This window comes from Atopobium sp. oral taxon 416 (assembly GCF_018128285.1).
Classification (GTDB): Bacteria; Actinomycetota; Coriobacteriia; order Coriobacteriales; family Atopobiaceae; genus Olsenella_L.
Window position 1 is genome coordinate 1,715,364 of the sequence record NZ_CP072380.1, and the last position, 115,343, is coordinate 1,830,706.

The window sequence follows — 115,343 nt, forward strand, 5'->3', positions numbered from 1 at the left end:
GCGGCGGATATCGATATGGCCCTCTTTGGAGCCGACGATCAACCCAAACGGGATGCCGCACACAAAGTAGGTAACCACGCAGCTAAGTAGGAGCCACAGAACCATCTTCCCTGTCATAAACGCATATCCTTTCTCCGAAAACGCAGACGTATCGGCGTCCCCTTCAGATCGAACGCTCCCCTCAATCTGTTTTCAATGAAGCGCCGATAGTTATCGGAGACAAGTTCAGGCATGTTGCAGAAGATCGTGAACACTGGAGGCCGATGCCCGGTCTGGGTGATGTAATTGACCTTGAGCCGCTTATTCTTCTTTACGACAGTATAGCCGCTCTTGCGGATCTCTATCATGGCCCGATTCAGATGGGCCGTTGAGATCGTGATGTCACGGGCACGGGCAGCCTTGTTTGCTAAGTCCAGCACCTTATCGACGCCGCGCCCCGTCTTTGCGGAGATGCGCAGGGTCTCTGCCCACTGGGCAAAAGAGAGCCGCTTCTGGACGCTTCGGGTCACTTCCTGACGTGCCTGGCTGTCACGGACGAGATCCCACTTGTTGAGCAGGATAACCATGCCACAACCACGGTCGATCGCCATCTCTGCGATCTTCTGATCCTGTTCAGTCACGCCGTCAACGGAGTCAATCACCAGCAAGACCACGTCGGCGCGGTCCATCGCTTCAAGGCCACGGATCATCGAATAGTACTCGATGTCTTCATGCACGGTGTTCTTCTTGCGTATGCCGGCGGTATCGACCAAGCGGTAGAGCTGCCCATCGCGCTCAAAGACGGTGTCGATTGCATCACGGGTAGTGCCTGCCACATCGGAGACGATCGAGCGCCTCTTGCCCAGAAGATCGTTGGTCAGCGAGGACTTGCCCACATTCGGGCGGCCGACAACGGCGATGTTGAGGGTATCCACATCGTCCTCATCGTTTCCAGTCATCTCTGCCGGCAACACTGCCACAATATCGTCCAACAGGTCCCCGGTACCATAGCCGTGATTTGCGGAGATCGCGCGGGCTTGTCCGACTCCGAGGGCGTCAAATTCCCACAGGTCGGGCTCACGGGCGGGATTGTCACATTTGTTGGCAACGAGGAAAATCGGTTTGGGGGATCTGCGCACGATGCGCGCAACTTCCTCGTCTTCTTCGGAAACGGAGCACGTAGCGTCAACAAGGAAGATGATAACCTGGGCCTCCTTGCATGCCGCTATGACCTGCTCACGGATTGAAGACGCAAAGACGTTGCCACTCTTCTGTACCTCTACGCCGCCGGTGTCGATCAGCGTAAATTGACGGCCGTTCCAATCGCAGAAGTGATAGGAGCGATCGCGGGTTACACCGCGGGACTCGTGGACGATAGCATCTTTGGTTTGGCTGAGGCGATTTACGAGCGTTGACTTCCCAACATTCGGTCGGCCAACGATAGCAACCATGGGCAGTGGCATAGCTAACTCCTTGCTGGCGAGACGATACGTTTACGGGGCAGTTACAGTTTCGATAGCATCGCAGACTGATTGAATCTGCTCTGGTGGTGTGGAGGCACCTGCGGTGATACCGATGCGATCCGCACCAGCAAACCAGGTCGATTGAAGCTCGCCTGCTTGCTCAATATGATACGTTTTGGGACAGAAATTCGCACATATTTCTGCCAGATGGGTAGTATTTGCCGAGTTTCTGCCACCGATCACGATCATCACATCTGATTTCTTGGCAAGGTCGGCCGCAGCCTGTTGCCGCTTTGAGGTGGCTTCACAGATCGTATTGTAGATCCTCAGCTCTATACAGTGGCGCAAAAGCTCCGCAGTGACCTCAGTCAGCTTCTCGACGGTCTGGGTAGTTTGCACCACGACACCCACTTTGCGGCCCAACTCTCCTGAGTGGGCCAAGGCCTGCACGTCCTGCGCGCTGTTGACGACCTGAGCGCCCGAGGCATGGGCGATTGTGCCTTCAACTTCAGCGTGTCCGCGCTCACCGACAACAAGCACCGTGTAGCCTCCATGGGAGAGCTGCCCCGCGATGTGATGCACTTTTGTGACATAGGGGCAGGTTGCATCAACGACCTTGACACCGGCCTCCTGGGCCTCTTTGAGCGTGTCGGGACCCACGCCGTGCGCGCGGATCACAAGGGTAGTGCCTTGAGGCTGCCTGGGATCGGTGGCGACCGAGACACCCTGACGGGCCAAGTCGTCGACGACCTGTGGGTTGTGGATCAGCGGTCCCAGCGTCGCAATCGGACCATCAGCGGCTGCCGCGGCTTTGCGTACCATCTTCAAGGCTCGCGCCACCCCGAAGCACATCCCTGCTTCCTGTGCAATGCTGATTGTCGCCATATCCCCTACATCTTCCCCGGGTGCTCTTTCCTGAGCTCGGCACGGAGCTCATATACCTTGTCCATCGCCAATTTCTCCATTGCGTCGACTTGGTCATGCTTTTTTTCGATGCCTAAATCCTCGAAGTGAATTTCGTCCCCTACCTTTAAAAATACCCTTCTTGGCCGTGGAAAATGCGTACCTTTCGGGGTTATATCGCGGGCACCGACGATTGCGACCGGCTGTACCGTCGCATTGGCGAGCTGCGCCATCAGCGCAAACCCACCGTGGATCGTGACCGGTTGATCGTCGGATTTGATGCGGGTCCCTTCCGGAAAGACCAGGATCCAATCGCCTTTCTTTAAGGCGTCACGGGCATGGCGGATCGCTTTGAGGTCTGCAGTGCCACGGTGCACCGGGATGCAGCCATAGCGGGAGAAGGCCCAAGAGACGAATCTGTTCTTATCGAATTCACTCTTTGAGATCGGGTGGATACGGATCCCGTGGTGGTAGAGCAGCATCGAGAGGATGACCGGGTCGAGCATTGACACGTGGTTCATCACCAGTACACGACCGGTAGAACCGGGCTTCCAGCCCTTCCAGAACTTCTCGGCCTGCTCCACCTTCCACGGAAACACGATCTTGGTGTAAAGCCAGGTCGCATTCTCAGAGATTGCTAAGAAGGCCCGGGAACCGAGCGGGAACTCTTTCATCCCATGATCGTAGTAATCCTTGATCTTGTAGTGGCCAAAGGACTTCATCGGCTCAAACGTGGACCTTGTGTCACGCTTCGCCCTCCTTATCGGAGCTGGTTTCGAAGAGGTCTCAGGCTTTTTCTCCGCTGAGGAGGGCTTCGAGGCCTGAGGCTTCGTATTCGATGAAGGCTGAGATACTGTTTCGGCTTCCCTCTCGGTTGCAGGCTTTGAAACTGTTTGAGCCTTTTTTACGAGCTCCTCAATCTGATCGACGACCTGTTCGACACTCAAGTCAGAGGAATCGATCGTGACAGCGCCCGGCGCCGGCTCCAGTTTGAAGGAGGCGCGGGAGGAATCCACTTTGTCTCTGCGCTCGATGTCTTTCAAGATCGCCTGCTCCTCATCAGGGTTGACCTGCGCGGTTTTGCCCGTCGCAGTATCCCCGCCGGCACGCTCGACTGCCCGGCGGTGGGCGCGAGCATCTGCGGTTGCAATCAGGAAGACTTTGACTTCCGCATCCGGAAAGACGACGGAGCCGATGTCGCGACCTTCAACGACAACGTTGCCCTCAGAGCCCAGTTTCCGCTGGAGGGCCACCATCTGATCGCGGATCGCCTGAATGCCAGAGACGACCGAGACATCCTTGTCGACCTGGGCGGTGTGGATCGCGTCGGAGACATCTTCTCCATCGAGAAAGACCTGAGTCTTATCGGTAAACGGTCCGAATGTGATCTGAATATCCTTGACGCACTCTGTGAGTGCATCAAGATCGGAGAAGTCGATATGGTGGCGCTCACAGCGCAACGCACAGGCGCGATACATGGCGCCGGTATCCAGATAGGTGAAGCCGAGACGGCGCGCAAGGGCCTTCGCGACCGTCGACTTGCCCGAGCTTGCCGGCCCATCGATTGCAACCTTCATTTTGCGTCTCCGTCCCAGTTGTCCAGATCTTTAACCACGTTCTCTTTCGTGCGGCGGATAACCTCTTCCGGTGTGAGGCCGAGCGCAGCTAAATAGTAGCGCTTGCCATCCCAGGAAAGCACAAACGAGCAGGCATTGGAAATTTGAATCCGCCAAAAGGTCTGGGCTGGGATCTTGTAGACGGCGCGCAGGATGCTTCTGGAGATACCGCCGTGGGTCACGAGGGCGGTACGTCCGCGATAGGACTTCATATCCTCCAGCAGGCTTTGGATTCGTGCTAAGGCGTGCTCGTAGCTCTCACCGCCGGGAGCGACAATCGAGTGTCCGTTCTCATCCACAGGCCAGGGGAACTTCCAACCGTGCTTAGCGGCATCTTGGGCGGAGAGTCCTTCAGCGGCGCCGAAGTCCATCTCGATCAGACGGTTTTCAACAGTGGCTTCAATGCCCAACCGTCTGCTAGCCTCAAAGGCCAAGGCAGTGCAGCGCTTCAATGGAGAACAGCGGATCCGGTCGGGCTTCCAGATCACAAGTGCCTCAATGGCACGCTTAGCCTGTTCTTCCCCCTTTTCGGAGAGACCGACATTGCGCCTCCCGGAAAGCGTCTGATTCACATTTGCCGTCGTCTGGGGATGGCGCATGACTAAGATGCGTTGCAAGTCCGCCATTATCCTCTCATCCTCTCATCAATCTCGTACTCAAGCTGCTGCTGCTCCGATGCGGTCAGCATCCTCCAGTGTCCCATCTCGACATTGGTCAGATGCAACGGCCCAAAGGAATCACGGTGCAGCTTGACCACATCGTGCCCCACCACACGCAGCATCCGTTTCACCTGGTGCTTTCTCCCCTCGTGGATGGTAAGTCCCACGACGCTTTGGCCGATCCGTAATCCAAACGGGGCGAGCGCCTCATAGGAGGCGCTTCCCTCTTTGGGGAAATCGACTTCAGCAGGCTGTGCTTTTCCATCCGCAAGCATAACACCCGCTTTGAGCTTCTCGATATTTTTAGGCGTTAACCTACCTTCAATGACTGCCACGTAGTGCTTCCACACGTGCTTTGAGGGGTGTAGAAGCTGCTGTGAGGCATTGCCATTCGTGGTGAAGAGCAGAAGGCCTGTGGTGTCTTTGTCGAGTCTGCCCACTGGAAAAATACCGGGATATCTGTCAGTGGGTACCAGGCTGGCCACACAGGGCCGCCCCTGGGGGTCTGCCATCGTGGTCAGATACCCTGCCGGTTTATTGAGCATCAGGTAGGCTGCATGCGTTGCCATCTTTACCTGGTGTCCGTCGACGCACACCACATCTTCAGTCGGATCCACCTTCGACCCGAGTTCTGTGATAACCTTGCCGTTGACGGTAACCCGCCCTGCGGTCATCAGATTCTCAGAGCCTCTGCGGGAGGCAACACCGGCGCGAGCTAAGAACTTCTGGAGGCGCAGGGGATACAGCTTATTATTCTCCGCCATGCTCCCCCTCTGTAGTCTCTTGGTCATCCGCTGAATTGAAAAGGAGGTCGGATCCGGTATCTAAGAGCTCATCTTCCTCTTCCATATCCTCGTCAGCTTCTTCAGGCGAAGTGGATAAGGGCACATCAGAGAGCCGCTCACGGATGTATCTCTTTGACTCCTCATCCGGGGCAAAGTCTTCCAGGTCGGGCAGGTCTTTGAGGCTGCGGAGCCCAAACTGCTCCAGGAACGCTTTCGTCGTCCCATAGGTGATTGCGTTGCCCTGCTGAGGGTCGCGACCAAGGGATTTAATCAGGCCTTTTTCAATCAAGGAATTGATCACGCCCTCGGAGTTGACACCGCGCACCGCCTTGACCCCTTCACGGGTGACAGGCTGCTGGTAGGCAATGACCGACAGGGTCTCCAAAGCTGCCTGCGAGAGCTTCCTTGTATCCCAGGAAAGGACGTAGGACTCAACAAGATCGTGGTAGGCCGGGTGGGTAAAGAGACGCCAGCCGCCTGCAACCTCACGCAGCTGTATACCACGGTTCTTGTCTGCATACTCCGCAGACAAATCTGCTAAGGCTTCTTCGACCTCGCCCGGTCGGGCTCCGGTCACCTTAGCTAACTCTATCGCGGACACCGCATCCGAGGAGACTAAGAGCAGCGCTTCGAGCGCACCTTTCAGCGATCCTGAATCCGATACTTCCAAATCGCTCACTGCTTAATCCTCCCCATATTCGTCTAAGCCCTCATCGGGATTATACGCCGGTGCCCCTTGGACCCGGACAATTTCGATCGGAGCAAAGTTCTCCTGTTGGTGTATCTGAAGCGATCCCCGGTGGCAGAGGGTCAGCATCGCCAGAAAGGCTGCCACCACATGCTCAGGATCTTTGCTCCCCTGCAGCGCCTCCTCGAAGGTGCACTTTCCACGGGAGGCGGTGAAACGGTCGACGGAGGCCATAACGAGAGCAAGGGGAACTCGCTTCAAAGCGATATGCTCTGCCTCCAGCAGGAAGTGCTGGCGGTGTGAGAGCAGATCTGCACAGATCACAGCAAGTGAGGTGATTGTGATCCCCCTCGTATAGTCGGGCATCAGGTTCAGGAATTCAGGGTCCGGGCCCACCGTTCTCGGGATCATCTGTGAGGTGGACTCCATCCGGCTCCCCAGTGCCGCTGCAGCATTGCGGTACTGTCTGTAGACGATCAGTCGCTGAATCAGGACTTCCCGAGCTTCCTCGGTCGTCATGTTCGAAAACTCGGCGTCCTCGTCGTCTCCGGAATCCTCCTCCACCGATTCATCTGGGACCAGTGAGGCCGCTTTGATTGCCAGCAACATAGAAGCCACGAGCACGAAGTCGCTCGCGACTTCCAAGTCAAGATCCTGCATGCGGTTGATCTCTTCGAGGTACTGGTCGGTCACCTCGGCGATCGAGATCGAGCCAATTGCGATACGCTTACGGGTGACAAGCTGCAGCAACAGGTCAAACGGGCCAGTATACCCCTGCGTGTGGACACGATACGATGGCATGCTCGATCAGGCCCCTAAGAGCAAGTTCGAGAGGTTGTCGACAGTGAAGTTGAGGTAGATGCCCAAGGGGTCCACATGGAAGATGATCGGCAACAGGTAGAGCAGGATAAAGAGGATCGGCAGCGCATAAGCCTGGATCTGGTAATAGCGGTCACGGGCCTCACCGTGCAGCAGCGGCAGGATCAGCTTTGAGCCGTCCAGCGGAGGCAACGGCAGAATATTGAAGAAGGCCAAGCTCAGGTTGACCTCCACATAGGCGGAAAGGACATAGAGCACCCAGAACCAGCCGGTGTAGCCGGTAAACACCACATTCGCATCGATGATGCGAAAGGTCAGGGCACCGACGAGCGCTTGGATCATGTTCGAGATCGGGCCCGCTGCCGCGACAAGCGCGTCATCACGGCCGGGATTGCGCAGCCGGTAGGGACTGTACGGGACCGGCTTTGCGTAAGCGAAGACCGGGCCACGCAGCACCACCATGATCAGCGGCAGGATGATCGAGCCAAAGGGATCGATGTGCTTAAGCGGATTGAGCGTGAGTCTCCCCGCTTCCCGTGCGGTCGGGTCGCCCAGTTTATCTGCGGTCCATGCATGGGCAACCTCGTGCACGATTGCAGAGAACATCAAAAGCGCCACCTCAATGACGGCGCTGATCAGAGTCAATAAAGAAAACGAAGTGTACAAGTCCTATCCTTCCTCAGGCTTGGGCACGATCGGCATAGTAGCTCAATAGTTTACTGATAATCATCAGGATTACCCCAGCGATAATGAAGTCACCGCGCAGACTACCCCCAAACGGCAACGGGTATACCAGCATACCCCTTAGGGCGGGAATCAGGAGATGTGACAGGGCATCGGTGAGGTTGACGATCACAAGACGTGAGGTACCGCTGTAGACAGCTACGATCACGACCATCACAAACCAGGTAATGCCCAGCCAAAAAGCTACCCGGGAGAGAATGAACATCATCTGCCTGTTATTCATGCTTTGCTAGCTTCCTCAATTTTGGTCGAAAGGTCCAGCCACTCATCTTCGAGCTTTGGGATCTTTTTGCTCAGTGCCTGGTACTCCTGCATGCACTGATTGAATTTGTCGGTGTCGTTGTAGAGCTTCTCGTCCGCCATCTGCTTCATCAGCTCGTCGTAGCGCTCATGCGCCGGATCGAGCGCGGCTTCAATCTCCGCGAGCCGCTTCTTGTCCTTGCGCAACGCTTTCTGACGCTGATGGCGGGCTCCGGCCTCCGCACGTTTCTGCTCCTTGATCTTCTCGACTTTCGGCGCCTGTTTCTTCTCAGAAGCAGGGATTTTGTTACTGTCACCCTGCGCCTGGGCTTCCAGCTCAGTGCGCTTCCACTGGTAGTACTCGTAGTCCCCATCGTAGAGCGTCACCTTGTGGTCACGGATATCCACAACCTTGTTTGCGATGGTGCGCACCAGGTGCTCATCGTGGCTGATCAGGATGATCGTGCCCGGGAAATCCTTGAGGGCATCCTCCAGGATATCGACCGAGTCGATATCCAAGTGGTTGGTCGGCTCATCGAAGAGCAAGAGTGGCGCCGGCTCGACAAGCATCTTGGCAAGTGCAAGTCGTGCCTTCTCGCCGCCGGAGAGGACTGAGACCCGCTTGTCCACATCGTCCCCGTGGAAGAGGAAGGCACCCAAGAGCTTGCGCTCCTGCGAGCTCGTCCAACCCGGGGCAGCCGAGTCGATCTCCTGCATCACGGTGTTGCCGGAGTGCAGCTCTTCCAGCTGGTGCTGCGCATAATAGGCGCGAGTGACATTTTGCCCCAACGTGATGGTTCCAGTGTCAGGCTTGAAGATCCCACAGATCAACTTTATCATCGTTGACTTACCGGCGCCGTTGGGACCCACCAGCGCGACATGATCTCCCCGGTAGAAGGAGAGATTCACATCTTTGTACACATGGTTGTCCCCAAAGGACTTGGAGACCTCCTTGAGCGAGACCACTTCATCCCCGGTCCTGGGAGGATCCGGGAACTTGAAGTGTACGTGTTTGGTGCCTTCAGGCAGGATCACGAGCTCCTTTTTGATCTGCTCGATACGCTTCATGCGTTCCTGCGCCTGGGCAGCCTTCTTCGGCTTATAGCGGAACTTGTCCACAAAGACCTGCATGTGTGCAATTTCACGTTCCTGAGCAGCACGCTTGGCGCGCATCTGCTCCAGGTTATCCTCACGCTGCTTGAGGTAGCTCTTGTAGTTGCCCACGTAGGTGGTAATACATCGGTTTTCGATAGCGGCTACATGAGAGACACAGGCATCCATAAAGGCACGATCGTGTGAGACAATCAGGACAGCACCCTTGTAGGAGGTGAGGAACTTTTCAAACCACTGGACGCTTTCCAAGTCCAGATGGTTGGTCGGCTCGTCGAGCAGCAACAGATCCGGATTCCTCAGCAACAGCTTCGAGAGCACAATGCGCATCTGCCAGCCACCGGAGAAATCTTTTGCAGGTTTATCGAGATCCTCAACCGGGAATCCGAGACCAGTGAGGATCTGGCGGGCACGGGAATCCAGCTCGTAGCCGCCGAACGTCTCAAAGCGCTCCTGGGCGTGCGCATAGTCCTCAAGCAGATGGTTGAGCGCGTCGCCTTCGGGTGTCACCGAGATCTTGTTCTCAAGTTCGTGGACTTTTCTCTCCCAGTGCTTGACCTCTTTGGCGGAGTCGATAACCTCCTGTAGTGCTGTCTTGTCTCCCGAGATCTCCGTCTCCTGCTCCAGGTAGCCGATGGTGGTACCTTTTGCAAAGGACACGGTCCCCTCATCAGGGGTCTCCAGACCCATCAGAATATGCAAAAAGGTCGTCTTACCCGCTCCGTTGGGGCCAACGAGAGCCCAGCGCTCCCCTGCGTTGAGCTGCAAGGTAGCAGCCGCGTAGAGGACGCGGCTGCCAAATGATTTCGTTATCTTATCTGCAAGTACAATCAAAGATAAAAACTCCCACTACTTCTGAACAGTCAGGTGGATTGCAAAGCCTGCAATCTCATGTTTGAAATATACCAAGAAGGTCGAGCCGTCCGGATTCTTCACGCGTGAATCCTCATAATGGACTCTACTTCTTCGTCGGTCGAAGCGTTGATGCCCACGTGCGCTACATACATATTGAAGAGTTTCTTCGGGTCCTTTGCCTCCTCAGCCATGACTCGTCCTCTCATTTCTGGTTTATACATACAGATTGAGTATAGAATACCCATCTGAACACAACATATATAACCACGCTAAATCCCCTCTTGCAGTGCGTTGATAATCCGGCTGTCGCCTATTCGTCTGAGCGGGGTCTCTGTCCGCAGCAATCACGGTATTCAAGCGTATTCGGGAGAGACACATTGTCCGGTCAAGGACCATCGCTGCTCCCTAGGGAAACGATGATTAATGCCCCATAACGTGTTAGAGGGGACCGACCACACGACTTTTCGCGGCCGGAATGCGGGAAAGGCAGAAAAGGTTGCTCATCCAGCACGTACAGGAGCCGCCATCCTGTCATCTGTCCTGCCCCATGCACCGCAAGAAGGCTCCAAGACGGATCAAGCGACGCTGAGAGCCGGGAGGTGCAGCCTGCCGGCAGAAGATACACATGGGTAAGGTTTGCAAGGGCGAGAAAGACTTGAGTGTGCAGGCATCTTCTCTATCCTCCTGTAGCGCTTCCTTAAGGGGTCGAAGCGCCGCTTCACGATGAGGAAGGGATGCTCTACCTTTAAGCGGCTGGATGCCTTCCTGGACTCGATACCCTTCTCGGAGAAGAGCACACAGGCAAGGCCCTCTCTAGTCGAAGGCTTTCTTAGCAACGCTTTAGCGCATAGATGAGAGGTGTGGGTCTTTATGCGTCCTTAAGGGCGCTTCGCTATACCTATATAGCCTAAAGTCTGCGCAGCAGAACCTGTCATACTCCCTTACGAGTGCGTGTGCCACAGGATATGTCGGATACATTCTAGGCGATCGTCTCCACACCATGCACAAGGCCACCTGCGGCATCCACGCCGATATGCGCCTTGTATCAGATACGCCAGGTCTTCCCTTTCTTGGACTGGTGCGCTTTAAGGGTTACGCGCATGGTCCTTGTCCTTCGTGGAGCTTTAGGGCCCAGGTGAAGGTCACATCCACCATGGAGCCGCCTTGTACCGTGATCCCTGCCTTTTCGAGCTTCTGAGTCCAGGTGCAAAGCACAAGCCTTGCCGAGTCCCTCTCGCTTTAAGGCTATGGCACATCTTCGCAAGTGTCGTCGCATCTGGCACCTGCGCTTGCATGAGGTCTGCGTGCACAGAAGCGCTGCCAGGAGTAGCAATCCAGGATAGCATCCTTAAGTTTCCTCGTCTTAAGAGAGCAAACATGACCTAAAGCAGGATACAGCCTAAAGCTTCGTCTTTGCAGCGCGCACATGCCTGACAAGAGCCTGTCCGTGGTAGCTGGTATCTACCAGTGCAATCCAGCTGTCCCACGCAACGATTACATCCATTCGCTCCAGGTGTGCCTCTCGCTTAGTCTTTCTCCCTAGACCTTAGGATTTAAGGTCCTAAAAGCTCATCTGGCTGCCCATATCTGTCTTTTGGATATGCTGGAATACGTTGCTGTAATTATAACATATCCGCAGGCAGATAGGCATCTATGTGGGTATGGGCACTGCGTGGTTCGAGACATTTTGAACAGGCGGCCTACAGCGTGTGGCCCCAGTGACCTCATCGAGGCGAATTAATCATCGTTTCCCTAGGGAAGCAGGGCGAGGCATGTGCCACCTGCTTACAGGCTGAGAAAGCTCATAGGTATCTGCCCCTGCTGCCCGCTCTCGACACCCAGCAGGGAGTCGAGGTGGGTCTCGTATCTGCTAAAGGGCAGGAAGGTCCTCTTCCCCAACCAGGTCTGCTCCACAAACATCACCTATATCCAGACAGGGAAAGGCACACCTACCTTGGCGACCGTCATCGATCGGTTCAGCCGCTACATCGTCTGCTGGAAGCCCTTTGACACCATGCGTGCCAAAGAGATTGTCGCCTGCGCCAGGCAGGCCTTCACGAAGCACGTGACCCTCTCCATCATGAACTTTGAGCAGAGAGGTGTGTTTGGCTCTGATACGTACGCATTCACTGCTCGCCTCCATGCATGTGGAGCAGAGCCTGAACAGAAAGGGTCAGATGAAGGGACGACGCCCTCATGCAAAGATGGCTCGGCACACTCAAGAGCAAATGCCTGCGGCAGGAGGAGTACAGTACACCCGCCAGAGCTTAAGGGTGACCGCCGAGAAGTTCGTCGCGTGGTACAGCGAGGAGCAGGCCCTCGGTCGCTTAGCTGTGACACGCCGGTACAATGGTACAGGAGTATCGTCTGCGAGGCTGCATGCCCTTCAATGGTACTGTCTGTACGGGAAGGGGTTCAGAAAGGATCAGGCTTTCCCTATCTTACAGGTTCGGACACTTCACAGAACCGGCGGCACCTCTAGTACATGAGGAAATCCTTCGGTCATGTTTTCAACGACTGTGCGGCAAAATCAGTTCTAACAATAGGGACGTTCTATCCAGACATTCGAATCGAACACTCCTCGTGCTACAGGCTCAGTGCTGTGGCACGAGGGTATCAATCAGACTACCCACTTGACGGGCGGAAGTTGCATCATTTGCCAGGATAAAGATGGTGTCGTCTCCGGCTATCGTACCCAATACATGGTCAAGCGCTGCTGCGTCGATTGCCCCGGCTACCGCCGGGGCACTGCCCGGGTAGGTATGCACCACGATGATGTTTTTGGCGCACTCCACGGTTTTCACCATGTTAGAGACCAGCTGCGAGAGCTTTTTATCCTCCGGTAGCTGATAAAAGTCCCTATCCGATTTCAGAAGACCCATATCGGCAATGTCACGCGAAATCGTCGTCTGGGTGCAGTCAAAGCCAAGCTCGCCTAGATTCCTCACGATTTCGTTTTGCGTATGTATCTGTTGTGTGCGGACCAACTGACGTATGGCGCGTTGGCGCTCACTTCTTCGGCTCATACAAGCATCTTCCCCAGTGCAACAATCAACTCATCAATATCGGATATCGAACAGATCAGTGGCGGAACGAAGCGTAACGTCGAAGGTCCGGTCGCGTTGAGGACGAACCCCTCATCGAGCGCTTTGGACACTACCTCACAGGCATTGTACTTCTCATCGAGATCACAGCCGACCATCAGACCCAAACCACGGACCTGGACTACCGCCGGCAGTTTTGCAAGCTGCTCGCGCAGATAGGCACCAGTCATCTGTACATTTTTAGCAAGGGCAGGATCGGCGAGCTTGGGAAGCGTTGCTGCACAGGCAGCGATAGCGAGATTGCTGCCGCCGAAGGTGGAGCCATGGTCGCCCGGGCCGAAGTCATTGGCTGCCTCACCCCTCGCTGCGCAGGCACCCATCGGAAAGCCGTTGGCAATCGCCTTTGCCATCGCCACCACATCGGGCACGATCCCATAGTTCTGGAAACCAAAGGCTTTGCCGGTTCTGAACATCCCACACTGTACCTCATCGCACACAAAGAGTCCGCCCACACTGTGCGTAAGCTCTTCGGCTTTCTGAAGGAACTCCGGCGTGCAGGGGTGAACACCACTTTCTCCTTGGATGCACTCCACGAGCATACCCGCAATCTGATTGCCTTCTTGGTCAAAGAGATGCTGGAGAGCATCTAAATCGTTGATCGGGGTTACGATAAACCCACCAGGCATCGGCTGAAAAGCTTCCTGTTTCTCAGGCTGGGCGGTGGCGGCAAGCGTCTCCATCGTGCGGCCATGGAAACTGTTTTTGAGGACCACGATCTTGGTGGCACCAGAATGTGTGTTGTGTGCGTGCATGCGGACCAATTTGATCGCACACTCGTTAGCTTCGGCGCCGGAGTTGGCAAAGAAGGTCCTCCATCCGGTCGCCTTGTCGGCGGGCGCCTCCCGATCCAGCAGGTCGCTCAGTTCTTTGGCTACCTCACCCCTATGCTCGATATAGAAGTAGTTCGACACGTGCATGAGCTGTGCGGCTTGATCCTGCACCGCCTTCACGACATCCGGATCACAGTGCCCCAAACTGCACACGGCGATCCCCCCGAGGAAATCGGTGTACTGTTTTCCTTTGTCATCCCACAGATGCATGCCAGACCCTCGCACGAACTCAACGGGGAGTCGGTTGATTGTATGCATCAGATATTTGTCTTCAAGCTTCTGTTGTTCTTCTAATGACATCGCTCGCTCCTATTCTTTGATGTCAGGTTTCGGCTGTGTGGGCGTTGGAGCATCCGCGCCGAGTGAGGCGCCCGCTGCCACTCCACTTGAAGGCACGGTGCGGTCGTCGGCGTTGTCTACCAGCTTCTCAGCGAACTTCCCGAGTGGATGCAGGTCCAGATTCTGGTCAGCCTCGTCGCCCACAAATACTGTGCCAGCACCTTCGTCAGTCAAAAGCTCAAGCAGTAAGACATGGGGGATGGTGCCGTTTACGATGTGGGCGCGCGGCACCCCGGCATCGAGCGCCGTGATGCAGCTGCGCACCTTCGGGATCATGCCCTTCCCGACGTTGCCACTTGTGAGCATCGCTTTCGCCTCGTCCTCTGTGAGACGTGAGATAAGCGAATTCTTGTCAGAGAAGTCCTCGTACAGGCCGTCGACATCGGTCAGGAAGACGATCTTGTGGGCTCCAATCGCCGCCGCTACCTCTCCAGCTACGATGTCGGCGTTGATGTTGTAGTAGGTGCCGTCTTGGCCCATACCGATACTGGCAATGACTGGGATGTAGGCATCCGCCACGATATCGTTAATGAGTCCCGCATTGACTGCGGTTACACGTCCGACGTGTCCGAGCTCGGGCGAGAGCGGTTCCGTCATCACGGTGCCACCGTCGACCCCTGAAAGTCCAACCGCCAGATTCCCGTGGCGGTTGAGGTCGCGGACCAGATCCTGGTTGACCTGCCCTACGAGCACCGCCCGCACAACTTCCATCGCCTCGTCGTCGGTGACCCTGAGGCCGTCCTTGAAGGAGACCGGCAGATTGAGCCGCTTCATCGCCTCGGAGATGGCTTTCCCACCGCCGTGCACAATCACAGGGTTCATCCCGATGATCTTGAGGAGCACCACATCAGCCATCACCTGAGCGCGCAGCTGCTCGTCCACCATTGCGGAGCCGCCGTATTTGATCACAATCGTCTTACCGGTCGCAGACCGGATCCAAGGCAGAGCTTCCGCTAGAACCTGCCCGACTCTGCTGTGCCGCTCTTTGGAAGCGCGGATGTCCCTTGCCATCCTCATGATCTATAGTCCGCATTGATCGTGATGTAGCCGTGGGTCAAATCACACGTCCACACCGTGGTGGAGGCAGATCCTGCACGCAGGTTGATATCGAGGACGATCTCCGGGTCCTCGAAAGCCTTTGCGGCCTTGTCCTCATCGAACTCGACAGCCATACCACTCTGCATTACTGGAATCGACATCATATCGATGTCGACCTTGGAACTGTCAAATGCAGCCCCGCTCTTACCGAGCGCTCCGGCGATACGGCCCCAGTTGGCATCGCGGCCAGCGATCGCGGTTTTGACAAGCGGTGAATTTGCGACTGCCCGCGCAGCCTTATCTGCATCCTGATCGTTGGCCGCCCCGTACACATTGACCGTGACAAGCTTGGTGGAGCCTTCCCCGTCTGCGGCGATCTCCCGGGCAAGATGCTGTGTGACCCGGTCGAGCGCCTGGGCAAACTGTGCATATGACTTCGAGTTCGCTTCGATCGGTACCGTATTCTTGGGGCAAGCCTCCCCGCTTGCCATCAGCACGCAGGTGTCATTAGTCGAGGTATCCGAATCAACCGTGACCTTGTTAAAGCTGTGGCCCACGGCTTCGGCGAGCGCTTGGTAGGCGGCACCCTCAGACATCGGCAGATCGGTCGTGATGACGGCAATCATTGTCGCCATGTTCGGCTGAATCATGCCGGAGCCTTTGACCATACCACCAACGGTGATTGTGGTGTCCAGCCCTGAATCGCTATAGCTCACCGCGAACTCTTTGGGATGCGTATCCGTTGTCATGATCGCGCACGCCGCATCGTGCCCACCTTTTTGGTCTGCAGAGATAGTTTTCTGCAGCTTAGGCACCCCCGTTGCGAACGGCGCCACATTGAGCTGCTCACCGATCACGCCGGTCGAGGCCACAAGCACATCGTCCTCGCAACAACCGATCGTGTCAGCGGTAAGCTTGCGGATCTTTGCAGCATTCTCGAGGCCCTCCTGCCCAGTGGCGGCATTCGCGATACCGGAATTGATCAGAATGGCTTGCGCAGTGCCGACACTCGGGGTTCCCAGAGCCTGACGATCAAGCTGAACCGGAGCTGCAGCAAACTTGTTCTTGGTGGCGGTCATTGCGGTAGTGCACGGGCTATCAGATTCCACCAGGGCGAGATCGAGGCGTCTGGGGTTCTTCCGCAGTCCGGCGTGGATGCCGCCAGCTGCAAAGCCCTGTGCACTCGTCACTCCCCCATGTCCCACATGCGTTATATTCATAAGAAATTTGTCCTTTCGTAGGCTTCAAATAGGTATTGAATCCAGTTCCAGGTTATTCATGAATGGCATAGTTTTATGCATCTGTCGCCCATCGCTGTGGTAACGGTTATAGGTGTGCTAGCTGATATTGAGAGATTATCTTCGAAACGTGTTCGGTGTGCTACACGGGCACGGCCTGCTGGGAGAGTCCTTCGTCTTGGCTAAGCCCGCAGACGATATTGGCACACTGCACGGCCTGTCCCGCGGCACCTTTCGTCAGGTTGTCGATGACGCATGTCGCTACCAACACACCCGATCGTCGTATGAGTTCGAGGCCTATGTGGGCGTTGTTCGTGCCAACTACACTCGAGGTCTTGGGCTGGACGCCTTGGGGCAATACATGCACAAACGGGCTCTGTGAATAGAACTTCGTGTACAGCGCATATACCTCATCCAACTCAACAGGATGTGCAAGCTTGATCGTGACGGTTGAGAGCAAGCCGCGCTTGAGCGGTGCCAGATGCGGGATAAAGACAACATGTCCCGGGAGATTCAGGATCTGCTCAATCTCCGGGGTATGGCGGTGCCCTTTGACACCGTAGGCCTCGACATTTTCATCCGCATTGCAAAAATGGGTCCGTGCCGTAGGCTTCTTGCCGGCTCCAGTCACGCCTGAGATGGCTTGAACGAAGACATCACCTATTGCCAATCCCTGTGAAACCGCAGGATAGGCGGATAACGAAGTTGCCGTCGGATAACAGCCCGCACAGGCAACGAGCACCGAGTTACCCGCAGCATGTTTGTCCGCTGCAGCTGCAAGCTGATCTCCGGTGATCTCGGGCAGGCCGAAGGCTGCCTGGCCAAGCAGATCAGGAGAGGTATGCGGCACACCGTACCACTGCTCGTAGATCTTAGGGTCGCGCAGGCGGTAGTCGGCGGAGAGGTCGATCACGGTGACACCGGAGGCGATAAAGTGCGGCGTGATCGCTAAGGATGCGGTGTGGGGCACCGCCAAAAACACCATGTCACAGGTGTCGAGGATCGGATCATCGCGATGAGTGAAGGTCAGATCGCTCTGCCCTACGAACGCCGGAAATACTTCGTCGAGCCGCTGACCTGTCAGAGTGTTGTCGGCGATAGCGGTGAGGGTGAAGGTAGGGTGCCCTAACAGGAGGTGCACGAGCTCAATGCCTGCATAGCCGCCCGCCCCAATGATGCCTACTTCGATACCCATGTCTAATCCCCTTTTGAATATGCATATATGGAGCATATGCAATGCTAATTTATGCATGCGTTGACTATACATCACATAAACGCCACCAGCGGTGTAATCAGGCAAAATAGCTAGATTTTTATCTCCACGAAACATTTAAAATCTGTCGGAGACATTACAAGAACAATGGCTGTGCAGACGCAGACAACGAACCATACGTTGGAGTGATATCAGGGATTTCTCAGCTGTAACCCTATTGGAACGTTTGACTTTTGTACCGGCAGATTGTCAAACTGAGCGCACCATCCCCTTGTAGACCTCGTTGGCTGTCTTGTATTCCAGGACCTTCCTCGCCCTGTCGCAGATCAGGCCCACTGTATGTCGGACCTCCCCGTCTGCTACCCTGCTAAAGTCTGCCCCCTTCAAGAAGAACTCGCAGATGAGACCGTCAGTGTTCTTAACCGTCGGTTTCTGCCATAGATGGTGGGGGTCGCAGAAGTAGAGCTGCACGCCTCAAAGGGCCTTTGTGAGCTTAGCCATACCTTGCGAACTGCTTGCCCCACTCGGGAGTGAGCATCTCGAGGGGACGGCCCAGCAAATGCCCGAGCTCGAGCTTCAAGACATCGGCGCTGTCGTGGTGGCATCTTCTCGCGACAAGGAGCCTGGACGCTCTGTTGGCAAGCGCAAGCAGGCATACAGGCCCTACTCCTATAAGCGTGTCGTCTACCCAGTCACCGAGGTGCGAGCCTACATCTGCCTGCTTGGGCCTATCCTTTAGGCTGTGTGAGATCTCGACCTTGCCTTGGGTCTTAGGCCTCTTGCTGCAGATTCGCTTCCCCTTCCTGCGCAGATGGTGGCACACCTGGCAACTCGAGGGTGGTGGCCTGGGCCTGCCTGCAGAATAGTCGAGAAGCTCAACGGCGCAGCTGACACCATACTCGAGCCTGAGATGTCGTCTGCCTGCTTGGGGAACCAACGCTCGTCTTACGATGAGCGAGCGCAGAGTCTGAGTGCCCCCTTTTCGGCTTTTCCCTGCCGTGGGCGGGCAGCTGCCCTCCTTTTGGGTCGCACAGGCGCTAAAGCGTTTGTGCCGCTCGTTTTTCGCGATCTTGTGGCAAACGCTGGATCTGTCCTTACCTGTCTTGCGTGCGATGCAGCCGATGGAGCTTCCCTTGTGCCACACGCAGCTCGACTATGCAGTTCCTCTCCTGTGGGCATACGATGCTTGTAGTGGCACATTCCTTCCAGCTTTCGACGTTGATTGAGACAACCAATGTCGTAGCCTTCAGAAGCGCGTCACGTCTCTGTGGAGCGGGACTATCCTGTTGCACTCAGAATACTAATCCGCCCCTTTATATTGTGAGAGACCCCGGGTTGCTATTCTTTCATCCTCGCCGTTGCACTAGCAATGAGAATTCGCCTGTGATAAACTGATTCAGCTACGTAGAGCACCCATCTATCAAAACAGGGATGTCATTTCGTTTCCGTTCGGACACATCGCTTGTCATATGACGCAACCTCTCCGTACAACGATCTGGGATCCCACTTCAAACACCTGTGGGGATCACCTCGCGCAGACAACGCATGCGAGGTTGATTTTCAAAAGGAAGGAGTGAGAGTGATTATGGCCAGCAAGAAGCTCACGCCCATCAGGCACACCAACCGGACCGCCAAACTAATACGGCAGACTCCCAGGTCAGCACAGACGGCAGCGGAGTTGACACGCAAACCCAAACAGATCGTCTATCGAAAACTTGATTCCTGCCCCACCGGACTTACCGACGAGGAGGCACAAGCACTCCGCGAGAAGGGGCAGGTCAACCGGATCACCGGGCCTCACAAAGATTCCAAGCTGAAGCTGCTGTGGCGCGCCGTTGCAACGCCATTTAATCTCGTCCTTCTGATTCTGGCAGTTATGTCATTCGTAACGGACGTGCTCTCAGCACCCGCCGACCAGCGCGATCCCAGCACCTTCATTATCATCCTCACGATGATCGTGGCGTCTTCCATCATCTCCTTTGTCCAGTCCTCACGCAGCTCCGATGCAGTCGAGAGCCTGCTGGACAAGATTCAGATTACCGCGGCGGTCACCCGGAACGGGGAGACAACCGAGATTCCAACCGATGAGATCGTACCAGGCGATGTGGTCACTGTAGCCGCAGGAGATATGGTCCCTGCGGATATGCGGCTGGTCGCCAGCAAGGATCTCTTCTGCTCCACAAGCTCGCTAAACGGGGAGTCCGCTCCGGTCGAGAAGACCGCGACACCGCTGGGGTCATCTAGAGAGGGTGAGACCTATCTGGATTACCCGGATGTGGTTTATGGCGGGACCACCGTCGTTTCCGGCTCCGGCACGGGCGTCGTCTTTGCGGTCGGTGATGATTCGGTCTTTGGGGCACTTGCCCAATCGCTCTCAAAGGATGAATCTTCACAGACTGCCTTCGACACCGGTATCGCCTCGGTCTCAAAACTGCTGCTCGGCTTAACTGCTGCCGTGGTACCACTCGTCTTTCTAATCAACGGATTCAGCAAAGGGAGCTGGACTGATGCCCTGCTCTTTGCTATCGCCACAGCGGTCGGTCTGACTCCGGAGATGCTGCCAGTCATTGTCACGAGCAATCTGGTGCGGGGCTCGATTCTCATGAGCCATGCCGGCACCATCGTGAAGCGGATGGGAGCGATCCAGGACTTCGGATCCGCTGACGTCCTCGCGACTGACAAGACCGGTACCTTGACCGAGAATCGCATCGTGTTGGAGAAACATCTAAATATGAAGCTTGAGGAATCCGATGAGGTACTTACCTATTCCTACCTCAACTCCTTCTACCAGACCGGGATGCGAAATCTGACGGATAAGGCAATCGTCTCTGAGGCAACAAAACGGCTCGATATAAAGACAATCGGCAAGGCCTACGAGAAGGTCGATGAAATCCCCTTCGACTTTGAGCGGCGTCGGATGTCCGTGGTAGTCCGTCACACCGACGGACACCGGGTTCTCATCACCAAAGGCGCCGCAGAAGAGATGCTCGCCTGTTCAACCCATAAGCAAGTACAGGGCACGGCGTCGCCGCTGACTGGCTCGGACCGTCAGCAGACCCTCGCCGAGGTCAAAAAGTTGAACTCCCAGGGACTTAGGGTCATCCTGATCTCTTACAAGGACAACCCCCGCGTTGCCGGCGAACTCAATGCGCGGGATGAATCCGAACTGACTCTGATCGGCTATCTCGCCTTCTTGGATCCACCCAAACAGTTTGCTAAGGAAACGGTTGCAAGCATAGTCAGGCAGGGCCTGAGGGTCAAAGTGCTGACCGGAGACAATGAAGCGGTCACCAAGGCGGTCTGCCGGGAGGTAGGTATTCCCACTAATACGGTACTCGACGGAAGCGAAGTAGAGTCGATGAGCGCAGAGGAGCTCACGCAGAAGGTTGACCGATGCGACATCTTCGTAAAGCTCACGCCGGAAGGCAAAACACAGGTCATACGCGCCCTCCGTAAGGCAGGGCATACAGTGGCCTTTATGGGGGATGGAATCAACGACGCCCCCGCAATGCGTGCCGCGGATGTCTCCGTCTCGGTGAATACCGCCGTCGACGTCGCAAAGCAAGCTGCGGATATCATTCTCCTGAAGAGTGACCTCGAGATTCTGGAGGAAGGAGTACTGCTCGGTCGCCAGGTCTTTGTGAACACGATGAAATACATCAAGATCACCCTGAGCTCCAACTTTGGCAATATCCTCTCGGTCTTGATCGCATCGATCTTCCTGCCCTTTATCCCGATGCTACCACTGCAGTTGCTCGTACTCGACCTGATGTACGGGATCTCCTGCGTGTCGATCCCCTTTGACACGGTCTCTGAGAGAGCTTGTGAGCAGCCACGCCCCTGGACGACTAAGGGATTGCTCCCCTTCATGTTCGTCTTCGGCCCGGTCTCCTCGCTGATGGACATCGTGACTTTTGCGCTTCTATTCAGGTATGTCTGCCCGATGGTTGTCGGTGCAGAGTGGGTTGGCGCTACGCTCAGTCAGCGTGCCCTCTTTATTGCGGTATTCCATGCGGGTTGGTTCATCGAATCGCTGTGGACACAGGAGATGGTGATCCATGCACTGCGTGAGCCGGGGCTCCCTTTTATTGGTCAGCATGCCGCACCACCTGTCCTCTGGGCAACCTTCGGGATGTCCGTTTTGGGGACGGTTCTGCCCTACTCCGATCTGGCAGAGGCACTCGATTTCGGCCCCCTACCCGGCTGGTATCTTGTGGCAGTCGCGGGTATCATGGTCCTCTACCTCATCCTTGTAAGCTTTGCGAAAGCGGCCTATATCCACAAGGATCCGGAGCGCGAAGTGACCTTCCTCTGATTGTCAAGAGACTTAAGCCCCAGTCGAAGAGGCACTACTCTCGCAATTGATGAGCTCCCAGGCTCTCTGTCGAGTTGCCTTCTATCTACGAGCAATAGACGGAAGGCAACTTATGTCCTTGAGGCTGTGAAGTATCAGCACAGCGATACGATATCTCACGTGCTGCCAAACCGCTCATGCACGCAACGGTGAATCGATAAGACTGATATACCGATCAGGGGATCAAAGACCCGTTGTAGTGAATAATCGCGCCGAGCTGCACACCAAGGTAACCGGCAAACACAATCCCTGCGACAACGAGGATGCCGCCGCTTCCCATCCATACGGGAATCCAGGGCATCGTTGTAGCTCCCCTATTGACAAAAAGAACGCAATACCCAGTGTCTCCAACAGTACACCATACCCACACAGACGCGCCAGCTTTGGCAGATCCCTATCGTCAGCGTTTCCACAGAGATACCCATACAGCAATTTAGGTCTACCTATCACGATCATGTAGACCCCGATGCCCACGTATAACGCAATGAACGCCACCATAGTGATAAGCACGATCACGGCTTCTCCGGACATAGACGTCTCCAGTTTGTCACTTCGTTATTCCGAGAATAGGCAGATAGGAAACGATCAATACCACAATAAAGAGGCAGATTGTCAAGCTGAGTGCACCATCTCCCTAAAGACCTCGTTGGCTGCCCTGTAGTCTAATACCTTTCTTGGCCTGTCACAGATCAGATCGAAGACATGTTGCACCTCCTTGTGTGAGACCTAGGAAAAGTCGCTACACCCTTAGGGGAAGAACTCACAGATGAGGACATCGGTGTTCTTAACTATTGGCTTCTGCCACAGGTGGTGCGGCTCGCAGAAGCAAAACTTTACACCTCCCAAGGCTTTTGCGACCTTAGCCCTGCCAGGAGAGCTGCTTGGCGCAACCAGGTGTCATCGTCTTGAGCGAAACCCCCTCAAGGACGCTGAGCTGGGTAGCGCACACGCCCTTGCTGCCCACGAGCAGCCACAAGGAGCACTCGGGCAGACCTACAGGCACGCAGAGGTTGGCCCCATGACAGTGTCGTTTGCCTACTTACCCAGACAGAAGCGCTCAGAAGGCCTCCCTTAGCCTTTCTAAGAGCTTCTGGGAGACCTAGATCTTGCCCCTCCTTTTCGCAGGGCACCTCCCCTTCCAGTCGCTCGTTTGGTTGGGTGCGGGGAGAGTCCAGGGCGCCAAAGTCGCGCGCTAGATGGTCACAAAGTTCACGATACAAGATCCTGCCCACCACTTGCTCGGGCGACCAATGCTCATCTACGATGAAGCGGCCTCACCTGTGCAGCCAGCCTCTTGCGTGCCCTGCAGGCATCGCGGTGCGCACTTGCCCTCCTTTGGAGCCACGCAGGCACCATAGCCTCTCCTGTGGGCTGTTCCTTTCAAGCTTGCGGCTCACACTGGAGCTGTCTTTTGCCTGATGCCTTTGCGATGCTGCTGGGTGAGTAGTACCTGATGTACATCTTCGCGATCTTGTTGTGCTCAGCGGCGCTAAGATAAGTGTAATGGTGCATTTCCCCTCGACGTTCGATGATGGCTTATACAACCAACATCGCAGCCTTCGGGAGTGCGCCACGACCTCTGCCTGGCGCTATCCTGTCGCACTCAGAATGCTAATTCACCGAGTTAAATAATGGTGTTAACCGTGCTCTTACGAACATGAAAGTAGTGGATCAGGCCATAGATAGTGCCCAACGCAAAAAAGCAAGCTGATATCAGCAAGTCCTGTTTAGGGTCTGAAGACATCACGTTGATGACCATTGGTGAAATGCCACAGCCGATATTGACAACGATCAAAACAATCGTGGTTGCCAGATTAACAGAATCTTTGGGAGCCGCCAGATCAAGCCAATTATACAGGTATGGGGTCGTCGAGCCAAAGCCAATGCCAATGATGAGGGTGCCGACGATCAGCATCGCGAAGTTAACGCTGAACGTAGTGATGAAGAAGCCTAAAGCTATCGTTGCACAGCCAAGCGGAAACAGTTTATCGTGCAATCTCTTAAAGAAGAAACCGAATGATGCACCAATTGGAATAGAGATCAGATTAAAAACGCCGGTGAGCGTTGATACATTACTGATGCTCCCAAGATGCTCAGCGATAACAAAGGCTGGCAATTTATATGAGACTGGCATGTAAAACAGATAGAAGAGGAACATCAATACCGCGATTAAAACAATCTCGCTCGTGATATGTTGCTTCTTTTTGGGCTGGGCTGAGCCTTGCTCTTGGTTCTTATCTTTCGGAAGCGGAACGAAGAGGGTGAATACAATAAATACCGGAATCACTAAGAAGAAAACAGCAAACGCTGCATGCCAGCTGATAGTGATCAACCAACTGATCAAAAACGAAGCAATCGCAGCTCCCAAACTCCCTGTGACATTTTGAAAACCAACCATCGTTGCAAGTTCGCCTTTATCATCACGGTAAAACCGTGGGATCAACGACAAAGCAAGTGAGTTGTATAGCCCGATACTCACACCAATCAAGAGTCTGGAGATCAAGATCGGTATATAGGCAGAAACATACATGGGGAAGGTGCCTGTCAGCAACGTACCAATGAGGCCGGCCAAAACCGTTGCTTTTTCACCGATCGCCGCTATTAAAAAAGGACTGATGATCAGACCGATAATGATACCGAGATTGGGAATCGTTACCAGAATCTCTACGCCTGCTTGATCTACCCCGGGAAAGGCATTGTACATTAATGGCAGAGCCGGTGATACGGCCGGAGCCATAATCAGGAACAGTGAGATTGACAGCAATGAAACTTTGAAGATAACGGTATCCTGAACCCTTGTTGGTCTCTTCTTCCTCATGGCTCCGTCTCCTATTTGACTAAGTGTTTGCGCAATTCAGTAAGAAAGCTTTGAACGTTAGGATGGACATTGTGTAGCCCATTTTCTTCATATACTCAGGATTGGTAACCAAGGCATCTAATTGTTCAGCCATCTGTCCGCACGCTGAGCCACCCTCAACAAAGACATTGTTCCGATCCAAGTTGTAATCGTTGGCATGTTGGTCTACCCAACCGATATATTCCATCACCTGATCCACTTCACCGGGATACGTTACGTCAGGACCAAACACATACGAAGGATTGACAAATGCAAAGCCACGTTGAGCCATGCCCATCCCGTAATATTGGTACATCTCTTTTGTACCATAGACCCAGCCGCCGTGAATCTCGATGATCACGGGAATTTCATCTTGAACATCATTCGGGGTGTAGATGTCGAACGCATTCCACTTCGGGTCTTTGCCATACTAGAGATTGTCGTGGCACGTCACGCCTTCATAAACGTGTGGCAAGCCGCTGTCACGTCTATCATCGCTTTCCTTCCAGTCGTGCCACATCTGTTGAACTGCATCTAAAACTTTTTGATCGACTGCCATAGCGATCTGCCTCCCCAAGATTCCTTATTAGCTGGACTGACGTACCTTATTTGATAGTATCTACTACCGAGAACATTTACCCTGGTAAAACCTCAGAGCAAGTGCAACGTCTTGTGGTAGTGGACCTCCCAGGGCACTTCCAACTCAGGCGCTTGCACAGCCCTCGGTTGAGTGAATTGTAGGCCTTCTGAACCTCGGCACCTATGGCGTCATCGAGGCTTTTGTCCTTGGGGAGCCAGTCCCTGAAGAACCCGTCGGTATTCTCATTGGTGCCCCGCTCCCAGGGGTGGTGGGGCAGGCAGAAGAAGACGGAGACCCTAAGCACCTCCTGGAGTCCCTCGGCGCATTCGAACTCTTTGCCCCGCCTCTCTCCTCAAAACCCTTCCTGCACCTGCGCTTGCCATGGTGCTTAAGCAGCCTTGCAGTCTTGAGGTGGTCGACAAGCTCACAGCCGAGTGAACCCGACTCCACAGCCCGCTAGAGAAACGATGATTAATGCCCCATAACGTGTCAGAGGGGACCGGCCACACGGCCTTTCTAGGCCGGAATGCGGGAAAGGCAGAAAAGGATGCTCATCCAGCACGTGTAGGAGCCGCTATCCTGGCATTTGTCCTGCCCCATGCACCGCAAGAAGGCTCCAAGATAGATCAAGCGACTCTGGGAGCCGGGAGATGCAGCCTGCCGGCAGAGATGCACATGGGTAAGGTTTGCAAGGACGAGGCAGACTTGAGTGTGCAGGCATCTTCTCTATCCTTCTGTAGCGCTTCCTTAAGGGGCAGAAGCGGCGCTTCACGATAAGGAAGGGATGCTCTACCTTTGAGCGAACGGATGCCTTCCTGGACTCGATGCCCTTCTCGGAGAAGAGTGCACAGGCAAGGCCCTCTGTAGTCGAAGGCTTCCTTGCAACGCTTTAGCGCATGGTTTAGCGCATAGATGAGAGGTGTGGGTCTGCTGCGTCCTTAAGGGCGCTTCGCTATACCTATATAGCCTAAAGTCTGCGCAGCAGAACCTGCCATACTTTCTTACGAGTGCATGTGCCACAGGATATGTCGGATACATTCTAGGCGATCGTCTCCACACCATGCACAAGGCCGCTGCCAGCGTCTACGCCGATATGCGCCTTGTATCCGATACGCCAGGATCCCCCTTTCTTGGACTGGTGCGCCTTAAGGGTTACGTGTGTGGTCTTGGTTCTTTGTGAAGCTTAAGGCCCAGATGAAGGCCGCATCCACCATGGAGCCACCCCGCATCATGATCCCTGCCTTTTCGAGCTCTAAGTTCAGGTCGTGAAGCATAGCTTTGCCGAGTCCCTCTCGCTTTAAGGCTATGGCGCATCTTCGCAAGTGTCGTTGCATCTGGCACCTGCTCAGACATGAGGTCTACGTGCACAGAAGTGCCACCAGGAGTGGCAATCCAGGATAGCATCTTTAAGTTCCCTCGTCTTAAGAGAGCAAACATAACCTAAAGCAGGATACATCTCAAAGCATCGTCTTTACAGCGCGCACATGCCTGCCACGCGCCTGAGAATGGTAGCTGGGTTCTACCAGTGCAATCCAGCTATCCCACACAACGATTACATCCATTTGCTCCAGGAATGCCTCTCGCCGGGTCTTCTTCCTAAGACCTTAGGATTTAAGGTCCTAAAAGCTCATCTATCTGTCCATATCTGCCTTTTGGATATGCTGGAATACGTTGCTGTAATTATAACATATCCGCAGGCAGATAGGCATCTATGTGGATATGGACACTGCGTGGTTCGAGACATTTTGAGCCGATGTCATACAGCGTGTGGCCCCAGCGACCTCATCGAGCCGAATTAATCATCGTTTCCTTAGGGTCGTCCATGAGCCTTTGCCACCTCGAGCGCCTCCTGGCGTCGGCCCTGCGCTTGCCGGGGAGGCCCTGTACCAGCACCGCCGCTCGTCACGCTGTTGTTGCACTTGATCTGCCTGGAGACGACCGACCTCCCTCGCGATCTGACTTTATGCCCTCTTGGTCCCTCCAGCAAACCATGATGTCCTCGCGCTTCTCGATGCTAAGATGGCTGTAGCGGCCCATGCCTGCCTCCAAGGTGATGTCTTTGCAAGTACCATCTTAGGTCGTACGTAGGTCGTTACCTCGTAATTAGTTGTTGCACTCAGAGCGTAGATTCACCTTGAAAGTGTTGAAAATTATCTCTTGTGTAGTCTCATTTGACAGCACATAGTCCGATCCTGCTAACAAAACTATCCATCAGACATACAGACCAGCGTATCGCTCAATACTCCACCTTTATGAACACGATCAACCAAAAGAGGATTACTAATCCACCTATCTGCCAGTGTAGCATATGAATTCTATCAGCAGATGGACCGGCGTTATTGGTAGTATTTAAGAACCTTACGAAATTGATGTGAGGAGCAATTGAGCATAGGCTTTTTGCCCTTCCGGCCTCAAGTGAATACCGTCCTTCCAAAACCATTCTGGATGGTCAACCGCTGCTCCTGCCCAATCTATGATGTACACATTGTAATTTTGTTTCGCTAACGCATTAATAGCATCATTAGATTCATCCTGCCATTGGAGATATTCTCCGTATACAGTTACCCAATAGATAGTCCGATCCTTACCAATCTGATCAATAAGATCCTGTCCGGTGGATACATCAAAGGGTCCGTTGGTTCCAAGAGCAATAATGACCGTGTCACCCAATGTATCTTGCTGTTCAAGGGACTTCACGATTTCGATAGCTTCTTTGACCTGGCGGGACTCCTTGGCATCAACAACACAGTCAGGGATCGTCTCTTGAATAGCAGGGGCGGCACCGAGCATAACGGAATCACCAATGGCTGTGACTGAACCCACTGATTTTTGAGAAGAAGGTTTTGATGCCTGTGCATCCTGTTCTTCTTGCTGTTTCTGGTTCTCCCCCTGCACCTGCTGCAATTCCTCTTTCGTCTCAGATGGCATCAGTGCACTACCGTGGCCTATGCAAAATATACAGACCAGCGCAACGGCAACTAACACGACGATAAATCCTTTAGGGTGCCTCATGCTGTTCCCTTTCTAGTCCTCTTGCCAAAGCGAGACGTTAGTTAACAAGTACGTACGTGAAGTCGTGCTCAGCTTCATACTAGATGTTTTCTTGGGACGTTAAAAAAGCGACACACACCTTATAGAGCCATGAGGCTAACAAGCGAGTCGGAGCCACTGTCGGGAATAACGCCAGGCAGCCTTTATTTCATAGTTACGAGGGTCTACGAGTTGGGTGATGGTCGAAGGCCAGCTGCAGATGTATCCATGATATGATTGCCCCCCGCCAAACAAAGTCGCCTGAAAGGCTATCTTCTACTTTGTTTGGCGACATCTTGGGAAGATAGCCGACCAGGTAAAACCAAGATGTTGGAAGGGCGCATGGAGTGCGCAGCCAACGACCTTGCACTCCTTTGTTGACAGCCTCGCAGATAAGGACCTCGCCGAGCTCAGGGGCGCACTCACCGTGCGGCTATGCCGTAAGAACTACGGTACAGACACGCTGGATGGCCTCCTTGCCAAATGGAGGGCGGACGTTCGCATGCCCCAGATGCGAATGCATGGATGCCTGGCTGGACGGAACTTCCAGCACCGAGCGCACACAGATACCCAAAGTGCCATCTGAGATATGGAGCACTCGCCGGGACGGTCTTTACGAACGCGAAGCTGACGCTCTACAAGATCATAAAGATGGTTCAGTCCTGAAACCTGTGTGTGGGCCTATCATGCCGCAGCCCCGGAAGGCTTCGAGTAGCGCCTGCTCGCATCGAATATCTTGAGGAAGAAGTACTCGTCGTTAGGGTATCCCTAGCCTGCCCTTCTGAGCGTCTTGATCATCTGGTTGGTGCCTTCGACCTTGCCGCTGCTGATATGGTGCCTGGCATGCGCGACGATGCCGTCCATGTGGCTCTCAACGAGCCTGGCGAACCACCCGAAGTGCCTGTCTTTCGTGCCGCGGCAGACCTCGACTATCCTCTCCATGGCATCGCGCATGCGCTTCTCCTGCCGGTAGCCGTAGGCCCTGCTGAGCATCTCACCCACGATGTCGCAGGCGGCGAGGAGCTCGTTCTGCGAGATCAGCTCCTTGTAGCGCTTCCTGGCTCCTCCCTTCTGCAGGACCTCCTCCTTGCCGAAGAGGGCGCTTCCCCTTGATACCACCTTGCCGGCCCGTGCATCCCGCTCCTTCCTCTTCCTTGTGTCCGCACCAGACATGAGGATGTATGTGGAGTGCTTGAGGGCACGCACGGCCTCGGCGTTGCTCTCCTCCTTAAGCCTTGCCTGCTCGTCCTTCCTGACCTTACAGATGACCTTCTCGTTGAAGTTCTTGATGAGGTGGAAGTAGTCGTAGACGATGTCCAGATGCGGATGGCGCTTAAGGAAGGCGCGCTCGAAGTCGGCGTTCATGTCGCAGGCGATTGCCTCCACATACAACATCCACTCGCTGCCCACGAAGTCGCAGAAGTCATACACGACCTGCTTCCTCTTCGTATAGGCGAGCCACAGGACGTGGCCGGTCTTAAGGTCGATGATCACGGTGGCCCAGCGGCGGGCATTGTGCAGCTTGAACGTATCTGCGCCCAGATAGCGGGCCTGCCGCTTGGGCTTCCTGAGCTTCAGCCTGCTGCCTTCGCCTTCCGTGTAGAGCCCAGAGAGCCTCGCGCGCTCGATCTTTTTCACGACGTTCCTGTTAAGGCCTGCCATGAGCGATACCGCCTTAAGGGTCTGGTCCAGGGCAAGCAGGTCACACACGAACGTGAGGAGAGGCAGCGTGATGCGCTGGCCTGGCGCCCTGAAGGGAACACCCTCGATGCTGGAAGTCCCGCATTCCCTGCATGCCCATCTTGGCCGCAAGACCTCGACCCTTGCCCTCTCCATGCCCAAAGGGAGGTGCCGAAGCGCAATGGGGACCTGCCCGTTGCCCTCCATGGCCTTTCTGCAGCAGGGGCATGAGGGGGCTTCCCTCGCAGCCAGCCTGCCTGGGACCGTGAGGATCTGCACCGGCCTGCTGCATCGTCTGGCCGAGGTGCCGAACTCCTCGGTGCGCACGCTCTCCTTAGGCTCTCCTGTCTGCATGAATCCGTCCAGATGGGAGGGAATGCGGAGGAAGCCGGGAGCACACATCTCATCGGCATGGGAAACGGCGGGCAGCTGGGCTGCCGCAGATGCTACACTTGTCATTACGCTCCATCCTTCTTCGGAGTCTACATGTTGCGATGCAAGATTCTAGAGGATGGCCACTCTTCTGTCTCTGAGGGCGCTACGCCGCTGGCATCCGCCCACAGCTTTTAGGATTGAACCGTATTTTTGACCGGTATAACGGGAGCCTATTTTACGTTTTATCATTTTCCAGAAGCGATCTGGAAGAGCATCTACACTACGAACATTATTGAACGGAGTAATAAAGGGCTGAAACATAAATCCAAGGCCAAGGAGCAGTTCCCTAATGAAGACGCCCTGGAGCGCTTTGTCTGCTGCTATTACAGTGAGCTGAACCGCTCTTATGCAGACAGGGTGCAGTGCGGGTTCCAACAGGCTTCCGCAGAGATCCTGCAGATGTTCGATAAAAGACAGCAAGATGCAATGCCCGGAACTGCCTCAGGCGACCAGGTCAAAAGCCTTATGTCTGCCTAGGCCGCATATAACACGGATCAGGAAATATAGTGTTTACACAAAATATTTGACGCAATCGCCAAATCCCCTGACGCAGAACAAAAAGATCCGTCTGGATATGATTTAGGCAAATGATTTGAAGCTGTAGCAGGCATAGTGTCTGAAAGAATCTTTGCATCTGCTTTTGAAATCAACCGATATCACGCAGATTGAAGCCGAGTCTGAAAATACTGGCTCAGGTGGGAGAGCTACAGCAGAATAGCGGCACTCTACGACCTGTATGAGAAGATCAGGCGCCACAAGGATCATATCCTGAATACGATCCGACTGGGGCTGAGCAGTGCGAGGATTGAGGCAACCAACAACAAGATCAAGCTGATTGTTCGCAAGGCATATGGATTCCGGAATATACAGAAACATGATAGATATGGTATATCTCGTATGTTCTGATATCTGTGTTCCACTTCCTAACCGAAAACCTATACCAGCGAAAGCGGCTTAGCTACTGGAGAAAATGGCGTCTCTCACCCACAGGGGTGCCTGAAGAGTCTTATTTCTGCCTACACCTTGGGGTTCAGTTCAGGTTTAGCCTCCCAGTTCTACCATCTTTTCAATTGGACGAAGTGCCTCGATGCGGACCTGATCATCCAGGTCTATGACTTCACCGCCTTTGCCCGCTACCGCGTAGTAGACATCCATCAGAGTTGTCAGCGTCATGTTGTGACAGACCGTTTCCTTTGACAGCGGATAGAAAGCCTTATCCGGGCACATGAACTGCAAATGCTGCACAATACTATTCTCAGTACCTATAATGAACTCCTTGTTTTTGCTCTCCTGCGCATACTTCATGATGCCGGTTGTGCTTCCTATGTAGCCTGCATACTTGCGGACTTCCGCAGTGACCTCCGGATGAACCAGGAGCTCTGCATGAGGATAGGCAGCCTTCATGCTTTTCACATCGTCTTCGGTTATGAGCATATGCACCGGACACCCACCATCTACGAGAACAAAATCCTTGTCCGGTACTTGTTCTTCGCACCATGATCCCAAGTTGCAGTCCGGAATGAAGACAATCTGTTTATTGGGGATTTGCTTCAGTATCTTGACAGCAGAGGAAGACGTAACAACATAGTCGACGGCACGTTTCAGGTCAGACGTGGTGTTGATGTAGGCAACAATTGTGGCATTCGGATACTGTTTTCTGAGTTTAAGGACGTCGGTTCTGTCCATCTGGTCGGCCATCGGGCAGCCAGCCATGGGATTTGCGAGCAGAACTTTTTTCTGAGGTGAAAGCATTTTTACGGTTTCTGCCATGAAGCGTACACCGCACATGAGAATGGTCTTTTGAGGAGCCTTTGATGCCTGCACGCTCAGTCCATAGGAATCCCCAATATAGTCGGCAACGTCCCAGATGTCCTGGCTCTGGTAGGCATGCGCCAGGATGCAGACATCGTTTTGTTTCTTAAGTTCTATGATTGCATCCTGCAGTTCTCTCGTATTCATGTAATCCCCCGAGTAAGTACTCTGAACTATCTCCAATACGCAGTGATACCTTCCCTATGCAAGGAGCGCATTGAGGAGCAAAATCCTAAAAGCCTCAGACGGATTCTCACCCCATGGATAGATGACAATGCATCATCTGTTCCTCTCTCACAGTGTTATTTATAGAACTCGGAAATTTAGCTGTCAAGTTTATTGTAAATATTTATATTGATAGGTGTCTTGTCATATACTTTTTAACATGTTACAGTGACGCCACGATACTACAGAAAACTGCCAGACATAATTCTAGCGGGTTAACGGGTACTCCGCCCCCCTACTAGTAACCGCACGGTTTTCACAGAGTGTAAGTGTTTGATTGTTGTTATTCAGGAAAGGATTTAACATGCCATGCTGAATACAGATATTTTGATCGTCGGATCTGGCTGTTCAGGCCTGTATACGGCGTTGAAGCTTCCGAAAGACCGGAAGATCCTGATCATAACGAAATCGGATGCGGAGTCGTGTGACAGTTTTCTCGCCCAGGGCGGTATCTGTGTGCTTAAAGATGAATCGGATTACAACAGCTACTTTGAGGACACGATGCGTGCCGGGCATTATGAGAATGACCGAAGGTCCGTTGATATTATGATCCGCTCCTCACAGAAGGTCATCCATGACCTCATTGACTGCGGCGTGGACTTTCACCGCGACGAGCACGGTCACCTCGACTTCACCAGAGAGGGAGCGCACTCGCACAAGCGCATTCTCTTCCATGAAGATGAAACAGGAAAAGAGATTACCAGTCACCTCCTTAAAGCGGTCACCGCACGCCCCAACGTTACGCTCCTCGAGCACACGACGATGCTGGACCTCGTGGAACAAGACAACGCCTGCTACGGTGCGATTATCAAGAAAGAAAACGGAGAGCTCGACACAGTCCAGGCAGACTTCACAATTCTGGCAACCGGCGGCATTGGAGGGCTGTATGAGCATTCGACCAATTACCGCCACCTTACGGGAGACGGGCTCGCAGTGGCAATCCGCCACGGTTTACGCCTGAAGGATGTCAACTATGTGCAGATCCATCCGACAACACTCTATACGGATAATCCCAGGGACCGTTCGTTTCTGATCTCTGAGTCAGTCAGAGGAGAAGGGGCAAAGCTCTATGACAAACATATGCACCGGTTTACCGACGAGCTGCTCCCCCGTGACCTCTTGACGGCCGCAATTAAAAAGCAGATGAAGAAAGACGGCACCAAGTTCGTCTGGGAGGATCTGCGCACAATCCCCTTAGAGGAGCGCCACGCACACTTTCCGAACATCATAGAGCACTGCCTCGAGATGGGATACGACCCCGATAAGGAGCCAATTCCTGTCGTCCCCGCCCAGCACTATTACATGGGCGGCATTTGGGTCAATCACTGGAGCAAGACCTCGATGGACCGTCTGTATGCCGTAGGAGAAACAGCCTGCAACGGCGTTCACGGAGAGAACCGTCTTGCCAGCAATTCGCTGCTTGAGTCCATGGTGTTTGCCGGCAGAGCCGCAAACGACCTCATGATCTCCTACGGTAACGTGAAACACAACCCGCAGCTCTTTGAGGAGGTCGACCTTTCTTTGTATAAGAATGAGGCGGCTCTGAAGAAACGCTCCAAGGACCTCGTGAGACAGGAAATTGAAAAGGCCGACAAGAATATGCAAGTCGAGGGTCTGACGGATAAAGAATCAGAGACCAAATCAGAGGAGATAAGACATGTTTGATCCAGCTACTTTGAAACTGAACGTAGACCCACTGATTCTATCGGCGCTGAGAGAAGATATTACAAGCGACGATATGTCGACGAACAGCGTCATGCCACAACCAGAACCAGGAACGGTCAATTTGATTGCAAAGGAAGACGGAATCCTCTGCGGAGTGCAGGTCTTCCAGAGGACATTCGAACTGCTCGACCCTACAATCGATGTCGCCTGGAATAAACAGGACGGCGATCACATAGCGAATGGCATACACGTGGCCACCGTACAGGGAGATATCCGTGTGCTGTTGTCGGGAGAACGCACGGCGCTCAATTACCTGCAGCACATGAGCGGCATCGCAACATATACGCATCGTATGGTGGAGAAGCTGAAGGGCACCGGGATCAGGCTGCTGGACACGCGAAAGACCACGCCGAACAACCGGATCTTCGAGAAATATGCGGTTAGGGTGGGCGGAGGATACAGCCACCGCTACAACCTGTCGGATGGAATCATGCTGAAGGACAACCATATCGACGCGGCAGGAGGAATCCGGCAGGCCGTGGCAGCGGCAAGAGACTACGCACCCTTTGTCCACAAGATCGAGGTGGAGACGGAAAACCTCGAGATGGTGAAGGAGGCGCTCGATGCGGGGGCCGATATCATCATGCTTGACAATATGAGCCACGCACAGATGGCAGAAGCGGTAAGAGTAATTGCCGGGCACGCGGAGATTGAAGCGTCGGGCAATGTCACACTCGACAATCTGGATAGATATAGTGACCTCGACATCGATTATGTATCATGCGGGGCGCTTACTCATTCCGCGCCGATCCTCGACCTGTCTCTGAAACACCTTCGCCAAAAAAATAGGGAACGCCGATAGCGGTGAGGATGGACATACGGGAAAGCTTGGGGACGTATTGAGCCAGACGATGAACGTATGGTTTCTCGGTATAACAGGAAGTGGGGGTAGCATATCTTGAAAACCAAACTGCGTAGAGAAGAGATTGAAAAACTTCTGTCTACCAGCACGGGACCGCTTTCCGGAAAAAGACTGGCAGCACATTTTCATGTCAGCCGTCAGGTCATCGTACAAGACATCGCGCTCTTGCGTGCAAACGGTTTGGATATTGTATCAACGAACAGGGGCTACGTCCTGCAGAAACAAAAGACCACTCACCAGAGAGTGTTCAAGGTGCGTCACACAGAAGATCAAACAGAGGAAGAATTGAATCTGGTAGTCGACCTAGGTGGTAGATTCCAGGATGTATTTGTATACCATCGTGTCTACGGCCTGATCCGCACTGATCTGAAAATTTGTTCGCGCTATGATGTGGCCGTGTATATGAAAGAGATTTCATCAGGAAAGTCGAGTGAGCTTCTTAACATAACATCCGGATATCACTACCACACGATTGAGGCCGACAGCGAGGAAATTCTCGACCTGATTCAGGACCGCTTACAGGAGAAAGGATTCCTAGCTCCACTCAGCGATTATGAGCCAGTCAATTTCTGGGAAAAGCATCTGGAACAAAGAGCCTAAGAGTTCTTGATTGACGTATGCCCGATTGTATCCCAATCGTTGGTTCATCTATATCAGCATAGGAGCGTCACACTGATAATGATATCGCGGTTGCAATTGCGCCGACACTCGCGCAAAGTCGACCGTGGGAGCGTATGCTCCCATCATAATGGCTTGCGACAGGGCGCTGGCCCATACACCAACCGTCGTCGCAAGGACTGACCTTGAAATGACTTGCCGCGCCCTGCCGCGGGTATCCCGAAGGCCCGCCATGACCTTATAGGAGCATGGGTGCTGCCAGCAGGCCAGACTCCCCTGATTCTAGGGAAACGATGATTAATGCCCCATAACGTGTTAAAGGGGACCGACCACACGGCTTTTCTAGGCCGGTATGCGGGGAAGGCAGGGAAGGATGCTCATCCAGCACGTGCAGGAGCCGCCATCTTGGCATTTGTCCTGCCCCATGCACCGCAATAAGGCCCCAAGACGGATCAGGCGATGCTAGGAGCCGGGAGGTGCAGCCTGCCGGCAAAAGATGCACATGGGTAAGGTTTGCAAGGACGAGAAAGACTTGAGTGTGCAGGCATCTTCTCTATCCTCCTGTAGCGCTTCCTTAAGGGGTCGAAGCGCCGCTTCACGATAAGGAAGGGATGCTCTACCTTTGAGCGGCCGGATGCCTTCCTGGACTCGATGCCCTTCTCGAAGAAGAGTGCACAGGCAAGGTCCTTTATGGTCGAAGGCTTCCTTGCAACGCTTTAGCGCATAGATGAGAGGTGTGGGTCTTTATGTGTCCTTAAGGGCGCTTCGCTATACCTATATAGCCTAAAGTCTGCGCAGCAGAACCTGTCATACTCCCTTACGAGTGCATGTGCCACAGGATATGTCAGACACATTCTAGACGATCGTCTCCACACCGTGCACAAGGCCACCTGCGGTATCCACGCCGATATGCACCTTGTATCCGATACGCCACCCCTTCCCTTTCTTGGACTGGTGCGCTTTAAGGGTCGCGCGCATGGTCCTTGTTCTTCGTTAAGCTTTAGGGCCCAGGTGAAGGTCGCATCCACAATGGAGCCGCCCCGCGCCGTGATCCCTGCCTTTTCAAGCTTCTAAGTTCAGGCGCAAAGCACAAGCTTTACCGAACTCCTCTCGCTTTAAGGCTATGGCGCATCTTCGCAAGTGTCGTCGCATCTGGCACCTGCTCAGACATGAGGTCTGTGTGCACAGAAGCGCTGCTAGGAGCGACAATCCAGGATAGCATCTTTAAGTTCCCTCGTCTTAAGAGAGCAAACATGACCTGCAACAGATACATCCTTAAGCATCGTCTTTGCAGCACGCACATGCCTGACAAGAGCCTGTCAGTGGTAGCTGGTATCTACCAGTGCAATCCAGCTATCCCACACAACGATTGTATCCATTTGCTCCAGGAATGCCTCTCGCCGGGTCTTTTCTCCTCAGACCTTAGGATTTAAGGTCCTAAAAGCTCATCTATCTGTCCATATCTTCCTTTTGGATATGCTGGAATACGTGGATGTAGCTATACCATATCCAGAAAGACAGATAGGCATCTATGTGGGTATGGGCACTGCGTGGTTCGAGACATTTTAAGCCGATGTCATACAGCGTGTGGCCCCAGCTACCTCATCGAGGCGAATTAATCATCGTTTCCTTAGACTGTCCCTTAGCCGCCATGTTGGAACATCGATGTTGGGGCCGTGCATATGCACGCTATCTAAGGATATGAGAATGGGCAGGGATGTCCGCATGTCTCTCATGTTGCAGGACGCGTCCACAGCGGCATTTGCTGAATATCCTTCATCCTTGCGGTTCAGGAAGCCTTGTGGGCGCCTGTTTCGCGACCGCATTGCCACTTGACAGGGGTTTGGGACATATGAGAATCGTACCATCTGGGTCCTGGCCATCCGCTTGGCCCAGCTCAGCCCTCATTTACTTGACTGCTAGAAAGCATAAGATAAGCTGAAATTATAATAATAGATATCGAATATTTGGAAGTGTCAGTGATGAGAACACGATCCAGTTGCAACACCCAAACAATAAGAATTTCAATTCATCAAAAAGCTCATCTGCTGAAACGATATTTATTATTTGGACAGATCAAACGTCTTCGACATGCACTGTAAAGATTAAGAGCGAGGGGAGGACGTATCATGAATCAGAAAGTAAAGGAATTTCTGACTGGCGGCATAGTCGCCGCATCTATGGTACTGGCAGTTGCTGCTCCTGCTGCAGGCGCATATTTTGAAGCGAACCTAGCAGCGTGGCAAGGAAGAACTTAGATTGCATCCGGAACCAAGTACAGTTCATCTCAGTCATATTACGTTGAGGTGGCAAGTGATTCATCAGCCGGTGGCCATTTCTGGGTTGGTAATGCTGACGGCACTTATATTGGAACCGCAATCGATCTTAATCGCGGAGAACATGCTTGGGGAGCCTACCAAGATAGCGGCAGAAGCTACAGCGGCTATGCAACTCTATACGGACGAGAGCTTGGCTATGGACCAATTGTAGACAACGTAAAAGGCTGGCAAAATCTGAACGGCTAGCATTTTCGCTGCTGGAGGGGGCTTTGTGAAATGTCCCCTCTATTGGTTTTGCATGCTGCAGGGGAGGGATGCCTTCATGAGGATGCTTGCGGCTATACGTTTCCAGCTCAGGAACATCGTCGAATCACCTCAGTTTCTTGCTGCCATCACACTTGCAGCTCTAGGCATTGCAGTGGTTTTTGCAGAAGGGCTTCTCAGATTCTGGGGAAGCGATGTCGGATCCCTGCCTTCGGCCGCAATCGGGTGGATGGGCAATTACGAAAGCATATATTCGTATCTCTGGGTCTATATGCTTGGTTTCGTAATCCCAACGCTTGGCTGCATGGCTGCAGGAGATTCCTTCTGCCGCGATCTTCGTTCCGGGAGATATGCAACGCTGGCAACAAGGATGGGCAGGCGAACCTATCTTGCTTCCTTTCTTTTTGCAGCGTTCATTGGATGCTTCGTCTATGTAGCTGGCATGATTGCGGTTTCACAGATCGTGGAGCTGGTCGTATTTCCCCTGAATTCGAGCATAGATGCATTTCAGACGGGATTCGGCAGCAATGCGGCTTCGATGCTGAAATACACTGACTACGCGGCACAGCTTCCTTTTGGTGCGCTGGCATCCATAAGTCCTTACCTGCTAAATCTGGCTTATCTGGCATACGACGCATTCTACATCTCGGCACTGGTCGTGTTTGCTGCAGCCCTTTCGCTGTTTTTACCGAAGCAGCCGCTTCTGGTGCTTGCGTTTCCGATGGCATTCGTGATTGTCGCGACGCAGCTTGCTCCTGCTGAATGGAATCCTCTCGTCAATCTGACCCTGTCAATCTCTCGGGCAGAAGACCTCTCTCTTGCTGGGATGTTCTCTGTACCATTACTGGCACTTGCAGCAGGAATAATGCTGGCTGTTGTATCCGAATTTCTGCTCAAGGGTGACCTGCAATGAAAAGGCACCAGTCGGTCATGAAGCCAGATATCAAGCGATGGCTAGCAAGCATTGCTCTCTATATAGCATCCATCTTCGTTATGCTTATCATGTATGGAAGCCCCTCTCAGCAGGCACTTTCGCCCGAGTCCTTTATGAAGCTCTATGGGACATATTCCCACGAGCTTCTGAACGCTCTCTTCTATACACCAGCCTGCATTGTCCTGCTTGTGCCATCGCTTACCGGTATCACATCTTCTATGCTGATAGTGAGGTGCAACGGCTTCGCCGATGCACTGAGGCGCACGCTGCAGGACTGTCTTCTTCTGGCGCTTGCGGCAGGATTTACTGTCTCGGTGGGATTGGCTCTGGATGCGACTTTGCTTGGGTGCATTGGTGCGGCATATGGCCTGTTCTGGCTTCTCTGGATATTGGCGGTCTGCTCATATTTTGTCAGCTGCGCGTTGCTGCTTGTCACGGTGTGCATTGCAGCTGGCGAGAGAGCTGCGGTGCTCGCTGTTCTAGGTTATGGCTTCTTCGGCTATTTTCTCGGCGCATCGCCGCTGCGATCAATCGATATGCTGCACTTTGGATGGATGATAGTTCAGGACATGCAGAATGGCATCGGAGATGCCCTGGCTGTGCTCCTGCGCCAGATGTTCATCTGCATTGCAATCTTCGCATCTATCAGATTGATGGCGGGATTGTGCGACGTGCCATCAGGGGGCGGATACAGATGATAGGCTATCCCATCCTTGAAAAGAGCCAGACAATACGCTGCATGATCTGTGCCGGCGTAGCACTCCTGTGTGCGCTCGCTCCTCTCGCAAGTTCATCGGAATACCTGATGACTGAGATTTTGGCCGGAGCAAGCGTTATCGAGGCAAGAGAGCAAGGCAATGCAATTCTCTGGCAGTTCGGCAGCATAGCACCAGCTGCTCTCAACATCTTCTTGCTGTCAGATGTGGCGACAGATCCTTCTTTTCGCCATGGCCCTCTCATCAGATTCCGCATGAAGAATCCCCGCGGCATGCTGGTGCAGGGTGCTGCGAGTCTTCTTATTGCTGAAATGCTCATTGCTGGCCTCAGCAGCCTGTCAGAGCTCTTGGCAGGATTCCTGCTGGGATGGCACCTTAATGACAGCTCATTCATAGCCTTCATCGCTTTCTCGGCATTGCTGTCATGCATGTCCGCAGCTGTATACAGCATGATAGGCTCGCTCCTTGCAAGGGATAACCAGAGCCGTTCCGCTTCCGGCTTTGCCGTCATCCTCTATATCGTATCCTGCATGGCTGTCGCGTCGCTGCCAAGCGATTCGCTCCTCTGCAGATTGATTCCTGCGGGCTGGAGCTTCAGCGCGACGGCCCTTATTGCAGGCTTAGAGATGAACCCCACCGCATTGCTTTTGGCCCTCCTAGCCCTGAGCATCTGGTTTCTCGCTGCTACCGCCGTGTTCCTGCTGTTCCGTCAACGCGTAGAGGTCTGATTGGAGTGCCATGGCTGATGTAAAGATTGAACATGTCACGAAGAAGATACATAGACGGGCTGTGCTGGACGATATAGACCTCGAGATTCCCGATGGCTCAGTCGCTGGCTTCACCGGCGTCAACGGATCGGGCAAATCGATGCTGTTCCGAGCTGTTGCCGGACTTGTCCGCATCAATGAAGGACAGATACTTGTCGGTGGCAAGTTGCTGGACCGCATGAAAGCCTACCCTGTGCGTCTTGGCTACATGGCTGATGGCACAGGGTTCTGGGAATACCGTTCGGGGAAAGACAATCTCGAGATTCTTGCCAGTATCAGGAAGCTGATAGGCCCTGAGGAGATTGCAAGGACTCTCGAGCTAGTCGGACTGGACACCGATGATGAGCGTCCGGTATCTGAATACAGCCTCGGCATGAAGCAGAGGCTCAATCTCGCGCAAGCCATCATGGAAGAGCCAGAGCTCCTGATCATGGATGAGCCTACCAATGCGCTTGATACGGATGGGATAAAGCTGGTGAGCGACATTGTCCGGAAGATGCATGCGTCAGGCGTGACGCTGCTCGTTTCCTGCCACAACCAGCCACAGCTTGAAGGCCTGTTTGACCTTCATGTCCATCTGCAAGACGGAAGGATTGTCGGGAAGGAGCAGCAATGAAGATGCATCGCAGACATGAGCATAGGTATCTGGCTCCTGTCGCAATCGCTGCCGCTGCGGCATTCATTGCTGTCATAACGGTTCTGTTCAGGATGAGCCTTACCGATATCGATGGAAAGGATGCAGACAGGCTTCCATCAGCTGCCTATGAGACACACTATCTGCCAAAAAGATACGCGGCTCTGTCAGATGCGGACGAGGTTGAGCAAGCATGGAGAGAACGTTATGAGTCTGATGGAGATGCAGCTCTCACTCCTGCGCAGAAGTCTGTGGCTCTCGGACTACAGCTGGCTAATCCAAGTGAGTATGCCGATGCAATCCTGATTGTGACGGCGACGGATGAGTCGCATTATGGATACCGGGCTTTTGTGAGCAGCTATAGGATAGACAGCGTAATCATCGGTCTTGGGAAGGAGTCTCGCCTTCTTGCTGATGGCACTACCTTTGCGCTTCCTGAGGTGCAGCTCAACCCAGGGGATAAGATTGCCGTCTATCAGGAATTTGCTGTCAGCAAGGATGGACAGAGCGATGGCGGAAGCGGACTTCAGATTGGCGCGAGCTCGACACGAAGCCCCTATACGGGCTATCTCACGCCTACCAGTGTTGGACGTAAGTACCTCGTGTTCCTTTGCTGCCTGCCATCGAACGGCGCGAGCGATCTTTCTGGGTGCAGGTTCATGTTTGCACCTACGGCCTATAGTGTGCTACCACTTCAAGATACGGATGGCAGTCTGAGCCTTGATCTCAATATCGTGAACGCTGGCTTCCCCGAATCGCCTTATGAGACATCGGAAGCTGCACCATTTAATTCGCAGAGCCAGTCTGCCAGGGATGAAGCATATGAGAAGGCATATGCGGAGACTGCATCGAAGCTTGAAGAACAGGCCTATGCCGATGCGATGAACACAGATATGTATGTGGAGACGGATGAGACAGAGGCGCTATTTCGTTCGAATGCTCAGAGTATCGCAGATGCCTATCTCTGATGGTGTTAGAGACAGAATTGGCCGGAACATGCATTTAGCTTTGGAAATCTCGCTGTTAGACCATAATTGACCTAAGAAGAGCCCAAAAGTGTCCGGGCCTTTGCCTACAATGCATGTCGTCAAACAAAAACATCGAGGATCAAAGGGCCCGGATGGATCCAATGATACTGCAGCAGATCAAAAAGATGGGGATCTCTGAGAAACGCGAGCTCTTAGAGAGACTGAAGGCGCTCATAGCCAAGAAGATGGCAGGCTCGGCACTTGCGGGAGCACCCAAGAGGTGCCCGAGGTGCAAATCGCTCAGCTTCTATTGCAAGGGCCACGACGCGTGTGGCCTTAAGAGATGGAAGTGTTGCTCGTGCGGCAAGACCTTCTTTGTAAAGACAAGATCTGTCCTGGCTATGTCAAAGCCCACGGCCACCACATGGGCCGTATATGCAAAGGGCACGCTTGCAGGCATGACGCTTGAAGAAGCTTACGGAAAGCTGCCATGTGAGCCTTAAGGACATTGTGGTTTTATGCGCATGAGGCTCTTCGAGCTGCTGCAGGCAGCGCTTGGCACCTTCAGGTATGGACCTTCCGTGTCCTGCCAAGAGAACGGCCTCTATCTCGACGAATCGCTTGCAGGCAACAGGGCAAGGCCGGCCACCCAGATGCTGAGGGAGGCGTACACGCACGGCCATGTTGTGCATTGCTGTGGCATATCGAACAAGAAGGTCTGCGTGGAGTGCTGTGCGAATGACTTAAGAGACGAATATACCGTCCTCTGCGGCAGGGGCAGGCCCGAGGACGGGAAGCTGACAGATGCCCTTTCAGGTATCGTCGATAGCTTATGGGTCGCCACTGACGACCATGCAGGATATGCGCGCGTGGCTCCCCTTCGCTTGGGGTCTTCAAGCACACGGCGAGCTTAGCCTCGTCAATGCGATGCAGCGAAGGCTGCGCGAGTTCCTGCTTTTCTTCCATGGGGTCTTCTACGAAGTGGCTGGGGCACTTGTCTTGCCTGCTTTCTGTGGATAGAGCAGGTAAGGCATTCGCAGCGGGAGAAGAAGGATATACTCTCAGGCCAGCTTGCAGAAGGCAGGTATGTCCATACCAGGCGTGCGCTCATAGACATAGAGCAGCCCTTCTGGAGCTATTGGAAGGACAGGGGCGTCAGGTCAATTATGGTCTAACAGCGAGATTACCGAAGAGCCAAAATAAATGGTGGGCCCAGAGGGATTCGAACCCCCAACCCAGGGATTATGAGTCCCCTGCGCTAACCATTGCGCCATGGGCCCTTAACATAAGCAAAAGGCCAGCACTTACAAAAGCACTGGTCTTTAAATTTGCAATGGTGGGCGATGTTGGATTCGAACCAGCGACCCCTTCCGTGTGAAGGAAGTGCTCTACCCCTGAGCCAATCGCCCTCAGTGCGTTAGTTATTCTAGCAGAATACCGCGTCATTAACTACCCGTATTTTTAATCTGTGGTCATTCGGTCAGTGAGGTCTTTTTTGTGTGGGTGCATCCTCAAAGCAAGTGCAACGACTGGCGATGGTAGACCTCCCAGAGACACTTCCAACCCAGGCGCTTGCAGGGTCTTCAGTTGAGTAAATCGTATACCTTCTGCACCTTTCTATCGGCGACATCGTCGAGACTTTTGCCCTTCGGAAATCAGTTCCTGAGAAGCCTGTTGGTGTTCTCATTGGTCTCTCTCCCAGGGATGGTAAAGACGGCAGAAGTACACGGTCGCCCCTAGTGCCTCCTGGAGGCCTTTTGCATCCGAGAACTCCTTGCCCCTGTCGAATGTGACCATATGTACACTCTTACCAAAGAGCGACTTTTGCGTGGCTTCGCTCTCTAAGGCCTTGCCACCAACAAGGTATCCGCTTAGGCAGGCGCTCCACCTGAGTGATAAGGCATACGCCCGCCTGCCAGCCACACTGTCGCCTTCCCACTCTCCAATCCGGCTCCTTAGGGAGGCTTCCTTCGGGCGCTTCGAGATGTCGTGGGTGATGTGTACCTTGCTCCTGCGCTTTTGGCTGCCTTTGCTGTGCCTGCGCTTGCCGTGGTGCCCAAGCAGCCTTGCGGCCTTTCTGCGCCCTGAAAGCTCGCAGTCCAGCAGCCTTGACTCCACGGCGTACTAGATGGTGGTGTCGCTTACGGCAAGGTCCGGGCACTGCATCGCGATGCCGATGCGGCCCGCTATCTCCTCCAGCAACCAGTGCTCGCCAGCATGTGCCCCACGACCAGAAAGTGCCTTTCTAGATCGTTTGTGATCCTGGGGTGCCTGCAGTGCATCCTTCATCGATGCACAGCAGCGACGCCTTGCAGGGCCTTCCCAGCCGTTATGCCTGATCTTGTGGGATATGGTCGACTTGTTGTGGCCGAGCTTCCCTACTATCTGGCTGGCCCCTCATGGCCCTTCTAGCAAACCATGATGTCCTTGCGCTTTGTAATGCTAAGATAGCTGTAGTCGTCCATGGTGCCTCCAATGGTATATGTCTTCGCAAGCATCATCATAGGTCGTGCCTGGATGGTTAGCTCGTATTTCCATGTTGTACTCGAAGTGTGGATTCGCCATGCAATATCTGAGCGCTTTGTCTCTTGCAGTTAAGGGGCACACTGTAGCGCATGAGCCTGATGGGTGATACCCACTTCGGCAGGGTGTGTGCCTGGTGTGCTTAAAGACTGTCCCTGTAAGCGAGCTGTACCTGTGCCTGCAGTCAGGACACTCCCATCTTGGCACTTAGCTTAGCGAAGGTAGCAAAGCCCGTGTGCTTACAGCAGCAACACTCAGCTGTGGCCTTCTTAGGTCGGCAGATCTTGGTATCTTCGACCTTGGCACTGAGGGTGTAGAAGGGACTTTTGCATACCATGGATCCTGACGATCCCACTTTCTCCTTGAAGGCTAGCCGAAGAGGTTGTCACCAAACAAAGCGCTGGGTGGGCTCCAGGGCACAGCTCCCTTTGGTATGGAAAGTTGTATCACCTGGGCTAGCCGGCCGGCCTGCATCAGCCCTCATGTACTTGATGGTTAGATTGAGATGTCCTTTAGCTGTAAGAGTCTACAAACTCAGGAGCCCCTGTCAACCGTGATGGTTTTGAAAGATAGCGTAGCGGTGCTTGCTGCAGTGGTCCTGTAGCTTTCTGAAAAGCCTGTATGGCGCTTGGGCAGCTGTTGTATCCAGGACAGGGATGGATGAGACACTCACGGCTCAGGCACTCAGACAAGGTTAGGTGTGCCTTATCGCCTTTGGTCTTGTGGCTCAAGACCAAATCACTCCCCTTGCGCCTAACCTCAGGCGTGCGCATTGTGTCTTTGGGGGCGCTTTTCAAGCTTGTGGCGAGCTCTTCTTTGTTCTGGTGGACAGGTGACCTGCACTTTTAAGCTTTTCAGGCAGGCTATAGTTGTGGATACCCAGCAAGCTTTGGTCAGTGTAGGTATAAAGTGTCCTTCTACACACCACAATCGTTACAGACAAACTCCCCTGTAGCCCCTGAGCGGTTGCAGCACACCTCAGGTGGCCAGCCACCTTTGAAGAGGTAGCCCTCTACACAGTGTGTGAGCTAAGGCCTCTTCAGGAGATCTGTTCTGTGACAACAGCTCTTGCGTCTTTCCTTACAGATGCCTGAGCTTGTTTGGCTCTGTGGCGCACTGCCTTAGCCGTGGCAGAGCTCGACCCTGCCACGTAGCTGATAAAGCATACAGGCCGACTGAGCTCTTAGGCAGATACTTCTCAGCAAAGCCATCCTTCTCAGGCAGCTCTGTAGTGTGACCCACTCTTCAAATGTAGAGCTTCTGATGCGTCTCAATGGTAGAATGTGGGCAGTCCATCTGCTACCTTAGATAGATCGTTGTCGTGTGGTGACTCGCATACTATCAGACAGGTTCAGCTGGACTTTTCCCCTTAGGTGTTCAAGTTGATAGTACAGTCGGCAGCTTTTCCTTCTCTCGAGTCGTAGCAGTTATCAGTTATAGGAGGTTCCTCTTGAGCAAATCGGTATAGTTCTTACCGATCAGATTTGCCCTTAGAGTTTCGACACGCTTGAGATCCAGACTATCAGTGTAAATTGTAATGTCTGAAATAGTATCGGCATCAATAGAGATAGCAAGCTGCAACGGTTTCCCTTCAAGGGTTATTGAACGCTGTACCTGTGCCTTTTCCCTTTTTCTCACAATCCATGCGCTGCTTCTGATCATCCGCTCAATATCCGCTTCGTCTGGATATTCCACATGCTCCGTCAACTTTGCCTCAGGATAGGATTCTTGAAATGAGTCAATAAGACTCCGTTTTAAGCCTACAATCGTGATCGAAGGATTCACCTCGTTAAGATTCGTGACGCGGCTCCTCACCGACTTAATGCCTTTCCCCACAAACTTGCTGATATCAGGAGTCAGGCACTTTGAAAACTGCAAGAGATCCAGATCCACCATCAGTGTCCCGTGAATGAGAAAGCGCTCCTCATCCTCAAGCCAGGCCATACCCGAAACCTTTTTGCCGTGGACGAGTATATCGTTGCGGCCCTGTACCTCTGCTTCGATGCCCTCACGCCTCAAGGCAGATAGGATGATATCCACCCAAGTATCCAAGCGCTTATTCTTTTGGCTCGCAATAAAGGTGAAGTTGAGGTTGCCCAGGTCGTGGTACACACAACCTCCCCCGGTAAATCTCCTCACTGGTAGGATGTTGTGTTCGTACATATACTTCAGATTAAGCTCGCGGTAAATGTTTTGGTTTCTCCCCATCACCGCACAGGGTTCATTCTGCCAGAGCAGGAAGACCATCTCATCCGGATTAAAATTCTCGTAGTAGCTGTATTCACGGGCGATATTAGCATAGGGATCAGTGGAAGCAAGATCAATGATTTTGGCATCCATTACTGGTGTATCCCTCTGCCGATCAGCGCCAACGCCGCCTCGCGAATTGCCTCAGAGGTCGTGGGATGCGCAAAGATAGTCTGCGTGAGCTGCTCGACCGTCACACCGTTTGTCATCGCCACAGTCACACCGGCAATCAAGCTTGAAGCATCGGGGCCGCAGATAACCGCCCCCAGAAGTGTCCCGTCCTCAGAAGCCAGCAGCTTCACGAATCCCTCGGTCTGATTCATTGTGAGCGCCCTACCATTTGCGCTGAAATCAAATCTCGAGACTTTGTATGGTATACCCTGCTCCTTGAGCGCTTGTTCGGTATATCCGACCGTCGCGATCTCAGGGTTGGTATATACGACAGACGGTACATTAGTATCACTAATAGGATGCTTCTCCACCAGCATATGATCGACCGCCACGCACCCCTGCTGTGAAGCGAGATGGGCAAGCTTGACCTTGGAGGAGACATCGCCGATCGCATAGATGTGAGGTACGTTGGTCTGCTCGTACTCATCGACGAGAATCTCGCCGGTCCGCTTATTGGTCTTGATAGAGGTATGCTCAAGCCCGAGTCCGTTGGTGTTCGCCCTTCTGCCCGTTGACATCAACACCTTATCTGCGATGGTATAGGAGGTTGTGCCGTCCTTTTCGTAGGTGACAATGTACTCGCCCTCAACCGTCTGCTTGATGCTGATAACCTTGCTCGATGTACTCGTCTGAATGTGCTTCTCTTTGCAGATACCCTCAATGAATTTTCCAGCATCCGCGTCGAGCATCGGAAGCAGGCTCTTCTGGAACTCGACGACATGTACCTTCGAGCCAAAGGTGTTGTAGATAAAGGCGAACTCTAAGCCGATGACTCCACCGCCGATAACAACGAGGGAATCTGGCACCTCATGCAGGTCCAAGGCGGCCGTTGAATCGATCACACCCGGCAGATCGCAGCCCTCTACCCGCAACGAGGCGGCCACAGAGCCGGTGGCGATAATGATATTCTTCGCCTTGATGATGGTTGAGCCAACCTGCACTTCCGTATCGCTGAGGAAGTGGGCTGTACCCTGGAGCACTGTTACCTTGTTCTTGTTGAGCAGGTACTCGATGCCGGAAACTAGGGTATCGACAACCTCATCTTTACGCTGCAGGACCTTTTCCATATTGATGGAGGCGTGGAAGTCCCCTTCGATCCCAAAGAGATCCATCTCATTCAGCAATTCAAAGAGGTGGGCAGATTGAACCATCGATTTCGTGGGGATGCAGCCAATGTTCAGACAGGTGCCGCCGAGCTTTTTTCGTTCGGCGATTGCCACATCCATGCCCCGCTTGCTTGCATAGATTGCCGCGACATAGCCGCCAGGACCGGCGCCGATAATGAGAAGATCTTTCTCAAGGTGATGCTGTACTGTGTCAGTGGGAACTGTAGTAAGAATCTCTTTGTTACTTTCACTCTGCTGTTCTGGTTGGATCTTACCCTGTTCGTCGATCACCATCAGCACGTCATTTGCCACCACTTCTCGACCCTCTTCGACCAGGATCTCTGCGATAGTGCCAGCCTCGGTCGCCTTTATTTGATGGTTACCCTTTGCCGTCTCTATTTGGCAGATAACCTGGCCTTGTTCCACATGATCACCGACGCGTACGTCAATTTTGCCGACAATGAGGGGTTTATTGCTGGGAAGCATCGGGGTTTTGATTTCAACCATGTCAGGGTTATCCTCTCAAAAATGGAGCTGCTCTCAAGAACAGCTCCATTCAAAATCGCCTGTTACTCGGCAACAATCTTGGTGAGCTTCAGAGGGACACCATCCTTCAGGCAATCTCCCACCGGGCATCTCGATTCGATAAAGTGAGCGAAATCTTCCAGCTTCTCCTGACTCGCATTCGACTTAAAGTGCATCGAATAGCGGATCTCGGTGTATCCATTGCGGACATCTGAGTCCATATCGCCTTCCAGCTTCACGGAGAAGCCTTGCAAGTTAATGCCATTCGCCTGGGCAAAGGAGAATGCGACAATGGACTGGCAAGAGCCTAACGCGCACAGGAGCGCCTCAACCGGATTCATACCGGTATTGGTCCCACCAAGTTCCTTGGGCTCATCCATCAGGATCTTGAATCCCCGAGTGCCTGACTCAACCTGTAAGCCGGTATTGGTTTTCTTCGCGGTCGCTGTAAACGTCTGTTTCATTGGGTGCTCCTTTCGGCATACTATTGGATAGCTTACTAATTATTAGCTACCTCATTATCTGTGTTATCTACTCTATGCTTGTAAGTATTGAATGTCAAAAAGTGAACGGCCTCGCCATAGGGCGCAGAGTTATATGAATACTGCTTAATTTTTCACTGTTTTCCAAGGTAGCTGGGCTAATCGTGAAAGATTGATACAGAGCATTCCGTGTGACCTCAGCGAGGTATCAGATACCGTTCACCGATCCATAAATGGTATTCAGTCTATATAATTTGAATTTTGAACCAATAGTGAACCAAGCGGTACTCACTAAAAATCAGCGAACTGTTCCCTACCGGCTCCGGGATCCACTCCCTTGAACTACTACGACGCCATTTCCTTTTGTCTGCGTCGATAGCGCTACCCCGTGAAGGTGTATTGAACATAACAATGTTGGCTCAGTCCTAAAACCTGTGTGTGACCCCATCACGCACCAGCCCTGGAAGCCTTCGAGTAGCGCCTGCTGGCAATCGAATATCTTGAGGAAGAAGTATTCGTCGTCGGGGTATTCCTAGCCTGCCCTGCTGAGCGTCTTGATCATCTGGTTGGTGCCTTCCACCCTGCCACTGCTGATATGGCGGCGCGCAGGGGCGACGATCCCTTCCATGTGCCCCTCCACGAAGCGGGCAACCCTGGCGAAGTGCCTGTCTTTCGTGCCGCGGCAGGTGTCCACGATCCTCTCCATGGCAGCGCGCATGTGCTTCTCCTGCCGGTAGCCGTAGGCCCTGGCGAGCATCTCATCTGCGATGTCGCAGGTAGCAAGCAGCTCGTTTTGGGATATGAGGTCCTTGTACCTCTGGCGGCTGCCGCCGCCCCTCCCTTCTGCAGGGCCTCCTGCTTGCCAAAGAGGGCGCTTCCCCTTGAGACGACCTTGCCGGCATGTGCATCCCGGTCCTTCCTCTTCCTGGTGTCCGCACTGGACTTGAGGATGTATGTGGAGTGCTTAAGGGGCACACGCGGCCTCGCTGTCTCCATCGTCCCTGAGCCTTGTCTCTCGTCCTTCCTGACCTTACAGATCACCTTCTCGTTAAAGTTCTTCACGATATGGAAGCAGTCGTAGACGACCGAGAGATGCGGATGGCGCTTAAGGAATGCGCACTCGAAGTCTGCGTTCATGTCGCAGGCTATGGCCTCCACATGCAAACATCCACTCAGCGAGCACGAAGTCGCAGAAGTCGTATACGACCTGCTTCCTCTTGGAATGCATAAGCCACAGCACATGGCCCATCTTAAGGTCTATGACCACGGCGGCGCAGCGGCGGCCATTGTGCAGCTTGAACGTATCTGCGCCCAGATAGCGGGCCTGCCGCTCCGGCTTCCTGAGCTTCAGCTCCTTGCCTTCCCCTTCCGTATAGAGCCCAGAAAGCCTTGCCCGGTCGATGGCCTTGACCACATTCTTGTGGAGCCCTGCCGTGAGCGATGCCGCTTTGAAGGTCTGCCCCAGGGCAAGCAGGTCACACACGAATGCGAGCAGCAACAGTGTGATGCGCTGGCCTGAAGCCCTGAAGAGGACGCCCTCGGTAAGGGTATTCCCGCACTCCCTGCATGCCCATCTTGGCCGCAAGACCTCTATCCTTGCCCTTCCCATCTCGAGCAGGAGGTGCCGAAGCACAATGGGGGCCTTCCCGTTTTTCTCCATCGTCCTTCCGCAGCAGGGTCAGCATGGTGCATCCGACACTGCCGGCCTGCCTGGAACGGACAGGATGCGCACTGGCTTCCTGCATCTCCTGCCCGATGTGCCGAACTCCTCCGTGCGTGCGCTCTCCTTAGGCTTTCCCGTCTGCACGAAGCCATCCAGATGCGAGGGGATCTGGATGAAGCCGGAAGTGGCAATCCTGCCGGCATGGGAAATGACGGACAGCTGGGCTGCCGTGGATGCTACACTTGTCATCGCGTTCCATCCTTGTTCAGAGTCTACATGTTGCGATGCAAGATTCGAGAGGATGGCCGCTTTTCTGTCTGTACAGATGCTATACCGCAGGCATCTGCCCACAGCTTTTAGGATTGAACCAAAATTATCAATAATTCGGTTATTACTGTTGTGTTACAACGCTCTGATGAAAGCATAGAGAAGTTCATAGCTGATAAATAAGCCCCGATAAATGCGGTACAACAACATCAACCGTAGAAGTTCTTTCTTGGGGCTGCAAAAAGGGGAAACAATGAGTCTCACGATCAACATTTACTACACCGGTAGCAACGGCAGTGCCCGCGCCTTCGCAAAGGAGATGGAGCAGTCCGGCATCGCCAACGACATCCGCAATGAGCGGGGCAACGAGAGCTACAACTACTTCCTCTCCATGCGTAACCCTGACACTGTACTTCTGATCGACCAGTGGAAGGATCAGAAGGCTCTCGATGAGCACCATAATTCACCAATGATGGAGAAGATCGCAGAGCTGAGAGATAAGTACGACCTTCACATGCAGGTTAAGCGCTATGTCACAGTCAAGGACAATGAAAGGGATGCTACCTACATCCGCAAGTGATGCTCTGAGTTACTGACACATTTGAGTGTAGTGTCGGTTTTCAGTGCCATTTCCATCGATAATCCTAAGAAAACGATGATTAATGCCCAATGATGTACCAGTGAAGACCGGCCACACGGCCTTTCGCGGCCGGCATGGGGCATTAATCATCGTTTCCCTAAGCTGCCAGGGCCAAGCCCAAAGCCTTCCTGAACTCCATTGGGCTCACGCCTTTAAGCGAGCACTTGTGCCTTGTCGTGTTGTACCTGACGATATAGCGGATCGATGCGCTCCTTTCAAACTCGTCTAAGGTGGTGCCGTCCCACTTGCACTTGCAAAACATCTCTGTCTTGAACACTTCGAAGAAGGCCTTAACCCTTCTGGTTGTGGCAAAGGCAGCCCTTAGGTGGCATCGATGTGGTGATACCCACCTTGGAAAAGATCTATATCCACTCTGGCCAGCAGCAGTGGTGCCTCCTGTCGCTGCTGGGTTGCGAGATGCTTTTCGCTTACCTTTGCTTATCGCGGTGATAGCAGCACATAGCACTAAGTTTGCCATCTGCGGTTGGCAGGCATTAAGACAGTTTAAGGATAAAGCTTAAAGTAGGGCTTGTCGGCGGGTATCTCAAACTGCAAGACGCTAGTGAGCCACACGGAAGTTGGACAGGCCCGCCCTGAAGTCTTGCTTCACGAAACTGTCAGGGTTGTCTGATATCTTGCCTGCACAGGAGTTGCAAGACTTGTTCTTCCTCGGCTTCTTACAGCTTAAGGCCACCTTGCCCTCCTCTTTTAAAGATGTGAGATATCCTGTGCTTGCCGACCACCATGTTGATCTTTAAGGTCGGCTGCTATCTTATCGCGTATGTAGAGCCTGCCGTAGGGTCTTCTATTCGCATCAAATATACCTGCGAGCAGCTCCCTAACATCTTTGTCCCTGTCGGCTTTCAGCATCTCCATCGAAGACCTTGTGGGGGCGACAGATAAGGGGCCAGCTTAAGCGCAGGATGCGCTTCTACTTACACCTGTCGCTTCTGATAGCAGACAAGCTTAGATACCTGCAGACCGACAATGGGGGGCGCCGGCCTCATCTTCCAGATTGTCTCGAGGGGCACGGTGGTGCGTCGACGAGCGTGGGGATAGCATGTGGGCTGACGTCTTCGGCAATGCGCTTATAGCCTTAGCCATAGCCGACAGGCTATGCTACCACTGCCATCTCATACGCATCACGGGAAGCTCCTACAGGATCAAGGACCTGCCTGCAGCCAGCCTCTCTCAAAGGAGGGCGCAGGCACCGATTCTGGCTGATTCCATTGCCCCGGCTGGTGCAGATATATTGCTCAAATCGGTAAGTCTGGAGTCGACTTTAACAGCCACTCACATCGCACTCAAGTCACTCGCCGGTCGCTACCAGGACCTCGACGTGGCCATCGGGGCCATCCTCGAGGAGAAGTGCGTCGGGTCGCAGGTTGTCGTCCAGCTGATGATCAGAGTGGGGGACAATTCGGAGAGGCTCAAGCAGCGAGTCGTCGTTCTGCTGTGCGGGGTAGCAGCGCGTCCTGCGTCGTCGGAGCTCATGACACTCCACAGGCTCAACAGGGGCGCTGGCAGGGCAGCGAACAGCGCGATACACATCGCTGCACCAGGAAGGCTGAGGACGGACGACAGGACTCGCGCTTAGGTGGCCCGCAAGATGTCTAAGGGACACTCCAAGCTCGAGGCAATACGATGTGTTAAGCGATACATAGCGCGCGAGCTGTACTACGACATCATTGCCCAGAACCGCATGCTCAAAACGACTTGACAATTAGAAGGGCATCACCCCAGGAGTGTACATTTCATATTGCCGTGTTGTCCAACTAGACTAGGATAACGAACAAAGGGAAAATATATCAGAAAACAGGACCTCTGGGTTAATCCCGGAGATCCTATCGTTCAAACCATATGGTGGAGAATAGGGGATTCGAACCCCTGACCTCATGACTGCCAGTCATGCGCTCTCCCAACTGAGCTAATTCCCCATGCGGAGCGGGATTAAATATACCAGAATAAGAATTTGCGTCAAGCATTTTCGCAACCTATGTCAGAAATATGGTGAAACCCCCAATGCATCGGGCAAAGTATCTTCAATTGTACGAGTACATGAGAAATTAAGGGACATATTCTTCACCGTTTAGCACCTCTGAAGCTGTTACAAAAGTTCTTCCCTACCGTTTCCGTCTATGATATTTAAGCGGGTTACATGATATGGACAAAGGTAATCTTTGCTGATCGGGTTTTAGGGTACAAATTAACAATGTCCACCTGGCTTTCAGAAAGGATATGACTCATGTCTCAAACACAGAAGACATTAAAGGTATTGAGCCTGATTGGGCTCTTTTTCGGCCTCGCCCTTATTGTTATCTCCATCCCGCTCTTTGTAAGCGCTCACCCCATCTATGGGGTCAGCGTACTGATCTTAGGTATCTTTACCGTTATTTCCTCCCTGAGAGGAGCCAAGGGTGCCAATACTCCGTCGATGGCAAACACTGCCAGCCATTTCTTTATCGTTGAGCTCATCTTGGGAATTTTAGCGATTATCCTTTCCACTGTTGCACACCTGGAAGCGCAACCTTCGACGCTTGCCTGTGTGCTAGGCGCGGTAGTCACAGTACTGAGCATCATCACCCTGGTCGTTGCCAATAAGGTCTATCAGGCATACCTCAAATAGTCCATCACTTTTCGTCCAGATATCAACAGAGGCTGCGGTTCATATCGAACCGCAGCCTCTGTTCTGTTTGATCGAAGTGGCTCTAGGTGCGTTGCTGTTCGATCGGCAGAACAACCGTGTCCACGATCTCGTCGAGCGTGACATCTTTGCGCTCACCGGTGGCGCGATGCTTGAGCTCCACGGTACCATTCTTGATGCCGCGCTTGCCGCAGACAATCTGATACGGGAAGCCAATGAGGTCAGCCTCATTGAACTTGACACCCGGGCGTTCTTTTCTATCGTCCAACAGGACGTCGATATCCCTCTCAGCCAACTCACTGGCGATCTTCTCTGCAGCATCCCACACGGGGCCTTGTTTAACATCGAGCGGGATAACTTCGACCTCGTAGGGCGCCACACTGACCGGCCAAATGATACCGTGCTCGTCGTGGCTCTGCTCCACGATCGCCTGCAGGGTTCTGCCGACGCCGATGCCGTAGCAGCCCATCTGAAACGGCTTCTCTTTACCGTCCTCGTCGGTAAAAGTCGCACCCATAGGCTCAGAATACTTGGTGCCGAGCTGGAAGACCTGACCGACCTCGATGCCGCGGTTAATCTTCAAAGGCTTGCCACACTTCGGGCAGAGGTCACCCTCGTTGACCGAGACCAGATCCGCCCAGTTGTCGATCGTGAAATCTCTCCCCTGTTTGGCATGTCTGAAGTGATAGCCAGCCTCATTGCCGCCGCAGATCCAGTACTTTGCTTTCTTAAGTGACTCATCTGCATAGACCTTAACCTTATCGGAGATATCGACCGGTCCGATAAAGCCCTTCACAAGGCCATACTGCTTGATCTCCTCATCGCTCATCATGTAATAGTTACCGAAGACGTGGCTCGCCTTTACATCGTTGAGATGGTGGTCACCCGGCACAAACAGAACATAGGGCTGCTCGTCCTCTGCCACGAGCGCCAACGCCTTCATCGTCGCATTGGTGGGGACGCCCAGAAACTCCGCAAGCTTTTCGATCGTGCCGCAATCCGGGGTCTCGACCTTCTCGAGATCACCCTCGCCGTCGCTGATGACCTTGATAGTGCCGGTACCGGCTTCAGTATCGGCCGCATAGCCGCACGCGTCGCAGTAGCAGATCTCTGCCTCGCCGGCGTCTGCGACTGCCATGAACTCCACGGAGGTGTCACCGCCAATCTGACCGGAGTCTGCAGCAACCGTGACCGCCTTGAGACCGACCCGCTTGCAGAAGCTCGCGTAGGCATCCTTCTGCAGCTGATAGCACTCACGCATCGACTCCTCATTGGCAGAGAAGCTGTAGGCATCCTTCATAATGAACTCACGACTGCGCATCAGACCGAAGCGGGGTCTGCGCTCGTCGCGGAACTTATCCTGAATGTGGTAGAGCATCACAGGCAGCTGCTTGTAGCTCTTGAGTTCGTTGGTGACCAGATCGGTGTAGGTCTCCTCGTGGGTTGGGCCAAGCGCATATTCGTGACCGTAGCGGTCTTTGAGGCACATCAGCTCAGGACCGTAGGCATTCCAGCGGCCGCTCTTCTTCCAGAGCTCTGCATCGGTCAGGATCGGTGTCATCATCTCCTGGCAGTCGATCTTTGCCATCTCGTCCCGGATGATATTCTCGATCTTCATGATCGATCTCCAGGCCAGTGGGAGATAGCTGTAGAGGCCGACAGCGCCTCGGCGGATCATGCCGGCACGCAACAATAGTTTATGGCTTGCGAGCACTGCCTCATCCGGATCCTCTTTGAGCATCGGCGCATACAGTTTACTCATGCGCTTGTATCTTGCCACAATATATGTCCTCTCAATTCTTGTTCATGCCACACGTACTCCGTTATAGCTGAAATCAGTCCCTATTCAGCTTCAGGAAACCGTTTATTGATCTCGTCAAACAGTGCTTCGACCATATCGGATTCAGCAACCTTGCAGATTGGCTTCCCTTGAGCAAAAAGAATCCCTCCGCCCTTGCCGGAGGCGATCCCGATGTCAGCATCCTTCGCTTCACCGGGGCCGTTCACGACGCAGCCCATCACTGCTACAGTGATTGGCACCTTGATGCTCTGCAGGCGGCGCTCCACTTCGTTAGCAATCTCAATCAGGTTCACCTGGCAGCGTCCACAGGTAGGGCAGCTCACCAGCTCCGGATGCAGCCGGCGCATTCTGAGCGCTGAGAGCAGCTCCCAGGCTACCTTGACTTCCTCGACCGGGTCAGCGGTAAGCGAGAGTCTGATCGTGTCGCCGATGCCCCCCTCAAGCAGGATGCCCACAGCCACGGAATTTTTCACAGTACCCTGCAGCAGTGTACCCGCCTCAGTCACGCCGATGTGCAACGGCACTTGCGGCAGCTCCTTTGAGAGTCTACGGTAGGTCTCCAAGGTCTCCGGCACGTCGTGCACCTTTGCGGAGAGTACGATATCGTCAAAGCCGCGCTGGCTGAAGTGATCAACAAAGGAGAGCGACGAGGCGACCAGTTTGTCCGTAAGGGTAATGTCCTGCCGCTCGTCGTACCGCTTATCCAAGGAGCCGGCGTTGACACCGATACGGATCGGAATTCCGGCCTCCCCGGCAGCGTCGATACAGGCATCGACCTTCTCCCACGAACCGATATTGCCCGGGTTAAGACGGAAGGCAGCGGCACCCCGTTTGGCGGCTTCAAGCGCGAGCTGATAGTCGAAGTGGATGTCCGCGATCACCGGGAGCGGTGAGCCCTCGCAGATGGCCTGAAAGCCGTCCAGCGCCGCCTTGTTGGGGATTGCCACACGAATAATCTCACAGCCCGCATCCTTAAGCTCATTGATCTGCTTGAGCGTTGCCGCAGGATCGCTCGTCGGAGTCGTGCACATTGACTGTACGCTGACCGGGGCACCCCCTCCCACGGCGACCGACCCCACATGTACCTGATGCGTGCGCTCACGCGCTGCCTGTTGTTCTGCCACTACTGCCCCACCACGAATCGTGCTATATCGTTTCTCGTTACAAAGATGAAGATAAAGATAAAGAAGGCAAGACCGATATAGGAGATACCCACCTGTACTTTCTGAGAGAGCGGCCGGCGGATGATCGCCTGGATAATCTCAATCAAGATCTTCCCTCCGTCCAGAGGGGGAATCGGCAGCAGGTTCATGAAGCCGAGCGACATCGAAATTGCCGCCACAAAGAGGGAGAACTCCCATACTCCTCCCGAGGCCGCCTCTGATGCCATGACCGAGATCCCCATGATCGAAGTCGACTGATTGAGCACCTCCGTGGTGTGTGTCGGGATGATGAGCGAGACTGCAGCCTGCGCCACCTGCTGTGCATAGGAGAGCGACACCAAGCAGGCATGTCTGATGTCAATATTCAGGTGCTCCGTGGGGGCACTGATTCCGAGCAGGGTTTGGGAACCGTTCGGGTCAGGCTGAACCTCGATCGTCTGCTCCTGCCCACCTCGCTCAATGACCATTTCGAAATCTTGGTGCGCTTGAAGCGCGGGCTGCAGCGCCTGGGTCAGGCTCTGCCAGTCAGTTACGGTCTCCCCGTTGATCGACTCCACCGTATCGCCGGCTTCCAGTCCAGAAGCCTGCGCAAGGGAGTCCTCAGAGACTGCACCGATTACGTTCTTATTGGCTGTAACGTCGACACCTGCAAGCGTCAGAGCCAGCACGACAATCAGGAAGGCGAAAAGAAGATTGATCAGGGGGCCCATAAAGAGCGTAATGATGCGGCTCCAAAAGCCGTGTCCCCCATAGGTATGCTTTTTCTCGTGCTGCAGGAATTCCTCAGGTGACATCCCGAGGTCACGGGGCTCTCCCGCAACGGTGACACCTTCACTCGAGGTGAAATCACTCTCCCGATCGAATTCGGTCAGCAGATGTGCATCGCGCTTGACCGTCTGGTAGCCGTCGGGCATGTACTTCCGGCGATATCTGTTGCTGCGCTCGGGCTTCCAGTATTCCTCGATGGCCGCCCAGTCGGCCAAGGTCGCAAGCATCGTGCAGGCATCATCTTCGGAGCAGTTGAACTGCTTTTCCACCTCTTCGATCGATACACGTCCCTGCTGCTGTATATAGGCCAGCACTGGTGCAAGCCGAGGGTCGTCACTACCTTCCATCCCGCAGATACGGGTATAGCCGCCCAGCAGGATCGGTGTAACGCCGATCTCGGTGCCGTAGCGCTTCGATTTGTGGAACCACTTGATACTGCAGGGCAAACCCAGATAGAACTCAGTGACGCGCATACCGGTGAGGCGCGCAGAAAGATAGTGTCCACCCTCATGAATGAACACAAGAAAAGAAAGGGAGGTGACTCCCCAAAAGATTGCAGATATCACACCCATAGCTAGAGCCTTCCCGCCAGGTACTCCCGGGCCTGGGCCCGAGATTCGGCGTCAACCTCCTCAAGCTGGTGGACGCTTTCAACCGGACGTATTGTATGGTGCTCCATAACCGCAGCGCAGGTGCGCTCGATATCCAAAAATCCGCAATCTCCCCGTCTGAAGGCCGCATTGGCAACCTCATTCGCCGCATTCATCGCACAGGGCATCGTCCTGCCGGTGCGTGAGGCCTGTCTCGCTAACTTCAGGCAGCCAAAAGTCTCCATATCGGGTTCGTTAAAAGTGATGGGTGGCTCGCTCCCCCAGTCAATGCGCTCGGCTTCAGGAGAATCCCAACGCTTCGGATAGCTTAGGGCATAGCGGATGCAAGCGCGCATGTCGGAGGCGCCGAGCTGTGCCTTGATGGAGCCGTCGCGAAACTCCACCATCGAATGGATCCGGCTCTGTCGCTGAATCAAGACGGTGATCTTATCCTCTGGCACATCGAAAAGATGGCAGGCTTCGATCACCTCAAGCCCCTTATTCATTAAAGTTGCGGAGTCGATCGTAATCTTTGATCCCATGGACCACGTCGGATGCGCGAGGGCATCCTGCACCGTCACGTGCTCTAGCTCCTGCTTGACCTTCCCGAAGAAGGGGCCGCCGGAGCAGGTGAGCCAGATGCGATACAGGGAGGCCTTCTGCTCCCCCTGCAGGCACTGGAAGATCGCGGAGTGCTCAGAGTCCACCGGAATCAGCTGACCGGGATGTAAGAGCGGCATAATCAGATCACCGCCGACGACGATCGATTCCTTGTTGGCATAAGCCAAGCGTTTTCCGGCTTTTGCTGCAGCGTAGTTTGACTCGATACCAGCAAAGCCGACCACCGCCGAAACGACGCAGTCAACCTCGGGCAGGGTTGCAAGCGTGACCAAGGCTTCAGGGCCGACCAAGAGCTTAGTTTCCTGAGGAAGCTCTTGAAGCACACTGTCGTCGGAGTGAGCCGGGTCAGTCACTGCCACATAGGAGCAGGAAAACTCCCGCGCGGCTTCAACCAGTTTTTTCGTATTGTGATGAACGGAAAGGGCAAGGATCTGTACCTGAGAGGAATGGTGACGGGCAACGTCGAGCGTCTGGGTCCCGATAGAGCCGGAGCAGCCCAATACCGCAATGTTCAAACGGTCCGTATCGGAGGCTGCCGTGGTGTGATTACTCAAACGATTCCTCCTATGAAAAGAACAATGTAGACCGCCGTCGCTCCGAAGAGCATAGAGTCCGAACGGTCAAGCAGACCACCGTGCCCGGGCATAATGTTACCGGAATCTTTGACCCCAACCCCACGCTTGATGCGGGATTCGAAGAGGTCACCGATCACTCCGGTGGCACCGGACAGGAGCGCCGTGATGATCGCAAGCGGCAATGAGACATCCATGATATTGAGGACGGAGATCAGGATCCAGACAACCATCGAGCCAACCATACCGCCCCACATACCTTCCCAGGATTTGTTGGGAGAGATCCTTGGGGCCATCTTGTGGTGGCCGACGCGGGATCCGACCAGATAGGCGAAGGCATCGTTAAGCCAGATGGAGCCCATGGTGCCAAAGGTCAGAAGCGCTCCCTCAATACCCGGATCCGCCTGCCGGATGAACACAATGGAAGAGAAGAGGAATGAGGTATAGATCGGCCCAAAGATGGTGACCGCAACATCCCCGATGCTCGCGCGTGGGGTGATCACGTACCAGACCGCCACGCAGACACAGAGGATGATAGTCACCACGACGAGGGACTGATAACCATTGATAAGCACACCGATCGGATAGAGGATCGCCGCACCTAAGCCCAGCACTTCAGAAGGCATACGCCCAGCCATACGGCACATTCTGAAGAATTCGGAGCAGCACAGCCATGCCATCGCCGCAATCATGATCGCCGTTGCCTCAATACCCAAAAAGGTGCAGATGAAGACGATGATCGCATAGATAGCGCCTGAGGTGGAGCGCGTCAGGAACTTCTCCGCTCCCCCACGCACCTTCTGGCTTCTTAGACGGCCGGCAACACGCAGTGGCTCGCGCGCATCGCGTTTACGCTCGAGCCTGTCGATACTCTTATCAATGCCTTGGCTCTCATGCTTTTCAGCCCTGTTCGAGTCATGGGCCTCACTCATCTATTCTCTACGCCTCCAAAGCGCCGGTTCCGTGTCTGATAAGCACGGATCGCACGCAGAAAATCCCACTTATTGAAGTCAGGCCAATAGGTATCGGTGACATAGAACTCACTGTAGGCTAACTGCCACAGCAGATAGTTTGAAAGGCGCATCTCGCCGGAGGTCCTGATCAGAAGATCGGGATCTGGAAGCCCTCCGGTGTAGAGCTCAGCGGAGATCGTATCCTCGTCGATATCCTCAGGATTAAGCTTCCCAGAGTGGACCTCCTGCACGATACGTCTGCAGGCACGGGTAATCTCAGCCCTGCCGCCGTAGTTGACTGCCAACGCAAAGATCATGCCGGTGTGGTCCGCAGTCTCATCCAAGCCTCGCTTGAAGACCTTGTAGGTCTCGATAGGAAGTTTTTCAATATCGCCCAAGAACTTGAGCTGCACATTGTGCTCGTGAAAGAGCGGTAGCTCCTTCACAAGCGTTGTAGCGAAGAGGTGCATCAGCATGTTGACTTCGTACTGTGACCGCCTCCAATTCTCCGTGGAGAACGCGTAGACCGAGAGCACATCGAGACCTAAACGGACTGAGGCCGTCACGGTTTCCCTAAGTGACGCCACACCCGCCTTATGTCCTTCTGATCTATCAAGACCCCGCGCTTTTGCCCATCTGCCGTTGCCGTCCATAATGATGGAGACATGACACGGCATTCGATCGAGCGCGATATTGTCTAGCGAAATATCGTCAGGGGCATCCGCATAGAAGGCTTTGAGCTTTTCAGTATCTATCTGCACCTAGATCTCCATGATTTCGGATGACTTCGTCTTCAGCATCTCGTCGGCACGCTTGATATAGCTGTCGGTGAGCTTCTGGATTGCCTTCTTCTCGTGCTTAACATCGTCCTCGGAATACTCGTCGTCGTGCTCTGCCTTCTCGTTGGCGTCGCGACGGACGTTGCGGATAGCGATACGGGCTTCCTCGGTATACTTCTGACACTCCTTCACAAGCTCCTTACGGCGCTCCTCAGTCGGCGTCGGGAACGGTAGACGGATGCTGACGCCGTCGTTAGACGGGGTGATGCCCAAGTCAGAGGACTCGATCGCACGCTGAATCGCGTTGAGGGATGACTTGTCCCACGGCTCAATCACGAGCATGGAAGCCTCCGGCACCTTGACACCTGCCAGCTGAGTGATCGGCGTCGGCTGACCGTAGTAGTCGACCTTGATACCATCGAGCACATGGGCGTTCGCACGGCCGGTGCGGACGTGCGAGAAGTTCTTCTGCAGTGCCGCCAGGCACTTTTCCATGCGACTCTTCGCTTTGTCAGTAATCTCACTCATGTCAGCTTTCCTCTTCCACGACGATCGTTCCTACGTGTTTGCCGAGTAAGGCACTCTTAATATTGTCTTTCTGATCAATGTTGAAGACCAAGATGGGCATCTTATTATCGTGACACAACGCAGTCGCTGTCGCATCCATAACCTGCAAGTTCTCGGTCAATACATCGAGATAGGTGATCTGATCATATTTCTTTGCATCAGGATACTTAACCGGGTCCTTATCGTAGATACCATCGACCTTGGTGGCCTTCATCAGGACCTCCGCGTTGATCTCGCAGGCACGCAGCGCTGCGGCAGTATCGGTCGTGAAGTAGGGGTTGCCAGTGCCGGCGGCGAAAATTACGATGCGGCCTTTCTCCAGATGGCGGATTGCACGGCGGCGGATGTAGACTTCAGCGACCTGACGGATCTCCAACGCGCTCATCACGCGCACATCCATCCCGTGGTGCTCAAAAGTGTCCTGCAGTGACAGCGCATTGATCACCGTCGCAAGCATACCCATGTTATCCGCCTGGGCACGGTCCATGCCGCTTGCAGCTCCGGTGAGTCCGCGGAAGATATTGCCGCCACCGACGACGATTGCGATCTGTTCCCCGTCTTCCCACAGCGGTTTTACCTCATCTGCCAGACGATTGGTAACCTCAGGGTCGATACCGAAATCATGGGACCCCATCAGCGCCTCGCCTGAAAGCTTCAGAAGCACTCTCTTGTACTTGTACTTAGGCAAGCTTGCCTCCACTCATCACAGTTTGTGTACCCGGTTGTCATTCTATCAGAGCCACCGGTTCTCTGCCGCTCATTCGCCGAGCAACACAGCCGACGTCTAAAAAAAGAGCCGGTCCGAAGACCGGCTCGAACACGTGATGTTAGTCACCGATTTCGAAACGATCGAATGCTACGATGCCAACCGTATCATTGACCTTCTTGGAAATCTCCTTAGTCAGTTGACCGACTGTCTTATCAGGGTCCTTCACGAACTCCTGCTCAGCCAGGACGTTCTCCTTGTAAAACTTCTCGAGACGGCCCGTCGCGATACACTCCTGGATCACCTCAGGCTTACCGGACTCTTTTGCCTGCGCTTTGTAGATCTCCTTCTCGTGGTTGAGGGTCTCCTCAGGGATATCCTCACGACGAGCGCTTACCGGGTTGGTTGCCGCGACGTGCAGGGCGACATCGTGTGCGTATGCCTTGAAGTCAGCATTGCTTGCGGTGTCTGCGTTCTTGAAGGAGAATTCAACGAGGACGCCGAGCTTGCCGCCGCCGTGCAGATAGCTGGCAAAAGCGCCATTATCTGTGGTCTTGCCCACAAAGTGGCCGATCTGGATGTTCTCACCAAAGAGGTGGATACGCTCAGTGAGCTCGTCGCCCACGGTGCGGCCGTTCATCGGCAGCGCCTTCAATGCGTCGAGGTCAGCCGGCTTGTTCTCTGCAACGATCTTGGCTAGATCATCAGAGAAGCCGGTGAACTTGGGGTTGTCACCGACAAAGTCGGTCTCACAGGCGAGCTCGAGCATGCCTGCGGTCTTGCTGTCGTCGGAGACATAGATGCCGACGTTGCCCTCGTTGGTGGCACGGCCTGCACGCTTGACAGCCTTTGCGACACCCATTTTACGAAGGATATCGACAGCCCTGTTCATATCGCCATCAGCCTCAGTGAGTGCCTTCTTGCACTCCATCATCGGCGAATCGGTCATCTCACGGAGCTGCTTGACCATTGCAGCGGTAATCTTTGTTGCCATGTATTCCTCCTTTAGGAATTCACAGTCGTCAATCCTTGATAGCGCTTACAAAAAACGGAATTGAGGAAGCCTCATTTCTCAGCAGGCTTGTCTGCTGCTGCAGCCTGATCCTCAGCCTCATCAGCCTCGGGGGCCTTACCCTCCATCTCCTCAGCGGTGATCTGCTCTTTCCCAGAGCCTGCGAGGATCGCGTCAGCGACCATCTCGGTCATCAGGTTGATGGAGCGGATCGCGTCGTCGTTGGCAGGGATGCCGTAGTCGATAACATCAGGATCGCAGTTGGTGTCAAGTAAGCCGACGATGGGGATATGCAGACGGTTGGCCTCACGCACCGCGAGCTCCTCGCGCTGAGTGTCGACGATAAAGAGGGCCTGCGGAAGGCTCTTCATATTGCGGACACCACCCAAGTTACGCTGCAGCTTAGCGAGCTCCTTGCCGTTGACAGCCTGCTCCTTCTTCGGCAGGGTTGCCATAGTTCCGTCCTCAACCATTGCCTCAAGCTGCTCCATGTGGTTGATGCGGGAGCGCATCGTGGTGAAGTTGGTGAGCATACCGCCGAGCCAACGCTCTGCGATGTACGGCATACCGCAACGCTCAGCCTGAGTCTTGATGGCTTCTTGAGCCTGCTTCTTGGTACCGACAAACAGGATGGTGCCATTCTTGGCAGCAGTATCCTTCAGGAAGGTATATGCCTTATCTGCGCCCAAAATGGTCTGCTTCAGGTCAAGAATGTACACACCATTGCGCTCGCCGAAGATATACGGTTTCATCTTCGGGTTCCAACGACGTGTCTGGTGACCGTAGTGGACACCAGCCTCGAGCAGCGTGTGAATGTTAATCTTTGCAGCCATACTAAAACCTCCATTGGTTCTACGTCCACGTGAGGTCATCCCCAAACGCCACCTGCGTCTTGGCTTCGAGGCACAGGCACCAGGCCTTTGAGTAGTCACGTGTGTGAGTTATCGCTGTGCAGATGCACAGCAAGACTACAGTATACTCTAGGAATTGTTTTCTGCCTATAGGGTTTTATCCTGCACGAATGCACCATGAATCTGATCAGGGCGCCTTACATCGCTCAGATTCTGAGAGGGCAGGATCAGACTCCCCTATTGTAAACTCTCATTGTACCAGGTCTCAGAGCGTGATCCTGATCGTGCATTCCTTGTCGCCGCGGTTGAGACTCTCCACCGTCACCGCATCAACCGGCCTTCCCACCAGATCGCTAGAGACAGTCTTCTCAAAGCCGTCGGTGCACTCGCACAAAGTTTCGGTGTTCTTTGTGAGATTCGGCGACATCGGACAGACACAGCGATAAATTCCAAGATGTGCAAAAATCATCCTTTGCAGAATGTGCAGCCTGACAGGGGGCTCTGGGCTCCACGCCCTATAATCGGACTAACCACATATCGACCCGCGAGAATGGCGGGGCGGGTGGCGGCGCTCTTGCGATGTGGTAGTCCTAGGCGCCGCCTCCCACCCGGCCAGCTAGGACTGCTACCACAAGCGGAGAGAAGCGGCGCTATGCCGCGCCTTCCGCCATGCCCTGGGACGACGTGGCGGACAGCTCCCATGACGCCTGCCGAGATGGCCGTCATGCAGAGCCACAGGAGCATGTACAGGTACCGGCACTCGCCGCTCTCTGCCAAGCAGGAGGGCGCCTTCTTCAATGGCTACGTGCGGGACAGCTGCCCCTTCTGCGGCAGGACGTTCACGCCCATGGACGGCACCATATTCCAGGGACACAGGCTCCGGTGTCCGAGCGGTGCGAATTTCTGCTCCAGACCTTCTCGGTCGAGAGCATGAACAGCCTGATAAGGGAGGAGTGCAGGCCAAAGACCACACTGCCCTACTGGATAGCGGAGCTGTTCTAAGTCCTGGACGGGATCCAGGACGGCGTCGTGCTGTCCGGCGACGTCGAGATCGACGAGAAGTACTATCCGCGAGCCCGCGCCAACGAGCAGCTCAATGCGGACGGGAGCAGGAAGCACGGCCTCTCGAGGAACAAGCTCTGCGTGGCTGCGACGCGGAGGGCAGGTCGGTCTTCATGTCGTGCGGCAGGGGAAAGCCGAGCAGGGCCAGGGTCTGGGAGGCATACGGAAGCCACATCGCGGAAGGCTCCACACTCTCCCACGACAAGGAGAGGTCCCATTCGGTGCTGGTCGAGAGGCTGTCTTGGGAGAGCGTCGAGTACGACGCAAGGGAGATCTCGCGCATGCCCGACAAGGAGAACCCGCTCAGGGAGGTGAACCGCCTGTGCTTCCTGCTGGAGACCTTCCTCAACTCGCATTCCGGATTCGACAGGGACGACCTCCCAGGCTGGCTCGAGCTGTTCCACGTCATGATGAATGGCTCCGAAGACAAGATGGAGAAGGCCGCCAGGGTGCTGGACCGCGCAATGCGCGTCCCAAAGACGCTGTCAGACAGGGAGTTCTACGGCATAAGGCCCAGCTCGAAGGACTAGCGGTTCAGACGCATCTGCACATTGTGCAAAGGATGATTTATGTGCAATAACGCTATCCTCGGTTTCCGTAAAGGTACCCCACTTGATCGACGCATTTAAGACAACCTACTCAGCCTTCGTTTTTGCACCTGGCCGCTTCGTCCTTCAGCTTCAGATACATCTCTTCTGCGTTCTTCCGTTTGGTGCAACCGGCGCCACCGGCCTCAAGCAGTCGAATCGCGGCTGGAACCTTCGAAGCCTTAACGGCCCCGAACATATCCTCGACCACTCGCTGCATTCGCCTATATCAGATTCCTCTCCACCACTGATGCGAAGATAAGAGTTGATACTAGAACATTTGTTCCAAAACGATCATAGATCTGTCCAGCATTTTGGCCACTAGGCACATACAGTTCACTCCTGAAAATCCAATCCCCCCTGCAGAAAGCCCAGGGCGCGATGCCCTGGGCTTTCTGATCTACACGATAGTGTCTGTATGATCAATCGGTTATCAAAACCGCAACATCACATCAGTTTGCCTATGCAGGCGCACGTCTCCCGAGCTTTGCTAACCCGGCAACCGCCAAGACACTACCCACGATAACCGCAAGGTTCTTCACCATATTCGGGCCAAGGAGACCACAATTGTGCTTCTCGGGTTCCTTCGGCTGACTCACCGTTTCCTCTACACCATTTTCTTTCGCATACATCCAGGGCGTATGCTTCAGCTTGTAGTAGACCGAGACCGGTACGTTGTCCGCCACCCACTCGGCGAGCATTGGACCTGCGTGTGAGACAAAGGCCAGATAGATACGCCTCAGGCCATACTCCGGCCCAAACGTACGCCAGATATCCATTGCGCCACGCAGGTTGTAGACGCACTCGATCGCCTCGAACATGCACTCTTGCAGCTCCCAGGGGCTCATCTTCTTGGGCTGAAAGGTCACGTTGACCATATCAAAGAGATCCCAGTTGTCGGTGATCATGCGGCCTTCATCGACCAAGCCCTCGTAGACCGGGGTGCCCGGCAGCGGCGTCAGGATCGCGGGCTGAATCTGATAGGCCCCGATATCGCGGGCGAACTCATAGGAGCGGCGGATGTCCGCATGGGAGTCCGCATCGATACCGAGGACAATCGAGGCGATGAGGCGGATACCGTGGCGACGACAGGCTTCTCCCGCACGGCGGATATCATCGACCTTGTTGCCCTTGTTGATGGAGTCAAGCGCCTCCTGGTTGAGGGACTCGATACCGATCAGGACACGGTTCAGGTGTGCGCGGGACAGCAGATCGAGCAGCTCCTCGTCGTTTGCCATATCGGTGCGCCCGAAGAAGAAGGTCTCCTTAAAGGTTAAGCCCTCGTCGATCATCCGGCGGCAGATCTCCTTGGCGCGCTCTTTGTTCGCAGTGAAGTTGTCATCCTCGAAGTTCATGTACTTGAAGCCCAGATCGTGAACGTAGCGGATTTCATTCATAACGTCGTCGACGCTGCGCTCACGATAGGGGTGGAACATGCGGCTCGTGGTGCAGAAGGCGCAGCAATAGGGGCACCCACGGGTAGTCACAATGTTTGCGCATTCGCACGGGGTCTTGAGAATCGAATAATCCGGGAACGGCAGCTCATCGAGATTGCAGACCGGTTTAGCCTTCACGATCGGATCGCTGATCCTGCCTTCGATACAGTCGAGAAATACGCTCTCACCCTCTCCGACGATTACCTGGTCGGCGTGTTTGATAGCTTCCTCAGGCATAGCAGAGGCATGGATGCCGCCGATCATCACCCGAGCATGGCCCTGCTCGTGGAACATATCGCCAATCTCATAGGCGCGCTTGGCGGTTGCAGTCATCGTATAGAGGCACACGATATCCGCAACCTTGAGCAGCCGTCTGTAGTCAACTGGACCGTGCAGCTCCTGGTAGCACTCCACATGGTGCCCGGCACGTTTGGCGATCGCGCCCAAGATCATGGGTCCGACGATGGGATTGGAATGGCCATAGAGCTTGCCACCTAGCCGATAGATCGGGTTGCGCTTAAAGACTGGCGCCGGAACAATAAAAATGACGTTCATTTCATCTTCTTCCAATATAAGAAAGGTATCCGGGAATGACACGTTCCAAATGCATAAACGTCATCCACTTAAGAATCAGCGTCTGTTGGAGGGCAACTATTCAGATTTTGTAAACGCCTCGGTGTTAGAGATTCTCAAGGCATCCAATGCCCGCACAGCTTCCTTAAACATGTGTGGAAACACGCTCCGCCGCCTTCATTGCTCTCAGTGCGGACACCGCGTGTCCTTACAGCGCTTGAACGTACAGTCTCGGCTGCGGTCTTAAAGCGGCATCCCGGTTCATGCTGCCTTTAGCTTCATCATTATATTCACACCTCTAGTAAACGCAATACGATCTCAGAAAAAGAGATGCGCAGGTAAGCGGAACATCCGCTTCTGAGCGCTGTTGTATCCCATCACAGAGCAGGCGCTTTAGTCATAAGAGGGGGAGGCTCTGAACAACCTCCCCTACGAGGTCATCACTCAGCTGGAGGAGATGATGCCTCACTAAACCCTAGTTTAGGCAAACGTAGTTCATCTGTACAGCAGCTCCCCATGATGCAGTTCCCGTTGAGCCGGACACTGGAATCTCGCCCCGGTCTATGAATCCATCCCACTGCGCGGATGCGCCTGATGCACTGCCTGTTTGAGGCGCTGAACTGAAAGGTGCGTATAGATCTGCGTCGTGGCAAGCGACTCATGTCCCAAGAGCTCCTGCACACTTCTGAGGTCCGCACCACCTGAAAGTAACTCCGTGGCAAAGGTGTGACGCAGAGCATGGGGTGTAAATGAGGGATCGATGCCGGCAACTTTAAGCTGCCATTCGAACCGCCGCCTCAATGCCGCCGCACTCATCCGGTTTCCTCGTGTTGATATGAACAGCGCATGCGTCCTATTGTTGGACTTTTTCACAAGTAGCGCCGGCCTCCCCTGCTCCAGATAGTTCTCGAGCGCGACCTGCGCCTGCCGGTAGAACGGGACGATCCGTTCCTTGGAGCCTTTGCCGAACAGCTTGACCTGCATTTGGTTCATATCGAGGTCTTCCACATTGAGCCCGGATGTCTCCGAGATACGGGCACCGGTGGCATAGAGCAACTCGAGGAAGGCACGGTCCCGCAGCCCTTCGGGCGTGTCCTCACACGAATCGATCAGTTTGTCGACGTCGCTGTCCTTCATAACACGGGGCAGTCTGCGCTGTGCCTTCGGATCCTCCAGCGCATCGGTTACGTTATTCGTGATTTTATCCGTCGTCGAGAGCCATCTGTACAGGGTCCGCAGCGCACTCAAGTGCCGATCGATTGTTGTGACGGCATACCCTGCCTGTGTCAGCTCCAGAAGATAGTGGCGGAGTTGTCGATGTGTGATCTCAAGCGGGCAGATACCTTCCCGCGTAACCCAGCGCTTGTAGGCTTCGAGGTCACTTCGGTAAGCCTTTATGGTCTGCGGCGACAGGTTACGCACCGTATGCAGGTAGTCAAGAAACTCCTCAATATATTTGGAGAACACCTCCTGCTGCGCGGTGCGAGTCTCTAGCGTGTTCTCACTCATAGGCATCTGCAAAGAGGTCAGGCCTACTCACGATATAGGCATCAAGATCATCTTGCGCGCGCTCAGAGTAGGCGGCATAGCGCTCACGTTTATTGCGTTTGGGAACCGCAAGAGGCGTCACAAGGCCGAAGTTAACGTGCATCGGCTGATACTGCACCGTCCCAGGATCAGTCGCATAGGCAACCAGCGATCCAAACGCCGTCGTCTTGGGCAGGCGCACTTGATCGGTACCGATGAGTGCGGCATAGGTATTGAGTGCGGCAAAGAGCCCCGAAGCGATCGCTTCAACGTAGCCCTCTGTCCCGGTGATTTGGCCGGCTAACCTCACCTCGGTTCCCGGAATCCCGAAACTTTGGTCCAATACATGCGGGGAATCCACAAAGGAGTTGCGGTGCATCACCCCATATCGGAAGAAGTCAGCATGCTCAAGCCCTGGAATCAGACGAAAGACACGCTTCTGCTCAGGCCAGGTGAGATTCGTCTGGAATCCCACCAAGTTGTAGGCAGACTTCTGCGCATTCTCCGCACGCAGCTGCACCACCGCCCAGGGGCGATGGCCGGTTCTTGGATCGGTCAGGCCGACCGGTTTGAGTGCCCCAAAACGTAGGGAGTCATGCCCGGTTCGAGCGACTTCTTCTACCGGCTGGCAGGCGCTGAAGAGATCCTTCTGCTCGAAGTCCCGGGCGATCACACGCTTAGCTCCGATCAGCTCCGTATAGAAGGCCTCATACTCCTCTTTGTCCATCGGACAGTTGAGGTAATCCCCCTTTGAGGTGCTGTCGTAGCGGGTCTGGGAGAAAACCTCATCGTAGTCGAGCGTGGTAGCATCGACGATCGGTGCCGCGGCATCATAGAAGGCAAGCGCCTCGGTCCCCAGCCGCTTCGCAAGGGAATCAAAGAGGGTATCTGAGCAGAGTGGACCTGCCGCGATCACCGTGGGTCCCTCCGGAATCTCTTTCACTTCTTCCCGGATCAATTCGATGTTGGGGTTTGTGGTCACCTCATCGGTCACCGATTGGGCAAAACCTTCTCGGTCAACCGCGAGGGCACCGCCCGCCTGCACGGCATGCTCCTGCGCCCGTCTGATCAGCTCTGACCCCGTCATCTGAAGCTCACGCTTGAGGAGGCCGGAGGCGCTGTCAAGCCGCGTCGCTTTAAACGAGTTGGAGCAGACAAGCTCCGCACATAGGGAGGTGTGATGGACCGCAGTCTGCAGTTTGGGCCGGGCCTCATACAGCTTTACGTGTATACCACGCTTCGCAAGCTGTAGGGCACATTCCGACCCGGCGAGACCTGCACCGACCACACATACCTCATGCTGCATGCTTTTCTACTCCTTTGTGCCTATCGCATGAAAACCCCGGGCGGTTACGGTGTATCTACCGTCCAGCATCCGTACGATATACCCTTCTTCCTCGTACATGGTTAGCGTATCAATGATCGTTAACGGTGTACTCGTTATCTTACTCGCTAATTCACGGGCTGAGTATGGATTGGCAACAAGAGCTGACAGGATCTCCCCACGCCTGGGAAGCTTCACTTCGTTTTGGTTGAAGTGCACTCCGAAGTCCAGTGAGAGGCGGCTGGCAAGATCCGCAGCATCGAGGATCAGCTCAGCCCCATTTGCAATCAGGTAGTTAGTTCCTCGGGAGGTGGCTGAATAGACCGAACCCGGATAGGCGTAGATATTTCTCCCCATACGCATCGCCGCGTCCGCCGTTGTCATCGTCCCCGAATGCTTCCCCGCCTCAGTAACCAAAAGCGAAGTCGCCAAGGCTGCGATCAACCGGTTGCGTTTGGGGAAAGCGTAGCGACGGACGTATTGACCCCAGGATTCAAGCGCGATAACCGCTCCTCCAGTTCGGGGTACCCAGGAAAAGATATCCTCAGAGCTTTTGGGATAGACAAGGTCGGCACCGATGCCCGAGACGATCACCGAGGTGCCACCGGCTTCAAGCGCCCCTCTGCTCGCTGCGTGGTCACAGCCCATTGCGCCACCGGATACCACAGTGATACCGGCCTGCGCTGCCAGACGCCCCGCCTGATAAGCCAGATCGATCCCATAGGGCGTCGCCCGGCGAGCACCGATGATCGCAAGCATTGGCTGCTGCAGGATCTCCCGGTTTCCCACTCCATAGATCACCGGCAACTTCTCATAGCCATCCGCAATCTGTATGGGATAGCCGGTATCCCCTTCGTTGAGCTCAAAGCGTTCGAATTCCATGGTCGTAGATCCCTCAAACAGCTACTGCATGTTGTCTGCGGCACAGGCGTCCGCGTCGGGCTGCTTCCAGAAGATGCTTTCGTTGTCCACATCCCTCCACCGGTACACGCCGATCAAGTGGCGCAGGCGGGCACGGTGATGCCCGACGATGCTCAGGGCGATCATATCGAGACGGATCTTTGCCGCGTAGTGCTCAGAGAGATAGGCGAAGAGCAGCTGACGCAGGTGTCGGTATTCCTCATCGCTCACGGCGAGGTCCGGCAGTGTTTTGCTATCCCCTAGTGCCAGCTCTGTCTGAGAGAGGATCAGTACCCGTTCATCCTTATCGTCCGCTACCACATCGATGGTGCCTTGGCGGGTCTCGACGTTCTGATCGATCACGCGCAAACCTCTGCGCTTCAAAAACTCTTTGGTGACTTTGAGACCCTTTTCCCGGAGTTCCTCCTCAGTCAGGCCCTTGAGCTCTTCGACCTCTTCACTTGCAGGCTCTTCCGGCTCCGTCCCCTCTTTGGAGGCGAGATTTCGCTCCTGAGCGGAATCCTCCTCTGGTATGGTGGGTACTGGTTTGTCCTTGGACGTTGCCTGCTTATCCTTTACGGCCTTTTTCGCACGCACTGTTTTCCCTGCCATAGCAATCCTTTCGGTTGAATACTGTGGAACAGAGCGTATCAAAGGAATCTGACTGCATCGGACACCCAAAATCGCAGGAATCTGACGCAGGGGTATGCCGAGACATCGAAGCGCTCAGTACTGCGTCCCTTGGACAAAATGCGTGCAGAAGGTCGCCCGGTGGTACGGGGTGAGACCATAGCGCTTAATAGCTGCGATATGGTCCGCAGAGCCGTACCCCTTACAGCGATCCCATCCGTAGGCAGGATACTCTTGGGAGACTTGTTCCATATAGTGATCACGCGTCACTTTGGCCACGATGGAAGCGGCGGCGATACAGGCCACCCGAGCATCACCTTTCACGAGGCACTTCTCTTTGGGATGGACGTGTGCGGGGTTGCCGTCGATCAGCACACAGTCTGGCTCTATCCTGCAGCCCTTGATGGCTTGGGCCATTGCGAAGCGGAGCGCCTTAGCCATACCCAGCTCGTCGATCTTCTCAGCGGAGACGATACCAAAGCCGATCGCTGTTGCTACATCCGCAATCTGTGAGGCCAGCTCTTCGCGCCGTTGTGGGGACAGCTGCTTGGAATCGTTGATACCCCAGACCTTCGGCCCCTGTGGGAGGGCTACAGCCCCGACATACAGAGGTCCCGCTATAGCCCCACGCCCTACTTCGTCGACGCCGATCACGACGCCGGTGCCACCCATTTGGACCTGTAGGTCATACATCTCCTGGACGCGGTTGCGCTCCTTCGTTTCAAGCTCTAAGCGCCGCTCTGCCGACTTGCAGGCAGCCTGCACCTGTTTTCTCCTATCAGAGCGATGGATCTGGATCAGCTTCGGAAGCCCCTCCACCGAAGCCTCGTGGAGTTGTTCCACAATCGCGTGCGCGGTATTTCTCTTCTCGACCATGTGAGCCTATTCTTCGATCCATAAGAAAAGAGGACCGCCTGTAAGCGACCCTCTATACCCCATCAATACCAGCAAACTCTATTGACGACGTTCACGCAGACGTGCAGCCTTACCTACACGGTCACGTAGGTAGTAGAGCTTTGCACGGTTGACATCGCCGTGACGTACGATGTTCAGCGACGCGATCTTCGGGCTGTTCACCGGGAAGGTACGCTCGACGCCGACGCCGAAACTGACCTTACGGACGGTGAAAGTCTCACAAGCACCGGAGCCGCTCATGCGGATAACGTCACCCTGAAAGACCTGCTCACGCTCACGGTCGCCTTCCTTAATGCGGTAGTGAACCTGAACGTTGTCACCGACATGGACCTGTGGGATGTCCTCACGGATCTGCTGACGCTCAATTGCGCGAATGTAATCCATTGTGATTTCCTTATCTCTAGAGGTGCCGCCGCACAAGCGTTCGACACATAGGTTGACACGCAAGTATTTAGTATAACCGGATGCAGCAGCTCAAGCAACACGCTCAGCCATTCATACAAAAGCCACGTTTGGCACAAAAAGGGGCTCTTCGCTACTTATGGTGGGTAGCATATCTGCATCCCCTTGAGGGTGTGGCCTTTAAACGGTAGGATTTTCCCCGACAGGAGGCTGCGTTCCTAAGGTGCGATATGGATGCTTAAGGCAGGCATGCTAGCAAGGCTCTTTAAGAGGTCCCAGGGGACTCAGCGACGAGTGGGAGGTCACGGGTGTCTGGTTTAAGAAGCGCGAGGAAGCGCAAGACGAGCTCCATGTGAGGGTGGCGCACAGGAAGGGCCAGGCGGTGGAGTGCCCCGTCTGCCACAGGAGGTGCGGCACCTACGACACGCGCGAGAGGACCTTGTGACATCTTAGCATCTGGCAGTGCGATACGATCGTGCACTGCGCGCTGCCCAGGGCCGACTGCTCCAAAGACGGCGTGCATGCCACAAGGATGCCCTGAAAGGTGCGCCCGAAGACGCACTTCACCGCGCTCTTCGAGGCGCAGGTGATAAGTGATGGCGCTCTTTGGCATGAGCGTCTCCGCGATAGCGCATCTGGTGCACGAGACAGCCCACGCGCATATGGTGCCTGCTGGGCAAGGCCGTAGCCGAGGCGAGGGATGCCGCCGACTACTCGGATGTCGTGCGCGTGAGCATAGACGATACCGCCCGCAAGCGCAACCAGAGCTACATCAGCATCATGGCCAACCTCGACCACCAGCGTGCCATAGCCGTCACGCAAGGCAGGGACAAGGGGGCCTTAGGCAGGCTCTGAGACGAGCTTAAGGAGCACGCAGGGGACCGCACGAAGGTCTTAGAGGTCATACGCGACATGGCTTAAGGCATACTCGCTGGGGGGGCGGCGCCAAGATGCCCCAGGCCATACAGAGCGTGGACAGCTTCCATGTGGTGCAGCTCCTGATGAGGGCGACAGACCCTGTGAGGTGCCAAGAGCGGCGCGAGTCGGCGGAGAAGTACAAGGCAGCTTGCCCAGACGAAGTACCTGTGGCTGAAGAAGAAGGAGTCGCTCACAAAGCGCCAGCTTGCCAGGAGGGAGGAGCTCGACCCTGCGAAGGCCCATCTCAGGGAGGCACGCGCCTGCCAGATGGGAGAGGCGCTGCAGGACGTCTATTCATGCGCAGACAGGGAATCGGCGGCAGAGGCCCCAGAGCGCCTCTGCTCGTGGATGATGCACTCTGCCGTGGCCGAGATGAAGAGCGTGGCGAGGACGCTCAGGAAGGAGCGGGAAGGGATCCTCAACTGGTGGAAGAGGGGATCTACCAACTCGTTCCTGGAAGGCCTCAACTCGGTCGTCCAGTCCGCCCGCAGCATCGCCAGGGGCTTCAGGAGCATTGCCTACTTCAGGACGATGATCTTGCTCAGGCTGGGCCGTCTGGACTTCACGGCCCAGAGGCAGCTGGCATACGCTACCCACTAGAAACAGCGAAGAGCCTAAAAAGGGAGGCCCATCGCTTAGGACAGGCCTCCGGAACGGTTGTTTAGAAGCTACCGTTATCTCTTCTCAACAGGGACAGGGCCACCGTTGGAGTGGATCTTCGCCTGTGCTGCCGCCAGACGTGCGATAGGCACACGGTACGGTGAGCAGGAGACGTAGTCGAGGCCCAGATCGTAGTACATTTGGATGGACTCAGGATCGCCACCGGTCTCACCGCAGACACCGCAGATGATGTTCGGGTTGCCCTTGTGGCCGCCCCTGACGCCCATGTCAACCAGCTGAGCGACACCCTTGTCGAGCGTAGCGAACGGGTTGGTCTTGACGATCTTGCGATCGAAGTAGACCGGCATGAACGTGCCCTCAGCGTCGTCACGGGAGAAGCCCAGGCAAGTCTGGGTCAGGTCGTTGGTACCGAAGGAGAAGAAGTCAGAGTGGTGTGCGATGTCCTCAGACATAATCGCGCAGCGCGGAAGCTCAACCATGTTGCCGATAGGAATGTCGAGCTCGACGCCGTACTCATCAGAGACCTTCTTGATCTCGTCCTCAATCTGCTTGCGGATCTGCTTGATCTCCTCTTCGAAGGCGATCAGCGGGATCATGATCTCAGTCTTGGGGTGATAGCCCTGTTGGATCAGCTCAGCGGTTGCGGAAACGATTGCTCTGACCTGCATATCATTGAGCTCAGGATAGACAAGGCCCAGACGGCAGCCACGAAGGCCGAGCATCGGGTTTGCCTCCTGGAAGGAGTCGAGCTTCGTCAGGAGCTCGCGCTTCTTGGTGCAGTCTTTGCCTGCAGCCTCCTCCTTGGCAATCTCAACCTCGAGGTCACGCGGGTTGTCGAGGAACTCGTGCAGAGGCGGGTCAAGCAGACGGACGATAACGGTCTTGCCATCCATCGCCTTGAACATACCCAGGAAATCACCCTTCTGAGCCTCGCCCAGCTTCTCCAGGGACTCCTTCTTCACGTCGTCGTCCTCAGCCAGGATGAAGTTCTGGATAAGCTGCTTGCGGTCGCCCAGGAACATGTGCTCAGTACGGTCAAGGCCGATGCCCTCAGCACCGTTGTCAGCGGAGAGCTGTGCGTCTGCCGGGTTATCAGCATTCGCACGCACGCCCATGATGCGGCCACGCTTTGGGTTCAGACGGATCTCGTCTGCCCAGTCAAGGATGGTCTTGAGGTCGCCGCCGAGCTGCGGACGGATCAGAGGAACCTCACCGAGGATAACATCACCGGTGGAGCCGTCGATGGAGATAACGTCGCCCTCGTGCAGGACTACGTCGCTGCCGGAGACGGTGACGGTCCTGTTCGGCGCATCGATGTTCAGCGCTTCAACGCCGCAGACGCACGGAGCGCCCATACCACGGGCGATAACGGCTGCGTGTGAGGTCTTGCCGCCGTGAGAGGTCAGGATGCCCTCTGCGTCGACCATGCCCTTGAGGTCATCAGGGGTGGTCTCCCAACGGACCAGGATGGAAGGCTTGCCCTCCTTCTTGAACTTCTCAGCGTCCTCAGAGGAGAAGACAACACCGCCAGTAGCTGCGCCCGGGGATGCATTCAGGCCCTTAGCGAAGACATCGTATTTCGCATTGGGGTCAAATTGCGGGTGCAGAAGTTGGTCGAGCTGCTCAGGAGCGACACGGGTAACTGCAGTCTCCTTGGAGATGCGGCCCTCGTTGTACATATCGATAGCGACTTTGAGTGCGGAGAGTGCGGTACGCTTGCCGACACGGGTCTGGAGCATCCAAAGCTTGCCCTGTTCAATAGTGAACTCGAGGTCCATCATATCCGCGTAGTGATCCTCGAGGATCTCAAATACATGATAGAGCTCTTTGCCTGCCTCTTCGAGGCCCGGGGTCTTTGGAAGCTCAGAGATCGGCTGAGTGTTACGGATGCCTGCAACGACGTCCTCGCCCTGTGCATTGACCAAAAAGTCGCCGTAGCGCTCGTTGGTACCGTCAGCCGGGTTCCGGGTGAAGGCGACGCCGGTTGCAGAGGTATTACCCTTATTGCCGAAGACCATAACCTGGACGTTGACTGCGGTGCCCAGGTCGTCTGGAATCTTGTTCTGCTGACGATACAGGATTGCACGCGGGGTGTTCCAGGATCCGAAGACTGCCTGCTCTGCAAGGCGAAGCTGCAGGTACGGATCAGTCGGGAAGACTGGCTTGCCACCAACAACAACCTCAGGATACTTCTTGGAGTCAACGTTGTCGGAGAAGATCTGCTTGTAGATCGGGATCAGTGACTTGAGGTCGTCTGCATCGAGCTCAGTATCGAGCTTAACGCCTTTCTCTGCCTTCTTCTTGTTGAGGGCATCCTCAAAGAGCTGGCCGTCGACGCCCATAACGACATCAGAGAACATCGTGATAAAACGACGGTATGAGTCCCACGCGAAACGCGGATTGTTGGTCTGCTTGATGAGGCCCTGCACAGAATCGTCGTTCAGGCCGAGGTTCAGAACCGTATCCATCATGCCCGGCATAGAGAACGGTGCACCGGAACGGACGGAGACCAGCAGCGGATCACCCTTGTCGCCGAGCTTCTTGCCCATGCGCTCCTCGAGGTCCTTGCGATATTTGTCGATCTCGTCGAGGACACCGTCAGGCCACACATTTCCCGCGCTGGAATATGCCACGCAGGTCTGGCAGCTGATCGTGAATCCCGGAGGTACCGGAAGGCCGATGTTTGCCATCTCTGCTAGGTTTGCACCTTTACCGCCTGTGATCCACTTAGCTTCATCTACGGTCTTGCCGGCGGTTTCCGTAACATTGTTACCGTTGGCGTCATTGCCAAAGCGGTAAATATGTTTCTCAGCCATAGCACTCCTTTGCATCTCTGCTTGTTTACCTATCTGAAATGCCTAGTTCAAACCTCGAATTAGCCGCATCCACTATGAATTATATACAAGTAGTTCAAATGTTTAAACAAGAACACCCATTCAACCGTTCGCCAAAGAGTACTTGCAAATAGTTGAATGAGCGTCTACATGGTCAAACTCTTTACTGCTTGTTGCGCAGTGCGCCGATTTGCTCGGAGGGCTCCTGATCCGTTAGACCTGAGATAACGGTGATTGCCGGCCCCATCAGATCGATCGAAGGGATGTCGCGCTGGTTGCACGCGTCTCTGACTTCGCGGCGAAGCGCTGCCGTACCGAGGGTGTGGAACACTGCGATCGGCCGGTCCCCCTCTTTCTGCTCGTTGAGGAACTTCTCAACCTCGTCGATGTTCTTGACGTGGGTCAGTCTCACGACGTCAATCGCGTCATCGTCGAACTGAGCCGCGGCGGCGTCAACGACCGCAGAGGCGGTGGTACCCAGTGAGTCAGAGATAACCAAGATCTTGGGCTTCGGCGCCTTGTAATCGAGCTGAAGTGTATCCATGCTTCATATCCCCCTTACGTTGTGTACAGCATACGTTGAAAGAGCTTACTTGCCTCTCTCTATAAATCCTAAAACAAATCGGCCAAGGTAGCTTACTTTGTTCGTGAAAGGCAGCTGATATCGGCGACATCCACAAAAATATTGGAGAATCTGTTGAGAAGGCGCAGATGGTTGTCCTTGACCTGCTCATCCTTATCCATCACGAGCACCTCGTCGAAGAAGGTGTCGATCGGTTCCTTCAGGTCCGCAAGCACGCTCAGCGCTCCCGCATAGTCGTGGTTGTCAAGCGAGGTCTTGACCTTCGCCTCACCGCTCTCGCAGGCGTCAAGCAAAGCGCGCTCCGGATCGGTGAGCATGCTTTCGTCCACCTGATCGCCGAGCTTGGGGTCCGCCAGATGTGAGGCGCGCTTAAAGGCGGTCGCGACGTCCTCGACGACCTCTGGCTCATTGTTGCGCGCAGACTCAAGCGCCTTGGCGCGGGCCAAGAACTCCGAGGGGTCAATGATATCGACAGCGGCAACCGCGTCGATGACATCCGGGTCGATCTTCTCGTCCTTCGCGATGCTCTTTAAGCGACCCTGGAAGAACTTCTTGACCTGCTCCGTAACCTTTGCCTTGTCAAACTCAAGCCCCTGCTCAGCGTAGGCATCGAGCCCGGTGCTGATGAGGCCTGTGAGTGACACCTTGGGCATCTGGCGCAGCATCTGGATGACGCCGATCGCGGAACGGCGGATCGCAAACGGGTCAGAGGAGCCGGTCGGTGGCTCATCGATCACGAACATGCCGAGGATTGTATCGAGCTTGTCTGCGATCGCAGCACAGCAGCCGACCGCGCTTGACGGGATCTCGTCGCCGGCAAACCGTGGACGGTAGTGCTCGCGGATCGCGGTGCAGACCTCGTCCGGCTCACCGGCAGCTTTGGCATAATAGCCGCCCATGACGCCCTGCTGGCTCGTGAACTCGACAACCGCCTGGGTGACGAGGTCAGCCTTGGCCAGATAGGCGGCACGCTTCGCCATCCCCATCTTGTCGTCGCTCATCTCGTCTTCCCGAGCGCAGGCGCCCGCGATCTTCACCATGCGGTTCGTCTTGTCGTAGATGGTGCCGAGCTTTTCCTGGAAGACGACACCCCTGAGCTTCGGGGCGTAGTACTCGAGCGGATGCTTGAGGTCTTCCTCGTAGAAGAACTGGGCATCGTCGAGGCGTGCGGTCACGACGCGTTCGTTACCTTCGATCACGGTCTCATTCACGCGGGGATCAGCATTGGAGACCACGACGAACTCGCGGGTCAGATTGCCGTCACGATCATAGATCGGGAAATAGCGCTGGTTGGTGAGCATCGACTCGCAGATGATCTCGTGGGGGACTTTGAGGAACTTCTCATCGAACTTGCCCACCAGAACCGTCGGCCACTCGCAGAGGTTGACGACCTCGTCGAAGACCTTCTTCGGGGTATCCACATGGGCGCCGTTGCGCTCTGCCTCAACCTTCTTGATACCGTCAAGGATGACCTGGCGGCGCTCTCTCTCACCCATCACGCCGACTCTCTTGAGGACCTCAACGTACTCAGAAGGCTCCTTCACCGTGTGAGCGCCCGGCCCTAGCACGCGGTGACCCTGAGTGGTGTTGCCACTCGTGACACCCGCATAGGTGACGGGTACGACCTCAGAACCGAGCAACGCGCAGATCCAGCGGATCGGGCGCACAAAGGTCTCGGTCTCGGAGCCCCAGCGTTGTGAGCGGTAGTTCGGCCAGGTGAGCCCACCGATCGTATCGTGGGAAAGTGTGGAGAGGATGCCGATCGCCCTGCGAGCCGGAACGAAGTTCTCTGCGAAGACGTAGGTCTTGCCATCGGTGTCCTCTTTGACCGTGAGCTCCCCCGGCTTCAGGTGGAATTTGCGCGCGAAGCCCTGGGCCGCCTTGGTCGGCTTCCCGTCCTTGTCAAAGGCGATGGCGGCATTCGGGCCGCGTCTGACCTCGTGGATCTCCTCAGTCGCAGTCGCCATGTCCTTGACCATGACCGTAAGCCGACGTGGGGTTGAGAAGGTTGAGACCTCACCGTAGGCCAGGCCCTCCTGTCTGAGCCCCTTCTCAACTAAGGTCTTGAGTTGTTTTTGAGCGTTCATCAATGGGGCGCTCGGCATCTCTTCAGTGCCGATCTCCAACAGAAAATCCTCGGTTTCAGCCATAGTACTTATGCGACCTTCCCACTCTGTTTGTCAGCAGATGCAACGTGCGCCAGATAGGATTCGCAGCACGCCTTCGTGAGATTGCGCACCCTGAGGATGTAGTTGGCGCGCCCAGTCTGCGAGATAGCACCGCGCGCATCGAGCAGGTTGAAGGCATGGCTGCATTTCATCACGCAGTCGTAGGCGGGAAGCGGCAGCTTGTGGTCGAGGCAGGAGTGGCACTCACGCTCGTAGTCGTCGAACTTGTTCTTCACCATGTCCACGTCGGCGACCTCAAAGTTGTAAGTCGAGAACTCGACCTCGTTCTCGTGAAACACGTCCCCGTACGTCATCGGTGTCCCATCCGGCAGATAGGACCAGACGATATCGTAGACGGAGTTCTTCTTCTGGGCGTACATGCAGATGCGCTCGAGGCCGTAGGTGATCTCAATCGGGACCGGGTTGACTTCAATGCCGCCGACCTGCTGGAAGTAGGTGTATTGGGTGACCTCCATACCGTCCATCCAGACTTCCCAGCCTAATCCCCAAGCACCGAGCGTCGGGGATTCCCAGTCATCCTCGACAAAGCGCACATCGTGGTCCGCCGGATCCAGACCGATCGTGGCAAGTGAGCCGAGGTAGAGATCCTGTGAGTCAACCGGGCAGGGCTTCAGAAGCACTTGGAACTGATAGTAGTGCTGTAAGCGATTCGGGTTGTCGCCGTAGCGACCGTCAGTCGGGCGGCGGCAGGGTTGCGGATAGCAGGTTCTCCAGGAGTTGGGACCCAACGAGCGGAGCAAAGTTGCGGTATGGAAGGTACCGGCACCCACCTCGGAGTCGTACGGCTGCATCACGGTGCAACCTTGGTTAGCCCAATAGTGTTCAAGTTTCAAAATCATATCTTGAAACGTGAGCGGCTCTGTGCTCATTGAAATCTCTCCTTTGTCTTCAGACGCCCCTACAGCCTATGCGCATCTTGTACGGGCCAGAATATGAACAGGCCATGTGAGGTGACTGAACTCACACTCACCGGTCCAAAGTAGCGGGAATCAAGTGAATTGGTGCGGCTGTCCCCCATCACCCAGATGCATCCGTCAGGAACAGTATAGGGATATTGGATCTCTGCGATGCGCGCCGAGTGCTGCGTTAAGGGGTAGCTCGGTTTGCCTTCGGTATAGGGCTCATCCTGTGCGACCCCATCGATGTAGAGCACGCCGTCGCGCAGGTCGACGGTCTGCCCGGCAGTGGCGATCACGCGTTTGATGAGCGTCGTGGAGGAATCATCGGGATCGATAAAGGTGACGACCTCGCCAGCCTGCGGAGTCCTGAAGTGGTAGCTCAGCTTTTCCCCGATCAGGCGGTCGCCTAACTGGATCGTGTCGAGCATGGAGCCGGAGGGCACCTCATAGATCTCGGCTACAAAGGCCCGGATTGTGAGCGCCGCGGCGACGGCGATACCGATCACGGCAATCCATTCGCCCACTGCACGCGCAGTTGAGACCTCTGTCTTATTGCCGTTCGCCATGTGCTTTGCCATGCTCCTCCTTCAACTCCGCAAGATAGGCTTGATCCTCCTGAGAAAGTTCTACATTTTCCAACAGATCCGGGCGCCACTTCAAGGTGCGTTCGAGCGCATTTCTATGTTGCCATGCCGCGATCGCCTCATGGTTTCCGGAGCGCAAAATCTCTGGCACTTCCCGGCCCTCGAAGTTCGCCGGACGGGTGTATTGCTCATACTCCAGAAGCCCGGTCTCAAAGGACTCATCACGGGCGGAATGGGAATCCCCCAGCGCCCCGGGCAGGAGGCGCACGACCGAGTCGATCACCACAAGTGAGGCAAGCTCAGCACCGGTCATAATATAGTCACCGATCGAGTACACCTCATCGGCGAGCTCATAGCAGCGCTCATCCATTCCCTCGTAGCGTCCACAGACAAAGAGGACCCGCCTCTCATGTGAGAGCTTCTCCGCCGCCGCTTGGTCAAAACGTTTGCCGCAGGGTGAAAAAAAGATCACGTGGGGCGGGACCTCGCCCTGCGCAGAGACTGAACGGACCGCCTCGAAGATAGGCTCCGGCTTCATCAGCATGCCCTGCTTGCCCCCAAGGGGGGCATCGTCGACCGTGCGGTGTCGATCATGGGTCCAATCGCGCAGATTGTAGGCATTGAACGAAAAGATATCGCGTTCTAAGGCACGCCCTAGGATGGAGGCGTGAATGTATGAATCAAAGACCTCAGGGATTACGGAGATGCAGTCGAATTCCATTATTCCTGCTCCCCCGTATCGATCGTGCCTTCCGATACATGCACGACGATGGGATCCTCGGGTGGGATCGTAGCCACCACCGAGGGAATTACCGGAATCGTGTACTCATGCTCCTCAGCCCCCACGACCCAGACATCGTTGGCAGGACCGGTGTAGATCTCTTTGATGGTTCCCAGATCCCCCAGATTGGGATCGGTGACGCGGCGCCTCAACAGATGCTGGGCGTCGTGCAGGTCGAAGCCTTCGGGCAGGTCCTTCGCATCAGCTAGCAGATAGCGCCCGCGCAGGGGTTCTGAATCACCGAGGCCGTCGATACCGGAGAGCTTGATCTGGTCGCCGTGCTCCCCGGGTTTGACCGCCACGACCTTACGCCACCGCGGCCCTTTGAGATGCGGTGGTACAACACAGAGCGAGAGCCCCGTATGAATAAGTGAGGGAAGGCCGTCGGCGGGAACCGCCACGACCTCCCCTCTTCTTCCATGCGTTTTGACGATATACGCTATGACACGATAATCGGGCATGTGTCAGCCCAACACCTCAACTTCGACATCTGTTCCGACACGCTGGCCCAGCGCACGCGACAAGGTACGGATAGCCTTGATCGTGCGGCCCCGCCGACCGATGACTCGGCCCGCATCCGCTTCAGCGCAGCTGACTTCGATCAGGGTGCCCTCATCCGAGTCAGTGACATCAAGCGATACGGCATCCTGGTCATCGACCAGCCCGCACACGATGTACTCGACCAGATCGGCTACCTTGTCGGAAGGAAGCTCTTCGTCCTTAGCGGTCTGCTCTGTCGGTTCTGTTTTTTCTTCTGCCATAGTAGCTACTCAGCGTGGTCAGCATTATCTGCGGCGGCAGCTGCATCCTCTGCAGCCTTCTGAGCCTTAGCCTGAGCCCTCTTGGAAAGCCTCTGCTTCTTCTTAGGTGCCGGTGCACCGGTACGGACAATGTCGATCAGGTGGGCAACCGCACTCGAAGGTTGTGCGCCCTGAGCGATCCAAGCGTCAACCTTCTCGAGGTCGAGCTCAATGGTTTTCGGGTTGGTCAGCGGGTTATAGCGGCCGACTTCCTCAAGGGGGCGACCGTCGCGCTTCTCGCGACCGTCTACAACGACAACACGATAGTATGGATGTTTTTTGGCTCCGTGACGAGCAAGGCGAATCTTAACTGCCAATGAAAACTCCTCTAGACGCGCGGCTCCGGATATAGGTTGTGAGTTGTGTGAGCCGCTTTATTTACACACACTGCTATATATTATGACTTCGCCTGCGCGCTTCAAGGTGCCCTTTCTGTGAATTCTCGGTTCCACCACGCTTCCTCCCCAGAAATATTTACTAGGTAGATTTCTGTCCCCTGTACACCACCATAGCCCGGCTATTCTGACTCATCGCACTATATTGCACTGAGTCTTGCGTCAACTAAGGTGTCTTCACAGCTGTAGCTGTAAAGACACGGTTGAGACCTTATGGCTGGCAAGTACGAAAAGCACAAGCGATACGACAGATTGAGCCTTGCGAAAAGAAGCTCCATTGAGCATGGGCTAGATGGCGGATTAGTATTCTGAGTGCAACAGGATAGTCCCGCTCCACAGAGACGTGACGCGCTTCTGAAGGCTACGACATTGGTTGTCTCAATCAACGTCGAAAGCTGGAAGGAATGTGCCACTACAAGCATCGTATGCCCACAGGAGAGGAACTGCATAGTCGAGCTGCGTGTGGCACAAGGGAAGCTCCATCGGATTCATCGCACACAAGATCGGCAGGGACAGATCCAGCGTCTGCCACAAGGCGAGAAAAACGAGCGGCACAAACGCTTTAGCGCCTGTGCGACCCAAAAGGAGGGCAGCTGCCCGCTCACGGCAGATACAGGCTGAAAAGGAGGCGCTCAGACTCTGCGCTTGCTCATTGTAAGACGAGCGTTGATCCCCAAGCAGACAGACGACATCTCAGGCTCGAGTATGGTGTCAGCTGCGTCGTTGAGCTTCTCGACTATTCTGCAGGCAGGCCCAGGCCACCACCCTCGAGTTGCCAGGTGTGCCACCATCTGCGCAGGAAGGGGAAGCGAATCTGCAGCAAGAGGCCTAAGACCCAAGGCAAGGTCGAGATCTCACACAGCCTAAAGGATAGGCCCAAGCAGGCAGATGTAGGCTCGCACCTCGGTGACTGGGTAGACGACACGCTTATAGAAGTAGGGCCTGTATGCCTGCTTGCGCTTGCCAACAGAGCGTCCAGGCTCCTTGTCGCGAGAAGATGGCACCACGACAGCGCCGATGTCTTGAAGGCCGAGATCGAACTTTTGCTGGACCGTTCCTTTAAGACAATCACCCCTGAGCGGGGCAAGCAGTTCGCAGGGCATGCAGGGCTCACAAAGGCCCTTTGAGGCGTGCAGTTCTGCTTCTGCGAGCTACACCACCTATGGCAGAAGCCGACGGTTAAGAACACTGACGGCCTCATCTGCGAGTTCCTCTTGAAGGGGGCAGACTTTAGCAGGGTAGCAGACGGGGAGGTCCGACATACAGTGGGGCTGATCTGCGACAGGGCGAGGAAGGTCCTGGAATACAAGACAGCCAACGAGGTCTACAAGGGGATGGTGCGCTCAGTTTGACAATCTGCCCTGTCAAGGAAACGCTTGTGGCAGCCACCGCAGTGCTACTGCGGGCGCATGAGATACACAAACAGAGGTATGCCACTACCACATCCATGTAGCCTATATGGTGAAATACGCACAAACGCTTGCAGATGAAATGCGGCATCGATATGAGCGAAGAGGATACAGCGCACACAGTTGCCCACATACAAGATAAACTCGCCTGCGGGCTTTCCCCTAAGCAGATAGCAACTACCTCTCCTGTTCCAGTAGCTGTCTCCACTATCTATCGCTGGGTCCACAGACGGTATAGCTATTATGTCTGCCGTGGACTTAAGGCGATCTGTGGGCTATAGGCCCTTGAATTCCCATTGCTAGGGAAACGACAAAAGGTAAGGCGGCGGTCCATGGAGACCTACAGTGGCGCTTGCAGATGCGTTCGTCGGGAGGGGTCGGCATGGAGCGCTACAGCTATCTTAACATCACCGAGCGGGAGGACATTACGGTTTGCTGGAGGGGCCACAAGGAGGTGAGCCGGATAGCCGCGAGATCGGGCGGAATAAGTCAACGGTCTCCAGGGAGATTGCGAGGAACGGCTGGGACGGCGCGCCTACAGGGCCTCGACCGCGCAGTCGAGGGCGAGTACCAGGAGGTTCGCCTGCAGGCGGCCCAGGGCGCTCGACGACCCCACGCCGCGCTCCCTGGGGGCCTCCCTCATCTGAGACAGGCACTGGTCCTCAGAGCAGGTGGCGGGCAGGCTGCGCATGGAGCGGCCGAGCGAGGCGGTGAGTAGAAGTGCCACCTACCGCGCCGTGAACGCGGGGGACTTCGACTGCTGTTAAAGTCAACCCCAGGCTTACCGATTTGAGCAATATATCTGCACCAGCCGGGGCAATGGAATCAGCCAGAATCGGTGCCTGCGCCCTCCTTTGAGAGAGGCTAGCTGCAGGCAGGTCCTTGATCCTGTAGGAGCTTCCCGTGATGCGTATGAGATGGCAGCGGTAGTATAGCCTGTCGGCTATAGCTAAGGCTATAGGCGCATTGCCGAAGACGTCGGCCCACATGCTATTCCTACGCTTACCGACGCACCCCTCTTATAGCTTATCGAGACAATCTGGAAGATGAGACCAGTGCCCCCATTGTCGATCTACAGGTATCTAAGCTTGTCTGCTATCAGATGCGACAGATGCAAGTAGAAGCGCATCCTGCGCTTAAGCTACCCCCTTGTCTGCCGCCCTCACAAGGTCTTCGATGGAGATGCTGGTAGCCGATGAACTACTCCAGCCTGCACTGCCTTACGGCCTTAACGCCGTATACGTGGGTAAGGTGCATCTTGCCCCACGCTGGGGTCCCCGACAACTATCGCGTTCTCGTGTCGGCCCCACCTGTCCCAGCGTGGGCGAGCTCCTCGATGCCGGATGTGGCCACGCTTTGCTGGAAGGACCAATAGATGTCCTGAAGTGTCTTCACACAAGGCAAGCTCGCCTTTGCTCTGAGAATTCAAGCTCTGTCAACAACCAAGGGACGCCGATCCCGCCTGAGGATCTGCCCCATCTCTTTGAGCAGTTCTACTGTTCTGACAAGGCGCGCGCCCAGGAGACCGGAGGCTTTGAGTTAGGGCTCACAATCGCTAAGTCGATTGCTGAGACACACGGTGGTACGATAGGGGTCACCAGTGATGCAGATCACGGTACTACCTTCACCGTACGTCTCCCTAAGGCCCAAACCCATGACTCAAAATAAGGAATGGCACGGACGCGCCATAGGACTCCTCGACCTTGATGCCTTCTTCGCCTCCGTCGAAATACTAGACCATCCTGAATGGAGGGGAAAGCCGCTGATCGTTGGCGGCAGGGCCAAAGATCGTGGGGTTGTCTCGACCGCCTCCTATGAGGCGCGCAGGTACGGCGTGCATTCCGCAATGCCCTCTTCATATGCTGAGCGACTGTGCCCACAGGCGATTTGGGTCAAACCCCATTTCGACCACTACCGCGCACTCTCACACCAAGTCATGCGACTCATCCTGAATGAGACGCCGCTCGTGGAGCAGATGTCAATCGATGAGGCCTATTTCGACGTTACGCCGGGCCGCTATTCCAATGAGGATCCCCGCGCGATCTGCTACCGCCTGATGGATGAGGTAGCTGCGCTTGGCATCAGCTGCTCAATCGGCCTTTCCACCACCAAGACCATCTCTAAGATCGCTTCAGAAAAATATAAGCCCCACGGCTTTTGCGCTGTAGAACCCGGCCAAGAACGCGTGTTTTTGGCTCCCCTACCAATCTCCGCGATGAGCGGGATCGGAAAAGCCACCGCAAAGAAGCTCACGACCTACGGGATGCGCACCATCGGCGATATCGCAGAGGCGGATACCGAAGAATTGACCCGCCTATTAGGCGTGATGGGTCCGCGGCTTAAAATCCGTGCTCAAGGCAAAGACTACAGCCCAGTCCGTCCAGCAGCAGAGCGCCGGCAGGCCAAATCGATCTCCTCAGAGCGCACCTTTCCGCGCGACCTCATAACGTTTCCCGACCTCCGCTCGGCAGTCAAAGCCGTCTCAGAGCATACGGGCAGACGATTGCGCGCGGACAATCTGAAGGGTACGACGGTCACGCTCAAACTGCGCTATTCCGACCTTTCCATCCATACCGCTCAGATGGGGCTCACGGCCCCCACCGACGACAGCCACACCATCGCCGCGGCAGGGCAAAAACTCTTAGAGCAGCTCTGGCACTCCCCACAGCCAGTCCGCCTTGTCGGTATCGGCATCTCGGGCTTTGACAATCCCAAGCCTCGGCAGCTCCAGCTTCCCCTCGACGGGAAGCAGCTGGACACAGCCGATTCAGCGGAACAGGAGCGGGACAACCGGCTCCTTAAAGCCACCGATGATATCCAACGCCGCTTTGGCTCACAGGCACTCTCCTATGGGCGTGACATCCGCCTTAACAATTTGGGTTCTCAATCAGACACTGATTCCCCATCAGACCATCGCTATTAGTTCTTTTTACTCTGCTTTCGTATCCGCGGCCCCTTCGAGGTCCAGCGGCACCCGTTGGGCGTCTCCCCAGAGATGCTCGAGGCGATAAAACTTTCTGGTCTCGTAGTCGAAGACGTGCACGACGACCGAGCCGTAGTCCATCAGAATCCAATGGGAACTCTCTCGGCCCTCGATCGAGTAGGGCTTCTCGTCGCAATTGACTCTGACCTTCTCTTCGATCTCATCGATGATCGAATCCGCCATACGCCTATTGGCGGCGGTGGCGATCACAAAGTAGTCGCAGACATCGGAGATGCTCCGAAGGTCAAGCATCACAATGTCGGTGGCCTTTTTCTTGTCGGCCGCCATCGCGGCGACTTTCGCAAGTTCTGTTGAGGTAACACTCATGGTTGATTCCTTTGTTCCATCATCTCATTATAAATCGTGACTGTACCCGGGTAGAGATAGCGGCCGGTCCTCACCACATAGACGATGCCTCCGGTAAAGGAAGTCCAATAGAGGTCCGGAAGCGTTACTTTCCCCACCATCTCACGAATATGCTGGATATCTGGATGCGCAGTCCGGTAGGGCTCAATACCATCAGCAGTGAAGATAATCATATCAAGTGGGGTCATGTCAGAGGCTCCGATTGTGTGGCGCCCGACCGCCTGCAGCTCTGCTTGGGTCAGCTCAGGATAACGTACCCGCAGGTCGTTCTCGGCGACAATCCCATGGAGCAGCGGCACTACCTTGGTAAGGGGTACCCCTAGATCGACCTTCTGCTCGGTCGCCCGCTCGATCAGCTCACCCGGTGTCAGGGCCTTGTCCCAGTCGTGGAGGATTCCCGCAACCCGGGCCGGATAGGGGTCCACCCCGTAGAGGGTAGCCATGTATTCAGCAGTTTTTGCAACGGACAGGCTGTGCTGCAGCCGGTGCGGCTTCGCCCTGAGCTGGACCTTGATATCGCGCTCCAGTTTCTCTATCTCTGCGCGCTGTGATGCGGTATAGTCAACCGACACCTCAGGAAAATCCCATGTTTTAGTCGGCATACTTACCTGCCTTCGCCCCGTACAGTTGATGTTTGTGGATATAGCCGGTCACAGAGTCCGGCGTAAGATAACGGAGGGACTGCCCCTTCGCCACCCGTGATCTGAGATAGCTCGAGGAGATCGCCAACGCGGGGATTTCAAGGTAGATCACGTTGAAGTCGATCCCGGAGTCATCGATTGCCCTGCTCGCCCGGTCCAGGTTGTAGCCTGGCCGCGTCGCGCCGACAAAGGTCGCGAGCTTCGCCAGGTCTTCGGAGTGGTTCCACGTGACGATATCTGCGATTGCGTCAGCGCCGGTGATGAAGTAGATCTCCACGTTGTCGGGATAGTAGTCACGCAAGAGTCTCAGCGTATCGGAAGTGTAGGTAATGCCCGCGCGGTCGATCTCAAAGCGGCTCGGGTAGAAGTGCGGATTGTCTGAGGTCGCCAGAAGGGTCATCGCGTAGCGGTCCTCACCTGAGGTCACCTTTTTGTGCTGTTTGAACGCGGGTCTCCCTGCTGTCATGAACACCACAATATCCAGATCCAGATCAGCATAGGCCTGCTCTGCCGCAACCAGGTGTCCATTATGGATCGGGTCAAAGGTCCCACCCATAATGCCCAGTCGGTAGGTACGGTCCGGATTCGTACCCAATATCGGTAAATCGTAGCGCTTATCGGCCATCCGCTGCTTTTCAACTCCCCTGTGTACGACTCACGTACTCGGTGTGTCTCCATCCTACTGCATTGTGTCTGTATACAGTCCTGATTGCAACCACTAGAAGACCAGCATCTCGTCGCGGTGTACCGCCGGTGCAGGTTCCTGCCCATCTAAGAAGCGAGCAATAACATCGAGATGCAGAGCGCGGAACTTCTCCATCTGCGCGGAGGAATAGCGAGCAAGCCCGCGAGCCAACAGGGTCCCATCCAGGGACTGGATGTCCACGATATCCCCCGGCCCATAGGTGCCTTCGCTCTTCACCACGCCGACCGGCAACAGTGAGGATCCCTGTTCGGTGAGTGCCTTCTGCGCGCCTGCGTCGACGATCAATGTGCCATGCGGGATACCGGCCAACCCGATCCAGAGCTTTCTGCCCCGTTCATGGTTGCTTGCCGGCTCATCCTTGGCGAACCGGGTTCCGATCGCTTTGCCCTGGGCGATCTCGGTGAGCACGTGCGGCCGTCTACCTTCACAGATCACCATCTCAATCCCACAGGCAAGCATCACACGTGCCGCCTTGAGCTTTGATTTCATTCCTCCGGTGCCGACCGCAGAGCCTGCACCTCCGGCCATCGCCGCAATCTCGGGGGTGATCTGGGACACCTGCGGGATCAAGTGCGCCTCAGGATGCGTGGCGGGATTCTGGTCGTAGAGCCCCACAACGTCAGAGAGGATCACGTAGCGCTTGGCGTAGACAATCGTGGCAACGATCGCACCGAGCATATCGTTGTCGCCGAAGGTGAACTCAGAGACCGAGACCGTGTCGTTCTCGTTGACAATCGGAATGACACCGAGCTCGAGCAGACGCTCCATTGTGTTTCTGACATTGAGGTAGCTTTTACGGTCCACAATATCTTTGCGGGTGATCAGGATCTGCCCACAGGCGACGTGGAGCTTTGAGAGCTCCTCAGCGTAGATCTCCATAAGTGACGCTTGTCCAGCAGCGCAGCACGCCTGCAGGGTTTCGATGTCGGTCGGGCGTTTGGGAAGCCCCAAACGCTCAACCCCGGCCGCTGCCGCTCCTGAGCTCACAAGTACCGGCTGCCAGCCATCACGCTTAAGTGCGACAAGCTGCTGGCAGAGGTCTGTGATAAAGGGACGGTCCGGAGTTCCGTGTCTGTCGACGAGCGTGGAGGAGCCAATCTTTACGACAAAGGCACCTTTACTCTTCACGGTCGTCCGCTCCCTCTTTGAACTCCTCGACAACCGAATCGTCTGAGTCAGGGAGCTCCGCATACAGATCTTTGTCGGTTTCCGGGCTCGTGTAGGTGAAGGCGTAGTCGAGAATCCTTACCTCGTCGCCGTCCTGAACGCCGACTTTCTCCAACCGTTCAAAGAGTCCGATGCGCTCAAAACGGTGCTCGAGGTAGGACACAGCCTCCTCATTGTCCCAATCGGTCTGGACGACCATACGCTCCACTGCACCGCCGGAGACCTTCCAGGTGCCCTTCTTGAGCTTTGTGACAGTGATGATACGGTCACGGCAGATACGGGAGCGCTCCCAGTCCTGTCGGGGCGTCTCTTCCTTCTTCTCAGCCGCAGCCTTCTCAGCCTGCTTTGCCCTGAGCTCGTGGACTTCCTGACCGGTCGCATCGATCAGCTGCTGAATCCCCTGACCAGTGACGGCGGATACCGCAAAGAAGGGATAGCCCACTTCTTCGGCCACAGCCTTGAGCCTTTTGATGTTGTCTTTGGTACCCGGCATATCGCACTTGTTGGCCACCACGATCTGGGGACGGGTTGCCAGGTCTTGGGTATAGTCCGCCAATTCCTGGTTGATGATATGAAAATCGGAGACCGGATCGCGCTGCTCATAGCCGCCAGTCATATCGACCACGTGCAGGATCAGCGCCGAGCGCTCAATGTGACGCAGGAACTGATGGCCGAGGCCTTTACCTTTACTCGCCCCCTCAATCAGTCCCGGGACATCCGCAACCACATACGAGGTATCGTTTCTGGTCCTCACGACGCCGAGGTTAGGCACTAGGGTCGTGAAGGGATAGTCTGCGATCTTCGGGCGTGCCGCGCTCATGCGAGCGATCAGCGAACTCTTGCCGACTGACGGCATACCGACCAATGCGGCATCCGCCAGAAGCTTCATCTCAAGCTGGACCCAGTGATCCCGGCTCGGCTCACCCTTCTCAGCGAAGGCTGGAGAGCGGCGGATTGAAGTCACAAAGTGGATGTTGCCACGACCTCCGATGCCGCCCGGAGCGACGACTACGGACTCTCCCGGATGGGTCAGATCCGCGATCTGATAGAGGGGCTTCTGGGTATCGTGGTCGAGCTCGGTCACAACCGTCCCTAGCGGTACCTTGAGGATCAGGTCCTTGCCGTCTTTGCCGTGTCTTTTCGAGCCCTGGCCATGGGTGCCACGCTCCGCTTTGAAGTGGTGCTTGTAACGGTACGCGATCAGCGTGGAGAGCTGTGGGTCCGCCTGAATGACCACGTCCCCGCCGCAGCCGCCGTCACCGCCGTCAGGCCCTCCCTTTGGCACATAGGCTTCGCGACGGAATGACATGCATCCGGCTCCCCCGTTGCCGCCCTGTACATTGATGCGCGCTATATCGGTAAACTCTGGCATTACCATTCCCCCAATAACACCTAAAGCATGCAATCACACAGGTGAACATGCACCGATCTGAAAGGTTCTCTGAGAAGAACCCTTAGGATCAGCCCATATACATAGAAAAAGCGACCACCTCATGATGGCCGCCCATACGCTTAACTATGCTTTGTTCAGCAATCAAGACACACGAATCCTCAGGCTCTAGGCCGTGCGGACATGTACCTTGTGCTTGAGACCCTGCGTGAACTCAACTTTGCCGTCAGCGAGCGCAAAGAGCGTATCGTCCTTGCCGCGTCCCACATTCTCGCCCGGGACAATGTGGGTACCACACTGACGGACAATAACCTCGCCGACCTTTACATACTGGCCACCAAAACGCTTGGTACCGAGACGCTGACCACCTGAATCGCGGCCATTACGAGAGGAGCCGCCACCTTTCTTGTGAGCCATGTCAAACCTACCTAACTATTTCAATAAAACGAGTACTTATGCCGGAATCTCCGTTATCTGGAGTTTGGTCAACTGTTGACGATGACCGTTCTTGCGCTGATAGCGCTTACGCTTCTTGAACTTGAAGACGACTTTCTTCTCACCCTTAAACTGCTCCAGCACCTTTGCGCTAACCTTCTTGCCAAAGAGGGCGCCCTTGTCGACAACGATATTTTTGTCATCGTTGAGCATCAGTACATCCAGCGATACTGTGTCGCCCGGCTTTGCGTCGAGTTTCTCGACGTCGATGGTATCACCGTTGGCAACCTTGTATTGCTTTCCGCCCGTCGATACGATTGCGTACATGTTTAAAACCCTTCATTGCTGTATTGAGTGCAACAGCTATGTATTCTACTCGCGCTGTATTTGACCGTCAATTAAAAAGTAGGAACTACCTGCACAAGGAGTTTTAGTATAACATTTTCTCCAACTTTTGATCAAAACGATTGACGCATGTGGAAGCGCGCCCGCTGCAGGTTGAGGCGATCAGCCTAATCCAGGGTGATGTACCCCTCTCCATCGTCTTCCACCTCTTCGGTATCGGGCAGCGTGTGATCGAGCGCAACGATCACCGGCTCATCCTTCTTTTCCGCCGGTTTGGCTGAGACTGCCGGATTCGGCTCCCCGGTTACTGTCACAAAGAGGTCCTTGAGCTTGCCCAGCTGTGAGGTGAGATCAACGTTGCCGGTCAGATGTGCCTGGATCGCTTTGCCGTCCGCCAGCGTGCCGCTGTAGGCGATTGCGGCTTTGATGAGCCAGCCGAAGCCCGGGACCAAGCCAGCCACCGAGCGGGCAATGTAGCGCCAGAAGGTTCCGATACCCACGACACCGACCATATCGATCAGACGCTCGGTACTCATGCTCTTGCCGTAGGCCCCCATCAGATCGAGGGCGAGCTTCTCCTGCTGCACAACCATGAGCGGGAAATCGGAGCCCGGGATAAACGCAAGGGCACCGACGCCGGCATTGGCTGCCGCGCTCTCCTGCATGAGGACCTGAGCGACCTCCTCACGCATGAACGGGAAGTTGGCCGCCAGGCCGATACGGTTGATATTGAGCGCGAGACACTGTGCCAGCTGCTCCTGCACCGTGTTGTAGTCGGTCCCCACCACGGTATCCGCCGCGATCTCTTCCGCCTCATCGAGGGCAGGTAACTCAAGCGCCGTAGAGGAGATCAGCACACAGGAAACCCCCTGCACCGAGCAGCGGGTCACAATCTGCTTCGCCTTGTCTGTCTGATCCCCCACGAGCACCACCACGAGGCCGCAGTCAGCGTCCGGGGCAATCTCAGCACGGGAATTGAGGTCCCACACCAGCACTGAGGCGTGAGAGGTCTCCGGGACGAAAGCCTCCTTCACCGCACGGATCTGGTCCGGCGTTGAGCCGATGCCCATCAGGATCTCTACCTTGAGCTCTCCTTGGGCTCGTGCATCGGCTGCGCGGGCTGCCTGAAAGATTTCAGCGATACTCTTAAAGGGGATGCTTTGTTTTGTTCGTGCCATAAGCGTTTGACTCCTTTGTATGCAGATCCCTTATGCGGGCTTCGTCCGATAGTGGTAGATGGACTGCACGAGTCCGACTGCCATGAGCTGCGCCACCATCGAAGAGGAACCGAAGCTGATAAACGGGAGCGGTATACCTGTGATAGGCATGATACCAATGCACATTCCCACGTTTTCAAGCACCTGGAAAGACCACATGGCAATCACACCGACCAAGATAAGCTTTGCAAAGATCGGTTCCACTTTCAAGGCGAGGGAGACCGTCGCCAAAATCATCCAGCCAAAGAGCAGAAGCAGGGTGAGGGCGCCGATGAAGCCGAACTCCTCAGAGAGCAGCGCGAACACAAAGTCGGTGTGCGCCTCAGGCAGAAAGCCAGAGATAGTCTGGGTCGCATTTGCGATGCCGCGACCGAAGAGCCCACCGGAGCCGACCGCGATCTTGGCCTGCTGCAAGTTGTAGCCGTCCCCGGTCGGATCCACCGAGGGGTCAACAAAGACGAGCAGGCGGTTCAGCTGGTATTCCTTCATGATATGGGGCATCCCGTCGGTCATGAAACTGAAGATCACGAACCAGGTGGCTATAACGATGAGCGCGATCGTCGCTAACACCCACTTGGAATCCGCACCGCCGCAGATAATGATGCAGGCGCCGGTGATCAGGATAATGAGGCCGGTGCCCAAGTCCGGCTGCGTCATGATCAAGATGAGGGGAATGAGCAACAAGCCGCAAAGCCGGGCATAGTCCTCAAAGGATTTGATCTTTCCGTTGTAGTCAGAGGCTGCAGAAGCCAGCATCAGGATCGTCACGAGCTTCGCGAGCTCTGAAGGTTGGAAGCGCACACCCAAACCCGGGATCTGGACCCAGCCGGTCATGCCCTTAGCGCTGACGCCGATGAAGGGCAGTGAGGGCAGCAGCAGGAGGATCGCATCAATTATGAGGAGCGGGGTGCGCATCGCCGCGAAGGCGCGGTAGTCGTAGTGCCACAGGAGCGCTGCAAGCGCCAGGCCAATCAGCACGCCGACCACCTGACGGGGCAGGCTCGCTTCGGAGATTGAGAGGGACGCCGACCACTGGACGACGAGCCCGAAGGCAACGAGCAGAAGCGCCGGGATCAGCTGCGGCAGATAGAAGTTGTTGGAGATCACATTGCCTCTCCGCGTTGATCGGTGGGCTCTGCGGGACCGATCGAGCGCGCTCAGGCGCGCCATCAGGCGGTCAAAGCCGCTTGCCTTATTTCTTCTAGTTGTGACTCTGTAGGGCACCTCATACCTCCTAGCGAGCGCCGGTTGTACTGGTAGCGTCTGAATTGTCAGGCTGGTTCCAAATGGCGCCGAAGACATCACGGACCCCGCGCATTGCGGTATTCTCACCGTAGCCGCCGTTGTCGACCACGCAGGCGCAAACGTACTTCGGATCATCGGCGGGTGCGTAGGCGACAAACCAACCGACCGGAGATTGCCCCGCGACCTCGCCCGTACCGGTTTTGCCGGCGACCGGGACATCGAGGGATTGGTAGTGCTGAATGATGTTGCGGCTCTCCTTGGTGATAACGCCTCTGAGTCCCCGCTTGACCAACGCGAAGTAGTCAGGCTGCTCAAGGATCTGGTGGGCTACCTCATCTTGGTACTCCAGAACTGTGCCGGCTCCCCCGGGGGCCTGCACCGATTTCAGGATGTGCGGCCGCCAGATGGTACCTTCCGTCGCGATGCCCGCATAGGCGCAGCACATCTGCAGCGGGGTCACCAGAATGTCTCCTTGGCCGATGGAGATGTTCGTCTGGTCTCCGCCGTGCCAGGTCTGCTCATCCTCACTGTAATCCTTGTAGTATTCCTTTTTCCACTCGGCATCCGGCACACGTCCCGACGCCTCATAGGGCAGATCGATATTGTAGGGTGAGCCTAAGCCCCAGTAGCGCAGGTGGTCCTGCTGGGCTTCGGGATTGTCGGAATAATAGAAGGCTTTGCCTATCTCGTAGAAGACGACGTCGCAGGAGTAGGTGATGCCTGACTCGATGGTCATCGTCCCATGCCCGTTATGGTTCCAGCAGTACTGCGGATAGTCGGCCCCAAAGCCGGTCCACTTGCCGGTGCAGACATAGGTCGAGTTCGGGGTGGCGATCCCGTTGGAGAGCGCTGCAAAGGCCGTGAAGGGCTTGATCGTGGAGGCGGAGCAATACTGCCCCTGGATCGCCCGGTTCAGCAACGGGTATTCGCTCTGCTCTGAGTTGAGCTCATTCCAGTCATCGTTGGAGATGCCGCCGATAAAGACGGGGGGAGAGAAGGTGGGCGCTGACGCCATCCCCAAAATCTCCCCGTTGGTACAGTCCATGCACACGATCGCGCCGGTCTTGCAGTCTCTGTAGCCGGTGTCCACTGCCGCCTTGATCGCACGGGCAAGGCCACTCTCGCAGGCCTGTTGGATCTTGGGATCGAGGGTCAGTACCACATCGGAGCCGCTCTGTGGGTCGACCGTGGTGGAGTAAGAGGTGACGTTGCCGTTCGCATCGACGTAGACCGTCTGCTCGCCACGCACACCCTGCAGCACCCTCTCATACTGTGACTCGACACCAGCCTGCCCCACGGTGTCACCGGAGTGGTACTGGATCGCGTCCTCGCTCGTATCCTCCTGGGAGGCCTCGAGCTGATCGGTCGTGACCGGGCCGGTGTAGCCGAGCACCTGTCCCGCCATGGATCCAAACGGATAGCTGCGCTGTGTGCGCTGCTCGACCGTGATACCCGGGAAGATATCGGGGTGCTCCTCAAGGTAGGCCACCACGCGCCGGGAGACATCGACCATCACGGTGCGGTTGGACTGGGTCCCCTCGGCGGTGTCCTCGATTCTGCGCTTGACCGCCATCTTCGGGATCCCCAAGAGGTTGCTCAGCAGTTGCAATTCCAGGTCATCGTTTGCCACATCAGCCTGTGCCACCACCGCAAGCGAAGGACGGTTGGTCACGAGCTCGGTGCCGTCACGGGCCAAAATCCTGCCCCGGGGCGCCATGAGTGAAATCGTCCGTGTGCGGTTCGACTCCGCCTGCTGCGTATATTCATCTGAGGAGATAAGCTGCATCCCCCACAGGCGTGCGAGCAGCACGCCGATGATACCCCCGGAGAAGATCCCGAGGCCTAAGATGCGGTTTCTGAGGGTCGTGCCACCGGAGTTATCCTCCCCGCCGGAAGCCTTCGGGGTGGCGCCGCCGATATCGAAGGTAAAGCGGGCTTCACCGCGAGACAGCAGCAGGATCACGACCGCGACGGCGGCGACAATGGCAATGACCAGAATGATGATTTGAGCCAGACTCACGTCGGTCACCTAGCGCTTGCGAAAGACATAGTGGCGTGCACGGTTGAGGTCTTTGGTGCTCAGCGGAGCGGAGTCAATGCCCAGCTTGAGGCCTCCCGAGGGAGATCTCCCCTGCCCCTCAGAGCGGGCGTAGTAGAGGCAGAACGGAATCGAGAAGAGCCAGGTGAGGAAAAAGGAAGGCAGCGCGCGCATCACAAAGATGTCGACAAAGGAATCTGCCTGCCCTACCAAAGGCATCGCTAGGCTATAGAGCAGCGAGACCACAAAGGCTGCCAGCGTACAGCAGGCGAAGGCATTGCGGGGATCGTCACTGATACGGTTGCGGCACTCGGTGCCCAGAAAATAGGAGCTCACGGTCAACAGCAGTGCCATCAACCCAATCGGGCTCGTCGCTCCCAGATCGAAGAGCAGGCCGGCGATAAAGCCATAGATGACCCCGGTCGTCCCACCGATGCTCAGGGCCACAATTGCGGAAAAGATAAAGGCAAAATTGGCATGGCCGGAGGCGATACCGATGAGGGGCGAGACAGCGAGCTGCAGCACAAGGCAGATCAGCCCCAAGATCAGGATGTCGCGCCGACTTCTGTTCGTATTCGTGATCTGCATAGCAAATATCTCTAACGTCGAGTTGTCTGTATTGAGAGCACATCAATTGGATGAGCTGGTATTCGAATTCGTGGTGGTGTCTGACTGGTTATTCGAAGCATTGCGGCCGCCCTCGGGGGAGCTATCCTCATCGAACTTGCCCGTGCTCATGCCTTCCTGCGCGTCCGCCTCTGCAATATCGTCTGAGGTGGCGGACTGGCCTGAGGTCAGTGAGGTAATCACCAATACCTCTTCGTAGCTTTCCGTCGTGGCAGCAGGCGTTACACTGATCGTGTAGTAGAGCGCCCCGTCGAGCTTGTCGACCGCCGAGACAGTGCCCAGCGGCAATCCCTTCGGATAGACGCCGCCCAGACCGCTCGTGACCACCACATCGCCGACGTTGACAGCCTGGTCGGTACGGATCATGTTGAGCGAGAGCGTCCCGTCCGCAGAGCCGTTGAGCATCCCCTGCGCCCGGCTTTCCTGCACCATCGCAGCGACGCCGGAGTTCGCATCAGCGATCAGGCGAACCGTCGCAGAATCGGCACTCACCTGCGAGATCTGGCCGATCACACCTGAGGAGTCGGTGACCGCCATGCCTACATCCAAGCCATCTGCGCTTCCCTTATCGATCGTCACAGTATCCGACCAGGAATCCCTTGAGGCATTGATAATGTGGGCAGCGGTGGACTGGAGGTTGTAGCTGTCTTGCAGATCGAGTAAGGCCTGCAGGCGGGTCGCAGTCTCCTGCGACTCCTTCAGCTGGGTATTCTCAGCCTTCAGCTGTCTGTTCTCACTCTCAAGGTCCTGAAGGGTTGCCTCATCCGCTGTCATGTTGCTCACGGCGTTCCCGATCCCCTGGAAAGGCCGCGACACGACGGTGCCGATATAGCTGATCGGCAGGGTGATCGTCTGGTAGAACGAGCGCAGGCCGCCCAGAAACCCGGTGTCTCCCCCACGGGCGCTCACGGTGAACAGGATGATCGAGATGGCCACCAAAACGATGGTCAGCCGGCCTCCTGAGGACCCTCGATCATTTCTTTGAAAGCCTGTGTTCATACCCAGCATACCTATAACCCGGCACTTTGCACAAAGCCGCCTGAAAGCGCATTGGCATCGAGCACCTTCGCGCAGCCGTTGACGACGTTTTCAAGTGCGGTGGGCGAAACATTGACCGGGACGCCGGTCTCATCGCGCAGGCGCTGATCGAGACCACGCAGAAGCCCGCCTCCTCCGGTCAGAAGGATACCGTAGTACATCAGGTCAGAAGCCAGATCAGGCGGGGTCACATCGAGCGTGTCCTTGACTGCTTTGGTCACCTCGTCGAGAGGCTTATCCAAGGCGCGGCGGATCTCTTCGGATTCGATCCGTACCGTCTTCGGCATACCGGTCAGAACGTCGCGGCCGTTGACTTCAACGTCCAGCTCTTCTGCCAAAGGTGCCGCGGAGCCGACTTTGATCTTGATGTCCTCTGCGGTACGCTCACCGATCGAGAGGTTGTAAACGTCACGGACATGCTCGAGGATGGTCCGGTCGAACTCATCCCCAGCGACGCGGATGGACTGAGAGACCACGATACCACCCATCGATATTACGGCGACCTCCGTGGTTCCCCCTCCGATATCGACGATCATGGATCCGGTCGGATCCTCGATCGGCAGATCCGCTCCGATCGCAGCCGCCATCGGCTCTTCGATCAGATAGGCCTGACGCGCCCCTGCCGCAATCGTCGCCTCAAAGACTGCACGCTTCTCAACCGAGGTGACCCCAGAGGGAACGCACACGACCACGCGGGGCCTGGGCGACCACGGATATTTGCGCTCACGCGCTTTGTCGATAAAGTAGCGCAGCATGACTTCGGTCACGTCAAAGTCAGCGATCACGCCATCTTTGAGAGGGCGCTCCGCAATGATCGAGCCAGGGGTCCGCCCGATCATGCGCTTTGCGTCCATACCGACAGCAAGCACCCGCTGCTGTTCCTTATCGATTGCGACAACAGAAGGTTCATTCAGAACGATACCTTCCCCCCGCACAGATACGAGGGTATTAGCGGTGCCGAGATCGATTGCCAAGTCTCCACCATACTCGCCAAATATAGAATCAAGGAAGGACATTATTCCCTATCTTTCATATATCGTTCTGATTCTTACCCAGTGAAACTGACCCTTTAACTATTGATGTTCGAATCGTAGGACAGCTGGATGTCTGAGACCTTCCAGCTGAGGCCGTCGCGCACCAAGGAGACCGTATACTTCTGATCCTCACCGGAGGAGAGATGGGCATTGATGCGGGCGGTGGAATCCTGGGCAGACTGATCGAGCCCCTCGACGGTGACGGAAGCGCCGGAAGGGATAATTGCCTCAATCTGCGTGCGCTGTGCATCGCTTAGACTGTCGGACAGGTAGGCATCCTCATCGCGGCCCGAGGTCTTCGCAGAGAAAAGCGAAGCGATCACATCGCTCTGGGACGGATAGCCATATCCACGATAGTAGGCATAGCCGCCGACACCGAGGACGATGGCCAGAATAATCACAATCGTGATCGCGACCTTGCGTCCGGTATGCTTCTCTTTGCGCTGCTCTTTACGCTTCTTCTTGTCTGCCTTAACGAGGTCCTCCTCAGAGACAGAGAAGAAACCGGACTCATCCGGTGACGGCATCATCTGCCCGGACTTGCCAAGCGGGTCAAGTGGGTCGTAAGTGTTATCTGCGTTCTTCCCATAGCCTGCGCGCTGCAGCAGTGCATCGGTATCCGAAGGGCTGCTTGCGCTGTTGGCAGCCACGGAGCGCTTCGCGGCGTCATAGGCAATCTGCATATCGGTGCTCAGACGGTAGGTGCCGTCGGAGGTCGCATGTGCAAACGCATCCACAGCCTCGCTCATGCGGTTGGCCGCCACATAGGCCATACCGAGCTCCGCGTAGATCGTATTCTGGTTCTCCATCGGGGTGGCGAAGTCGATCGCGGTACGGTAGGCCTCAACCGCATCAACCGGGCGGTGCAGCTCGATGAAGCTGCGGCCTAACCGACGCAGTGCCAGGGCAGGATCCGGATTATTCTCATCGATTGCCGCGCTGCGGTAGGCGATTCCCGCATTCTTCGGGTCGTCCTTCACCTCATAGGCCTGACCTAAAGCGAGATATGCCTTGTATTTCTTGTGGTAGTTATCATCGGCCACGGCAGCCTGAAGGCTGTCGATCGCGCTGTCGGGGTCATTTTTAGCAAGGTAGGCACGCCCACGGTTTGAGTTCAGCGGGCCAACCCTTCCGTAACTCGTATCAGAGAGCGCCTTGGTATAGGCGCCAATCGCATCCCCATAGCGGCCCAGCCTCATGTAGGCGTTACCGAGCATGTGCTCAGCAGCACCGTTTCCGCCTGCACCGTCAACCGCATTCACGAGCTGTTCGATAGCCCTGTTGAAATCACCTGACTGATAGGCTGCTTTGCCAGCCTGATACGCCTGTTTATCCACCTACAGCACCTCCACATGCCACAGAAGTTGTATCAGTTTTAAGCGTCTTCACCGTTCTCAATCGTAACCGATTCGATCGTGTCGCCTGCGCGCAGGCTCTTCACTACGTCGAGTCCCTCAATTGTCTGGCCGAAGACCGTATAGTTCGGATCGAGAAAATGCTGTGGTCCCAAGCAGAAATAGAACTGCGAACCGGCAGAGTCGGGCATCTGACTCCGTGCCATCGCCAGCGCCCCATCCTCGTGGCTATTGCGGGGATTCACGTCCCACTCGTGCCTGATCGAGTAGCCCGGACCGCCGGTGCCCGGCATCCCGTGCGGGCCCATCTTGCCCGCGGCGACATCCTCACTGGACATGTCACGCGTATTCGGGTCTCCACCCTGAATCACGAAGTTCGAGACATAGCGGTGGAACTTGAGCCCATTGTAGAAGCCCTTGTTCGCCAGCTCGCAGAAGTTAGCCACATGGATCGCAGCGCCCTCCCCGTCAAGCTTCACCTTGACGGTGCCCTTATTGGTCTTGAAGACGGCGATTTCGTCTCCAGTAACCTTATAGTTCGGGGTATAGAGCGCCCCCTTATTGAATAAACCCATGAATTCCTCCTGAAAAGGTTCACAGTACAGCTGAAAATCCAATGTCCAATTCTACCAGCACATAAACCCTTTCACAGTTTCGGCAGAGAGTTTATGGGTGAATCCTCATTGCTAGTGCAACAGCGAGGATTAAAGAACAGCGACCCGGGGTCTCTCGCAATGCGATGGTATCCGCGAAAAACAATCAAAGGAGGCTGCCCTGGGCTGCTACCATCATCTTAGCTTAGAGAAGCGAGAAGATGTCCCGCTTTCCCACACTGAAGGCAAAGACACATCCCAAGATTGTCAGAAAGCTACACCGCAACAAGTCGACCATAGCTTGTAAGTCTGCAACAAGCTCATGCAACCGGGAAGTATCCGATATACGATACAGAGGCATCTGTTGTACAGGGGCACTGCAACAGGCACAGGCAGTGAAGTCTCAAAGAGCCTTTGTGCCTGTGTGCAGGACAAGACTGTCAACTGTCAGCTATCACCACAACAGATCACAGGAAGACCCACACTAAAGAAGGGATCATCTCCTGTAGCCTGTGCCACGCTCTGCAGAGCTATCAGTGATCGCACACTTAAAGATAGCTTGGTCTTGTACGTATCGAGTTCCCCACGATGTCGCCGACAGACCTGATAAGGCAGAGGAGCGCTTTAAGGATCAAAGACTGAGAAGGCAGATAGCACACTGTGGGAAAGATAAGGGGCCTTACACTTGTCAGCAGGAAGCACAAGATACCTAAGCGCTACCTTTTGCACAGACACATACAGCACAAGCTGTAACTGAGACAGGAAAGCTTGCTGTATTTGGTTGTCCTGTCAAGACCAGCACACCAAAGAGAGACAAAGAGATCTGCACAGCACAGAGATGTCACACAGACACTGAAAGCTAAGTTTCTCTTCTGTCTGCCTTATCACCTGTGACAAAAAGTGAGCGTTGAAAGACAGCTATGGCCCTATCTAAGAGTACCTCCCAAAGTGTACAAGCTTTCCTGATGCCACCTTATCTGAAGTCAGACAGCTCTATACGAATGCTACCAACCTAAGACCGAATAGATGCCTCGCTAACAAGACACCCTGGGACGTCTTTCACTTTCAGACATTGCAGTTGGTAGGGGAATTTGAGGCGGGAAGCTTTAGACATCAGTTAGAGTTATTTGCATCTGAGCCTGCACTATCCGAATTACCGGAATCGCTGGAATTATTTGAATCCGAATCGTTTGAATCGCCCGAGTCAGAATCGCTTGAGTCCTTCTCCTGAGGCTTCCAGGAATCATAGTTCTGCTCAAAGAGCGCCTGATACGAGTTCTTCCCATCGTCACGCTTGGCCGAGTCAAGCCCAAAGAGCACGTCGTCTTTGTCCGTGTCTCCCCCGTTTGCTTTGGCCCAAGCATTCATCAACTCATCCGACCAGTTACGCAGCCAGTTACCCAGGGTCGTGATGTTGTTGATATCGTCGTTATAGGTGCCGGTCGAGGTGTCGATGTCCTGAATCTTGTTGATCAGGTTGCTCAGGTCGTTGGCGTCCTGCTGTGCGGTCTGGTACCCCTGCGTATAGTCGGGGTTACGCGAATCGAGGGCATCACGCAGACTCTGCTCACTTGAGTAGAGCTTATCCTTCAGGTCCCCGAGGTCGGCATAGTAGTTGTTGACCTCCTCAAAGATCTGCTGGTCCCCATTTTTGGTGGCATCGTTGATGTCGCTGTCCTGGCTCGCGAGCTTGCTGCGCTCCCCCGGAAACCCCGCCATCGACGTATCCGCCGCCTCCGTGGCTTTGAGCGAATAAGGATCCGGGTTCCAAGGCTGCGTGATCAGCAGCACCGCGCCACCGACCACGATCAAGGCTGCGATAAACGAGACGAGGAACACCCTCCGGCGCGGCATACGCTCATTGGCGGTAGTCGCAGAATAGGGATCCGAGGCTGCCGGAATCGCGCTCGCCAGATGGGGCTTTTCCTGTTGCTGCTGGAGCTGGACCGCAGCCTTTTCGGCAGGCTGTATCGCCTCTTCCTCAACCGGCATGCCGCAGTTGGGACACACCGTAGCCCCTTCAGGGATCAGCGCGCCGCAACTCTTGCAGTATCGCTCAGTCTGTATCGCTGAAGCGTCCGGAACCGCTTTCGTCAGATCTGCGTGGCATGCCGGGCAGATCGTAAGGCCGTCAGCAATGTGTGTTCCACAATATGGGCAAATCAAACCTTCCTCCAAGCCCCGACACAGATGTCCTGCTCAAAGCCTAACACGAACCTGTGAAGGCTACGCAAGCTCTTCCAACACATACGGTAAAATTCCTCCAGCGCAGATGAAGCGTCCCTCACGCGGGGTATCCACGCGTACGGTCACCGTGAAGCTCACCTGAGAGTCACCCTGCTTGGTGGCATGAACCTCAACCTTAGACGGATTCGGCAGACCCTTTGAGAGGTCGATTGCGTCGACCACGTAGGTCTCGCTGCCGTCGAGCCCCAGGCTCTGAGCATTCTGTCCCCCTTCATACTGCAGCGGGACAATGCCCATACCGATCAGATTCGAACGGTGGATCCGCTCGAAGCTCTCAGCGATCACAGCTTTAACCCCGAGCAGCGCAGGACCCTTGGCTGCCCAATCACGGCTGGATCCGGAGCCGTACATTTTGCCGGCAAGTACGATCTGTTCGGTGTTATGCTGCTTGTAGTCCATCGCCGCATCATAGATGCTGGTGATCTTTCCGGTCTCAAAGTCACGGGTCCAGCTGCCGACCTTGCCTTCAGCCAACGCGTTCTCCAGCTTCACGTTCGCGAAGGTACCGCGCATCATCACTTCGTGGTTGCCGCGGCGAGTGCCATAGGTATTCCAATCTTCCTGCCTCACCCCATGCTCAAGCAGATATTTGGCAGCCGGGGAATCCGGAGCGATCGCGCCTGCCGGGGAGATGTGGTCAGTGGTCACAAAGTCACCGAGCAACGCCAGTACACGGGCATCCTTGACCGTTGCGGTGGTCTCTTTGACCGCATCCTCAAAATACGGAGGACGGCGTATATAGGTGGACTTTGGATCCCAGGCATACGTATCAGAGGGGACCGCTGGGATGTCCTGCCAGGCCTTTGAGCCCTGATACACATTCTTGTTGGACTGCGCATAGATCTCAGGCTTTACGACCATCTTTACGACCGACTGGATCTCAGCATTGGTCGGATAGATGTCAGAGAGCATCACAGGCTTGCCGTCAGCGCCAGTGCCTAGCGGATCTTTGGTTAGGTCGGTATCAAGGGTCCCAGCCAGCGAATAGGCGACGACGAGCGCCGGCTGCATCAGATAGTTCTGCGCGACATCCGGGGAGATTCTGCCGTCGAAGTTACGGTTACCGGAGAGCGCTGAGGTGAGCTCCATGTCCTGGGCATGCTCGTGCATTCCCGGGGCCAAAGGGCCGGAGTTGCCGATGCAGCTCATGCAGCCAAAGCCGCAGACAAAGAAACCGAGGTCTTCAAGCGGTTCGACAAGCCTTGCATCCTTCAGGATCTGCAAGGTCGCATGTGAGCCCGGAGCCAGGATCTTCTTGACCCAACCTTTCGGCTTGAGGCCGTGCTCGACAGCGTGCCTCGCTAAGAGGCCTGCCGCGATCATCATCGCCGGGTCGGTTGCGGTCGTGCAGCTTGTGATTGCGGCGATCGCCACTGCGCCGTGCTTGATCTGGTAGGTATGGTTGCCAAGCGTCGCAGTGAACTCGTGGTCAAAGTCAGCGTGGTTGTGCTCTTTGCTGACCTTCTCAAAACGGGCCGGGAGCTCTGCGAGCGTCACGCGGTTGTGCGGACGGGAAGGTCCAGCCAGGCAGGAATCGATGGTGGAAAGATCGAGGGTCAGCGTACGGGCGTAGTGGGCCTGAGGACGGTCCCCAATCATCTGCTGGACCTTAAGGTATCTCTGTGCAAAGGCGATCTCCTTCGGATCGCGGCAAGTGAGTTTCAAGTAATCGAAGGTCTTATCATCCGCTGGGAAGAGCGTGGCAGTGGCTCCATACTCAGGGGTCATGTTCGCGATGCAGGCACGCTGGGTAGCGGTCAGGGTCTTGACACCGTCGCCGGTCACCTCAACCAGGGAACCTACGACTTGCGCCTGACGGAGCAGCTGGCAGACGCGCAGGGCCAAGTCCATGCCGCTCGCACCCTCCGGCAGTTTGCCAGTGAGCTTCAGCTCTACGACTTCAGGTACAAGCATCGAGATCGGCTGGCCTAATGCAGCAGCCTCAGCCTCGATGCCGCCGACGCCCCAACCCATAACGGAGATACCGTTGACGGTGGTGGTGTGGGAGTCGGTGCCGACGAGCGTGTCGAAGCACGCCATCGTTCCGTCACCCTTCCACAGCGCGTCGGTGCCCACAACCTTGGAGATGAGCTCCATGTTGAGTTGGTGGCAGATACCGGACCCAGGCGGGATGATCTTGACGTTCTGGAAGGAGGAGGATGCCCACTTCAGGAAGGAGAAACGCTCAGCGTTGCGCTTGGCCTCGATGTGCTCGTTGGTAACGAGGGCATCCGAAGTGCTCGCTTTGTCTGCGATGACGGAGTGGTCGACCACAAGCGTACAGGGAACGCGGGGGTTGATCTTGGTCGGGTCCCCACCGCGCTTGGCAAGGGCATCACGCATTGCAGCGAAGTCGACGAAGACCGGCACGCCGGTGAAGTCCTGGAAAAGGACGCGGGAAGGCATATAGTCGATCTCTTTGCCGGCGTGGCCCTCCTCGGCGGCCTCGAAGATGCGCAGTGTGGACTCGACCGCCTGCTCGTCGCTGTCGGCGCAGCGGATCACATTCTCAAGCAGAATCACCAACGCGCGCGGGAGTTTCTCCACCCCGGGGATATCGGAGACGACGATCGCCTGGCGCTGAGTGCCGTCAACGGTTACTGTTTTCGGCTTGCGCGCGGCTGCGATAGCGCTGGAGAAGTCCTTTGTGACGTTCATAGTTTGCCTCAGCTTTCTTTACGGCCCTCATCAAAAGGCCGTTCCCATAGATGTCATGTTGGAAGTGAGTATAGAGACGGTTGAAAAGTATACAGGCAAGCGTCCCTACTAGTACAAGATGTATCCCCATCGTCTCTGTGGAGGCCTGAAGGAGGAAAAAGTTTCCAAAAAGCAACGACCCTCCAACAACGCCGATCCCCACAGTGACCAAAAGCCCGATGCGCAGGGGTGTCAGTGGCTGCGAGATCCGATAGATGAAAGCGATGCCGACGATGCAGGAGAGCCACACGCACAGCGTCGACTCCCGTGCAAAGCCCCAGCTGAAGATATCCTCCGCAGCCATCGTCGCCACCACCGCGGCCACGATCGAGATCGAAGCCGGCAGCGACCTTGTCAGCACATTGACCAAAAAGTCCCCGTGCAGGCGTTCATGGTTCGGCTCCAGAGCGAGCACAAAAGAGGGATAGCCGATAATCAAGCCAGAGATGAAGGAGATCTGGATCGGCATGAACGGATAGGGAGGGAAAAAGATACTGATCAGGCACAGCACGATCGAGAAGACCGTCTTAACGAGGAAGAGCGAGGCGGAGCGCTGCAGGTTGTTGATCGAGCGGCGTCCCTCTGCCACGATGTCCGGCAGGTGCGAGAAGTCGTTGTCCGCCAGGACCACCTCAGCCACGTTCCTCGTCGCAGCGGACCCTGACGCCATCGCTATCGAGCAATCCGCCTTCTTGAGCGCCAGGACATCGTTGACGCCGTCGCCGGTCATAGCGACGGTGTGGCCCTCACGTTGGAGCTCTTCGATGATGGCACGCTTCTGCTGCGGGGTCACCCGCCCGAAGATGCGCTTGTGCCTGACGACCTTCTTCAATTCCTTCGTGTTGTGGATCGTGGAGAGGTCAACGCAGCGGTCGGCACCAACCACCCCCACCTGCTTTGCGATCTGCGAGGCGGTCCGGGCGTCGTCACCGGTGATGACGCGGACATTGACGCCCTGCCTGGTGAAATACTTGATCGTGTCGGCAGCATAGGGGCGGATCTCATCTTGGATCACGACCAAGCCGAAGGGCCGAAACGAGCCCGTGATGGAGCCCTCCTTGGTGAAGCCGGACACCTCCCCCACCACAAGGAAGCGTGAAGCCGGCGAATAGTGCTTGCGGATCCTGTAGAGCTTGTTGTAGTCGACCCCCATCACGAACTGGCCGGCGCCCAACACGTAGGCGTGCCCGTCTTTGGCGATGCAGCCAGAATACTTGCGCTCCGAGGAGAACGGGACCGTGGCCCGCACCGCATCGCTGTGCGTCGGGATCTCCTCGACGTAGCTCAAAAGTGCCTTGGCGGTCTCATTCGCATCGGATTCCTGGGAGCGGACGATCAGGGCACAGACTGACTCTATCTGCCGTTTGCTCTCATGGTTGAGTGGCACAATATCCTCTACGCTCATTCTGCCTGAGGTGATGGTGCCGGTCTTGTCCAGACAGATCGTATCCACACGCGCGAGCGTCTCCACACAGTAACTCTGCTGGATCAGCACTTTCTTGCTACCCAAACGGATCGTGGCGATTGCGATCACCGAGGACGTCAACAGGATCAATCCCTGCGGGATCATGGAAACCAGAGCGGCGACCGTGCTCAGAATGGCAGCGTTGATATCCATGTGCTCGAAGAAGACGCTGCGCAGAAAGAGGCCGACCCCTAAAGGCGGCATCAAAAACGTCGAGAAGCGCACGATCATGTTCAGGGTGTCGCGGATCTGCGATCTGATCGGCTTGATGCATTTGGCCTCAGTATTGAGGCGTGCGGCATAGCCCTCCTTGCCCACACGGGTCACGCGGGCCATGAGGCTCCCCGAAGCGACAAAGCTGCCGCTTAAGATTTCGTCACCTTCGCTCTTCTCGATGCGGTCTGCCTCGCCGGTGAGCAGACTCTCGTCCATCGTAACGGAACCAGCGATGATCTGAGCGTCGGCGGGCACCTGATCCCCGTGGGAGAGGCTCACAATATCGTCCTGTACAAGCTCGGAGACTGGAACTTCCTGCCGCTTGTGGTCACGGATCACGGCCACGTTCTGTACGGTCATGACCGAGAGCTTGTCCACCGTGAGCTTGGCGCGCACCTCCTGCACGACGCCCACGATCAGGTTGGCGATCACGATGCCCATAAATAGCAGGTTGCGGTACTCACCGGTGAAAATGACAAGCGCCGCCAGCACCACATTGACGCCGTTAAAGAGCGTAAAGGTGTGCTCGGCGATGATCTGAGGAATCGTTTTGGTCTTTACGTCAGTGTCGGAGTTGACCTTACCGGCCTTGACCCGCTGCTCAACCTCTCGTGAAGTAAGCCCGCAAACATCAGGGGTAATTTCCGCTTTTGGCACACAATCTCCCACAACAAGTACTGTCCGTCTTCTTTATTAAAGAATAAGTATCCCCAATTAAGAATAAGTATCCCCAATTATCCCAAGTCACACTGAAGACGGTTTAAAAAATCATATGTTCTATGCACCAGAAAATAAAATGGTGCTCTCGGTGGGGTTCGAACCCACGACCTTTCGCTCCGGAGGCGAACGCTCTGATCCACTGCGCTACGAGAGCAACAACACTTAGGCAGTATACCCCTCCTCATATTAATTTGAGAAGTCAAAATAGAGAACTGAGTGGCGTCAGCGCGGAGATACCCCTACACTCTATATATGAGAGTATCATCCAACATGGTTTAATTGAGTGAACTATATCGTATGTCATAAGAGGGTTTCGCTATGATAGCTGTCGTCAAATCGAGCGCCACGCCCGAGCAGTTGGCTCACTTCGTCACGTGGATTGAGCATCACGGATTCAAGGCCAACGTCTCCAAAGGGGAAAATGAGACCATTGTCGGTATCATCGGCGACACCTCCAAGATCGATCCGTTCCTGATTGAATCGATGGACATTATCGACCATGTGGCGAAGGTCTCCGAACCCTACAAAAAGGCCAACCGCAAGTTCCATCCTGAGAACTCCGTGATCGACTGCGGCTTCAACGTTAAGATCGGCGCCGGCAACTTCCAGGTGATCGCCAGTGTCTCCACCGACGATGGGAGATCGGTGGATAACTTGGCACAGCGCGCCCATAAAGCAGGAGCGGGGCTTCTCACCGCCGATGTCTACAACATGAAGATCTCCCCCTACCTCTACAAGGGGCTACAGCAGGATAACCTCACCGCGCTCGTCGAGGCAGCCCACGCCGCTCAGCTGCCCGCCGTGGCGGAGATCCTCGACACCCGCGACGTACAGGCCTTCATTGACGCCGATATCGACGTCTTCCAGGTGAGCAGCAAGAGTATGGAGGACTATCCGCTGCTGAAAGAGTTGGGCAAAACGCAGAAGCCCGTCATCATCAAGCGCGCTGTCAGCGCAACGGTCGATGATTGGCTCATGGCCGCAGAGTACGTGATGAGCGAGGGCAATGAGGACGTGATCCTGTGCGAGTGTGGCCTCAAGAGCTCAGAGCAGCGCTACCGCCGCGTGCTCGACGTCTCCTCGATCGTCGCCGTCCACCAGCTCTCCCATCTGCCGATCATCTGCAACCCCTCCAAAGCCTCCAGCTTAGCGCGCTATGTGGAGCCACTCTCCCTGGCAGCCTGCGCTACGGGCGCCGACGGCCTTGAGATCGATATCAAGGCAGACAACAGCGGTGATCCCCTCGATGAGACGGGGCGCGCGGTCGATCTGGACTCTTTTGCTTCGACCATGAAGAAGATTGCTGCGCTGCACGCAACCTTAGGAAAGGCGAGCGAGTAGCTATGGAGATGGATAAGAAGATCGTTCCGGGACGCGTCGGCGTCATCGGTCTCGGCCTTATGGGAGGCTCCTTTGCCAAAGCCTTTGCGAAGGCCGGTGTTGAGGTCTACGGCTACGACGTCGCAGAAGACGTGATGGAGCAGGCAGAGGTAGAGACGATCGTGGGGCGCCTCACCGACGACGTGATCCCCACCTGTGAGCTCATCATTATCGCCTCCTACCCGAAGGCCTGCATCGAGGAGCTCGCCCGCATCGCGCCTTTGGTCTCCGCCGGCGCGATCGTTATGGACACCGGCGGCGTCAAGAAAGTGATCTGCGATCAGTGCTTCCCAATCGCGGCGAACTACCCCTTCACCTTTGTGGGTTGCCACCCGATGGCCGGCACCCAGCACTCCGGCTTCGCGCACGCCCGCGCCAACATGTTCCACAACGCACCGCTCGTAATTGTCCCACCGAAGATAGACGACTTTGCTCGACTCGATCTTCTGGAGTGCATGAAGAAACTGATGAAGCCGGTCGGCTTTGCACGGTTCACACTCACGACCGCCGAAGAGCACGACAAGATCATCGCCTTCACTTCCCAGCTCGCCCACGTGGTCTCCAACGCCTATGTCAAGAGCCCTGAAGCGAAGGTCCACGACGGGTTCTCCGCCGGTTCTTACCGAGACCTGACCCGTGTCGCGTGTCTCAACGCCGACATGTGGACCGAGCTCTTCTTGGACAACGCAGACAACCTGTCCGCAGAGATCGGCTGCCTGATTGAGAATCTTCGAAAGTACAAGATTGCGATCGATGATCGCAATCCGCACTACCTGCACGAGCTCCTCGCTGAGGGCGATCGTCGCAAGCGCGAAATTGAGGGAGAGATAGACCATGACAGATACACCAAACGCCACCACCATCGAGGTGCCAACTACCTCAAAGACCTATCTGTGCCGTGTGGGAGCCCACATCTTGTCCCAGGTCGGAAACATCACCCGTGAGACCTGTGGGGGAACCAAAGCCTGCGTGGTCTCAGAGTCCCACGTGATGCCCCTCTACGGCATGGAGGTGATGGACTCCCTCAAGGCTGCAGGCTACCAGGTGGTCCCTGCGGTCTTCCCTGCCGGTGAGGCTTCCAAAAACCTCACCACACTCGGTGAGCTGCTTGAGACCGTCGCCAACTACGAGCTTACCCGCGGCGATGTGATCGTCGCCCTGGGCGGCGGGGTCACCGGTGATGTCGCGGGACTTGTGGCAGCCCTCTATCTGCGCGGCATCAAGGTCGTCCAGGTGCCGACTTCCTTACTTGCAATGGTCGACTCCTCCGTGGGTGGCAAGACTGCGATCGATATTCCCCAAGGGAAAAACCTGGTCGGCGCCTTCTGGCAGCCGAGCGCGGTGATTGCAGATATCGACTGTTTCAAGACGATCCCTCATGAGCTTTTCACCGACTCCTGCGGCGAGGTGATCAAGCACGCAGTATTGGCGGATCTAGAACTGTTCAAGACACTGCAGAAGACACCCCTCAACTCCGGAGAGCTCGACGAGCGAGCAATGGCGAACATCGTGGCGCGAAACATCCGCATCAAGCGCGATGTGGTCGCCGCCGACGAGCGGGAGCAGGGACTGCGGCAGACCCTGAACCTCGGCCACACGATTGGGCACGCGGTTGAAGCAGCTTACCACTTCAAACTCGGCCACGGCAGCTGCGTGGCAATCGGGTTGTGCGCGATGGCACGAGCTTCCGCAAAGAAGGGCTGGTGCTCTCAGGAGACCGCGCAGGCTATTGAAGACCTCGTCCGCGCCCACCAGCTCCCCTACGATACAAAGATCGACCACGAGGTGATCGAGGAGTATGCCACCCATGACAAGAAACGCCGCGGTGACTCCATCACGATCGTCGTGCCAACGAAAATCGGCTCAGTGACGCTCAGGAAGATCAGCAGAGCTGAGCTGCGTGAGCTTATCGATTTGGGATGCGGATCTGGACGGCAACCATGAATGTCACTATCTCTCCTCACGCCCTGTCGGGCACGATCCCTTCAATCGCCTCGAAGTCGGTGGCGCACCGCATCTTGATCCTGGCGGCGTTGTGCCCCACCGACGCCGAGATCGCCTGCTCGACCACCTCGGTCGACATCGACGCCACAATCAGGTGCCTCAACGCGTTGGGGGCAGCGATCACCCCAACTGAAGGCGGCTACCATGTGGCGCCGATTCCGGCAGTTGAAGAGAGAACCTCCCCGCGCGGGAATATCGGCCGAACGCTCGAGTGCGAAGAGTCCGGCTCGACCCTGCGCTTCCTGCTTCCGGTGGTGGCAGCACTCGGCTGCGGAGCCCATTTCACGGGGCACGGCAGACTCGCCAAGCGTCCACTCTCCCCTCTCTATGAACTGCTGCAACAGGGTGGTTGCTCACTTTCTCCCCAAGGCACGTTTCCACTCGACCTATCCGGGAAGCTCCAGTCACACGAGTTCATCCTGTCGGGGAATGTCTCCTCACAGTTCGTCACAGGACTCCTGATGGCAGCGTCTGTAATGGACGGTCCGGTTAAGATTGTGGTCGCGGAGCCCATCCAATCACGCCCCTATATCGATATCACCCTCAAAGCCATGGCCGACTTCGGGATAAAGATCATGAGCACCCCGGTTCTCCACGGTGACAAGGCGTGCGTTGAGTACACCGTCACGCCGACACACACCCCGCTGACCTCCCCTGGCCTGCTCACCGTCGAAGGCGACTGGTCCAATGCCGCCTTCTGGCTCTCCGCCGGCGCAATCGGCACCGACTCGGTCTGTGTCACCAACATGAATCTCTCCTCGGTCCAAGGAGACCGCTACTGTTTGGCCGCGCTTGCACTGTTTGGCGCCCGCATCAACCGGGCACCGGGGCAAGTCAGCGTCTCACACGGCACCTTGAGCCCTGTCAAAATCGATGTCCACGATATCCCCGACCTTGTCCCGGTTCTCGCAGTCGTCGCCGCCTATGCCCAGGGTGAGACCCGCTTCACCCATGCGGAACGCCTGCGGCTGAAAGAATCCGACCGCCTCGAGAGCACCGCAGACCTGATCCGCGCGATGGGCGGCGAGGTCGCCACGACTGACTCCGCACTCACGATTGTAGGACACGGCGG

Annotated in this window: 117 protein-coding genes, 4 tRNA genes and 4 pseudogenes (2 of these 125 cut by a window edge); 32 read left to right on the top strand and 93 right to left on the bottom strand. The window is 55.5% G+C overall.

Going from position 1 to position 115,343, the window contains the following annotated elements:
• The 13 genes from plsY to J4859_RS16935 all read right to left on the bottom strand — a co-directional run.
• Window positions 1-117, bottom strand: partial view of a glycerol-3-phosphate 1-O-acyltransferase PlsY gene (plsY, locus tag J4859_RS09055; RefSeq protein WP_212329214.1) — the beginning only. The gene continues 564 nt to the left of window position 1, outside the view; 117 of the gene's 681 nt are visible here — the first part of the coding sequence; it begins with the start codon at window positions 115-117; its stop codon lies off the left edge, out of view.
• Window positions 114-1,442, bottom strand: coding sequence for a ribosome biogenesis GTPase Der (gene der, locus J4859_RS09060; protein ID WP_212329215.1), 1,329 nt, complete (start codon window positions 1,440-1,442; stop codon window positions 114-116). Before der ends, plsY begins: the two co-directional genes overlap by 4 nt.
• A gap of 30 nt (window positions 1,443-1,472) precedes the next feature.
• The gene (gene ispH / locus J4859_RS09065; RefSeq protein ID WP_212329216.1) at window positions 1,473-2,327 is read right to left on the bottom strand and encodes a 4-hydroxy-3-methylbut-2-enyl diphosphate reductase; all 855 of its coding nucleotides are present in this window, start codon (window positions 2,325-2,327) and stop codon (window positions 1,473-1,475) included.
• A gap of 5 nt (window positions 2,328-2,332) precedes the next feature.
• Window positions 2,333-3,922 (bottom strand): (d)CMP kinase, encoded by a 1,590-nt coding sequence (gene cmk / locus J4859_RS09070; RefSeq protein ID WP_212329217.1) that lies wholly within the window; start codon window positions 3,920-3,922, stop codon window positions 2,333-2,335.
• Window positions 3,919-4,587: a histidine phosphatase family protein gene (locus J4859_RS09075; protein ID WP_212329219.1), complete on the bottom strand. Its 669-nt coding sequence runs from the start codon at window positions 4,585-4,587 to the stop codon at window positions 3,919-3,921. Before J4859_RS09075 ends, cmk begins: the two co-directional genes overlap by 4 nt.
• Window positions 4,587-5,384: a pseudouridine synthase gene (locus J4859_RS09080; RefSeq protein WP_212329221.1), complete on the bottom strand. Its 798-nt coding sequence runs from the start codon at window positions 5,382-5,384 to the stop codon at window positions 4,587-4,589. The genes J4859_RS09075 and J4859_RS09080 overlap by 1 nt, the downstream gene beginning before the upstream one ends.
• Window positions 5,371-6,084: an SMC-Scp complex subunit ScpB gene (gene scpB, locus J4859_RS09085; protein ID WP_212329223.1), complete on the bottom strand. Its 714-nt coding sequence runs from the start codon at window positions 6,082-6,084 to the stop codon at window positions 5,371-5,373. Before scpB ends, J4859_RS09080 begins: the two co-directional genes overlap by 14 nt.
• Before the next feature lie 3 nt (window positions 6,085-6,087).
• On the bottom strand, window positions 6,088-6,894 hold the full coding sequence (locus J4859_RS09090; RefSeq protein WP_212329225.1) for a ScpA family protein: 807 nt from the start codon (window positions 6,892-6,894) through the stop codon (window positions 6,088-6,090).
• A 6-nt stretch (window positions 6,895-6,900) separates the two neighbouring features.
• Entirely contained in the window at window positions 6,901-7,578 is a 678-nt protein-coding gene (locus J4859_RS09095; RefSeq protein ID WP_249113579.1) for a site-2 protease family protein, read from the bottom strand.
• Between the two features lie 13 nt (window positions 7,579-7,591).
• On the bottom strand, window positions 7,592-7,879 hold the full coding sequence (locus tag J4859_RS09100) for a hypothetical protein (RefSeq protein WP_212329227.1): 288 nt from the start codon (window positions 7,877-7,879) through the stop codon (window positions 7,592-7,594).
• The gene (locus J4859_RS09105; protein ID WP_212329229.1) at window positions 7,876-9,840 is read right to left on the bottom strand and encodes an ABC-F family ATP-binding cassette domain-containing protein; all 1,965 of its coding nucleotides are present in this window, start codon (window positions 9,838-9,840) and stop codon (window positions 7,876-7,878) included. Before J4859_RS09105 ends, J4859_RS09100 begins: the two co-directional genes overlap by 4 nt.
• Window positions 9,841-10,436: 596 nt before the next feature.
• A complete protein-coding gene (locus J4859_RS09115) occupies window positions 10,437-10,697 on the bottom strand; it encodes a hypothetical protein (protein WP_212329231.1) in 261 nt (86 codons plus the stop codon).
• 256 nt (window positions 10,698-10,953) lie between these two features.
• Window positions 10,954-11,076 (bottom strand): hypothetical protein, encoded by a 123-nt coding sequence (locus J4859_RS16935; protein ID WP_256436706.1) that lies wholly within the window; start codon window positions 11,074-11,076, stop codon window positions 10,954-10,956.
• A gap of 559 nt (window positions 11,077-11,635) precedes the next feature.
• On the opposite strand from J4859_RS16935, the gene J4859_RS17700 reads away from it, so the two are divergent.
• Window positions 11,636-12,343: a DDE-type integrase/transposase/recombinase gene (locus J4859_RS17700; protein ID WP_212329233.1), complete on the top strand. Its 708-nt coding sequence runs from the start codon at window positions 11,636-11,638 to the stop codon at window positions 12,341-12,343.
• Window positions 12,344-12,455: 112 nt separating this feature from the next.
• Here J4859_RS17700 and J4859_RS09125 read toward each other — a convergent pair whose 3' ends face one another.
• From J4859_RS09125 to J4859_RS09155, 7 genes are all read right to left on the bottom strand, one after another.
• Window positions 12,456-12,887 carry an arginine repressor gene (locus J4859_RS09125; protein WP_212329235.1) on the bottom strand — a complete coding sequence of 144 codons (432 nt, stop codon included), beginning with the start codon at window positions 12,885-12,887 and terminating at the stop codon, window positions 12,456-12,458.
• Complete coding sequence (locus J4859_RS09130; RefSeq protein WP_212329237.1) at window positions 12,884-14,095, bottom strand: aspartate aminotransferase family protein; 1,212 nt, start codon at window positions 14,093-14,095, stop codon at window positions 12,884-12,886. The genes J4859_RS09125 and J4859_RS09130 overlap by 4 nt, the downstream gene beginning before the upstream one ends.
• Before the next feature lie 9 nt (window positions 14,096-14,104).
• Entirely contained in the window at window positions 14,105-15,145 is a 1,041-nt protein-coding gene (argB, locus tag J4859_RS09135) for an acetylglutamate kinase (protein WP_249113581.1), read from the bottom strand.
• Between the two features lie 2 nt (window positions 15,146-15,147).
• Window positions 15,148-16,392 carry a bifunctional glutamate N-acetyltransferase/amino-acid acetyltransferase ArgJ gene (argJ, locus tag J4859_RS09140; protein ID WP_212329241.1) on the bottom strand — a complete coding sequence of 415 codons (1,245 nt, stop codon included), beginning with the start codon at window positions 16,390-16,392 and terminating at the stop codon, window positions 15,148-15,150.
• Window positions 16,393-16,552: 160 nt separating this feature from the next.
• Window positions 16,553-17,605 (bottom strand): N-acetyl-gamma-glutamyl-phosphate reductase, encoded by a 1,053-nt coding sequence (argC, locus tag J4859_RS09145; protein WP_212329243.1) that lies wholly within the window; start codon window positions 17,603-17,605, stop codon window positions 16,553-16,555.
• A gap of 267 nt (window positions 17,606-17,872) precedes the next feature.
• Window positions 17,873-18,094 carry a hypothetical protein gene (locus J4859_RS09150; protein ID WP_212329246.1) on the bottom strand — a complete coding sequence of 74 codons (222 nt, stop codon included), beginning with the start codon at window positions 18,092-18,094 and terminating at the stop codon, window positions 17,873-17,875.
• 22 nt (window positions 18,095-18,116) lie between these two features.
• Window positions 18,117-18,560: a hypothetical protein gene (locus tag J4859_RS09155; protein ID WP_212329247.1), complete on the bottom strand. Its 444-nt coding sequence runs from the start codon at window positions 18,558-18,560 to the stop codon at window positions 18,117-18,119.
• A gap of 648 nt (window positions 18,561-19,208) precedes the next feature.
• On the opposite strand from J4859_RS09155, the gene mgtA reads away from it, so the two are divergent.
• Window positions 19,209-21,938, top strand: a complete 2,730-nt coding sequence (gene mgtA, locus J4859_RS09160; RefSeq protein WP_212329250.1) for a magnesium-translocating P-type ATPase — start codon at window positions 19,209-19,211, stop codon at window positions 21,936-21,938.
• Window positions 21,939-23,601: 1,663 nt separating this feature from the next.
• Here mgtA and J4859_RS09165 read toward each other — a convergent pair.
• From J4859_RS09165 to J4859_RS09185, 7 genes are all read right to left on the bottom strand, one after another.
• Window positions 23,602-24,795 carry an MFS transporter gene (locus J4859_RS09165; RefSeq protein WP_212329252.1) on the bottom strand — a complete coding sequence of 398 codons (1,194 nt, stop codon included), beginning with the start codon at window positions 24,793-24,795 and terminating at the stop codon, window positions 23,602-23,604.
• A gap of 19 nt (window positions 24,796-24,814) precedes the next feature.
• Window positions 24,815-25,210, bottom strand: coding sequence for an alpha/beta hydrolase (locus tag J4859_RS09170; protein ID WP_371812243.1), 396 nt, complete (start codon window positions 25,208-25,210; stop codon window positions 24,815-24,817).
• Between the two features lie 33 nt (window positions 25,211-25,243).
• Window positions 25,244-25,372, bottom strand: coding sequence for a hypothetical protein (locus tag J4859_RS16940; protein WP_256436707.1), 129 nt, complete (start codon window positions 25,370-25,372; stop codon window positions 25,244-25,246).
• Between the two features lie 1,060 nt (window positions 25,373-26,432).
• A complete protein-coding gene (locus tag J4859_RS17705; RefSeq protein WP_371812244.1) occupies window positions 26,433-26,504 on the bottom strand; it encodes a hypothetical protein in 72 nt (23 codons plus the stop codon).
• Window positions 26,505-26,538: 34 nt separating this feature from the next.
• A complete protein-coding gene (locus tag J4859_RS09175; RefSeq protein ID WP_212329256.1) occupies window positions 26,539-26,727 on the bottom strand; it encodes a hypothetical protein in 189 nt (62 codons plus the stop codon).
• Between the two features lie 1,024 nt (window positions 26,728-27,751).
• On the bottom strand, window positions 27,752-28,405 hold the full coding sequence (locus tag J4859_RS09180; RefSeq protein WP_212329258.1) for a hypothetical protein: 654 nt from the start codon (window positions 28,403-28,405) through the stop codon (window positions 27,752-27,754).
• A gap of 786 nt (window positions 28,406-29,191) precedes the next feature.
• Entirely contained in the window at window positions 29,192-30,562 is a 1,371-nt protein-coding gene (locus tag J4859_RS09185) for an ISL3 family transposase (protein WP_212329260.1), read from the bottom strand.
• A gap of 126 nt (window positions 30,563-30,688) precedes the next feature.
• Here J4859_RS09185 and J4859_RS16945 point away from each other — a divergent pair, with 126 nt between their 5' ends.
• Complete coding sequence (locus J4859_RS16945; RefSeq protein WP_212329262.1) at window positions 30,689-31,015, top strand: transposase; 327 nt, start codon at window positions 30,689-30,691, stop codon at window positions 31,013-31,015.
• A 219-nt stretch (window positions 31,016-31,234) separates the two neighbouring features.
• Window positions 31,235-31,444, top strand: a pseudogene (locus J4859_RS17710) (transposase); the annotation flags it as partial.
• 135 nt (window positions 31,445-31,579) lie between these two features.
• On the opposite strand, the gene nadA reads toward J4859_RS17710, so the two are convergent.
• Complete coding sequence (gene nadA, locus J4859_RS09200; protein WP_212329264.1) at window positions 31,580-32,497, bottom strand: quinolinate synthase NadA; 918 nt, start codon at window positions 32,495-32,497, stop codon at window positions 31,580-31,582.
• A 387-nt stretch (window positions 32,498-32,884) separates the two neighbouring features.
• Here nadA and J4859_RS09205 point away from each other — a divergent pair, with 387 nt between their 5' ends.
• From J4859_RS09205 to J4859_RS09215, 3 genes are all read left to right on the top strand, one after another.
• Window positions 32,885-34,240 carry an L-aspartate oxidase gene (locus J4859_RS09205; protein ID WP_212329265.1) on the top strand — a complete coding sequence of 452 codons (1,356 nt, stop codon included), beginning with the start codon at window positions 32,885-32,887 and terminating at the stop codon, window positions 34,238-34,240.
• Complete coding sequence (gene nadC / locus J4859_RS09210; protein ID WP_212329266.1) at window positions 34,233-35,102, top strand: carboxylating nicotinate-nucleotide diphosphorylase; 870 nt, start codon at window positions 34,233-34,235, stop codon at window positions 35,100-35,102. Before J4859_RS09205 ends, nadC begins: the two co-directional genes overlap by 8 nt.
• Before the next feature lie 96 nt (window positions 35,103-35,198).
• Entirely contained in the window at window positions 35,199-35,762 is a 564-nt protein-coding gene (locus J4859_RS09215; RefSeq protein WP_212329267.1) for a transcription repressor NadR, read from the top strand.
• Window positions 35,763-36,635: 873 nt separating this feature from the next.
• On the opposite strand, the gene J4859_RS16950 is transcribed toward J4859_RS09215, so the two are convergent.
• The gene (locus J4859_RS16950) at window positions 36,636-36,758 is read right to left on the bottom strand and encodes a transposase (protein ID WP_256436708.1); all 123 of its coding nucleotides are present in this window, start codon (window positions 36,756-36,758) and stop codon (window positions 36,636-36,638) included.
• A 1,151-nt stretch (window positions 36,759-37,909) separates the two neighbouring features.
• On the opposite strand from J4859_RS16950, the gene J4859_RS16955 reads away from it, so the two are divergent.
• From J4859_RS16955 to J4859_RS09255, 9 genes are all read left to right on the top strand, one after another.
• Window positions 37,910-38,038, top strand: a complete 129-nt coding sequence (locus J4859_RS16955; RefSeq protein WP_256436709.1) for a hypothetical protein — start codon at window positions 37,910-37,912, stop codon at window positions 38,036-38,038.
• A 48-nt stretch (window positions 38,039-38,086) separates the two neighbouring features.
• A complete protein-coding gene (locus J4859_RS09220; RefSeq protein ID WP_212329268.1) occupies window positions 38,087-38,305 on the top strand; it encodes a hypothetical protein in 219 nt (72 codons plus the stop codon).
• Between the two features lie 76 nt (window positions 38,306-38,381).
• The gene (locus J4859_RS09225) at window positions 38,382-39,236 is read left to right on the top strand and encodes a hypothetical protein (RefSeq protein ID WP_212329269.1); all 855 of its coding nucleotides are present in this window, start codon (window positions 38,382-38,384) and stop codon (window positions 39,234-39,236) included.
• A 17-nt stretch (window positions 39,237-39,253) separates the two neighbouring features.
• Window positions 39,254-39,955 carry a hypothetical protein gene (locus tag J4859_RS09230; RefSeq protein WP_212329270.1) on the top strand — a complete coding sequence of 234 codons (702 nt, stop codon included), beginning with the start codon at window positions 39,254-39,256 and terminating at the stop codon, window positions 39,953-39,955.
• Window positions 39,952-40,701 (top strand): hypothetical protein, encoded by a 750-nt coding sequence (locus J4859_RS09235; RefSeq protein ID WP_212329272.1) that lies wholly within the window; start codon window positions 39,952-39,954, stop codon window positions 40,699-40,701. Before J4859_RS09230 ends, J4859_RS09235 begins: the two co-directional genes overlap by 4 nt.
• 61 nt (window positions 40,702-40,762) lie before the next feature.
• The gene (locus tag J4859_RS09240; protein ID WP_212329281.1) at window positions 40,763-41,356 is read left to right on the top strand and encodes an ATP-binding cassette domain-containing protein; all 594 of its coding nucleotides are present in this window, start codon (window positions 40,763-40,765) and stop codon (window positions 41,354-41,356) included.
• Complete coding sequence (locus tag J4859_RS09245; RefSeq protein WP_212329282.1) at window positions 41,353-42,342, top strand: hypothetical protein; 990 nt, start codon at window positions 41,353-41,355, stop codon at window positions 42,340-42,342. The genes J4859_RS09240 and J4859_RS09245 overlap by 4 nt, the downstream gene beginning before the upstream one ends.
• Before the next feature lie 152 nt (window positions 42,343-42,494).
• Window positions 42,495-42,845 (top strand): IS1 family transposase, encoded by a 351-nt coding sequence (locus J4859_RS09250; RefSeq protein ID WP_212329284.1) that lies wholly within the window; start codon window positions 42,495-42,497, stop codon window positions 42,843-42,845.
• Between the two features lie 21 nt (window positions 42,846-42,866).
• Window positions 42,867-43,256, top strand: coding sequence for a hypothetical protein (locus J4859_RS09255; RefSeq protein WP_212329286.1), 390 nt, complete (start codon window positions 42,867-42,869; stop codon window positions 43,254-43,256).
• Between the two features lie 290 nt (window positions 43,257-43,546).
• On the opposite strand, the gene J4859_RS09260 is transcribed toward J4859_RS09255, so the two are convergent.
• From J4859_RS09260 to J4859_RS09305, 11 genes and pseudogenes are all read right to left on the bottom strand, one after another.
• Window positions 43,547-43,622 (bottom strand) — tRNA-Ile (locus tag J4859_RS09260).
• Window positions 43,623-43,676: 54 nt separating this feature from the next.
• Window positions 43,677-43,751: transfer RNA gene (locus tag J4859_RS09265), tRNA-Val, on the bottom strand.
• Window positions 43,752-44,025: 274 nt separating this feature from the next.
• A complete protein-coding gene (locus J4859_RS09270) occupies window positions 44,026-44,460 on the bottom strand; it encodes a hypothetical protein (RefSeq protein WP_212329288.1) in 435 nt (144 codons plus the stop codon).
• A gap of 6 nt (window positions 44,461-44,466) precedes the next feature.
• Entirely contained in the window at window positions 44,467-44,631 is a 165-nt protein-coding gene (locus J4859_RS09275) for a hypothetical protein (protein ID WP_212329290.1), read from the bottom strand.
• 1,668 nt (window positions 44,632-46,299) lie between these two features.
• Window positions 46,300-47,205, bottom strand: a complete 906-nt coding sequence (locus J4859_RS09280) for a lipoate--protein ligase (protein WP_212329292.1) — start codon at window positions 47,203-47,205, stop codon at window positions 46,300-46,302.
• Window positions 47,205-48,896 (bottom strand): dihydrolipoyl dehydrogenase, encoded by a 1,692-nt coding sequence (gene lpdA / locus J4859_RS09285; RefSeq protein ID WP_212329293.1) that lies wholly within the window; start codon window positions 48,894-48,896, stop codon window positions 47,205-47,207. The genes J4859_RS09280 and lpdA overlap by 1 nt, the downstream gene beginning before the upstream one ends.
• Window positions 48,897-48,958: 62 nt before the next feature.
• Window positions 48,959-49,378, bottom strand: a complete 420-nt coding sequence (locus J4859_RS09290; RefSeq protein WP_212329296.1) for an OsmC family protein — start codon at window positions 49,376-49,378, stop codon at window positions 48,959-48,961.
• 550 nt (window positions 49,379-49,928) lie between these two features.
• Window positions 49,929-50,351 (bottom strand): transposase, encoded by a 423-nt coding sequence (locus J4859_RS09295; RefSeq protein WP_256436873.1) that lies wholly within the window; start codon window positions 50,349-50,351, stop codon window positions 49,929-49,931.
• 20 nt (window positions 50,352-50,371) lie between these two features.
• A pseudogene (locus J4859_RS17715) lies at window positions 50,372-50,533 on the bottom strand (transposase); the annotation flags it as partial.
• On the bottom strand, window positions 50,502-51,029 hold the full coding sequence (locus tag J4859_RS09300; protein WP_212329300.1) for a hypothetical protein: 528 nt from the start codon (window positions 51,027-51,029) through the stop codon (window positions 50,502-50,504). The gene J4859_RS09300 and the pseudogene J4859_RS17715, both read right to left, overlap by 32 nt.
• Before the next feature lie 45 nt (window positions 51,030-51,074).
• Window positions 51,075-51,308, bottom strand: coding sequence for a hypothetical protein (locus J4859_RS09305; protein ID WP_212329302.1), 234 nt, complete (start codon window positions 51,306-51,308; stop codon window positions 51,075-51,077).
• Between the two features lie 271 nt (window positions 51,309-51,579).
• On the opposite strand from J4859_RS09305, the gene J4859_RS09310 reads away from it, so the two are divergent.
• Complete coding sequence (locus tag J4859_RS09310; RefSeq protein ID WP_212329304.1) at window positions 51,580-51,906, top strand: antibiotic biosynthesis monooxygenase family protein; 327 nt, start codon at window positions 51,580-51,582, stop codon at window positions 51,904-51,906.
• 157 nt (window positions 51,907-52,063) lie between these two features.
• Here the strand turns inward: J4859_RS09310 and J4859_RS09315 are convergent, their stop codons facing one another.
• Both J4859_RS09315 and J4859_RS09320 read right to left on the bottom strand, forming a co-directional pair.
• Window positions 52,064-52,243 (bottom strand): IS3 family transposase, encoded by a 180-nt coding sequence (locus J4859_RS09315; protein WP_212329306.1) that lies wholly within the window; start codon window positions 52,241-52,243, stop codon window positions 52,064-52,066.
• Between the two features lie 431 nt (window positions 52,244-52,674).
• On the bottom strand, window positions 52,675-52,842 hold the full coding sequence (locus tag J4859_RS09320) for a hypothetical protein (RefSeq protein WP_212329309.1): 168 nt from the start codon (window positions 52,840-52,842) through the stop codon (window positions 52,675-52,677).
• Between the two features lie 184 nt (window positions 52,843-53,026).
• Here J4859_RS09320 and J4859_RS17720 point away from each other — a divergent pair, with 184 nt between their 5' ends.
• Complete coding sequence (locus J4859_RS17720) at window positions 53,027-53,563, top strand: ATP-binding protein (RefSeq protein ID WP_212329310.1); 537 nt, start codon at window positions 53,027-53,029, stop codon at window positions 53,561-53,563.
• Window positions 53,564-53,827: 264 nt separating this feature from the next.
• On the opposite strand, the gene J4859_RS09330 is transcribed toward J4859_RS17720, so the two are convergent.
• A tRNA-Ala gene (locus tag J4859_RS09330) sits at window positions 53,828-53,903 on the bottom strand.
• Between the two features lie 308 nt (window positions 53,904-54,211).
• Here J4859_RS09330 and J4859_RS09335 point away from each other — a divergent pair.
• Window positions 54,212-54,592 carry a hypothetical protein gene (locus J4859_RS09335; RefSeq protein WP_212329311.1) on the top strand — a complete coding sequence of 127 codons (381 nt, stop codon included), beginning with the start codon at window positions 54,212-54,214 and terminating at the stop codon, window positions 54,590-54,592.
• Between the two features lie 82 nt (window positions 54,593-54,674).
• Here J4859_RS09335 and J4859_RS09340 read toward each other — a convergent pair whose 3' ends face one another.
• From J4859_RS09340 to J4859_RS09390, 12 genes are all read right to left on the bottom strand, one after another.
• Complete coding sequence (locus J4859_RS09340; RefSeq protein ID WP_371812018.1) at window positions 54,675-56,390, bottom strand: proline--tRNA ligase; 1,716 nt, start codon at window positions 56,388-56,390, stop codon at window positions 54,675-54,677.
• Between the two features lie 62 nt (window positions 56,391-56,452).
• A complete protein-coding gene (gene ispG, locus J4859_RS09345; RefSeq protein WP_212329312.1) occupies window positions 56,453-57,535 on the bottom strand; it encodes a flavodoxin-dependent (E)-4-hydroxy-3-methylbut-2-enyl-diphosphate synthase in 1,083 nt (360 codons plus the stop codon).
• Complete coding sequence (locus J4859_RS09350) at window positions 57,535-58,914, bottom strand: site-2 protease family protein (RefSeq protein ID WP_212329320.1); 1,380 nt, start codon at window positions 58,912-58,914, stop codon at window positions 57,535-57,537. The genes ispG and J4859_RS09350 overlap by 1 nt, the downstream gene beginning before the upstream one ends.
• A 2-nt stretch (window positions 58,915-58,916) precedes the next feature.
• Window positions 58,917-60,107 carry a 1-deoxy-D-xylulose-5-phosphate reductoisomerase gene (gene dxr / locus J4859_RS09355; RefSeq protein WP_249113583.1) on the bottom strand — a complete coding sequence of 397 codons (1,191 nt, stop codon included), beginning with the start codon at window positions 60,105-60,107 and terminating at the stop codon, window positions 58,917-58,919.
• Window positions 60,104-61,057 carry a phosphatidate cytidylyltransferase gene (locus J4859_RS09360; protein ID WP_212329322.1) on the bottom strand — a complete coding sequence of 318 codons (954 nt, stop codon included), beginning with the start codon at window positions 61,055-61,057 and terminating at the stop codon, window positions 60,104-60,106. Before J4859_RS09360 ends, dxr begins: the two co-directional genes overlap by 4 nt.
• Window positions 61,054-61,839, bottom strand: a complete 786-nt coding sequence (locus tag J4859_RS09365; protein ID WP_212329324.1) for an isoprenyl transferase — start codon at window positions 61,837-61,839, stop codon at window positions 61,054-61,056. The genes J4859_RS09360 and J4859_RS09365 overlap by 4 nt, the downstream gene beginning before the upstream one ends.
• Window positions 61,840-62,385, bottom strand: a complete 546-nt coding sequence (gene frr, locus J4859_RS09370) for a ribosome recycling factor (RefSeq protein WP_212329326.1) — start codon at window positions 62,383-62,385, stop codon at window positions 61,840-61,842.
• Window position 62,386: 1 nt separating this feature from the next.
• Window positions 62,387-63,112 (bottom strand): UMP kinase, encoded by a 726-nt coding sequence (pyrH, locus tag J4859_RS09375; protein ID WP_212329328.1) that lies wholly within the window; start codon window positions 63,110-63,112, stop codon window positions 62,387-62,389.
• A gap of 139 nt (window positions 63,113-63,251) precedes the next feature.
• Entirely contained in the window at window positions 63,252-64,124 is an 873-nt protein-coding gene (tsf, locus tag J4859_RS09380; RefSeq protein ID WP_212329330.1) for a translation elongation factor Ts, read from the bottom strand.
• Window positions 64,125-64,195: 71 nt separating this feature from the next.
• Complete coding sequence (rpsB, locus tag J4859_RS09385; protein WP_212329332.1) at window positions 64,196-64,975, bottom strand: 30S ribosomal protein S2; 780 nt, start codon at window positions 64,973-64,975, stop codon at window positions 64,196-64,198.
• Between the two features lie 283 nt (window positions 64,976-65,258).
• Window positions 65,259-65,387: a hypothetical protein gene (locus J4859_RS16965; RefSeq protein WP_256436710.1), complete on the bottom strand. Its 129-nt coding sequence runs from the start codon at window positions 65,385-65,387 to the stop codon at window positions 65,259-65,261.
• Window positions 65,388-65,794: 407 nt separating this feature from the next.
• Window positions 65,795-66,112 (bottom strand): hypothetical protein, encoded by a 318-nt coding sequence (locus J4859_RS09390; protein ID WP_212329334.1) that lies wholly within the window; start codon window positions 66,110-66,112, stop codon window positions 65,795-65,797.
• 56 nt (window positions 66,113-66,168) lie between these two features.
• Here J4859_RS09390 and J4859_RS09395 point away from each other — a divergent pair, with 56 nt between their 5' ends.
• Window positions 66,169-66,585 carry a hypothetical protein gene (locus J4859_RS09395; RefSeq protein ID WP_212329336.1) on the top strand — a complete coding sequence of 139 codons (417 nt, stop codon included), beginning with the start codon at window positions 66,169-66,171 and terminating at the stop codon, window positions 66,583-66,585.
• A 109-nt stretch (window positions 66,586-66,694) separates the two neighbouring features.
• On the opposite strand, the gene J4859_RS09400 is transcribed toward J4859_RS09395, so the two are convergent.
• The 8 genes from J4859_RS09400 to rplS form a co-directional block, all read right to left on the bottom strand.
• Entirely contained in the window at window positions 66,695-66,841 is a 147-nt protein-coding gene (locus J4859_RS09400) for a hypothetical protein (protein WP_212329337.1), read from the bottom strand.
• Between the two features lie 262 nt (window positions 66,842-67,103).
• The gene (locus tag J4859_RS09405) at window positions 67,104-68,633 is read right to left on the bottom strand and encodes a B12-binding domain-containing radical SAM protein (protein ID WP_212329339.1); all 1,530 of its coding nucleotides are present in this window, start codon (window positions 68,631-68,633) and stop codon (window positions 67,104-67,106) included.
• 579 nt (window positions 68,634-69,212) lie between these two features.
• A complete protein-coding gene (xerA, locus tag J4859_RS09410) occupies window positions 69,213-70,160 on the bottom strand; it encodes a site-specific tyrosine recombinase/integron integrase (protein WP_212329341.1) in 948 nt (315 codons plus the stop codon).
• A complete protein-coding gene (gene trmFO, locus J4859_RS09415) occupies window positions 70,153-71,484 on the bottom strand; it encodes a methylenetetrahydrofolate--tRNA-(uracil(54)-C(5))-methyltransferase (FADH(2)-oxidizing) TrmFO (protein WP_212329344.1) in 1,332 nt (443 codons plus the stop codon). Before trmFO ends, xerA begins: the two co-directional genes overlap by 8 nt.
• Window positions 71,485-71,490: 6 nt before the next feature.
• A complete protein-coding gene (locus J4859_RS09420; RefSeq protein ID WP_212329346.1) occupies window positions 71,491-72,384 on the bottom strand; it encodes a DNA-processing protein DprA in 894 nt (297 codons plus the stop codon).
• 21 nt (window positions 72,385-72,405) lie between these two features.
• Window positions 72,406-73,014, bottom strand: coding sequence for a YraN family protein (locus tag J4859_RS09425; protein WP_212329348.1), 609 nt, complete (start codon window positions 73,012-73,014; stop codon window positions 72,406-72,408).
• Window positions 73,015-73,128: 114 nt separating this feature from the next.
• Window positions 73,129-73,908: a ribonuclease HII gene (locus J4859_RS09430; RefSeq protein ID WP_212329350.1), complete on the bottom strand. Its 780-nt coding sequence runs from the start codon at window positions 73,906-73,908 to the stop codon at window positions 73,129-73,131.
• A 78-nt stretch (window positions 73,909-73,986) separates the two neighbouring features.
• Complete coding sequence (rplS, locus tag J4859_RS09435) at window positions 73,987-74,331, bottom strand: 50S ribosomal protein L19 (RefSeq protein ID WP_212329352.1); 345 nt, start codon at window positions 74,329-74,331, stop codon at window positions 73,987-73,989.
• Between the two features lie 741 nt (window positions 74,332-75,072).
• Between rplS and J4859_RS16970 the strand changes: the two genes are divergently transcribed.
• From J4859_RS16970 to J4859_RS09440, 3 genes and pseudogenes are all read left to right on the top strand, one after another.
• Window positions 75,073-75,204 (top strand): hypothetical protein, encoded by a 132-nt coding sequence (locus J4859_RS16970; RefSeq protein WP_256436711.1) that lies wholly within the window; start codon window positions 75,073-75,075, stop codon window positions 75,202-75,204.
• A 95-nt stretch (window positions 75,205-75,299) separates the two neighbouring features.
• Window positions 75,300-75,384, top strand: a pseudogene (locus J4859_RS17725) (hypothetical protein); the annotation flags it as partial.
• A gap of 24 nt (window positions 75,385-75,408) precedes the next feature.
• A pseudogene (locus J4859_RS09440) lies at window positions 75,409-75,867 on the top strand (transposase); the annotation flags it as partial.
• 74 nt (window positions 75,868-75,941) lie between these two features.
• On the opposite strand, the gene ppdK reads toward J4859_RS09440, so the two are convergent.
• From ppdK to rpsP, 9 genes are all read right to left on the bottom strand, one after another.
• Entirely contained in the window at window positions 75,942-78,704 is a 2,763-nt protein-coding gene (ppdK, locus tag J4859_RS09445; protein ID WP_212329356.1) for a pyruvate, phosphate dikinase, read from the bottom strand.
• 181 nt (window positions 78,705-78,885) lie between these two features.
• On the bottom strand, window positions 78,886-79,266 hold the full coding sequence (locus tag J4859_RS09450; protein ID WP_212329358.1) for a kinase/pyrophosphorylase: 381 nt from the start codon (window positions 79,264-79,266) through the stop codon (window positions 78,886-78,888).
• Between the two features lie 92 nt (window positions 79,267-79,358).
• Window positions 79,359-81,455: a glycine--tRNA ligase subunit beta gene (gene glyS / locus J4859_RS09455; protein WP_212329359.1), complete on the bottom strand. Its 2,097-nt coding sequence runs from the start codon at window positions 81,453-81,455 to the stop codon at window positions 79,359-79,361.
• A 5-nt stretch (window positions 81,456-81,460) separates the two neighbouring features.
• Window positions 81,461-82,363 carry a glycine--tRNA ligase subunit alpha gene (locus J4859_RS09460; protein ID WP_212329361.1) on the bottom strand — a complete coding sequence of 301 codons (903 nt, stop codon included), beginning with the start codon at window positions 82,361-82,363 and terminating at the stop codon, window positions 81,461-81,463.
• Between the two features lie 29 nt (window positions 82,364-82,392).
• Window positions 82,393-82,971, bottom strand: a complete 579-nt coding sequence (gene lepB, locus J4859_RS09465; protein ID WP_249113584.1) for a signal peptidase I — start codon at window positions 82,969-82,971, stop codon at window positions 82,393-82,395.
• The gene (gene trmD, locus J4859_RS09470; protein WP_212329363.1) at window positions 82,943-83,698 is read right to left on the bottom strand and encodes a tRNA (guanosine(37)-N1)-methyltransferase TrmD; all 756 of its coding nucleotides are present in this window, start codon (window positions 83,696-83,698) and stop codon (window positions 82,943-82,945) included. Before trmD ends, lepB begins: the two co-directional genes overlap by 29 nt.
• Window positions 83,698-84,219: a ribosome maturation factor RimM gene (locus tag J4859_RS09475; protein ID WP_212329365.1), complete on the bottom strand. Its 522-nt coding sequence runs from the start codon at window positions 84,217-84,219 to the stop codon at window positions 83,698-83,700. Before J4859_RS09475 ends, trmD begins: the two co-directional genes overlap by 1 nt.
• Window positions 84,220-84,222: 3 nt before the next feature.
• Window positions 84,223-84,519: a KH domain-containing protein gene (locus J4859_RS09480; RefSeq protein WP_212329366.1), complete on the bottom strand. Its 297-nt coding sequence runs from the start codon at window positions 84,517-84,519 to the stop codon at window positions 84,223-84,225.
• Window positions 84,520-84,524: 5 nt separating this feature from the next.
• Complete coding sequence (gene rpsP / locus J4859_RS09485; protein WP_212329368.1) at window positions 84,525-84,875, bottom strand: 30S ribosomal protein S16; 351 nt, start codon at window positions 84,873-84,875, stop codon at window positions 84,525-84,527.
• 447 nt (window positions 84,876-85,322) lie between these two features.
• Here rpsP and J4859_RS09490 point away from each other — a divergent pair, with 447 nt between their 5' ends.
• From J4859_RS09490 to J4859_RS09500, 3 genes are all read left to right on the top strand, one after another.
• Window positions 85,323-85,574, top strand: a complete 252-nt coding sequence (locus J4859_RS09490; protein WP_212329370.1) for a hypothetical protein — start codon at window positions 85,323-85,325, stop codon at window positions 85,572-85,574.
• 158 nt (window positions 85,575-85,732) lie between these two features.
• Window positions 85,733-86,080 (top strand): hypothetical protein, encoded by a 348-nt coding sequence (locus J4859_RS09495; protein WP_212329372.1) that lies wholly within the window; start codon window positions 85,733-85,735, stop codon window positions 86,078-86,080.
• 3 nt (window positions 86,081-86,083) lie between these two features.
• On the top strand, window positions 86,084-86,305 hold the full coding sequence (locus tag J4859_RS09500) for a hypothetical protein (RefSeq protein ID WP_212329373.1): 222 nt from the start codon (window positions 86,084-86,086) through the stop codon (window positions 86,303-86,305).
• Window positions 86,306-86,897: 592 nt separating this feature from the next.
• Here the strand turns inward: J4859_RS09500 and J4859_RS09505 are convergent.
• Together J4859_RS09505 and J4859_RS17730 are read right to left on the bottom strand one after the other, a co-directional pair.
• Window positions 86,898-87,089 (bottom strand): hypothetical protein, encoded by a 192-nt coding sequence (locus J4859_RS09505; RefSeq protein WP_212329374.1) that lies wholly within the window; start codon window positions 87,087-87,089, stop codon window positions 86,898-86,900.
• The gene (locus J4859_RS17730) at window positions 87,025-87,351 is read right to left on the bottom strand and encodes an ATP-binding protein (protein ID WP_371812020.1); all 327 of its coding nucleotides are present in this window, start codon (window positions 87,349-87,351) and stop codon (window positions 87,025-87,027) included. Before J4859_RS17730 ends, J4859_RS09505 begins: the two co-directional genes overlap by 65 nt.
• Window positions 87,352-87,538: 187 nt before the next feature.
• On the opposite strand from J4859_RS17730, the gene J4859_RS09510 reads away from it, so the two are divergent.
• Both J4859_RS09510 and dinB read left to right on the top strand, forming a co-directional pair.
• Complete coding sequence (locus J4859_RS09510) at window positions 87,539-88,030, top strand: cell wall metabolism sensor histidine kinase WalK (protein ID WP_212329375.1); 492 nt, start codon at window positions 87,539-87,541, stop codon at window positions 88,028-88,030.
• On the top strand, window positions 88,017-89,285 hold the full coding sequence (gene dinB / locus J4859_RS09515; protein WP_212329376.1) for a DNA polymerase IV: 1,269 nt from the start codon (window positions 88,017-88,019) through the stop codon (window positions 89,283-89,285). The genes J4859_RS09510 and dinB overlap by 14 nt, the downstream gene beginning before the upstream one ends.
• 6 nt (window positions 89,286-89,291) lie before the next feature.
• On the opposite strand, the gene rsfS is transcribed toward dinB, so the two are convergent.
• From rsfS to J4859_RS09610, 19 genes are all read right to left on the bottom strand, one after another.
• Window positions 89,292-89,672: a ribosome silencing factor gene (rsfS, locus tag J4859_RS09520; RefSeq protein WP_212329377.1), complete on the bottom strand. Its 381-nt coding sequence runs from the start codon at window positions 89,670-89,672 to the stop codon at window positions 89,292-89,294.
• Window positions 89,669-90,313, bottom strand: coding sequence for a bis(5'-nucleosyl)-tetraphosphatase (symmetrical) YqeK (gene yqeK / locus J4859_RS09525; protein WP_212329378.1), 645 nt, complete (start codon window positions 90,311-90,313; stop codon window positions 89,669-89,671). Before yqeK ends, rsfS begins: the two co-directional genes overlap by 4 nt.
• A complete protein-coding gene (gene nadD / locus J4859_RS09530; RefSeq protein WP_212329380.1) occupies window positions 90,303-90,977 on the bottom strand; it encodes a nicotinate-nucleotide adenylyltransferase in 675 nt (224 codons plus the stop codon). The genes yqeK and nadD overlap by 11 nt, the downstream gene beginning before the upstream one ends.
• 93 nt (window positions 90,978-91,070) lie before the next feature.
• Entirely contained in the window at window positions 91,071-92,186 is a 1,116-nt protein-coding gene (gene proB, locus J4859_RS09535) for a glutamate 5-kinase (RefSeq protein ID WP_249113585.1), read from the bottom strand.
• A complete protein-coding gene (obgE, locus tag J4859_RS09540; protein ID WP_212329384.1) occupies window positions 92,176-93,597 on the bottom strand; it encodes a GTPase ObgE in 1,422 nt (473 codons plus the stop codon). The genes proB and obgE overlap by 11 nt, the downstream gene beginning before the upstream one ends.
• Before the next feature lie 186 nt (window positions 93,598-93,783).
• Window positions 93,784-94,032, bottom strand: a complete 249-nt coding sequence (rpmA, locus tag J4859_RS09545) for a 50S ribosomal protein L27 (RefSeq protein ID WP_212329386.1) — start codon at window positions 94,030-94,032, stop codon at window positions 93,784-93,786.
• A 36-nt stretch (window positions 94,033-94,068) separates the two neighbouring features.
• On the bottom strand, window positions 94,069-94,377 hold the full coding sequence (rplU, locus tag J4859_RS09550; RefSeq protein ID WP_212329388.1) for a 50S ribosomal protein L21: 309 nt from the start codon (window positions 94,375-94,377) through the stop codon (window positions 94,069-94,071).
• A gap of 185 nt (window positions 94,378-94,562) precedes the next feature.
• The gene (locus J4859_RS09555; RefSeq protein WP_212329390.1) at window positions 94,563-95,573 is read right to left on the bottom strand and encodes a hypothetical protein; all 1,011 of its coding nucleotides are present in this window, start codon (window positions 95,571-95,573) and stop codon (window positions 94,563-94,565) included.
• 30 nt (window positions 95,574-95,603) lie between these two features.
• Window positions 95,604-96,836: an FtsW/RodA/SpoVE family cell cycle protein gene (locus J4859_RS09560; protein WP_249113586.1), complete on the bottom strand. Its 1,233-nt coding sequence runs from the start codon at window positions 96,834-96,836 to the stop codon at window positions 95,604-95,606.
• Between the two features lie 10 nt (window positions 96,837-96,846).
• Complete coding sequence (gene mrdA / locus J4859_RS09565) at window positions 96,847-98,886, bottom strand: penicillin-binding protein 2 (protein ID WP_371812021.1); 2,040 nt, start codon at window positions 98,884-98,886, stop codon at window positions 96,847-96,849.
• Entirely contained in the window at window positions 98,887-99,483 is a 597-nt protein-coding gene (gene mreD / locus J4859_RS09570; protein ID WP_212329392.1) for a rod shape-determining protein MreD, read from the bottom strand. It lies immediately after the preceding gene.
• Window positions 99,484-99,525: 42 nt separating this feature from the next.
• Complete coding sequence (gene mreC, locus J4859_RS09575) at window positions 99,526-100,458, bottom strand: rod shape-determining protein MreC (RefSeq protein WP_249113587.1); 933 nt, start codon at window positions 100,456-100,458, stop codon at window positions 99,526-99,528.
• Between the two features lie 74 nt (window positions 100,459-100,532).
• The gene (locus J4859_RS09580; RefSeq protein WP_212329396.1) at window positions 100,533-101,576 is read right to left on the bottom strand and encodes a rod shape-determining protein; all 1,044 of its coding nucleotides are present in this window, start codon (window positions 101,574-101,576) and stop codon (window positions 100,533-100,535) included.
• Between the two features lie 53 nt (window positions 101,577-101,629).
• Window positions 101,630-102,931: a lipopolysaccharide assembly protein LapB gene (locus J4859_RS09585; RefSeq protein ID WP_212329398.1), complete on the bottom strand. Its 1,302-nt coding sequence runs from the start codon at window positions 102,929-102,931 to the stop codon at window positions 101,630-101,632.
• Window positions 102,932-102,969: 38 nt separating this feature from the next.
• Window positions 102,970-103,524, bottom strand: a complete 555-nt coding sequence (locus tag J4859_RS09590) for a peptidylprolyl isomerase (RefSeq protein ID WP_212329400.1) — start codon at window positions 103,522-103,524, stop codon at window positions 102,970-102,972.
• A gap of 1,131 nt (window positions 103,525-104,655) precedes the next feature.
• Window positions 104,656-105,708: a zinc ribbon domain-containing protein gene (locus tag J4859_RS09595; protein ID WP_212329402.1), complete on the bottom strand. Its 1,053-nt coding sequence runs from the start codon at window positions 105,706-105,708 to the stop codon at window positions 104,656-104,658.
• Between the two features lie 60 nt (window positions 105,709-105,768).
• Window positions 105,769-108,447: an aconitate hydratase AcnA gene (acnA, locus tag J4859_RS09600; protein WP_212329404.1), complete on the bottom strand. Its 2,679-nt coding sequence runs from the start codon at window positions 108,445-108,447 to the stop codon at window positions 105,769-105,771.
• Window positions 108,380-110,824 carry an HAD-IC family P-type ATPase gene (locus J4859_RS09605; protein ID WP_212329406.1) on the bottom strand — a complete coding sequence of 815 codons (2,445 nt, stop codon included), beginning with the start codon at window positions 110,822-110,824 and terminating at the stop codon, window positions 108,380-108,382. Before J4859_RS09605 ends, acnA begins: the two co-directional genes overlap by 68 nt.
• Window positions 110,825-110,964: 140 nt before the next feature.
• A tRNA-Arg gene (locus J4859_RS09610) sits at window positions 110,965-111,041 on the bottom strand.
• A gap of 164 nt (window positions 111,042-111,205) precedes the next feature.
• Here J4859_RS09610 and J4859_RS09615 point away from each other — a divergent pair.
• The 4 genes in view from J4859_RS09615 to aroA are tightly spaced (at most 8 nt apart) and all read left to right on the top strand, a layout consistent with a single transcriptional unit that may run on beyond the window.
• A complete protein-coding gene (locus J4859_RS09615) occupies window positions 111,206-112,228 on the top strand; it encodes an N-acetylneuraminate synthase family protein (protein WP_212329408.1) in 1,023 nt (340 codons plus the stop codon).
• A gap of 8 nt (window positions 112,229-112,236) precedes the next feature.
• Window positions 112,237-113,211 (top strand): prephenate dehydrogenase, encoded by a 975-nt coding sequence (locus tag J4859_RS09620; protein ID WP_249113588.1) that lies wholly within the window; start codon window positions 112,237-112,239, stop codon window positions 113,209-113,211.
• Complete coding sequence (aroB, locus tag J4859_RS09625) at window positions 113,102-114,211, top strand: 3-dehydroquinate synthase (RefSeq protein ID WP_212329412.1); 1,110 nt, start codon at window positions 113,102-113,104, stop codon at window positions 114,209-114,211. Before J4859_RS09620 ends, aroB begins: the two co-directional genes overlap by 110 nt.
• Window positions 114,208-115,343: the 5' portion of a 3-phosphoshikimate 1-carboxyvinyltransferase gene (gene aroA / locus J4859_RS09630; protein ID WP_212329414.1), read on the top strand. 184 nt of this gene lie beyond the right edge of the window; the window shows 1,136 of its 1,320 coding nt (coding positions 1-1,136); its start codon is at window positions 114,208-114,210; its stop codon lies off the right edge, out of view. Before aroB ends, aroA begins: the two co-directional genes overlap by 4 nt.

Bases quoted from the DNA above. Each gene is read 5' to 3' on its own strand.
- der (WP_212329215.1), bottom strand. From the start codon at position 1,442: ATGCCACTGCCCATGGTTGCTATCGTTGGCCGACCGAATGTTGGGAAG.
- ispH (WP_212329216.1), bottom strand. From the start codon at position 2,327: ATGGCGACAATCAGCATTGCACAGGAAGCAGGGATGTGCTTCGGGGTG.
- cmk (WP_212329217.1), bottom strand. From the start codon at position 3,922: ATGAAGGTTGCAATCGATGGGCCGGCAAGCTCGGGCAAGTCGACGGTC.
- J4859_RS09075 (WP_212329219.1), bottom strand. From the start codon at position 4,587: ATGGCGGACTTGCAACGCATCTTAGTCATGCGCCATCCCCAGACGACG.
- J4859_RS09080 (WP_212329221.1), bottom strand. From the start codon at position 5,384: ATGGCGGAGAATAATAAGCTGTATCCCCTGCGCCTCCAGAAGTTCTTA.
- J4859_RS09090 (WP_212329225.1), bottom strand. From the start codon at position 6,894: ATGCCATCGTATCGTGTCCACACGCAGGGGTATACTGGCCCGTTTGAC.
- J4859_RS09100 (WP_212329227.1), bottom strand. From the start codon at position 7,879: ATGAATAACAGGCAGATGATGTTCATTCTCTCCCGGGTAGCTTTTTGG.
- J4859_RS09125 (WP_212329235.1), bottom strand. From the start codon at position 12,887: ATGAGCCGAAGAAGTGAGCGCCAACGCGCCATACGTCAGTTGGTCCGC.
- J4859_RS09130 (WP_212329237.1), bottom strand. From the start codon at position 14,095: ATGTCATTAGAAGAACAACAGAAGCTTGAAGACAAATATCTGATGCAT.
- argB (WP_249113581.1), bottom strand. From the start codon at position 15,145: ATGGCAAGGGACATCCGCGCTTCCAAAGAGCGGCACAGCAGAGTCGGG.
- argJ (WP_212329241.1), bottom strand. From the start codon at position 16,392: ATGAATATAACGCATGTGGGACATGGGGGAGTGACGAGTGCACAGGGC.
- argC (WP_212329243.1), bottom strand. From the start codon at position 17,605: ATGGGTATCGAAGTAGGCATCATTGGGGCGGGCGGCTATGCAGGCATT.
- mgtA (WP_212329250.1), top strand. From the start codon at position 19,209: ATGGCCAGCAAGAAGCTCACGCCCATCAGGCACACCAACCGGACCGCC.
- J4859_RS09165 (WP_212329252.1), bottom strand. From the start codon at position 24,795: ATGAGGAAGAAGAGACCAACAAGGGTTCAGGATACCGTTATCTTCAAA.
- J4859_RS16940 (WP_256436707.1), bottom strand. From the start codon at position 25,372: ATGGCAGTCGATCAAAAAGTTTTAGATGCAGTTCAACAGATGTGGCAC.
- J4859_RS09175 (WP_212329256.1), bottom strand. From the start codon at position 26,727: ATGCAACGACACTTGCGAAGATGCGCCATAGCCTTAAAGCGAGAGGGA.
- J4859_RS09180 (WP_212329258.1), bottom strand. From the start codon at position 28,405: ATGAGGCACCCTAAAGGATTTATCGTCGTGTTAGTTGCCGTTGCGCTG.
- J4859_RS09185 (WP_212329260.1), bottom strand. From the start codon at position 30,562: ATGACAAGTGTAGCATCTGCGGCAGCCCAGCTGCCCGCCGTTTCCCAT.
- nadA (WP_212329264.1), bottom strand. From the start codon at position 32,497: ATGAATACGAGAGAACTGCAGGATGCAATCATAGAACTTAAGAAACAA.
- J4859_RS09205 (WP_212329265.1), top strand. From the start codon at position 32,885: ATGCTGAATACAGATATTTTGATCGTCGGATCTGGCTGTTCAGGCCTG.
- nadC (WP_212329266.1), top strand. From the start codon at position 34,233: ATGTTTGATCCAGCTACTTTGAAACTGAACGTAGACCCACTGATTCTA.
- J4859_RS16950 (WP_256436708.1), bottom strand. From the start codon at position 36,758: ATGCGCGCGACCCTTAAAGCGCACCAGTCCAAGAAAGGGAAGGGGTGG.
- J4859_RS16955 (WP_256436709.1), top strand. From the start codon at position 37,910: ATGAATCAGAAAGTAAAGGAATTTCTGACTGGCGGCATAGTCGCCGCA.
- J4859_RS09225 (WP_212329269.1), top strand. From the start codon at position 38,382: ATGAGGATGCTTGCGGCTATACGTTTCCAGCTCAGGAACATCGTCGAA.
- J4859_RS09230 (WP_212329270.1), top strand. From the start codon at position 39,254: ATGAAGCCAGATATCAAGCGATGGCTAGCAAGCATTGCTCTCTATATA.
- J4859_RS09235 (WP_212329272.1), top strand. From the start codon at position 39,952: ATGATAGGCTATCCCATCCTTGAAAAGAGCCAGACAATACGCTGCATG.
- J4859_RS09245 (WP_212329282.1), top strand. From the start codon at position 41,353: ATGAAGATGCATCGCAGACATGAGCATAGGTATCTGGCTCCTGTCGCA.
- J4859_RS09250 (WP_212329284.1), top strand. From the start codon at position 42,495: ATGGATCCAATGATACTGCAGCAGATCAAAAAGATGGGGATCTCTGAG.
- J4859_RS09255 (WP_212329286.1), top strand. From the start codon at position 42,867: ATGAGGCTCTTCGAGCTGCTGCAGGCAGCGCTTGGCACCTTCAGGTAT.
- J4859_RS09275 (WP_212329290.1), bottom strand. From the start codon at position 44,631: ATGAAGGATGCACTGCAGGCACCCCAGGATCACAAACGATCTAGAAAG.
- J4859_RS09280 (WP_212329292.1), bottom strand. From the start codon at position 47,205: ATGGATGCCAAAATCATTGATCTTGCTTCCACTGATCCCTATGCTAAT.
- lpdA (WP_212329293.1), bottom strand. From the start codon at position 48,896: ATGGTTGAAATCAAAACCCCGATGCTTCCCAGCAATAAACCCCTCATT.
- J4859_RS09290 (WP_212329296.1), bottom strand. From the start codon at position 49,378: ATGAAACAGACGTTTACAGCGACCGCGAAGAAAACCAATACCGGCTTA.
- J4859_RS09305 (WP_212329302.1), bottom strand. From the start codon at position 51,308: ATGACAAGTGTAGCATCCACGGCAGCCCAGCTGTCCGTCATTTCCCAT.
- J4859_RS09310 (WP_212329304.1), top strand. From the start codon at position 51,580: ATGAGTCTCACGATCAACATTTACTACACCGGTAGCAACGGCAGTGCC.
- J4859_RS09320 (WP_212329309.1), bottom strand. From the start codon at position 52,842: ATGGAGATGCTGAAAGCCGACAGGGACAAAGATGTTAGGGAGCTGCTC.
- J4859_RS17720 (WP_212329310.1), top strand. From the start codon at position 53,027: ATGTGGGCTGACGTCTTCGGCAATGCGCTTATAGCCTTAGCCATAGCC.
- J4859_RS09335 (WP_212329311.1), top strand. From the start codon at position 54,212: ATGTCTCAAACACAGAAGACATTAAAGGTATTGAGCCTGATTGGGCTC.
- J4859_RS09350 (WP_212329320.1), bottom strand. From the start codon at position 58,914: ATGGGTGTGATATCTGCAATCTTTTGGGGAGTCACCTCCCTTTCTTTT.
- J4859_RS09360 (WP_212329322.1), bottom strand. From the start codon at position 61,057: ATGAGTGAGGCCCATGACTCGAACAGGGCTGAAAAGCATGAGAGCCAA.
- frr (WP_212329326.1), bottom strand. From the start codon at position 62,385: ATGAGTGAGATTACTGACAAAGCGAAGAGTCGCATGGAAAAGTGCCTG.
- tsf (WP_212329330.1), bottom strand. From the start codon at position 64,124: ATGGCAACAAAGATTACCGCTGCAATGGTCAAGCAGCTCCGTGAGATG.
- rpsB (WP_212329332.1), bottom strand. From the start codon at position 64,975: ATGGCTGCAAAGATTAACATTCACACGCTGCTCGAGGCTGGTGTCCAC.
- J4859_RS09395 (WP_212329336.1), top strand. From the start codon at position 66,169: ATGTCGTGCGGCAGGGGAAAGCCGAGCAGGGCCAGGGTCTGGGAGGCA.
- J4859_RS09400 (WP_212329337.1), bottom strand. From the start codon at position 66,841: ATGTTCGGGGCCGTTAAGGCTTCGAAGGTTCCAGCCGCGATTCGACTG.
- J4859_RS09405 (WP_212329339.1), bottom strand. From the start codon at position 68,633: ATGAACGTCATTTTTATTGTTCCGGCGCCAGTCTTTAAGCGCAACCCG.
- xerA (WP_212329341.1), bottom strand. From the start codon at position 70,160: ATGAGTGAGAACACGCTAGAGACTCGCACCGCGCAGCAGGAGGTGTTC.
- trmFO (WP_212329344.1), bottom strand. From the start codon at position 71,484: ATGCAGCATGAGGTATGTGTGGTCGGTGCAGGTCTCGCCGGGTCGGAA.
- J4859_RS09420 (WP_212329346.1), bottom strand. From the start codon at position 72,384: ATGGAATTCGAACGCTTTGAGCTCAACGAAGGGGATACCGGCTATCCC.
- J4859_RS09425 (WP_212329348.1), bottom strand. From the start codon at position 73,014: ATGGCAGGGAAAACAGTGCGTGCGAAAAAGGCCGTAAAGGATAAGCAG.
- J4859_RS09430 (WP_212329350.1), bottom strand. From the start codon at position 73,908: ATGGTCGAGAAGAGAAATACCGCGCACGCGATTGTGGAACAACTCCAC.
- rplS (WP_212329352.1), bottom strand. From the start codon at position 74,331: ATGGATTACATTCGCGCAATTGAGCGTCAGCAGATCCGTGAGGACATC.
- ppdK (WP_212329356.1), bottom strand. From the start codon at position 78,704: ATGGCTGAGAAACATATTTACCGCTTTGGCAATGACGCCAACGGTAAC.
- J4859_RS09450 (WP_212329358.1), bottom strand. From the start codon at position 79,266: ATGGATACACTTCAGCTCGATTACAAGGCGCCGAAGCCCAAGATCTTG.
- glyS (WP_212329359.1), bottom strand. From the start codon at position 81,455: ATGGCTGAAACCGAGGATTTTCTGTTGGAGATCGGCACTGAAGAGATG.
- J4859_RS09460 (WP_212329361.1), bottom strand. From the start codon at position 82,363: ATGAGCACAGAGCCGCTCACGTTTCAAGATATGATTTTGAAACTTGAA.
- lepB (WP_249113584.1), bottom strand. From the start codon at position 82,971: ATGGCAAAGCACATGGCGAACGGCAATAAGACAGAGGTCTCAACTGCG.
- trmD (WP_212329363.1), bottom strand. From the start codon at position 83,698: ATGGAATTCGACTGCATCTCCGTAATCCCTGAGGTCTTTGATTCATAC.
- J4859_RS09475 (WP_212329365.1), bottom strand. From the start codon at position 84,219: ATGCCCGATTATCGTGTCATAGCGTATATCGTCAAAACGCATGGAAGA.
- J4859_RS09480 (WP_212329366.1), bottom strand. From the start codon at position 84,519: ATGGCAGAAGAAAAAACAGAACCGACAGAGCAGACCGCTAAGGACGAA.
- J4859_RS17730 (WP_371812020.1), bottom strand. From the start codon at position 87,351: ATGTGGGCCGACGTCTTCGGCAATGCGCCTATAGCCTTAGCTATAGCC.
- J4859_RS09510 (WP_212329375.1), top strand. From the start codon at position 87,539: ATGGAGATGCTGGTAGCCGATGAACTACTCCAGCCTGCACTGCCTTAC.
- dinB (WP_212329376.1), top strand. From the start codon at position 88,017: ATGACTCAAAATAAGGAATGGCACGGACGCGCCATAGGACTCCTCGAC.
- rsfS (WP_212329377.1), bottom strand. From the start codon at position 89,672: ATGAGTGTTACCTCAACAGAACTTGCGAAAGTCGCCGCGATGGCGGCC.
- yqeK (WP_212329378.1), bottom strand. From the start codon at position 90,313: ATGCCGACTAAAACATGGGATTTTCCTGAGGTGTCGGTTGACTATACC.
- nadD (WP_212329380.1), bottom strand. From the start codon at position 90,977: ATGGCCGATAAGCGCTACGATTTACCGATATTGGGTACGAATCCGGAC.
- obgE (WP_212329384.1), bottom strand. From the start codon at position 93,597: ATGCCAGAGTTTACCGATATAGCGCGCATCAATGTACAGGGCGGCAAC.
- rpmA (WP_212329386.1), bottom strand. From the start codon at position 94,032: ATGGCTCACAAGAAAGGTGGCGGCTCCTCTCGTAATGGCCGCGATTCA.
- rplU (WP_212329388.1), bottom strand. From the start codon at position 94,377: ATGTACGCAATCGTATCGACGGGCGGAAAGCAATACAAGGTTGCCAAC.
- J4859_RS09555 (WP_212329390.1), bottom strand. From the start codon at position 95,573: ATGGCACGAACAAAACAAAGCATCCCCTTTAAGAGTATCGCTGAAATC.
- mreD (WP_212329392.1), bottom strand. From the start codon at position 99,483: ATGCAGATCACGAATACGAACAGAAGTCGGCGCGACATCCTGATCTTG.
- J4859_RS09580 (WP_212329396.1), bottom strand. From the start codon at position 101,576: ATGTCCTTCCTTGATTCTATATTTGGCGAGTATGGTGGAGACTTGGCA.
- J4859_RS09590 (WP_212329400.1), bottom strand. From the start codon at position 103,524: ATGGGTTTATTCAATAAGGGGGCGCTCTATACCCCGAACTATAAGGTT.
- acnA (WP_212329404.1), bottom strand. From the start codon at position 108,447: ATGAACGTCACAAAGGACTTCTCCAGCGCTATCGCAGCCGCGCGCAAG.
- J4859_RS09615 (WP_212329408.1), top strand. From the start codon at position 111,206: ATGATAGCTGTCGTCAAATCGAGCGCCACGCCCGAGCAGTTGGCTCAC.
- J4859_RS09620 (WP_249113588.1), top strand. From the start codon at position 112,237: ATGGATAAGAAGATCGTTCCGGGACGCGTCGGCGTCATCGGTCTCGGC.
- aroB (WP_212329412.1), top strand. From the start codon at position 113,102: ATGACAGATACACCAAACGCCACCACCATCGAGGTGCCAACTACCTCA.